Origin of the sequence: Aminobacter sp. UC22_36, assembly GCF_044056035.1 — a bacterium.
Classification (GTDB): domain Bacteria; phylum Pseudomonadota; class Alphaproteobacteria; order Rhizobiales; family Rhizobiaceae; genus Aminobacter.
The window spans coordinates 2680985-2794584 of sequence record NZ_CP171996.1; the positions used below are offsets into that span (position 1 = coordinate 2680985).

General features: G+C 62.4%; 102 protein-coding genes and 10 pseudogenes (2 of these 112 running past the window's edge). 79 read left to right on the plus strand and 33 right to left on the minus strand.

Going from position 1 to position 113600, the window contains the following annotated elements:
- The 3 genes and pseudogenes from ACHMW7_RS16495 to ACHMW7_RS16505 all read left to right on the plus strand — a co-directional run.
- On the plus strand, positions 1–284 hold the 3' end of the coding sequence (locus ACHMW7_RS16495; RefSeq protein ID WP_395451250.1) for an ABC transporter ATP-binding protein. Its footprint begins 538 nt before the window's first position; only the last 284 of its 822 coding nucleotides appear in the window; its start codon lies beyond the left edge, outside the window; the stop codon is at positions 282–284.
- Positions 285–298: 14 nt separating this feature from the next.
- Positions 299–1673, plus strand: a pseudogene (locus ACHMW7_RS16500) (MlaD family protein).
- 20 nt (positions 1674–1693) lie between these two features.
- Positions 1694–2353, plus strand: coding sequence for an ABC-type transport auxiliary lipoprotein family protein (locus ACHMW7_RS16505; RefSeq protein ID WP_395451251.1), 660 nt, complete (start codon positions 1694–1696; stop codon positions 2351–2353).
- 232 nt (positions 2354–2585) lie between these two features.
- Here ACHMW7_RS16505 and ACHMW7_RS16510 read toward each other — a convergent pair whose 3' ends face one another.
- Positions 2586–9137, minus strand: coding sequence for a kinesin (locus ACHMW7_RS16510; protein ID WP_395451252.1), 6552 nt, complete (start codon positions 9135–9137; stop codon positions 2586–2588).
- A gap of 279 nt (positions 9138–9416) precedes the next feature.
- Between ACHMW7_RS16510 and ACHMW7_RS16515 the strand changes: the two genes are divergently transcribed.
- From ACHMW7_RS16515 to ACHMW7_RS16525, 3 genes are all read left to right on the plus strand, one after another.
- Entirely contained in the window at positions 9417–9791 is a 375-nt protein-coding gene (locus ACHMW7_RS16515; RefSeq protein WP_395446712.1) for an Hpt domain-containing protein, read from the plus strand.
- 150 nt (positions 9792–9941) lie between these two features.
- The gene (locus ACHMW7_RS16520) at positions 9942–10262 is read left to right on the plus strand and encodes a 2Fe-2S iron-sulfur cluster-binding protein (RefSeq protein WP_395446713.1); all 321 of its coding nucleotides are present in this window, start codon (positions 9942–9944) and stop codon (positions 10260–10262) included.
- A gap of 84 nt (positions 10263–10346) precedes the next feature.
- A complete protein-coding gene (locus ACHMW7_RS16525) occupies positions 10347–11375 on the plus strand; it encodes an NAD(P)/FAD-dependent oxidoreductase (protein ID WP_395451342.1) in 1029 nt (342 codons plus the stop codon).
- A gap of 19 nt (positions 11376–11394) precedes the next feature.
- Here the strand turns inward: ACHMW7_RS16525 and ACHMW7_RS16530 are convergent, their stop codons facing one another.
- Positions 11395–12009: a DUF922 domain-containing Zn-dependent protease gene (locus ACHMW7_RS16530; RefSeq protein WP_395446714.1), complete on the minus strand. Its 615-nt coding sequence runs from the start codon at positions 12007–12009 to the stop codon at positions 11395–11397.
- Positions 12010–12161: 152 nt separating this feature from the next.
- Between ACHMW7_RS16530 and folP the strand changes: the two genes are divergently transcribed.
- The 3 genes and pseudogenes from folP (at position 12162) to folK (ending at position 13884) form a co-directional block, all read left to right on the plus strand.
- Entirely contained in the window at positions 12162–13010 is an 849-nt protein-coding gene (folP, locus tag ACHMW7_RS16535; protein WP_395446715.1) for a dihydropteroate synthase, read from the plus strand.
- 5 nt (positions 13011–13015) lie between these two features.
- Complete coding sequence (gene folB / locus ACHMW7_RS16540; protein ID WP_395446716.1) at positions 13016–13375, plus strand: dihydroneopterin aldolase; 360 nt, start codon at positions 13016–13018, stop codon at positions 13373–13375.
- Positions 13359–13884, plus strand: a pseudogene (folK, locus tag ACHMW7_RS16545) (2-amino-4-hydroxy-6-hydroxymethyldihydropteridine diphosphokinase). The gene folB and the pseudogene folK overlap by 17 nt, the downstream one beginning before the upstream one ends.
- Positions 13885–13911: 27 nt before the next feature.
- Here folK and ACHMW7_RS16550 read toward each other — a convergent pair.
- Entirely contained in the window at positions 13912–14565 is a 654-nt protein-coding gene (locus ACHMW7_RS16550; RefSeq protein ID WP_395446717.1) for a hypothetical protein, read from the minus strand.
- Positions 14562–14861 carry a DUF3572 domain-containing protein gene (locus ACHMW7_RS16555; RefSeq protein WP_395446718.1) on the minus strand — a complete coding sequence of 100 codons (300 nt, stop codon included), beginning with the start codon at positions 14859–14861 and terminating at the stop codon, positions 14562–14564. The genes ACHMW7_RS16550 and ACHMW7_RS16555 overlap by 4 nt, the downstream gene beginning before the upstream one ends.
- Positions 14862–15088: 227 nt before the next feature.
- Between ACHMW7_RS16555 and ACHMW7_RS16560 the strand changes: the two genes are divergently transcribed.
- Positions 15089–15445, plus strand: a complete 357-nt coding sequence (locus ACHMW7_RS16560) for a response regulator (RefSeq protein WP_378952637.1) — start codon at positions 15089–15091, stop codon at positions 15443–15445.
- 30 nt (positions 15446–15475) lie between these two features.
- Entirely contained in the window at positions 15476–16849 is a 1374-nt protein-coding gene (locus ACHMW7_RS16565; RefSeq protein WP_395446719.1) for a PleD family two-component system response regulator, read from the plus strand.
- A 451-nt stretch (positions 16850–17300) separates the two neighbouring features.
- Here the strand turns inward: ACHMW7_RS16565 and rpmG are convergent, their stop codons facing one another.
- The 6 genes and pseudogenes from rpmG to topA form a co-directional block, all read right to left on the minus strand.
- The gene (rpmG, locus tag ACHMW7_RS16570) at positions 17301–17468 is read right to left on the minus strand and encodes a 50S ribosomal protein L33 (protein WP_019173400.1); all 168 of its coding nucleotides are present in this window, start codon (positions 17466–17468) and stop codon (positions 17301–17303) included.
- Positions 17469–17585: 117 nt separating this feature from the next.
- A pseudogene (locus ACHMW7_RS16575) lies at positions 17586–18882 on the minus strand (MFS transporter).
- Entirely contained in the window at positions 18776–19516 is a 741-nt protein-coding gene (locus ACHMW7_RS16580) for an NUDIX hydrolase (protein ID WP_395446720.1), read from the minus strand. The pseudogene ACHMW7_RS16575 and the gene ACHMW7_RS16580 overlap by 107 nt, the downstream one beginning before the upstream one ends.
- A 72-nt stretch (positions 19517–19588) precedes the next feature.
- Positions 19589–20026, minus strand: a complete 438-nt coding sequence (locus tag ACHMW7_RS16585; RefSeq protein ID WP_395446721.1) for a DUF983 domain-containing protein — start codon at positions 20024–20026, stop codon at positions 19589–19591.
- A gap of 2 nt (positions 20027–20028) precedes the next feature.
- A pseudogene (gene rnr / locus ACHMW7_RS16590) lies at positions 20029–22345 on the minus strand (ribonuclease R).
- A gap of 6 nt (positions 22346–22351) precedes the next feature.
- Positions 22352–24967: a type I DNA topoisomerase gene (topA, locus tag ACHMW7_RS16595; RefSeq protein WP_395446722.1), complete on the minus strand. Its 2616-nt coding sequence runs from the start codon at positions 24965–24967 to the stop codon at positions 22352–22354.
- A gap of 210 nt (positions 24968–25177) precedes the next feature.
- Between topA and ACHMW7_RS16600 the strand changes: the two genes are divergently transcribed.
- Positions 25178–25462 (plus strand): hypothetical protein, encoded by a 285-nt coding sequence (locus tag ACHMW7_RS16600; RefSeq protein ID WP_395446723.1) that lies wholly within the window; start codon positions 25178–25180, stop codon positions 25460–25462.
- Here ACHMW7_RS16600 and dprA read toward each other — a convergent pair.
- From dprA to ACHMW7_RS16620, 4 genes are read right to left on the minus strand one after another with little or no spacing between them, the layout of a single operon-like run.
- Complete coding sequence (dprA, locus tag ACHMW7_RS16605) at positions 25424–26557, minus strand: DNA-processing protein DprA (protein WP_395446724.1); 1134 nt, start codon at positions 26555–26557, stop codon at positions 25424–25426. The genes ACHMW7_RS16600 and dprA overlap by 39 nt on opposite strands.
- Positions 26554–27165, minus strand: a complete 612-nt coding sequence (plsY, locus tag ACHMW7_RS16610) for a glycerol-3-phosphate 1-O-acyltransferase PlsY (RefSeq protein WP_395446725.1) — start codon at positions 27163–27165, stop codon at positions 26554–26556. The genes dprA and plsY overlap by 4 nt, the downstream gene beginning before the upstream one ends.
- Before the next feature lie 28 nt (positions 27166–27193).
- On the minus strand, positions 27194–28480 hold the full coding sequence (locus ACHMW7_RS16615; protein WP_395446726.1) for a dihydroorotase: 1287 nt from the start codon (positions 28478–28480) through the stop codon (positions 27194–27196).
- Positions 28477–29442: an aspartate carbamoyltransferase catalytic subunit gene (locus ACHMW7_RS16620; protein ID WP_395446727.1), complete on the minus strand. Its 966-nt coding sequence runs from the start codon at positions 29440–29442 to the stop codon at positions 28477–28479. Before ACHMW7_RS16620 ends, ACHMW7_RS16615 begins: the two co-directional genes overlap by 4 nt.
- Before the next feature lie 184 nt (positions 29443–29626).
- On the opposite strand from ACHMW7_RS16620, the pseudogene ACHMW7_RS16625 reads away from it, so the two are divergent.
- A pseudogene (locus ACHMW7_RS16625) lies at positions 29627–31256 on the plus strand (acyl-CoA dehydrogenase family protein).
- 206 nt (positions 31257–31462) lie between these two features.
- Entirely contained in the window at positions 31463–31798 is a 336-nt protein-coding gene (locus tag ACHMW7_RS16630; RefSeq protein WP_395446728.1) for a DUF6105 family protein, read from the plus strand.
- Here the strand turns inward: ACHMW7_RS16630 and ruvX are convergent.
- Positions 31737–32222, minus strand: a complete 486-nt coding sequence (ruvX, locus tag ACHMW7_RS16635; RefSeq protein ID WP_395446729.1) for a Holliday junction resolvase RuvX — start codon at positions 32220–32222, stop codon at positions 31737–31739. The two genes, ACHMW7_RS16630 and ruvX, sit on opposite strands and share 62 nt — an antisense overlap.
- 145 nt (positions 32223–32367) lie before the next feature.
- On the opposite strand from ruvX, the gene ACHMW7_RS16640 reads away from it, so the two are divergent.
- The 5 genes from ACHMW7_RS16640 to ACHMW7_RS16660 all read left to right on the plus strand — a co-directional run bounded on the left by ACHMW7_RS16640 (position 32368) and on the right by ACHMW7_RS16660 (position 36356).
- Positions 32368–33075, plus strand: coding sequence for a metal-dependent hydrolase (locus ACHMW7_RS16640; RefSeq protein WP_395446730.1), 708 nt, complete (start codon positions 32368–32370; stop codon positions 33073–33075).
- 34 nt (positions 33076–33109) lie between these two features.
- The gene (locus ACHMW7_RS16645; RefSeq protein ID WP_395446731.1) at positions 33110–33529 is read left to right on the plus strand and encodes a hypothetical protein; all 420 of its coding nucleotides are present in this window, start codon (positions 33110–33112) and stop codon (positions 33527–33529) included.
- A gap of 82 nt (positions 33530–33611) precedes the next feature.
- A complete protein-coding gene (gene gatC, locus ACHMW7_RS16650; protein WP_395446732.1) occupies positions 33612–33899 on the plus strand; it encodes an Asp-tRNA(Asn)/Glu-tRNA(Gln) amidotransferase subunit GatC in 288 nt (95 codons plus the stop codon).
- Positions 33900–33968: 69 nt separating this feature from the next.
- Positions 33969–35534, plus strand: coding sequence for an amidase (locus ACHMW7_RS16655; protein ID WP_395446733.1), 1566 nt, complete (start codon positions 33969–33971; stop codon positions 35532–35534).
- 24 nt (positions 35535–35558) lie between these two features.
- Positions 35559–36356 carry a YdcF family protein gene (locus ACHMW7_RS16660; protein WP_395446734.1) on the plus strand — a complete coding sequence of 266 codons (798 nt, stop codon included), beginning with the start codon at positions 35559–35561 and terminating at the stop codon, positions 36354–36356.
- Here the strand turns inward: ACHMW7_RS16660 and ACHMW7_RS16665 are convergent.
- Positions 36305–37063, minus strand: coding sequence for a DUF599 domain-containing protein (locus ACHMW7_RS16665; RefSeq protein WP_395446735.1), 759 nt, complete (start codon positions 37061–37063; stop codon positions 36305–36307). The two genes, ACHMW7_RS16660 and ACHMW7_RS16665, sit on opposite strands and share 52 nt — an antisense overlap.
- A gap of 283 nt (positions 37064–37346) precedes the next feature.
- On the opposite strand from ACHMW7_RS16665, the gene ACHMW7_RS16670 reads away from it, so the two are divergent.
- The 5 genes from ACHMW7_RS16670 to ACHMW7_RS16690 all read left to right on the plus strand — a co-directional run bounded on the left by ACHMW7_RS16670 (position 37347) and on the right by ACHMW7_RS16690 (position 41322).
- Entirely contained in the window at positions 37347–37475 is a 129-nt protein-coding gene (locus ACHMW7_RS16670) for a hypothetical protein (protein ID WP_395446736.1), read from the plus strand.
- A 197-nt stretch (positions 37476–37672) separates the two neighbouring features.
- Complete coding sequence (locus tag ACHMW7_RS16675; protein WP_395446737.1) at positions 37673–39076, plus strand: L-serine ammonia-lyase; 1404 nt, start codon at positions 37673–37675, stop codon at positions 39074–39076.
- A 318-nt stretch (positions 39077–39394) separates the two neighbouring features.
- Entirely contained in the window at positions 39395–39832 is a 438-nt protein-coding gene (locus ACHMW7_RS16680) for a DUF1489 family protein (RefSeq protein WP_395451343.1), read from the plus strand.
- 66 nt (positions 39833–39898) lie between these two features.
- Positions 39899–40630 carry a VWA domain-containing protein gene (locus ACHMW7_RS16685; protein WP_395446738.1) on the plus strand — a complete coding sequence of 244 codons (732 nt, stop codon included), beginning with the start codon at positions 39899–39901 and terminating at the stop codon, positions 40628–40630.
- On the plus strand, positions 40627–41322 hold the full coding sequence (locus tag ACHMW7_RS16690; RefSeq protein WP_395446739.1) for a DnaJ domain-containing protein: 696 nt from the start codon (positions 40627–40629) through the stop codon (positions 41320–41322). The genes ACHMW7_RS16685 and ACHMW7_RS16690 overlap by 4 nt, the downstream gene beginning before the upstream one ends.
- A 45-nt stretch (positions 41323–41367) precedes the next feature.
- Here ACHMW7_RS16690 and ACHMW7_RS16695 read toward each other — a convergent pair whose 3' ends face one another.
- Positions 41368–42807 carry an SPOR domain-containing protein gene (locus tag ACHMW7_RS16695; RefSeq protein ID WP_395446740.1) on the minus strand — a complete coding sequence of 480 codons (1440 nt, stop codon included), beginning with the start codon at positions 42805–42807 and terminating at the stop codon, positions 41368–41370.
- Positions 42808–43136: 329 nt separating this feature from the next.
- Between ACHMW7_RS16695 and ACHMW7_RS16700 the strand changes: the two genes are divergently transcribed.
- The 3 genes from ACHMW7_RS16700 (at position 43137) to clpA (ending at position 46549) form a co-directional block, all read left to right on the plus strand.
- Positions 43137–43466, plus strand: a complete 330-nt coding sequence (locus ACHMW7_RS16700) for a phasin family protein (protein WP_109576093.1) — start codon at positions 43137–43139, stop codon at positions 43464–43466.
- Between the two features lie 273 nt (positions 43467–43739).
- Positions 43740–44069 carry an ATP-dependent Clp protease adapter ClpS gene (gene clpS / locus ACHMW7_RS16705; RefSeq protein ID WP_184767885.1) on the plus strand — a complete coding sequence of 110 codons (330 nt, stop codon included), beginning with the start codon at positions 43740–43742 and terminating at the stop codon, positions 44067–44069.
- Between the two features lie 8 nt (positions 44070–44077).
- The gene (gene clpA / locus ACHMW7_RS16710) at positions 44078–46549 is read left to right on the plus strand and encodes an ATP-dependent Clp protease ATP-binding subunit ClpA (RefSeq protein ID WP_395446741.1); all 2472 of its coding nucleotides are present in this window, start codon (positions 44078–44080) and stop codon (positions 46547–46549) included.
- Between the two features lie 65 nt (positions 46550–46614).
- On the opposite strand, the gene ACHMW7_RS16715 is transcribed toward clpA, so the two are convergent.
- The gene (locus ACHMW7_RS16715) at positions 46615–47865 is read right to left on the minus strand and encodes a diguanylate cyclase (protein ID WP_395446742.1); all 1251 of its coding nucleotides are present in this window, start codon (positions 47863–47865) and stop codon (positions 46615–46617) included.
- 219 nt (positions 47866–48084) lie between these two features.
- On the opposite strand from ACHMW7_RS16715, the gene ACHMW7_RS16720 reads away from it, so the two are divergent.
- The 4 genes from ACHMW7_RS16720 (at position 48085) to ACHMW7_RS16735 (ending at position 51233) form a co-directional block, all read left to right on the plus strand.
- The gene (locus tag ACHMW7_RS16720; RefSeq protein ID WP_395446743.1) at positions 48085–48807 is read left to right on the plus strand and encodes an AzlC family ABC transporter permease; all 723 of its coding nucleotides are present in this window, start codon (positions 48085–48087) and stop codon (positions 48805–48807) included.
- Complete coding sequence (locus ACHMW7_RS16725) at positions 48804–49151, plus strand: AzlD domain-containing protein (protein WP_395446744.1); 348 nt, start codon at positions 48804–48806, stop codon at positions 49149–49151. Before ACHMW7_RS16720 ends, ACHMW7_RS16725 begins: the two co-directional genes overlap by 4 nt.
- A 126-nt stretch (positions 49152–49277) precedes the next feature.
- A complete protein-coding gene (locus ACHMW7_RS16730) occupies positions 49278–50231 on the plus strand; it encodes a phosphatase PAP2 family protein (RefSeq protein WP_395446745.1) in 954 nt (317 codons plus the stop codon).
- 45 nt (positions 50232–50276) lie between these two features.
- The gene (locus tag ACHMW7_RS16735) at positions 50277–51233 is read left to right on the plus strand and encodes a phosphatase PAP2 family protein (protein WP_395446746.1); all 957 of its coding nucleotides are present in this window, start codon (positions 50277–50279) and stop codon (positions 51231–51233) included.
- A gap of 24 nt (positions 51234–51257) precedes the next feature.
- On the opposite strand, the gene ACHMW7_RS16740 is transcribed toward ACHMW7_RS16735, so the two are convergent.
- Positions 51258–51692 carry an HIT family protein gene (locus tag ACHMW7_RS16740; protein ID WP_395446747.1) on the minus strand — a complete coding sequence of 145 codons (435 nt, stop codon included), beginning with the start codon at positions 51690–51692 and terminating at the stop codon, positions 51258–51260.
- 88 nt (positions 51693–51780) lie between these two features.
- Here ACHMW7_RS16740 and ACHMW7_RS16745 point away from each other — a divergent pair, with 88 nt between their 5' ends.
- On the plus strand, positions 51781–52110 hold the full coding sequence (locus tag ACHMW7_RS16745; RefSeq protein WP_395446748.1) for a DMT family transporter: 330 nt from the start codon (positions 51781–51783) through the stop codon (positions 52108–52110).
- Between the two features lie 3 nt (positions 52111–52113).
- Here ACHMW7_RS16745 and ACHMW7_RS16750 read toward each other — a convergent pair whose 3' ends face one another.
- From ACHMW7_RS16750 to ACHMW7_RS16760, 3 genes are read right to left on the minus strand one after another with little or no spacing between them, the layout of a single operon-like run.
- Positions 52114–53316, minus strand: a complete 1203-nt coding sequence (locus tag ACHMW7_RS16750; RefSeq protein ID WP_395446749.1) for a GNAT family N-acetyltransferase — start codon at positions 53314–53316, stop codon at positions 52114–52116.
- A gap of 38 nt (positions 53317–53354) precedes the next feature.
- Entirely contained in the window at positions 53355–54083 is a 729-nt protein-coding gene (locus ACHMW7_RS16755) for a glycerophosphodiester phosphodiesterase (protein ID WP_395446750.1), read from the minus strand.
- Positions 54084–54090: 7 nt separating this feature from the next.
- The gene (locus ACHMW7_RS16760) at positions 54091–54555 is read right to left on the minus strand and encodes a RidA family protein (protein WP_395446751.1); all 465 of its coding nucleotides are present in this window, start codon (positions 54553–54555) and stop codon (positions 54091–54093) included.
- Positions 54556–54698: 143 nt separating this feature from the next.
- Between ACHMW7_RS16760 and ACHMW7_RS16765 the strand changes: the two are divergent.
- The 15 genes and pseudogenes from ACHMW7_RS16765 (at position 54699) to lpxB (ending at position 69326) form a co-directional block, all read left to right on the plus strand.
- Positions 54699–55527, plus strand: a pseudogene (locus ACHMW7_RS16765) (cell envelope integrity EipB family protein).
- A 9-nt stretch (positions 55528–55536) separates the two neighbouring features.
- Positions 55537–55809 (plus strand): annotated as a pseudogene (locus ACHMW7_RS16770) (DUF4031 domain-containing protein); the annotation flags it as partial.
- 384 nt (positions 55810–56193) lie between these two features.
- Entirely contained in the window at positions 56194–56976 is a 783-nt protein-coding gene (rpsB, locus tag ACHMW7_RS16775; RefSeq protein ID WP_184767610.1) for a 30S ribosomal protein S2, read from the plus strand.
- Between the two features lie 117 nt (positions 56977–57093).
- Positions 57094–58014, plus strand: coding sequence for a translation elongation factor Ts (gene tsf, locus ACHMW7_RS16780; RefSeq protein ID WP_395446752.1), 921 nt, complete (start codon positions 57094–57096; stop codon positions 58012–58014).
- A gap of 110 nt (positions 58015–58124) precedes the next feature.
- Positions 58125–58847 carry a UMP kinase gene (gene pyrH / locus ACHMW7_RS16785; protein ID WP_395446753.1) on the plus strand — a complete coding sequence of 241 codons (723 nt, stop codon included), beginning with the start codon at positions 58125–58127 and terminating at the stop codon, positions 58845–58847.
- 45 nt (positions 58848–58892) lie between these two features.
- The gene (gene frr / locus ACHMW7_RS16790; RefSeq protein WP_395446754.1) at positions 58893–59447 is read left to right on the plus strand and encodes a ribosome recycling factor; all 555 of its coding nucleotides are present in this window, start codon (positions 58893–58895) and stop codon (positions 59445–59447) included.
- Positions 59448–59478: 31 nt separating this feature from the next.
- Positions 59479–60198 carry an isoprenyl transferase gene (locus ACHMW7_RS16795; RefSeq protein ID WP_395446755.1) on the plus strand — a complete coding sequence of 240 codons (720 nt, stop codon included), beginning with the start codon at positions 59479–59481 and terminating at the stop codon, positions 60196–60198.
- Between the two features lie 7 nt (positions 60199–60205).
- Entirely contained in the window at positions 60206–61036 is an 831-nt protein-coding gene (locus ACHMW7_RS16800; RefSeq protein ID WP_395446756.1) for a phosphatidate cytidylyltransferase, read from the plus strand.
- An 82-nt stretch (positions 61037–61118) separates the two neighbouring features.
- Positions 61119–62258: an RIP metalloprotease RseP gene (rseP, locus tag ACHMW7_RS16805; RefSeq protein WP_395446757.1), complete on the plus strand. Its 1140-nt coding sequence runs from the start codon at positions 61119–61121 to the stop codon at positions 62256–62258.
- 222 nt (positions 62259–62480) lie between these two features.
- A complete protein-coding gene (bamA, locus tag ACHMW7_RS16810; protein WP_395446758.1) occupies positions 62481–64847 on the plus strand; it encodes an outer membrane protein assembly factor BamA in 2367 nt (788 codons plus the stop codon).
- A gap of 72 nt (positions 64848–64919) precedes the next feature.
- Positions 64920–65980 (plus strand): annotated as a pseudogene (gene lpxD, locus ACHMW7_RS16815) (UDP-3-O-(3-hydroxymyristoyl)glucosamine N-acyltransferase).
- On the plus strand, positions 65973–66437 hold the full coding sequence (gene fabZ, locus ACHMW7_RS16820) for a 3-hydroxyacyl-ACP dehydratase FabZ (RefSeq protein ID WP_395446759.1): 465 nt from the start codon (positions 65973–65975) through the stop codon (positions 66435–66437). The pseudogene lpxD and the gene fabZ overlap by 8 nt, the downstream one beginning before the upstream one ends.
- Before the next feature lie 12 nt (positions 66438–66449).
- On the plus strand, positions 66450–67286 hold the full coding sequence (gene lpxA / locus ACHMW7_RS16825) for an acyl-ACP--UDP-N-acetylglucosamine O-acyltransferase (RefSeq protein WP_395446760.1): 837 nt from the start codon (positions 66450–66452) through the stop codon (positions 67284–67286).
- Positions 67273–68166 carry an LpxI family protein gene (locus ACHMW7_RS16830; RefSeq protein ID WP_395446761.1) on the plus strand — a complete coding sequence of 298 codons (894 nt, stop codon included), beginning with the start codon at positions 67273–67275 and terminating at the stop codon, positions 68164–68166. The genes lpxA and ACHMW7_RS16830 overlap by 14 nt, the downstream gene beginning before the upstream one ends.
- Positions 68163–69326 carry a lipid-A-disaccharide synthase gene (lpxB, locus tag ACHMW7_RS16835; RefSeq protein WP_395446762.1) on the plus strand — a complete coding sequence of 388 codons (1164 nt, stop codon included), beginning with the start codon at positions 68163–68165 and terminating at the stop codon, positions 69324–69326. Before ACHMW7_RS16830 ends, lpxB begins: the two co-directional genes overlap by 4 nt.
- 112 nt (positions 69327–69438) lie before the next feature.
- On the opposite strand, the gene gltA is transcribed toward lpxB, so the two are convergent.
- Both gltA and gltX read right to left on the minus strand, forming a co-directional pair.
- The gene (gene gltA / locus ACHMW7_RS16840; protein ID WP_115731863.1) at positions 69439–70728 is read right to left on the minus strand and encodes a citrate synthase; all 1290 of its coding nucleotides are present in this window, start codon (positions 70726–70728) and stop codon (positions 69439–69441) included.
- Positions 70729–70911: 183 nt separating this feature from the next.
- Entirely contained in the window at positions 70912–72339 is a 1428-nt protein-coding gene (gene gltX, locus ACHMW7_RS16845) for a glutamate--tRNA ligase (RefSeq protein WP_395451344.1), read from the minus strand.
- A 102-nt stretch (positions 72340–72441) separates the two neighbouring features.
- Here gltX and ACHMW7_RS16850 point away from each other — a divergent pair, with 102 nt between their 5' ends.
- On the plus strand, positions 72442–74934 hold the full coding sequence (locus tag ACHMW7_RS16850) for a ComEC/Rec2 family competence protein (protein ID WP_395446763.1): 2493 nt from the start codon (positions 72442–72444) through the stop codon (positions 74932–74934).
- 114 nt (positions 74935–75048) lie between these two features.
- Here the strand turns inward: ACHMW7_RS16850 and lexA are convergent.
- From lexA to ACHMW7_RS16880, 6 genes and pseudogenes are all read right to left on the minus strand, one after another.
- Positions 75049–75766 (minus strand): annotated as a pseudogene (gene lexA / locus ACHMW7_RS16855) (transcriptional repressor LexA).
- A gap of 104 nt (positions 75767–75870) precedes the next feature.
- Positions 75871–77076 (minus strand): gephyrin-like molybdotransferase Glp, encoded by a 1206-nt coding sequence (gene glp / locus ACHMW7_RS16860; RefSeq protein WP_395446764.1) that lies wholly within the window; start codon positions 77074–77076, stop codon positions 75871–75873.
- A complete protein-coding gene (gene moaC / locus ACHMW7_RS16865; protein WP_395446765.1) occupies positions 77077–77559 on the minus strand; it encodes a cyclic pyranopterin monophosphate synthase MoaC in 483 nt (160 codons plus the stop codon).
- A 1-nt stretch (position 77560) separates the two neighbouring features.
- Positions 77561–78373 carry an indole-3-glycerol phosphate synthase TrpC gene (trpC, locus tag ACHMW7_RS16870; protein WP_395446766.1) on the minus strand — a complete coding sequence of 271 codons (813 nt, stop codon included), beginning with the start codon at positions 78371–78373 and terminating at the stop codon, positions 77561–77563.
- 4 nt (positions 78374–78377) lie between these two features.
- Entirely contained in the window at positions 78378–79388 is a 1011-nt protein-coding gene (trpD, locus tag ACHMW7_RS16875; protein ID WP_395446767.1) for an anthranilate phosphoribosyltransferase, read from the minus strand.
- A complete protein-coding gene (locus ACHMW7_RS16880; RefSeq protein WP_395446768.1) occupies positions 79385–81280 on the minus strand; it encodes a SurA N-terminal domain-containing protein in 1896 nt (631 codons plus the stop codon). Before ACHMW7_RS16880 ends, trpD begins: the two co-directional genes overlap by 4 nt.
- 164 nt (positions 81281–81444) lie before the next feature.
- Here ACHMW7_RS16880 and tpiA point away from each other — a divergent pair, with 164 nt between their 5' ends.
- From tpiA to ACHMW7_RS16990, 22 genes are all read left to right on the plus strand, one after another.
- Positions 81445–82209 carry a triose-phosphate isomerase gene (gene tpiA, locus ACHMW7_RS16885; protein ID WP_395446769.1) on the plus strand — a complete coding sequence of 255 codons (765 nt, stop codon included), beginning with the start codon at positions 81445–81447 and terminating at the stop codon, positions 82207–82209.
- A gap of 156 nt (positions 82210–82365) precedes the next feature.
- The gene (gene secG, locus ACHMW7_RS16890) at positions 82366–82818 is read left to right on the plus strand and encodes a preprotein translocase subunit SecG (RefSeq protein ID WP_395446770.1); all 453 of its coding nucleotides are present in this window, start codon (positions 82366–82368) and stop codon (positions 82816–82818) included.
- A 216-nt stretch (positions 82819–83034) separates the two neighbouring features.
- The gene (locus tag ACHMW7_RS16895; RefSeq protein ID WP_395446771.1) at positions 83035–84129 is read left to right on the plus strand and encodes a L,D-transpeptidase; all 1095 of its coding nucleotides are present in this window, start codon (positions 83035–83037) and stop codon (positions 84127–84129) included.
- Positions 84130–84278: 149 nt separating this feature from the next.
- Positions 84279–85916: a CTP synthase gene (locus tag ACHMW7_RS16900; protein WP_395446772.1), complete on the plus strand. Its 1638-nt coding sequence runs from the start codon at positions 84279–84281 to the stop codon at positions 85914–85916.
- A gap of 61 nt (positions 85917–85977) precedes the next feature.
- On the plus strand, positions 85978–86520 hold the full coding sequence (locus ACHMW7_RS16905; protein WP_395446773.1) for a DUF1697 domain-containing protein: 543 nt from the start codon (positions 85978–85980) through the stop codon (positions 86518–86520).
- A gap of 287 nt (positions 86521–86807) precedes the next feature.
- Complete coding sequence (locus ACHMW7_RS16910) at positions 86808–87302, plus strand: VOC family protein (RefSeq protein ID WP_395446774.1); 495 nt, start codon at positions 86808–86810, stop codon at positions 87300–87302.
- Positions 87274–87426, plus strand: coding sequence for a hypothetical protein (locus ACHMW7_RS16915; protein ID WP_395451483.1), 153 nt, complete (start codon positions 87274–87276; stop codon positions 87424–87426). Before ACHMW7_RS16910 ends, ACHMW7_RS16915 begins: the two co-directional genes overlap by 29 nt.
- A complete protein-coding gene (gene kdsA / locus ACHMW7_RS16920) occupies positions 87423–88256 on the plus strand; it encodes a 3-deoxy-8-phosphooctulonate synthase (RefSeq protein ID WP_395446775.1) in 834 nt (277 codons plus the stop codon). The genes ACHMW7_RS16915 and kdsA overlap by 4 nt, the downstream gene beginning before the upstream one ends.
- A gap of 96 nt (positions 88257–88352) precedes the next feature.
- Positions 88353–88556, plus strand: a complete 204-nt coding sequence (locus ACHMW7_RS16925) for a dodecin family protein (protein ID WP_214386300.1) — start codon at positions 88353–88355, stop codon at positions 88554–88556.
- Positions 88557–88648: 92 nt separating this feature from the next.
- Positions 88649–89014, plus strand: coding sequence for a PRC-barrel domain-containing protein (locus tag ACHMW7_RS16930; protein WP_395446776.1), 366 nt, complete (start codon positions 88649–88651; stop codon positions 89012–89014).
- Between the two features lie 410 nt (positions 89015–89424).
- The gene (eno, locus tag ACHMW7_RS16935; protein ID WP_184767638.1) at positions 89425–90699 is read left to right on the plus strand and encodes a phosphopyruvate hydratase; all 1275 of its coding nucleotides are present in this window, start codon (positions 89425–89427) and stop codon (positions 90697–90699) included.
- A 4-nt stretch (positions 90700–90703) separates the two neighbouring features.
- Positions 90704–91159 carry a DUF6636 domain-containing protein gene (locus tag ACHMW7_RS16940; RefSeq protein WP_395446777.1) on the plus strand — a complete coding sequence of 152 codons (456 nt, stop codon included), beginning with the start codon at positions 90704–90706 and terminating at the stop codon, positions 91157–91159.
- 90 nt (positions 91160–91249) lie between these two features.
- The gene (locus ACHMW7_RS16945; protein WP_395451345.1) at positions 91250–91579 is read left to right on the plus strand and encodes a septum formation initiator family protein; all 330 of its coding nucleotides are present in this window, start codon (positions 91250–91252) and stop codon (positions 91577–91579) included.
- Positions 91580–91752: 173 nt separating this feature from the next.
- Positions 91753–92796, plus strand: a complete 1044-nt coding sequence (gene pdhA, locus ACHMW7_RS16950; RefSeq protein ID WP_395446778.1) for a pyruvate dehydrogenase (acetyl-transferring) E1 component subunit alpha — start codon at positions 91753–91755, stop codon at positions 92794–92796.
- A gap of 14 nt (positions 92797–92810) precedes the next feature.
- A complete protein-coding gene (locus ACHMW7_RS16955; protein ID WP_395446779.1) occupies positions 92811–94190 on the plus strand; it encodes a pyruvate dehydrogenase complex E1 component subunit beta in 1380 nt (459 codons plus the stop codon).
- A gap of 18 nt (positions 94191–94208) precedes the next feature.
- Positions 94209–95576, plus strand: a complete 1368-nt coding sequence (locus ACHMW7_RS16960; protein ID WP_395446780.1) for a pyruvate dehydrogenase complex dihydrolipoamide acetyltransferase — start codon at positions 94209–94211, stop codon at positions 95574–95576.
- Between the two features lie 48 nt (positions 95577–95624).
- Positions 95625–96263, plus strand: coding sequence for an SGNH/GDSL hydrolase family protein (locus tag ACHMW7_RS16965; RefSeq protein WP_395446781.1), 639 nt, complete (start codon positions 95625–95627; stop codon positions 96261–96263).
- A 3-nt stretch (positions 96264–96266) separates the two neighbouring features.
- Positions 96267–96848 carry a GNAT family N-acetyltransferase gene (locus ACHMW7_RS16970; protein WP_395446782.1) on the plus strand — a complete coding sequence of 194 codons (582 nt, stop codon included), beginning with the start codon at positions 96267–96269 and terminating at the stop codon, positions 96846–96848.
- Positions 96849–96866: 18 nt separating this feature from the next.
- Positions 96867–98312, plus strand: coding sequence for a dihydrolipoyl dehydrogenase (gene lpdA / locus ACHMW7_RS16975; RefSeq protein WP_395446783.1), 1446 nt, complete (start codon positions 96867–96869; stop codon positions 98310–98312).
- 82 nt (positions 98313–98394) lie between these two features.
- Entirely contained in the window at positions 98395–98679 is a 285-nt protein-coding gene (locus ACHMW7_RS16980) for a GlsB/YeaQ/YmgE family stress response membrane protein (protein ID WP_395446784.1), read from the plus strand.
- 9 nt (positions 98680–98688) lie between these two features.
- Positions 98689–99690, plus strand: a complete 1002-nt coding sequence (gene lipA, locus ACHMW7_RS16985; protein ID WP_395446785.1) for a lipoyl synthase — start codon at positions 98689–98691, stop codon at positions 99688–99690.
- A gap of 71 nt (positions 99691–99761) precedes the next feature.
- Complete coding sequence (locus ACHMW7_RS16990) at positions 99762–100223, plus strand: type II toxin-antitoxin system RatA family toxin (RefSeq protein WP_395446786.1); 462 nt, start codon at positions 99762–99764, stop codon at positions 100221–100223.
- Here the strand turns inward: ACHMW7_RS16990 and ACHMW7_RS16995 are convergent.
- Together ACHMW7_RS16995 and ACHMW7_RS17000 are read right to left on the minus strand one after the other, a co-directional pair.
- A complete protein-coding gene (locus ACHMW7_RS16995) occupies positions 100199–100705 on the minus strand; it encodes a CinA family protein (protein WP_395446787.1) in 507 nt (168 codons plus the stop codon). The two genes, ACHMW7_RS16990 and ACHMW7_RS16995, sit on opposite strands and share 25 nt — an antisense overlap.
- Positions 100702–101925, minus strand: coding sequence for a bifunctional 2-C-methyl-D-erythritol 4-phosphate cytidylyltransferase/2-C-methyl-D-erythritol 2,4-cyclodiphosphate synthase (locus tag ACHMW7_RS17000; RefSeq protein ID WP_395446788.1), 1224 nt, complete (start codon positions 101923–101925; stop codon positions 100702–100704). Before ACHMW7_RS17000 ends, ACHMW7_RS16995 begins: the two co-directional genes overlap by 4 nt.
- Before the next feature lie 140 nt (positions 101926–102065).
- Between ACHMW7_RS17000 and dusB the strand changes: the two are divergent.
- From dusB to hflX, 9 genes and pseudogenes are all read left to right on the plus strand, one after another.
- Positions 102066–103095, plus strand: a pseudogene (dusB, locus tag ACHMW7_RS17005) (tRNA dihydrouridine synthase DusB).
- Complete coding sequence (locus ACHMW7_RS17010; protein WP_395446789.1) at positions 103092–104231, plus strand: nitrogen regulation protein NR(II); 1140 nt, start codon at positions 103092–103094, stop codon at positions 104229–104231. Before dusB ends, ACHMW7_RS17010 begins: the two are co-directional and overlap by 4 nt.
- A complete protein-coding gene (gene ntrC, locus ACHMW7_RS17015) occupies positions 104228–105685 on the plus strand; it encodes a nitrogen regulation protein NR(I) (protein WP_395446790.1) in 1458 nt (485 codons plus the stop codon). The genes ACHMW7_RS17010 and ntrC overlap by 4 nt, the downstream gene beginning before the upstream one ends.
- 120 nt (positions 105686–105805) lie before the next feature.
- Positions 105806–108097 (plus strand): ATP-binding protein, encoded by a 2292-nt coding sequence (locus ACHMW7_RS17020; RefSeq protein ID WP_395451346.1) that lies wholly within the window; start codon positions 105806–105808, stop codon positions 108095–108097.
- Complete coding sequence (locus ACHMW7_RS17025) at positions 108087–109448, plus strand: sigma-54-dependent transcriptional regulator (RefSeq protein ID WP_395446791.1); 1362 nt, start codon at positions 108087–108089, stop codon at positions 109446–109448. Before ACHMW7_RS17020 ends, ACHMW7_RS17025 begins: the two co-directional genes overlap by 11 nt.
- A 34-nt stretch (positions 109449–109482) precedes the next feature.
- Positions 109483–110859 (plus strand): Trk system potassium transporter TrkA, encoded by a 1377-nt coding sequence (trkA, locus tag ACHMW7_RS17030; RefSeq protein ID WP_395446792.1) that lies wholly within the window; start codon positions 109483–109485, stop codon positions 110857–110859.
- Positions 110860–110938: 79 nt separating this feature from the next.
- On the plus strand, positions 110939–111802 hold the full coding sequence (locus ACHMW7_RS17035) for a D-amino-acid transaminase (protein WP_395446793.1): 864 nt from the start codon (positions 110939–110941) through the stop codon (positions 111800–111802).
- Positions 111803–111941: 139 nt separating this feature from the next.
- Entirely contained in the window at positions 111942–112187 is a 246-nt protein-coding gene (gene hfq, locus ACHMW7_RS17040; protein WP_018428055.1) for an RNA chaperone Hfq, read from the plus strand.
- The gene (gene hflX, locus ACHMW7_RS17045) at positions 112188–113579 is read left to right on the plus strand and encodes a GTPase HflX (protein WP_395446794.1); all 1392 of its coding nucleotides are present in this window, start codon (positions 112188–112190) and stop codon (positions 113577–113579) included.
- Positions 113580–113585: 6 nt separating this feature from the next.
- Here the strand turns inward: hflX and mazG are convergent, their stop codons facing one another.
- A protein-coding gene (gene mazG, locus ACHMW7_RS17050; protein WP_395446795.1) for a nucleoside triphosphate pyrophosphohydrolase crosses the window boundary here: on the minus strand, positions 113586–113600 show its 3' portion. Its footprint extends 810 nt past the window's final position; the window shows 15 of its 825 coding nt (coding positions 811–825); the start codon falls outside the window, past its right edge — the gene reads right to left on this strand; its stop codon occupies positions 113586–113588.

Below are 113600 nucleotides of genomic sequence, written 5' to 3' on the forward strand. Positions count from 1 at the left end.
TCGTCTTCCTCGATGAGCCGACATCAGGCCTCGACCCGATCGGCGCGGCCGAGTTCGACGAACTGGTCGGCAAGATGCGCGATACGATGGGGCTCACCGTTTACATGGTCACCCACGATCTCGACAGCCTGTTTTCGGTCTGCGACCGGGTCGCGGTGCTGGGCAACAAGAAGGTGCTTGTCGAAGGCACCATCGAAGACATGCTGAAGAGCGAAGAACCGTGGGTAAGGTCGTATTTCCGCGGAAAACGCGCGCGGCAGCTTGATCTTGCCGCAAGGGCATAGAATGGAATGATGTGATGGAGACCAGGGCAAACTACGTCATTGTCGGAATCTTCACGCTGTTTGCCGTTCTGGCCGCCTTTGCGTTCGTATACTGGACGGCGGCAATCGGCGAGCGCGGCGAAACGGCGACATTGCGCGTTCGCATTCCGGGCTCTGCATCGGGCCTGGCCAGGGGCAGCTTCGTGCTGTTCAACGGCGTCAAGGTCGGCGACGTCAAGCGTGTCTACCTCGATATCTCCAATCCCGAAGTGGCCATCGCCGATACCGAAATCGACAAGCTGACGCCGATCACGCAGTCGACCCAGGCCGATATCGGCCTTGCCGGACTGACAGGCCAGGCCAATATCGAGCTCAAGGGTGCCAACATCAAGGAACCCAATCTGCTCGATCAGGCCGAAGCGGAAGGCAAGATTGCCGAGATCATCGCCAATCCGTCGGCTGTCACCAACCTGCTGCAGACCGCGCAAGACATCTTCAAGCGTGCCGACACCGTGCTGTCCAATCTCGAAGGCTTCACCAACGACGTCCGCGGCCCGCTGACCGATACCGTCAACAATGCCCAAAAATTCTCGGAATCGCTGGCGCGCAATGCCGACGGTGTCGACAAGTTCCTGGCCAGCGTGAGCGCGCTGTCGGAGCAGTTGTCCGCCGTGTCGGGCAAGCTCGACGGCACGATCGAGGCGGCGGAAGGGCTGCTCAAGTCGGTCGACCGCGACAAGGTCAAGAACATCGTCGCCAGCGTCGACACCTTCACCAAGAACCTCAGCGCCCAGAGCGACCAGCTCGACGGTATCGTCAAGGGCGTTAACACCGCCGTCGCGTCGATCAACGATTTCGCCCAGAAGACCCAGCAGACGCTTTCCAAGGTCGATGGGGTGCTCGATGGCGTCGATGCGGCGAGCGTGCGCGAATCGCTCGACAACATCCGCAAGGCCAGCGAAAACGCCAACAAGGCCGCCGCCGACGTCGCCAAGGTCACCGACAAGTTCGGCAATCGCGCCGACGACATCGACCAGATGATCTCGGACGCCAAGCAACTGACGTCACGTCTCAACCAAGCGTCGGTGCGCGTCGATGGCGTCATGGCCAAGGTCGACAAGCTGCTCGGTTCGGGCGAGGCGGAGGGCGTCATGTCCGATGCCAGCGCGACGTTGAAGTCGTTCAAGCAGGTTGCCGACACGCTGAACTCGCGGCTCACCACGATCATGGACGGGCTGTCGCGCTTTTCCGGACAGGGTTTGCGTGACGTCGATGCGCTGGTGCAGGAACTCCAGGCGTTCGATCGGCCGTATCGAGCAGGCGATCTCCGACCTGGAGCGCAACCCGCAACGCATCATCACCGGCGGCGAAGGTTCCGTGCGCGAGTTCGACGGACGGGTGCGTCGTTGACATCGCCGGCATGCCACAGCATGACAGTAGATGAGGGTGGTTCGCGCAAGGCGCGGGTGAGTCTTGTCCGGGGACAGCACGTGAAGGCTGCTAGATCTACTTTACTGCTGACCGCAGTGGCGCTTGCGCTGTCCGGCTGCACCTCCTTGTTCGTCAGCACGCCGCCGCCGCTCGACACCTACGAACTGACCGCACCCGCGGTTGACGGCCGCAATGGCCCGAGCCGCCGCCAGATCCTCATTGCCGAACCTTCGGCGCTCAAGTCGCTTGACGGCCAGAGCATCGTCATCAAGCCATCGCCCGGCTCAATTCAGTTCCTCAAGGGCGCGCAGTGGTCAGATCGGCTGCCGCGCATCGTCCAGGCCCGGCTTGCCGAGACTTTCCAGCGTGCCGGTGGCTATGTCGGCGTCGGCAAGCCCGGCGAGGGCCTCGCCATCGATTATCAGGTGATCGCCGAGGTGCGCAGCTTCGAGATCAAGGTCGGCGGCAGCGAGCGCGCCGAAGTCGAGCTGTTCGTCAGGCTCCTCAACGACCGCAATGGTCAGGTGCGCGCCTCACGTGTCTTCACCGCCAGCACGCCGGTCTCCGGAACCGGCAACGATGCCTATGCGGCAGCGCTCGATCGAGCTTTCGGCCAGGCTGCCGCCGAAATCGTCCAATGGACCGAATCTCTGATCTAGTCAGACAGTAGGGGAATAGGGCGGTAAGGCACCAGGTGCCTGAACTGCGAATTTCGCTCGCCTTACACCGGCCGTTGCCAGCCTGGCTCGGTTGCACCCTTGCCTTTGGCGGTGCCAGCCGCGAGGCCTAGATACTTCAACACTGCAAGTCATGGGCTCAGGTAACAAAAGGGCAGTAGGTAGCGGACCTACTGCCCTATTGCCTTAATGCCGTACTGCCTTGCGGCCAGCCTTACTTCAAGCGGCCTGCCGCATGCGCGAGCATGGTGTAGACCTTGCCCGTGTCCGAAGTCAGGTAGGTCTTGGTCATGATGTTATCGCGGTCGCTGCGCGAGACGTCATTGAGCAGCTTCTCGAAGTCGTCGCAATAGCGGTCGACGGCCGAGCGGAACTCGCCATCCGACTGATATTTGCGGCGGATCTCGTCGAAGGTCTGCTGGCCCTTCAGCGTATAGAGCCGGCGGGTGAAGACATCGCGCTCGCCACGGCGATAACGATCCCACAGTTCGACCGAAGCGTCGTGGTCGATGGCCCGTGCGATGTCGACAGACAGCGAGTTGAGCGATTCGACGACATGCATGGGCGAACGCTGGGTCGGTACCGCACGCGGCTCGGCTTGACCCGCGGCGCGGGCCGGCTGTTCCTCACGCGATGCGCCGGTCAACAGGTCGCGGACCCATCCACCTTGCTGCTGGGCGCCACGGCTGGCCGGTTCGCGTGCCGGCTGTTGCTGCTGAGCGGCGGGAGCAGGGCGCTCGATGTCGAGCGTGCCACGCAGGGCGGTGCCAGCAAGCGGTGCCGGAGGCTCACGACGCTCGGGCTGCGGCGCAGCCGGACGGCGCGGTGGCTGTGCCTGCGGTGCGCGTAGCGAGGCGTCGGACACGTCGACGCTACGGCCGGACTTGGCGACGATCGCCGACAGTTCCTTGAGCGCGTTGATCTGTTCCGAAACTGCGCGGCGGATGGCCGTTGTCGATTCCTTGGCCTCCTCCGGCATGTCGAGCACGCCCTTCTTGAGTTCAGCGCGGGTGCTTTCGAGCTCGGTCTTGATCGAGCCAGCGGTACGGCGCATGTCCTCGGTGGCGTCGGCAAAGCGCTTGGTCGCGGTCTCGACGACATCGGAGATCGCCGCGCGGATCTTCTCCGCCGATTCCATGGTCTTGCCTTCAGCGTTCTCCAGCGTCTGGCCGACGAGGCGCTCGAACGACTGCATGACGCGCTCAAGGTCTTCCGACTTCTTGACCAGGCCAACGGCGAGGTCTTCCAGCGACGACTGGCGCTCGAGCGTGTGCTCGAGGTTGCTCTGCGCCGAGGAAAGCAGGTTGGACGCGCTCGACAGCAGGCGGCTGTGCTCGTCGAACTTGGTGGCGATGGAGGCCACCTCGCGCAACGTGGTCGACGACAGGTCGGTCAGGCGGTTGGTGTTGGAGTCGACCAGGCGCGCAGCGCTGGAGAAGGTCTGTGCGGCCTTTTCCGTGGTAGCGGCGAAGTTCGAGGTGCTGCCGGTCAGACGCTCGTCGACATTGGCGAGGTTTGCCGCCGCCTGCTCGATGAGGCTGCCGAGCTGCGAGCTCGACGTGGTCATGCGGCCGATGAGATCGGCGACGCTCTCGGCGAGCGTCGAGCGGGCGCCTTCGACAGCAGACAGCGTCTCGGCGGTACGGTTGGCGAGCGCGTCGACGAGGACGGCGTTCTCCGAGCGCAGCTTTTCAGTGGCACGCGCGGTCGCCTCTTCCATCGAGCGGTGCAGCTCGGTGCCGCTTTCGGCGAAACGATCGACCAGCGGACGCGCCGTCTCGTCAAGGATCTTGGCGATCTCGTTCGAGCGTTCGGTCAGCATCGCGTTGAGTTCACGCGTGTTGGTGCCGATGGTGCGGGCGGCCTCGTTGGTGCTCTGGCCGATATGCTGGCCAACTGCGGTGAAGGTCTCAGCGATCACGTTGGCGCGGGCGACGAGTTGTGCCTCGGCCTGCGAGACCTGCTCGTTGAGCTTCTGGCCCATCGATTCGGCACCGTAGGCGAGACGGTTTTCAGCGCTCGACAGGTGCTCACCGATGCGGGCGGCGACGCCTTCGGCGCCGGCTGCAAGACGCTCGTCGACATTGGCCAGCGTCTCTTCGATGGCGCGGGCGCGGGCTTCGAGGTCGGCGGACGTGCGATGGGCACGGGCAACGACGCGCTGTTCGGTTTCGGTGAAGGCGTTGGCGATCAGTGCGGCATGTTCGCCGATGCCCGAGGTGCTCTCGGAGACACGGGCGGCAAGCTGCCTGCCTGCCTCGTCGAAGGCCTGGCCGATTTCCGAAGCACGACCGAGCAATGCTTCGGACGTCTGGTCGACACGCGCGGCGATCCGGCCATCGGCGTCGTCAAAGGCGCGGCTGATTTCGGCAGCGCGGCCAAGCAGGGATTCGGCCGTCTGGTCGACACGGGCAGCGATCCTGCTGTCGGCATCCTCAAAGGTCCGGCCGATCTCTGCGGCACGACCGGCGAGCGTGTCGGCGGTCTGGGCGGCACGCGCGGCGAGCCGTTCGTCGGCTTCCTCGAAGTTGCGGACGATTTCGCCGGCGCGGCTGCCGAGTGTTGCCGAGCTGTCGGCGACGCGGGCGGCAATGCGTTCGTCGGCGGCGTCGAAGATACGGCTGAGTTCGCCGGCGCGGCTGCCGAGCGAATCGGCACCTTCGGCGATGCGGGTCGCGAGCTTTTCGTCGGCGGTATCGAAGATGCGGCCGAGCTCGGCGGCGCGAGCGGCAAGGGCATCGGCGGATTCGCCAATGCGCATGCCGAGGCGCTCGTCTGCGGTGTCGAAGTTGCGCAGGATGTCGCCGGCGCGGGCCGACAGTGCATCCGCGGTTTCGATGGCACGGGCGATCAGCGAACGGTCTGCCTGATCGAAGGTGCCGGCGATTTCGCTTGCCTTGGCCGACAGCGTGTCGGCGGTCTCTTCGGCACGTGCCAGAAGCGCGTTCGACGTTTCGTCGGCACGGGCAGCAAGACGGCGATCGGCTTCTTCGAAGGCACGCGAGATGTCTTCGGCACGGGCGAGCAGGGCGCTCGAGGTCTGCTCGGCGCGCTCGGCGATGCGGCGATCGGCGTCGGTGAAGGCGCGGCCCGCTTCGTCGTTGAGCGCGGCGGTCACTTCCATGACCTTGTCGCGCAGGGCGCCAGCGACGAACACCGCACTCTTTTCGAGCACGCCACGGACGTTTTCGATGCCAAGCGACAGCGCACGTTCCATCGTGCCGGTGCGTTCTTCGATCACGCCGGTCTGGCGACGGAAGGTTTCCTCGATCTTTTCGATGTCACCGGCAATCGCGTCGGAAATGTCGACGCGGCGCGCCGCGATCTGGTCGATGTGGCCTGCGATGGCGAGATCGATGTCGCGGCGAGCTTCGCCGAGCTTGCCGAGGTCTTCGTCAAGCGCGCGAGCCATGGTGTCGCGGCCTTCGGCGAGCTTACCGACATGTCCGGCGACGATGTTGTCGATGCTGGTACGGCTGTCGTTGAGCATGGCAAGATCGGCTTCGAGCGCCTTGGTCAGCGTGTCACGGCCGGCGGCCAGCTTGTCGACCTGGCCGAGCATCATGCCGTCGATCTTGGCAAGGTCAGCCTCCAGCGCGCGGCGCAGGATGTCGCGGCCCTCGGCCAGTTTCTCGACCTGACCGGCAACGAGGCCATCAATCCCCGAGCGGCTTTCGGCCAGCTTGGCGAGATCGTCTTCGAGTGCCATGGACAAGGTGCTACGTTCGGCAACCAGGCGCTCGGCGTGGCTCGAAACGAGGCCCCTGACGCTGTCGAGGTCTGCCTCGAGCGAGCGGGCAAGCATCGCGCGGTCTTCGGCGAGCTTTTCCGACTGCGAGGCGACAGTGCCGCGGATGGCGTTGAGATCGGCCTCAAGCGCGCGCTTGAGGATATCGCGACCTTCGGCCAGCTTCTCGACCTGACCGGCAACCAGGCCGTCGATGCCCGAGCGGCTTTCGGCCAGCTTGGCGAGATCGTCTTCCAGTGCCTTGGACAAGGTGCCGCGCTCGGCGATCAGCTGTTCGGCATGGCTTGAGACGAGACCCTTGACGCTGTCGAGGTCGGCCTCAAGCGCGCGCTTGAGGATATCGCGGCCTTCGGCCAGCTTCTCGACCTGACCGGCAACCAGGCCGTCGATGCCCGAGCGGCTTTCGGCCAGCTTGGCGAGATCGTCTTCCAGCGCCTTGGACAGGGTGCCGCGCTCGGCGACCAGCCGTTCGGCATGGCTTGAAACGAGCCCCTTCACGCTGTCGAGGTCGGCCTCGAGCGAACGGGAGAGCATTGCGCGATCTTCGGCGAGCTTTTCGGACTGCGACGTGATCGTGTTGTGGATCGCGTTGAGGTCGGTTTCAAGCGCACGCTTGAGGATGTCGCGGCCTTCGGCCAGCTTCTCGACCTGGCCGGCAACCAGACCGTCGATGCCGGCGCGGCTATCGGCCAGCTTGGCGAGGTCCGTTTCCAGCGTCTTCGAAAGCAGGGTGCGTTCGCCGGCAAGCTTCTCGGCATGGCCTTCGATCAGGCCATGGACGTTGGCGATATCGGTTTCCAGGCTGCGCGATAGTTCGGCGCGGTCGGACGCGATCTTGGACGAATGACCGTCGACCAGCGCCTTGATGCCGGCGAGATCGGTTTCGAGCGCATTGGCGAGGATGGCGCGGCCTTCGGCGATCTTTTCGACCTGACCCGCGACGAGGCCATCGATACTGCTGCGGCTGTCGGAGAGTTTGTTGAGGTCGGCTTCAAGGGCGCGCGAAAGGATGTTGCGGCCTTCGGCAAGCTTGCCGACATGGCCAGCGACCATTTCGTCAATGTTCGTACGGGCCTGGACGAGTTTCTCGGAGTCTTCGACGAGCGCCTGGGCAAGCTGTTCACGGCCCTGGGCGAGCTGCCTGAACTGGCCGCTGAGGGTGTCGTCGATAGCCTGGCGCGACTGGTCCAGCTTGCGCATGTCGTCGTCGAGGGCGCGCGTGATCAGGCTGCGGCCTTCGGCGAGCTTCTGCACCTGGAAGCCGACGGCGGCCTCGATGCTGGCGCGGCCCTCGGCAAACTTGCTGAGGTCGTCGCGAAGCGCGGCGGCCATGCGGTCGCGAGCTTCGGAAAGCTTGGTAGTGTGGTCTTCCACGGCCTGTTCGATGCCGACACGGGCTTCGGAGAGGCGCTGGATGTCGCCGTCGAAGGCGCGCGACACCGAATGGCGGGCGGCTTCCATGCGGCCGGCGAAGTCGCTGGCGCGGGCTTCGAGCATCGTCGACGTCGAGGTGATGATGTCGGCGAGGTCGGTGCCGATCTGGGTCTTGCCCTGATCAATCATTGCCGACAGGGAGTCGCGACCCTCAACGAAGGTCGTGGCGATTTCGCGGGCGCGTTCGACAAGCGTCTCGTTGATCTGGCGTGCGCGGGCTTCAAGTGCGGCATTGAGCTTGGCGGTGCCGGTGTCGAGTGCTTCGGCGCGGGTCTGGAATTCACCGATCAGCGCCTGGCCACGTTCGGCCAGCGTCCGTTCGATGCCGTGCAGGCTCGCTTCGAACTCGGAATTGATCGTCTTGGCAGCGCCGCCGAGCAGCGAAACCATGCCCGAGGTGCGGTTGTCGAGCAGGTCGGTCAGCGAACGGGTCACCTCATCGGTGCTCTGGGTGAGCTTGGCGATGCGTGTGTCGAGCAGGCTGGCGAAGGCTTCGCCCGAGGTCGACAGGCGGTCGCTGAGCGAATCCATGCGGTTGTCGATCGCCTCGAACAACCCCATGCCACCTTCATTGATGCGGTCGATGAGCGTGTCGCCGGAATTGGTGATCGTCATCGACAGCTTGGTCGAGGCATTCAGGATGCTGTCGCGGATGATGTCGCTTGCCGATCCGAGTTCGTCGCGCAGGGTCTCATGCGCGCCGGAAATCGAAGCGCGGACACGTTCGGCGTGGGAAACAACGGCTTCGCGCTCGCTGCCGAGGCCATCGACGAGCGAACGGATACGAGCCGAATTCTCAGAATAGGAACGCTCGATCTGGTTGACTTCGGTGTGGACGAGGGTTTCGAGCTCGACGGCACGAGCCAGCGTGCGCTCGATGCCTTCGCCCATGGCAGCGACTTCGCGGCGCACGGCCTGGCCGACCATCATGACGCGGTCCTGCGCCATGTTCTCGGGCTCGGCGAGACGGAAGGCAACTTCGGTCATCGACTGCGCGGCAATGCGCATTTCCTGGGCGCGGCGGATCATCGCGGCAAAAGCCCAGAACAGCGCGATCGGCACAACTGTCGCGATGAGCAGCATCAACAGGCCGGGACGGGCGAGAGCGTCGTCGAACGTCCGGATGGTCCAGATGCTCGGAGTGACCATGCGGTCGGCGAGCGCGACGGCGCCGGCAACCCAGGCGACCGAGACCAGACCGACCATCCAGTAGATGGTGCTGGACGCGCGGCGATTGAGGCTGTGCAGCAGCGACTTGTAGTCTTTATGACGGTCGTCATTGGCCGGCTTGAAGCCTTCCGGCTGCAGCGAGCGCGTCTCGACAGGGCGCAACTGGGTCGGCGGCTCGGCAGTGGCGCGTGCCGCCGGAGCGGGCTCCGCCTTCGGCGCAACCGGCTTTTGCTTGCGACCTTCGCGCGCCAGTTCTTCGGCCGCCTGTGAAATCTGTGCTTCGAGATCGTCCATCGATGCGGCCATGTCGAGGCCGCCGTCATCGGCGCCGCTCAAGTCGAGATCGAGCGCCTGCTCGAGCTCCTTGGCTACGTCGAGATCGAGGTTCTTGGTCGGAGTGGATTTCTTCGCCATGCCTTCGCTACCCTGTACTAAAGACGCGGAATCTCTGGACTTTTTGTCCTATTTTTGACCGCGTCCGAGGCTCAATATGGACCGCCCGTATCGTAGTGACACAATCGGGTAAAGAAAACATGCATTCGCCCCGATACGTAAAAGTTTAAATATAAGGTTAACACTGAAGTGATTATCGGCCCCAGTTCCGCAGGATTCCGGGCTTTGACAGGTTAACGGGTTATCCACATGGTCGCCCTAGGTTACCAACCCATGGGCGAGTGGCGAGGCAGGGGTTAAATGGTAACGCGCGAGATTGGTTCGATGGCTTTCGGCATGCCGGGAGGCGAATCCTCTGCTTCCGCACACCGCCGTCCCATCGATCTTGATCATCTCTCCAGGCAAACGATCGGCGACCGCGAGGTCGAGCGCGAGGTGCTAGATATGTTCGTCCACCAGGCGCTTTCCGTTCGCGATGCGATCGCCTCGGCTGATCTCGCCGAACGCCTCATGCTGTGCCACGCCCTGAAGGGTTCGGCGCGCGGTGTTGGGGCATTTCCCATCGCCGATTGTGTTGCTGCGATCGAAACCGATCCCGACAATGCCAGGCTGATCACACGGCTTACCCGCCTGATCGATGAGGCGCGCGACTTCATCGCCTCGATCAGCCGCTAGTGCATTGCGTGCCTTTTGGGGGCGTGCAAAGGCCGCAGTAACATTTTGCAGCTGCGCATCGTAAACCCGACATTCGGTGGCGCTGGCGCGCGACAGTTGACTTGCACGGTGGAGTGATTATCTGCCGGGGGACCTTTTTCAGGAACGAGCATGACCAAGCTGACCTACATCGCCCATGACGGCACGCGTTTTGATGTCGAAGCCGAAAACGGTTCGACGGTGATGGAAAATGCCATCCGCAACGCGGTGCCGGGCATCGAGGCAGAGTGTGGCGGCGCCTGTGCCTGCGCGACCTGCCATGTCTATGTCGAAGAGGCATGGACGACGCTCGTCGGCGAGCCCGAGGCGATGGAAGAAGACATGCTCGACTTTGCCTATGAGGTCAGGCCGACGTCACGCCTGTCTTGCCAGATCAAGGTTCGCGACGAACTTGACGGCCTGGTCGTCAGCATTCCCGAGCGCCAGGGCTAGGATTTCCTGATCCGGGCCTTGCTTGGCATGACGCTTGTTGTCATGCACATTCCCTGAGATGCGTGCGTGAGCGGCGAGGTGGCCTTGAGCGACATCACCACAACCGACGTCCTGATCATCGGTGCCGGGCCGATAGGCCTGTTTGCGGTGTTTGAGCTTGGTCTGTTCGACATGCGCTGCCATCTGATCGACATTCTCGACAGGCCGGGCGGGCAGTGCGCCGAGCTTTATCCGGAAAAACCGATCTACGACATTCCGGGCTACCCGGTGATCGGCGCTCAGGAGCTTGTCGACAAGTTGCTCGAACAGATCTCGCCGTTCAAGCCGGGATTCACCTTCAACCGCATGGTGACGGCGCTGGAGCGGCTGGAGGACGGCAGCTTCCGCGTCACGACAGACGAAAACGAGGTTTTCGACGCCAAGGTTGTGGTGATCGCCGCAGGCGGAGGTTCGTTCCAGCCCAAACGCCCGCCGATATCAGGCATTGAGGCCTATGAAGGAGCGAGCGTCCGTTATGCCGTTCGACGCATCGAAGAATTGCGCGGCCACGATGTGGCGATTGTCGGCGGCGGCGATTCCGCGCTCGACTGGACGCTCAATCTCCAGCCTGTCGCAAAACGCGTCACGCTGATCCATCGCCGCCCGGAGTTCCGCGCGGCGCCGGACAATGTCAACAAGATGCACGCGTTGCGGGATGCCGGTGCCATCGACCTGGTGATCGGCCAGGTATCGGCGCTTTCAGGCGAGGGCGGAGTGCTGCGCTCGATCACGGTCAAGGGAGCGGAAAGCGACGTCGAGGTTGCGTGCACGCGGCTGTTGCCGTTCTTCGGCTTGACCATGAAGCTCGGTCCGGTGGCCGAATGGGGGCTCCATCTTCATGAGAACCAGCTTCCGGTCGACACCGAAAAGTTCGAGACGTCGGTGCCGGGCATTTTCGCCATCGGCGACATCAACTGGTATCCAGGCAAGCTGAAGCTGATCCTGTCGGGGTTTCATGAGGCCGCGCTCATGGCCCAGGCGGCCAAACATTTCATAAGCCCTAGGGAACGTATCGTCTTCCAGTACACGACGTCGTCAACGAGCCTGCACAAGAAGCTCGGCGTTCCGGACTAGCTGTTGGGAATGCTGCCGGTCAGTTTTTGAGCTTGCCGGCGTCGATACGCTCCAGGCGATAGCGCAGCAGTCTGACGATCCGGCTTTCGAAGTTGATGCCTTCGATGCGGTCGAATTCTTCCTGTGCCCGGTCATGGGCGTTGAGAATGCGGTTGCTCGTCGCCTTGGCCTTGGACGCAGCGAGGTCGCAGCTCTTCTGCTTGCCGATCGCCTTCAGCGCCTGTTCCAACTCGCGGGCGTGGTTCTTGGCGATGACCACATGGCTTTCCTCGTGGCGCTTGATGTCGGAGGACAGCGTGTTCCAGATCAGCTTGACGTCCTGCGCTGCCTTGCCGTTCTGGCGCCAGCGCGGCAGGATCACCTTGGCCTTGACGGTGACCTGGGCCGAGACGATGGCGCAGCCGCCCTTGACCTCGGCGTAGCCGATGCGGCTGGTGAACTCCATCTGTGTTGCGCCCGGATGCCTGCCGCCAGTGCTCTTGACCTCGGGGCCGCGTGTCATCAGCTGTTGCTCGATCTCGTCGAGGGTTTTGCCGGTGATGGTGAAATAGCTGTAGGATTTGGACACGGTTGCCGCCTGAACGGGTAGGCAAATGCCTCCAGCGAGTAGGGCGGCCAGGAAGAGTTGCTTCATTAGTTGCCTCTTGGCCTACCTTGCGTTAGGGGCGATGGCGGCGCAACGGAAATCGGATCGTGCCGCATAGGTGACCGTGCAGCGAGTTGAAGCTGCAAGCGTTGATATTTCGTGACGCGGTCTGTGCTCTGGAGTTCTTTTGTGGCGACGGCATGACCGGCAAGCGATGGCAACTGGCGCATGGGCGCCATATCGACCTCGGCGACAGGGCGCTTGTCATGGGCATCCTCAACGTCACGCCCGACAGTTTTTCCGACGGCGGTGCGTTCGACATACCCGAGCGTGCGCTTGATCAGGCCCGTCGCATGGTTGCCGAAGGTGCTGCAATCGTTGATGTCGGCGGTGAATCGACGCGACCCGGTGCCGCACCCGTCTCCGCTGCCGAAGAGCAGGGTCGCGTGCTTCCGATCATCGCAGCGCTCGCCCAATCTGGCGATGCGCTGATATCCGTCGACACCTACCGCGAGGACACGGCTCGGCTCGCGATTGCTGCCGGCGCGCATATCGTCAACGACGTATGGGGCGCCCAGCGCGAGCCTGGCATTGCCAGGGTCGCCGCGGAAACCGGGGCAGGGCTGGTGCTCATGCATACCGGCCGAGATCGCGAAAAGCTGCCTGATGTCATCGAAGACCAGTTTGTTTTCCTGCGGCGCTCGCTGGAAATCGCCGGCGAGGCCGGTGTCAAGGACGCGCAGGTCGTGCTCGACCCGGGCTTCGGTTTTGCCAAGGATGCCGACGAAAATTTGGAACTGATGGCGCGGTTTTCGGAGCTCGCACAGCTCGGCTATCCGCTGCTCGCCGGCACCTCACGCAAGCGTTTCGTTGGCCATGTCACCGGGCGCGACGCTGCCGACCGCGATGCCGGAACGGCGGCCACGAGCGTCATACTCCGCATGCAGGGCGCGCATATATTTCGCGTCCATAATGTCGCAATCAACGTGGACGCGCTGGCATTCGCAGATGCTATGCTGGCGCGACAGACCAACCTGCCGGGACGCTGACCCAGATGTACCTTATCCGTATGAAAAACTGCGCCTTCTTCGCCCGGCACGGCCTGTTCGACGAAGAAGAGGCGCTTGGCCAGCGCTTCTATGTCGATGCCGAGTTGACAGTCGATCCGGATCGCCCGCTCGAGGACGATTCGATGGAGAGCACTGTCGATTACGGCGTCGCCTTCCAGGTCATCGAGAAGATCATCACCGGCCAGCGCCGCTTCCTGATCGAAGCGCTGGCGCAGGAATGCGGCAGGGCGCTTGCCGCGCGTTTCCCACAGATCAAGCGGGCCGAAATCACGGTTCGCAAGCCCAATGCGCCGGTGCCCGGCGTCCTGGATTACGTAGAGGTGACCGTTGTCTGGCCAGGTTGAGGAGCGCGGCTTTCTCAGCCTTGGCGGCAATCTTGGTGATCCTGCCAAATCGATGGCCGCGGCACTGCATATGCTCGACGCCAGCGGCAGCACGCGGGTGGTTGCAGTGTCGTCGCTGCATCGCACGCCACCGTGGGGCAAGGTCGATCAGCCTGACTTTTTGAATGTCACCGCCGAGGTCGTCACCACGCTTGCGCCGCTCGAACTGCTGGAGCTTTGCCTGGAGCTTGAACGCCGGCTCAAGCGCGTGCGCATCGAGCGCTGGGGCCCGCGCCTCATCGACATCGACGTGCTGTTGCTCGGCAACAGCAATGTCAGCGACGTCGGGTTGGAGATTCCACACCCGCGCATGCTCGACCGGGCGTTCGTCATGGTGCCGCTGGCCGAAATCGCACCCGACCTCATGCTGGCGGGAAAGTCGGCGACCGAATGGGCGGCAGCCCTCGACAGCGCCGGCATCGAAAGGCTCGAACTCCGGCCGCGACTGGTGGCGCGACCTTGGCGAATAGCTAAAGGCCGAGAGCTGTGGCGAATAGCTAAAGGCCGAGAGCTGTCGCGATTTTCGGCGCGGCCTCGGCCCAATCGTCGGCAATGACGATGCCGTCCGGCATCGGCGGCAACAGCGTGCGCATCTCGCGATACGACATCAGGTTGAACAGATGCGCGTCGGCGACCGCGTCGCGGACGGAGACCAGATTGTGCGGAATGTCATCGACGAAGGCGACCGGGCGGTTGGTTTCGCCCCGCAGCAGCCGTAGCGCCGGCCCCTTGGCCCGTTCGGTGGTCAAGAGCGGGTAGGGGAAGCCGAGCTTGTCGAGATGCTGGCGCCTGATGTCGCGGTGCCGATGCGGCATAGCCGTCAGCAGGACAACCTCGGCACCCAAGGCGAGACCTGCCACCGCATCGGCAGCACCAAATGCTGCTGTCTGCCATTCGTGCTGGGCATGGAAGAAGCCGTCCAGCAGGGCCAAAACGGCTGCTTGCTCCAGCGGTATCTGGGTCTTTTGGTCAACGATGTTACCGGTCAGCTTGAACGACTTTGCCAGGAACGCCAGCCCTTGCACGTCGAGGAAGCGCATGAATGGTACCATGAATTCCAGCAGCACCTCGTCGACGTCGAGTACCAGCAGCGGGCGGCTGTCGCGGGCAAGCTCGGTGATCTGGCGCGCTGTTTCGGGATCTTCGCTCATGCCGAACGCTCGTGATCGTCATTGCCCAGGGGCAGGGCTCGTGCAGCGCGGCCGACTTCGGCCGGCGCGATGCCGGTCTCTAGCGAGAACCGCAGCAGTGTTGGCTCGTGGGCGAGGATGAACTGCAGCACGCCGGCAAGAAAGCCTGGCTCCTGTGCCGCGCGGCGGATCTGATGCGCTTCGATGCCGGTGATGGCCAGAAAGCGCGGCAGAAGCTCGGGGTCGGAGGCAACGAAGGCGAGTGCCTGGACAGCCAGCGCTTCGGCGCTTTCCTGCGATTGCTGGTTTTTCTGCATCGTCTTCCGCTTTGTTCGACCCTATGTCGGCAGTAGCTGCAAGCAGGGCCTGCGGCAACCGCTAAAGCGGACGCGCAACGATCCGTGATTTGGCAGGGACGTTTTACGTTTCGTAATGTTCTTGAGTTAAGGTCGGATTCGGGGTTGGTGTGCGCATCCGGCGCGCAACAGGATTGCCGCGGGTTCGTGGTGGGCAATCGGGACGGAATTCAATGGCCAAGAAGGTGATGATCGTCGAGGACAATGAGCTCAACATGAAGCTCTTTCGCGACCTCATCGAAGCAAGCGGCTATGAGACGGTGCGCACGCGCAACGGTCTTGAGGCCCTCGATCTTGCACGCAAGCACCGGCCGGATCTCATCTTGATGGACATCCAGCTGCCCGAGGTTTCAGGCCTCGAAGTGACCAAATGGCTGAAGGAGGATGACGACCTCCACACGATTCCTGTCATCGCCGTTACCGCTTTCGCCATGAAGGGCGACGAGGAGCGCATCAGGCAGGGTGGTTGCGAAGCCTATATCTCCAAGCCGATCTCGGTGCCGCGCTTCATCGAGACGATCAAATCCTACCTGGGCGATGCCTGATGTGCTCGCCGGCTCGCTCGAGGGACTAGCATGACTGCGCGCATCCTCGTCGTTGACGACATACCGGCCAATGTGAAGCTGCTCGAAGTCAGGCTGCTCGCCGAATATTTCGAGGTATTGACTGCTTTCAATGGGCCCGACGCCATTTTGGCCTGCGAGGACGGCAAGGTCGATGTCGTGCTGCTCGACGTCATGATGCCTGGCATGGACGGTTTCGAAGTTTGCCGCCGGCTGAAAGCCGATCCGGCGACAGCTCACATTCCCGTCGTCATGGTCACGGCGCTCGACCATGTCACCGATCGCGTGCGCGGGCTCGACGTGGGTGCGGACGATTTCCTCACCAAGCCGGTCAACGATCTCCAACTGATCACGCGGGTAAAAAGCCTGGTTCGCCTCAAGGTGCTGACCGACGAGTTGCGGCTGCGCGCATCTACCACCCACGCCATCGGCGTGGACGAGATCCTGGCGCGGTCCGACCTGCTGCAGGGGGCGTTGCCGAAGGTCCTGCTCATCGATGAGCAGACCTCTTCAGCAGCCCATATCTGTGCGCTGCTGGATGGCGCTGCCGACGTGCAGATCGCGGCCGATCCGCAGTCGGGGCTCTTCAGCGCCGCCGAAGGCACCTACGAATGTGTCATCGTGTCGGCCGGATTTTCCGACTTCGATCCGCTTAGGTTGTGCTCGCAACTGCGTTCGCTCGACCGCACACGGTCGCTGCCGATTGTGCTTTTGGTCAGCAAGGAAGAGGACGACCTCACCATTCGCGGCCTCGAGCTCGGCATCAACGACTATCTGGTGCGGCCGCTTGACCGGCAGGAACTGATTGCACGGCTGCGCACCCAGGTGCGCCGCAAGCGCTACAATGACGAGCTCAGGCAGAGTGTCAGCCAGACGATCGAAATGGCGGTGACGGACGGGCTGACAGGCCTGCACAACCGCCGTTACCTCGACAGCCATCTGCCGCGGTTGGTTGAACGTGCCGCTGCCCGTCGCAGGCCGCTTTCGCTGATGATCACCGATCTCGACCGCTTCAAGCGGATCAACGATACGTTTGGCCACGATGGCGGTGACGAGGTCCTGCGTGAATTCGCGCGGCGCGTGAAGAAGAGTGTGCGCGGTATTGATCTCGCTTGCCGATTCGGCGGCGAGGAATTCGTCATCGTAATGCCGGATACCGAAGGCGCACTCGCCGAACTGGTTGCCGAGCGCATTCGCGCCGAGGTTGCCAAAACACCATTTCGCATTGGTGGGGCCGAGACAGGCGTATCGGTCACCGTCAGCGTCGGTGTGTCGGCGCTTCTGGTCGAAGGCGATACTGTTGCCGGGCTGATGAAGCGCGCGGACCTTGCCCTTTATGATGCCAAAACCCGCGGCCGCAACCGCGTGGTTGCGCGCGCGGCCTGACCCGGCGGCGCCTTCACGGCCAAGCGCGTTAAGCTCAATCGTTTACCTTAACCTGAGCGATTCGCGAGCTGTGGTTAAGAAAGTGTTGATTTTCAAGCGATCTTGCGCGACTGTGGGGCTGAGAAGAAGGACGGGCGTCGGCACGAGGAGCACAGGCCGGATAGCCCTATTGATACCCCATGATGCTCAGGTCCGCCGCATCTCCTGGGTCCGTGGGGTCGGCCGGCCGGCACTGGCACATAGTGGCCTCCTCGTACCGCTGCCAGACGCCGACCGGCCCCCTTTCTCGTCGTCATCTCATCGCCATCATTTCATCAAGGCAAAACCGGAGTGGCCAAACTGCTCGGTTTTTTTCGCGCGCCAAAATGCCCCTGAAATCCGTAACGCCTATCCTTGAAAACAAAAACGCCGCCCACTGGGCGGCGTTTTGGAATTCCTGAAGGCAACCAGATTACTTGATCTTGGTTTCCTTGAATTCGACGTGCTTCTTCGCAACCGGGTCGTACTTGCGGAACGACAGCTTTTCCGTCTTCGTGCGGCTGTTCTTGCTCGTCACGTAGAAGAAACCGGTGTCGGCGGTCGACAGAAGCTTGATCTTGATGTTTGCAGCCTTGGCCATGATTCTCGTCCGTTAATTGTCTGGAGTTGCACCCGCCTCAGGACGGGAAAACAACCCGGACGCGGAAAACCTGCGGGACACATAAAGAACGCACCCGGAAAGTCAAGCCTTGGAGCGTTATAGCCGCGATTTCGCGGCAATTCGGCCCAGGCCAATGGCGATGTAGCCGCCAAAAAACACGGCCAGCGCCCAGCCGAAACCGTTCGGGACCGAAGACGTCCATGAAGATGCCGATCACCTGCGGTCCCAGAATCATGCCGACGCCGTAGCAAAAGATGAAGGCGGCATTGGCCGAGGCGAGGTCTCGGCCTGAAAGCTGTGCGCCCAGATGGGCGAGCCCGACAGTATAGAGTGCTGCCACCACGCCGCCCCAGACAAACAGCATGCCAGCCATCAGGTGCCAGTTGACCGTCAGAAGCGGCATTGCCAGCGTCCCGGCCAGCCCGACAAGCGCGCAGATCAACAGCAACTTGCGGCGATCGCCAATGCGGTCGCTCAGCATGCCGATGGGGATCTGCAGCATGAAATTGCCGAGGCCGATCATGGTCAGCAGCAATGCTGCTTCGGCCTCGGAATAGCCGACGCGTTGGCCATAGATCGGAAACAGGGCGAAGCCGCCGGTCTCGACCGCACCGAATACAAGCACAGCGGCGGTGGCGGTCGGCACGATCCAGATATAGCGGAAGAAGCCACCTTTGCCGCCTTCGGAGACGATCTTGGGGCTTTCGCTGCGCGCCAAAAGCACCGGAACGGCGGCGATCATGACGAAGCCGAAGGTCAGGCCGAACGGCAGGAAGCCGGTGCTGCCGATCTGCGAAAACAGCCAGGGGCCGGCGGCGAAGCCGAGCGACAGCACGGTGGCGTAGATGCCAAGCACCAGACCGCGCCGATGCGGCGGGGCGCAGGTGCTGATCCAGAATTCCGACAGGATGAACAGCACCGTCAGCGCGAAGTGCAGCACGGCGCGCAAGGGAAACCACATCCAGAAGGATTGGGCGAAATAGAAGCCGACGAAGGCCACTGCGCCGGCGAGAATCATCACGAGCATCGTCCAGACGACACCGAAACGCATGGCGATCGGCGTTGCCAGAGGAGCTGCGGCAATGGATGCGACGCCGGCGATCGCCGTGTTGAGGCCGATCATCGAGGATGAATAGCCGCGCGATTCGAGAATGACGCTCAGCAGCGGTATGCCCAGGCCGATGGCGATGCCGACGACGCTGATCGAGGCGATGGCCGCCGAGATCGAGCGCCAATGCACGCGTTCCACGCTTTCAGCCTGCTGGATGGTCTCGGTCATGCAAAGCCTAAAGGATGTCGCGGCGGAAGCGTTGGTTGAACATGCGGTAGAATGGCACTTCGCCGCCCGGCTTAAGGTGAGGGTCCACAGCAAGCCGCTGCCGCAGATCGCCAAGTACCGACTGGGTGATCGCCGGGATGTCGGCCTGCATGGCATCGGCCAGCGGCAGCCAGACCAGTTCCTCGAGTTCGTTGGTCGGTCCGCCATCAGGCAGCTCGACTGCGACGTCACTGCGCCACGCCGACAAGAAGCGCGTGTCGAAGCGGCGAACACGTCCTGGAGGGGTTACCGCACGCGCAATGAAGCGCAGGGAAGACAGGGCAGGCGTCACGCCATGTTCGGCAAAACCTTGCCAGTCGGCCTTGGTGGTCGAGAACGGGCCGCGCTGGCCGATCAACAGGCCTGCTTCCTCGTAAGTCTCGCGAATCGCTGAAAGAGCTATTGCCCGGGCGCGTGCGACGCTGACCCGGCCAGTGCCGGCGCGCAGCTTCTCGGCTTCGTTGGGGTGCAACTCGTCGGCCACCGCGATGCGGCTGTCAGCCGGGTCGGTGCGGCCGCCGGGGAAGACGAACTTTCCCGGCATGAAGGCATGCTTCATGTGGCGCCGGCCCATCAGCACCAGCACGTCATTGCCTTGGCGGTCGAGCAGGATCAGCGTGGCCGCGTCGCGCGGACGCAACGGCGCGGCGCTCTTCGCCATCTCCCTGGCTTCGAGCCTGTCGAGTTCTGCTTTGCTAATGCCATCCATCGCGGCTGTCCTAACGGAATGTCGGAGTGGACGGAAGCGCTTGCTTGCCCCTGGGCATTGCGCCAGCGCGGTTCAGGCCTCTGGATGTGTCTCGACCGCGTCTTCTTCGCCGCCGAAGCCATGCATGTAGAGCGCCCACTGCATGCCAACCACCGCGCCCTTCATCGGCCGAAGCAAGGCGAGCGCCGAAATGATCGTCAGCGGTACCCAGATCAGCAGATGCTGCCACAGCGCCAGCTTGCTGGTCGCCTCGACGCCCATGAAGGCGCCAACGACGATGTGTCCGACAATGACAACCACCAGATAGGCGGGAAGGTCGTCGGCGCGATGGTGGAAGATCTCTTCGTGGCAGACTTCGCATTGGTCAACGGTCTTGACGAAGGACGCAAACAGCTTGCCCTGGCCGCAATTCGGGCATTTGCAGAACAGGCCGCGCTTGATCGCCTGCCACACTGGCCGCGCCTCGCGGGCGACCTGCTGATGACCGCCGCCGAATACCTGTTCTTCCATCGTCATCTCCTGCCGCGCGGTCCTCGCCGCGGTTGGGAGGCACGGGCACGCGTTCTTTGCCCCTTGGTCTTGTGGAAGGACCGTTTCGAACCGGGCAGGGGCTTCGGTTCGGTCAGCATTTCGAAGCGCATGGCACCGGCCAGCGGAGCAATCTCGACCAGTTTGACTTCAACGCGATCGGCTAGCTGGTAGCCCTTGCCTGTTCGCTCGCCGAAGAGGGCGCGGGCAGCTTCGTCGAAGTGGTAATAATCGTCACCCAAGGATGACACGGGGATGAAACCATCCGCGCCATATTGCGGCAATTGGACAAATAGTCCCCGCCTTGACCACGCCCGAGATGCGGGCTTCGAAGGTTTCGTCGACGCGCTCGGCCAGGAAGCCAGCGACGAGGCGGTCGACAGTCTCGCGCTCAGCGGCCATGGCGCGGCGCTCGGTCTGAGATATCAGACCGGCGATCTCTTCGAGCCGCGCCTCTTCGGAAAGCGTCAGCCCGCCGGCGCCCAGGCCGAGCGAACCGATCAGTGCGCGATGGACGATCAAATCGGCATAGCGGCGGATCGGCGAGGTGAAATGCGCGTAGCGGCGCAGATTGAGGCCGAAGTGACCGATATTGTCAGGGTTGTATTCGGCCTGGCTTTGCGACCGCAGCACCACCTCGTTGACCAGCTGTTCGTTGTCGCCGCCGCGGACCTGCTCGAGGATGCCGTTGAACTGGCTTGGCCGCATCGCAGCGCCGCGCGCCAGCGACAGGCCGATGGTCTGCAGGAACTCGCGCAACGATTCCTGCTTGGCGAGCGAAGGACCGTCATGGATGCGGTAGACGAGCTTCTGCTTCTTGTTCTCCAGCGTCTCGGCAGCCGCGACGTTCGCCTGGATCATGAATTCCTCGATCAGCTTGTGGGCGTCGAGGCGGTCGGGAACGATGACGCGGTCCACCGTGCCGTCGGGCTTGAGCAGGATCTTGCGTTCTGGCAGGTCGAGTTCGAGCGGCTGGCGGCTGTCGCGGCCACGCTTGAGCACGTCATAGGCGGCCCAGAGCGGCTTGAGAATGGTCTCCAGGATCGGCCCGGTCTTGTCGTCGGGCATGCCATCGATCGCCGCCTGCGCCTGCGGATAGGCGAGGCGGGCGGAGGAGCGCATCATGATGCGGTGGAATGCGTGCCTGACCTTGCGGCCCTCGGCCGAAAACGTCATGCGCACGGCCAATGCCGGCCGGTCGACGCCTTCGCGTAGCGAGCACAGATCGTTGGAGATGCGCTCCGGCAGCATCGGCACGACACGGTCAGGGAAATAGACGGAGTTGCCGCGCTTCAGCGCCTCGTTGTCCAGTGCCGTGCCTGGGAGGACATAGGTCGCGACGTCGGCGATGGCGACGGTGACGATGAAGCCGCCCAGGTTTTTTTCGTCCGTATCCGGCTCGGCATAGACCGCGTCGTCGTGATCCTTGGCGTCGGCCGGGTCGATGGTGACCAGCGGCAGTTCGCGCCAGTCCTCGCGATGATCAAGCGTTGCAGGCTTGATCGCTTCGGCTTCGGCGAGCACGTCGGCAGGGAAGATATGTGGTATGTCATGGGCATGGATGGCGATCATCGAGACCGCCTTCTCATTGGTCAGCGAGCCCAGAACCGACACCACCTTGGCACGCGGCAGGCCGTAGCGGCTGGCGCGTTCCGGCACCACCTCGACGAGGTCGCCTTCCTTGGCACCATTTTGACAGTCCTTGTCGACAACCAGCTCGGGTTGCCGGCGTTCGACCGGCTCGATGCGGAAGGTGCCGTCCTTGAGGATGCGGAAGATGCCGAGCGCGGTATCGCTGCGCTTTTCGAAGATCTTCATTACGCGCGCGGTGTAAGCCGGCTCGTTGTCGTCGCCGAGGTGATCCTCGATCGCGAAGGTTTTTGCCAGCACGCGGTCGCCGACGCCGGGCGTTGGGCCATTGCCGCCACGCGACAGCTTGATGGCGACGATCGCACCGTCTGGCTGCTCGGAGGCGCGCGCCAGAAGCGTGCCTTCGGCGTCGCGGCCAAAGATGTCGAGCACGGCGACATGCGGAAGCGCACCGACGCGCGTCAGCCGCTTGCGGCTCTTTTCGAGCAGGCCTTCGTCCTGCAACTCGCGCAGCAGGTGTTTCAGCCAGATGCGGTCGTCGTTCTTCAGTGCGAACGCCTTGGCGATATCGCGCTTGCCGCTGCGGTCTGGGTTCTCCGCGATGTAGCGCAGAATTTCGTCCCGCGACGGGCGGTAGACGTCCTTGCCACGGACCTCGTCGCTTGCGGCGCGTCTGGTGCCGGCATTTCGTCCGGAAATCTTTCGCGCCACTGTCGCTCAGTCCTTCTTCTTGGCTTTGCTGGCGGCCGTTTTCTTGGTTCCGCTCGTCGCCGGCTTCTTGGCTGCACTTCGGGCAGGCTTCTTGGCGCCGCCGCCTTTCGCCTCCTTTTCGGCGATCAGTGCAAGTGCTGCTTCCATAGTGATGGCAACCGGATCCGTACCCTTTGGCAAGGTAGCATTGACCTTGCCGAAATTGACATAGGGACCATACTTGCCGTCGCGTACGGTGATGTTGCCGCCGCCTGCGGGATGCTCGCCGAGATCCTTCAGCGCTGCTGGTGTTCCACCACCGCGTCCGGCCTTGCCCTTCAGCTGCTTTTCGGCAAGCACGGTCACGGCGCGGTTCAGGCCGATCGAGAACACGTCCTCGATGCTTTCGAGATTGGCATAGGCACCGTCGTGCAGCACGAACGGGCCGTAGCGGCCAAGCCCAGCCGAGATCATCTTGCCGGATTCGGGATGCTGGCCGACGTCGCGCGGCAAGGCGAGCAGCGCCAAGGCCTTTTCGTGATCGATGGAAGCCGCTGCCCAACCCTTGGGCAGGCTGGAACGCTTGGCTTCCTTGCCGTCGCCGCGCTGGATGTAGGGCCCGAAGCGGCCGCTGCGCAATGTGATCTCTTCATTGGTGTAGGGGTCGGAGCCCAGAACCTTGGTGCCGTCCTCGAGGCCGCCATTGTCGCCATTGGCGCCGGGACCGTCGAGCTGGCGGGTGAAGCCGCATTCAGGGTAGTTCGAGCAACCGACGAAGGCGCCGTACTTGCCGAGCTTGAGCGACAGGTTGCCGGTGCCGCATTTCGGGCAAATACGCGGGTTCGAACCATCTTCGCGTACCGGGAAGACGAGTGGTGCAAGCTCTTCGTTCAACGCGTCGAGGACGTTGGTGACGCGCAGTTCCTTGATCTCGTCGACAGCGCCGGAAAAATCCTTCCAGAAATCATGCAGCACGTCGCGCCAGGCGAGCTTGCCGTCGGAGACTTCGTCGAGCTTTTCTTCCAGCGACGCGGTGAAATCGTATTCGACATAGTGGCGGAAGAAGCTCTCCATGAAGGCGGTGACCAAGCGGCCCTTCGCCTGTGGCACGAGCTTTCGATTGTCGATCTTCACATAGTCGCGGTCTTCGAGCGTCTTCAGCGTCGCGACATAGGTCGAGGGGCGGCCGATACCGAGCTCTTCCATCTTCTTGATGAAGCTCGCTTCGGAATAGCGGGGCGGTGGCTCGGTGGTGTGGTGGGTCGCGTTGACGCTTTCGCGCTTCAGCGTTTCATCAGCGCGGATCTCGGGCAGACGACGGCTTTCCTCGTCCTCCGAATCCTCTTCTTTCTGCTCGGTGTAGGCGGCAATGAAGCCGTCGAAGCGGGTCACCGAACCGACGGCGCGCAGGCCAGCGGTCCGGGCGCCGTTGCGCGCCTCAATCTCGACCGTGGTGCGCTCGATTTCGGCCGGCTGCATCTGGCTGGCGATCGCGCGCTTCCAGATCATCTCGTAAAGACGAGCCTGGTCGGCGTCGAGAAACTTGCGCATCTCGGTTGGCGTGCGATTGAAGTCGGTCGGCCGGATGGCTTCGTGCGCTTCCTGGGCGTTCTTGGCCTTGGTGGTGTACTGACGCGGCTTCTCGGGCAGATACTTGGCGCCGAATTCCTTGACGATGGCGTCACGCGCCGCCTCGATGGCCTCAGGTGCCATCTGCACGCCGTCGGTACGCATATAGGTGATCAGACCGGCGATTTCGCCGCCGATCTCCATGCCCTCGTAAAGACGCTGCGCAACCTGCATTGTACGGCTGGCCGAATAGCCAAGGCGCGAAGATGCGGCCTGCTGCAGGGTTGAGGTGGTGAACGGCGCGCTTGGATTGCGCCTAGTCGGCTTGGCTTCGACCGACAGTGTCTTGAAGGATGCGCCGTCGAGCATCGTCTTGATGTCGTCGGCCATGGTCTGCGAGGAAATGTCGAGCTTCTGCAGCTTCTTGCCATCATAGACAGTCAGCCTTGCCTCGAAGTTCTCGGCGCGCGGCGTGCCAAGTGTGGCCGCGATCTGCCAGTATTCTTCACGTATAAAGCGCTCGATTTCGGCCTCTCGGTCGCAGACGAAACGCAGCGCCACCGACTGGACGCGTCCAGCCGAGCGGGCGCCGGGCAGCTTGCGCCACAGCACCGGGGACAGGGTGAAACCAACGAGATAGTCGAGGGCGCGGCGCGCCAGATAGGCATCGACCAGCGGCGGATCGATCTCGCGCGGATTGGCGATGGCTTCGAGCACGGCCTGCTTGGTGATCGAGTTGAACGCGACGCGCTTGATTGTCTTGTCCTTCAGCACGCGCTTTTGCTTCAGCACTTCAAGGACGTGCCAGGCGATGGCCTCACCTTCGCGATCCGGATCGGTTGCGAGGATCAGGCCGTCGGCTTCCTTGACCGCCTTGGCGATATCATTGAGCCGCTTCGCCGATGCGGCGTCGACTGCCCAGGACATGGCAAAATCGTCATCCGGCTTGACCGAACCGTCCTTCGCCGGCAGATCGCGGACATGGCCGAACGAGGCGAGAACCTTATAGTTCCGGCCCAGGTACTTGTTGATGCTTTTCACCTTGTTCGGTGACTCGACGACAACGACGTCCATATGTGGCTGATTTTCCAGTGAAGCGCCAAAAACAACGACTGAGGCGCGTGGCGAAGATTTTTCAATTCGCTCGTCACATGGCCGCGCTTTTCGGTTCGGTCAAGGGGAAGGGGGCAAAAACGACGGCGTAAGACCGTATTGCAACCTAGGCTATATTATTTGTCGCTATTGCAATTGTTAGTAGATTTGTTACGTTTCCACCATTGCCGGTTGAACCTGTTTTTCTGTGTCGAAATCGGCACCAGATTGCGCGATTCGACATGGGGGCGGCAGAGGAAAACCATTGATATGCACAAGCCGGCGCCTGCACGAGGGCGGGTCGAAACATTGGACTATGTCCAGTCGATGCTGGGCCAGCTCCGCATCATGGCGGACGCGGAGCGCTGCGGCATGCTCACCTATCTGATCGAGATGGCTTATGTCGAGGCTGGCGATGTCATCCGCGGCGAGCGGCCGTCAAGCATCGGGCTCAACAAGCGAAACACGTCCGCCTGAGTGGCGTTCGAGCCGACCGGTTAGGTCTAGTTCCAGAAGGATCATGAAAATCTGCGCCGGGTGAAGGCCCGTGTGACGTATCAGTTCGTCAATCTCGATCGGAACTGGGCCCAGCGCCTCGATCAGCCGGGCGCGGTCGCTGTCGACCGGCGGTGCTGTGGCGGTGAAATCAGGCGGTTGTTCAAGGCTGGCGGCGATGTAGGGCCGGCCGCCGACCAATGGCGCCAGTGCTTCCATCACATCGCCTGCGTCCGTCACCAACGTGGCGCCGTCCTTGAGCAAGCCGTTGGTGCCGGCGGCGCGCGGATCGAGCGGCGAGCCGGGCACAGCGAAGACCAGGCGTCCCATTTCGCCGGCAAGCCGCGCACTGATCAACGAGCCCGAGCGCTGTGCTGCTTCAACCACGACCAGCCCCAGTGCCATGCCGGCGACGATGCGATTGCGACGTGGAAAGTCCTGCGCGCGTGGCTCCCAACCGAACGGCATTTCCGAGACGATCGCGCCGCGCGCCGCGATCTCATTGCAGAGGCCGATATTTTCAGTTGGGTAAGGGTGGTCGATTCCGCCGGCGAGAACACCGACGGTGCCGGTATCGAGGCTGCCTTGATGCGCTGCCGTGTCGATGCCCCGCGCCAGCCCCGAAATCACGGAATAGCCGTTGCGGCCGAGTTCAGATGCCAGCGTTCTCGCCATCTTGATCCCGGCAAGCGAGGCATTGCGCGCGCCGACGATGGCCACTGGCGGCAGGTTGAAGACCGCAGCTGTGCCTTTGAGCGCGAGCAGTGGTGGGGGATGGTCCATGCGCTTGAGCGTCTGGGGGTAGTCTTGTTCGCCAAGTGCGACGAAGCGTGCGCCGCATTTTCGCGCTAGCTCCATTTCCGCCTCCGCTTCGGCCACCGAGGGGATGCGGACCAGGCGGTTGGCGCCACCAGCCATCATGACCTCGGGCAGCATCTCGATTGCGGTTTCGGCCGAGCCGAAACGGTTGATCAGATCGCGAAAACTTGCCGGGCCGACATTGGGCGTGCGGATCAGGCGCAGCCAATGAACCCGCTGCCGGTCGCTGAGATGCGGCCCGGCGGCGGGTTGGTTCATCCCTTGGATCCGATCCGCGATTCAGTGCCGGCGAGCAGGCGTGAAATATTGGCGCGGTGCCGGATGAAAACGATCACGCTCATCAGCGCAAGCAGGGCAGCTGCCTTGGGCATGTCGATCATGTAAAGTGCGATCGGCACCAATACCGCAGCGGTCAGTGCCGCTAGCGAAGAATAGCGGCTGACAAAGGCGACCAGCAGCCAGATAACGGCGAAGACCAGCGCGGCGAGGCCGGAAAGGCCAAACAGCACGCCAAGATAGGTGGCGACGCCCTTGCCGCCTTTGAAACCGAGCCAGATCGGATAGAGGTGGCCGATGAAGGCACCAAAACCGGCGGCAATTGCGGCATCGTGGCTCCAGCGCGCTGCGATGACTACAGCTATTGTGCCCTTGAGGGCGTCGAGCAACAGCGTTGCGGCGGCCAGTTTCTTGTTGCCGGTGCGCAGCACATTGGTCGCGCCGATATTGCCCGAACCGATCTTGCGCACGTCGCCAAGGCCGGCCGCGCGCGTCAGCAGCAAGCCAAATGGAATCGAACCCAAGAGATAGCCGAATACGGCGGCTGCGATGAGCACGTGCATAGCCGTCGGAAAAATGTCATCCGGCATCAAGGTATTTCTTCTCCCCCGTGGCCCGTCAGGCCGAGAACACTGTGCGTCCGCCGACCAAGGTTTTCAAGACCTTGCCTTGCAGTCTGGCCCCTTCGAAGCAGGTGTTCTTGGAACGCGAGCGGATATCGGCTTCGCGCACCAGCCATGGCTCATCGAGGTCGACAAGCGCCAGGTCGGCGAGGGCACCGGGCTTCAGTGTGCCGCCGGGCAGGCCGAACAGCTTTGCCGGCGCTGTCGAAAGCGCTTCGACGATGCGCAGCAGCGCTACGTCGTCGTTGTGGTGCAGGCGCAATGCCACGGCGAGCAATGTCTCCAGCCCAATCGCGCCGACGGCGGCATCGGCGAAGGGCAGGCGCTTGGTGTCGACGTCCTGCGGATCGTGCGAGGAAACGATCAGGTCGATGGTGCCGTCCTTCAGCGCCTCGACCATGGCGATGCGGTCTTCCTCGGTGCGCAACGGCGGCGCCAGGCGGAAGAAGGTGCGATACTCGCCGACATCGTTTTCGTTGAGCGACAGGCTGTTGATCGAAACGCCCGAAGTGACCTTGGCGCCATCGGCCTTGGCGCGCGAAACAGCCGCGGCCGCCATGGCAGTCGAAATCTTGGCGGCGTGGTAGTTGCCACGCGTCAGCCGGGCGAGAGCCAGGTCGCGTTCGAGCGGGATGGTTTCGGCCTCACGCGGAATGCCCGAAAGCCCAAGCCAGCTGGCGTAAAGGCCTTCATTCATCACGCCTGATGAGGCAAGGTCGGCGTCCTGTGTCTCATGCGCAATGACAGCGCCAAAGTCGCGGGCATAAGTCAGCGCGCGACGCATGACCATCGAACTGGCGATCGTATGCCGGCCGTCGGTGAAGGCGACGGCACCTGCTTCGCGCAGCAGGCCGAACTCGGTCATCTCGTGACCGTCGAGGCCCTTGGTGATCGCGGCCGCCGGAAAGACATTGACCGATGCCGTCTCCTTGGCGGTACGCAGCACGAATTCGACCAGCGCGACATTGTCGATCACCGGGTCGGTGTCGGGCATCATCACAATCGAGGTGACACCGCCAGCTGCTGCCGCGACGCTTGCCGAGGCAATCGTTTCGCGGTGCTCGCCGCCTGGTTCGCCGATGAAAACGCGGCCGTCGATCAGGCCAGGAATGATTGCCTTGCCGGCGCAATCAACGACTTCGGCGCCGCCGGGTATGCCCTGGTTGAGCGCGTCGGCTCCTGCCGCGACGATCTTCTTGCCGTCGACGATGACCGTGCCGGTCTCATCGATGCCGCGCGAGGGGTCGACGATGCGGGCGCGCTGGAAAACCGTGATGCTCATGCGTTGTGTCCATCGCGATTGCGGCGCGGGTCGAGCAGCGCTTCCATCACCGCCATGCGCACGGCGACGCCCATTTCCACCTGTTCCTGGATGACGCTCTGCGGGCCGTCGGCGATCTCAGAGGCGATTTCGACGCCGCGGTTCATCGGTCCAGGGTGCATCACCAGCGCGTCGGGCTTGGCGGCCTTCAGCTTTTCGGCATCGAGGCCATAGTAGCGGAAGTACTCGCGCACCGACGGCACGAAGGCACCGGCCATGCGCTCGCGCTGCAGGCGCAACATCATGACGACATCGGCGTCCTTCAGACCTTCGGCCATCGACTGCGTCACCTCGACGCCCATCTGGGCGATGCCTGAGGGCAGCAGAGTCGAGGGCGCGACGACACGGACGCGTGCGCCGAGTGCATTGAGCAAAAGAATGTTGGAGCGGGCGACACGCGAATGCAGGATGTCGCCGCAGATCGCCACTGTCAGTCGGGCGATTCCGCCCTTGGCGCGGCGAATGGTCAGTGCGTCGAGCAGCGCCTGGGTCGGGTGCTCGTGAGCGCCGTCGCCGGCATTGACCACCGAACAGCCAACCTTCTGGGCGAGGAGGGCAGCAGCACCCGCCGATTGATGGCGGATAATAAGTATATCGGGTCGCATCGCGTTCAGCGTCATCGCCGTGTCGATCAGCGTTTCGCCCTTCTTCACTGAAGAACTCGCCACCGACATGTTCATGACGTCGGCGCCGAGGCGCTTGCCGGCAAGCTCGAAGGACGACTGCGTGCGCGTCGAGGCTTCGTAGAACAGATTGATCTGGGTTCTACCGCGCAGCGTCGATGTCTTCTTCTCCGATTGACGCGAAATCGACACGGCCGCGTCGGCGCGGTCGAGCAACAATTCGATATCGAACGGAGAAAGTTCGCGGATGCCAAGAAGATGGCGGTGCGGGTAGGGCGGCAAGGACGATTGGTCTGTCATCTCAAGGCGCTGCTATAGGCTGTGCTTAAGTGGCTCGCAAGCCGGCATTTCATTGATGAAAGTTCTCCCACGGGATTTTCGTCGCTTCCAAGCTGGGCCATAAGCTATCGATAAGCATTTCGGTTATAAAGCCGGCCATGGCTGCGGATTCGTGCCCGTTGCCCACACCGATGAAGGACAAGGCGTGACGCAGGACGTGCCGAACCAGCCCCCTCCGCTGACGGGCAGCAATGCCTGGCGCGGCGACCCGCTGCTGATCCAGATTGCCGAGAGCTTTTCCGATCCGGTGCGCCGTGACCTCGACGGGCTCGGCCGTTTTCGTGCTGACCCATGAAGCGCAGGATCTGGCACGGCTTGCCAACAACGAAGTACCAAAGCTCAAGACCTTCGACCGCCAAGGCCGTCGTATCGACCAGGTCGAATTCCATCCCGCCTATCACGCCCTGATGCGTCGCTCGATATCAGGCGGGCTTCATTCGTCGGTTTGGGAAAACGGTGCGACCGAGACCGGCCGACGCCACCAGGTGCGTGCCGCGCGCTTCTACCTCACCGCGCAACTTGAATGCGGGCACCTGTGCCCGATCACCATGACCAATGCATCGCTTGCCGCACTGATGGCGAGCCCCAAGCTGTTTCGCGAGTGGGCGCCACGGGTCACCACGCGCAAGTATGACCAGGCGCAAAAGCCTCCGGTCGAAAAGACCGGGCTGACGCTCGGCATGGGCATGACCGAAAAGCAGGGCGGCACTGACGTGCGCGCCAACACCACCAAGGCCGAGCGCGCCGGTGGCAGCTTCTACCGGCTCAGCGGCCATAAATGGTTCATGTCGGCGCCGATGTCCGACGCCTTTCTGATGCTGGCTCAGGCACCGGAAGGGCTGTCCTGTTTCCTGGTTCCGCGCATCCTCAGCGATGGCTCGGCCAACGGGTTGCAGTTCCAGCGCCTCAAGGACAAGCTCGGCAACCGCTCCAACGCTTCCGCCGAGGTCGAGATCCAGGGTGCCATCGGCGACCTGGTCGGCGAACCCGGCGGCGGCGTCAAGACGATCATGGATATGGTGACGCTGACGCGGCTCGACTGCGCCGTCGCTTCGTCGGCGATCATGCGGGCGGGGCTCGCGGAGGCCGTCCACCACACGCGCCACCGACAGGTGTTCGGCGCCAATCTCGTCGATCAGCCCTTGATGCAGCGGGTTCTTGCCGACATGGCGCTCGATGTCGCAGGCGCGACCGCACTTGCTTTTCGGCTGGCACGCTCGTTTGACGAAGCGGCTTCCGATCGCGGCGAGGCAGCGTTTGCCCGGGCCATGACGCCTGTCGTCAAATACTGGGTCTGCAAGATCGCTCCGGGGCTGCTCTACGAAGCGATGGAGTGCCTTGGCGGCAACGGCTATGTCGAGGAGGCGCCGCTGGCGCGTTATTATCGCGAGGCGCCGGTCAACGCGATATGGGAAGGCTCGGGCAACGTCATGGCGCTCGACGTGCTGCGCGTGCTGTCGCGGGCGCCCGGCCTGTTCGAAGATGTGCTGGCGAGCCTCGAGCGCGACTTGGGCGCTGGTGGACGTAGCGTGCTCGGCGTGCTGCGCGCCGCGATGCAGGTTGCGAGTTCCGACGAGGGCTCGGCGCGCATTCTCACCGAGCAACTCGCCATTTCGGCGGCCGCTGCCGAACTGCGCAGGATGGGGGCAGGGCGGATCGCCGATGCGTTCATCGAGACCCGACTCGCCGGCCAATGGCGTGGCACCTACGGCATGCTCGACGCACGCCACGATTCACGCCTGATCATCGACACACTCTATCCACAGGTCGGTTGAGCGCGGCATCGCCGGTTTTCCGGCGGTCGCGCGCAGAACCGGCACAGCTGCCGCAGTCCCGTTAACCTTACCAAATGGTTTACGTTGCACGGCGCATTCACAGGGGCCACTGTCTCCAGCAAAGAGGCAGGAGTCCCGATGCGGGCCTTTTCGAACCAATTCCAGGACACTGAAGCCGCCAGTCCGTATGCGAAGGGCAGCGTCTGATGCGCTATATTGTTGCCGTTTGGGCTACGCCGCTGGTTCTGTTCTGGGGCTGGTACTTCTTGTCGATCAACGACCTCAATTTCGGCTACCCGATCCTGAGTCGCGCCCTGAACCTGGCGATTTTTGACCTTTACGGCGAGTTGCTCGGCATCAATCCGATCAAGATTCCGTGGATGATCGCCAAGGCCTGTATCTTCGATACATGCATCCTGCTGGCCATCTGGGCTTTCCGCCGCCGCAAGCTGATTGCCGAGAAGGTGACGGGCTGGCGGGCTAGTCCTCGAACGGAGATGCGTCGAGCGTCTGTAGCCGGTCGAGTACACCCTGCAGAATAAAGGCGGCTGCGGCCGAATCGATGCGCCCGTCGCGCTTCTTGCGCGAGACATCCATTTCGATCAGCACGCGCTCCGCCGCCACCGTCGACAGCCGCTCGTCCCAGAAGAGGAATGGCAGATCGGTCAGGTTGGCGGCATTGCGCACGAAAGCGCGGGATTTTTGCGCACGCGGGCCCTCCGAGCCATCCATGTTGATCGGCAGGCCGATCACGATCGCGGCGGTGTTTTCCTTGGCCAGCATGGCAAGAAGTGCGGCGACGTCGAGGGTGAATTTCTTGCGGGTGATGACCTGGCGCGGATGGGAGAACGACAGGCCGCGATCCGAAACGGCCACACCGATGGTCTTGTCGCCGAGGTCGAGACCGGCCAGCGTCTTGCCGCCGGCGAGCAGCGCGGGCAGTTGTTCAATCGTAACGATAGCCAAGCGGCTTTCCTCTGTTCACCTGGAGCGACGCACATCCGTCGGGATGAGCAGGCCCTAACATCTTGAATTTGCGTATCGGCCCCTTTGAAAGGGGCCTTGTGCGTTCTATCCTTTGGCCGACAAAATTGCGAGGAGTGCCGAAACGATGAAGTTGACCTGGTACGGACATTCGGCGTTCCGCATCGAAGCCGATGGCGCCAAGATCCTGATCGACCCGTTCCTGAGCGGCAATCCGTCCTGGGGCAAGTCGTGGGTGGAAGCAGCCGAGGGCGTCACCCACGTGCTGCTCACGCATGGCCACGACGACCATATCGGCGATGCCGCAGCCGTCCTGAAGAAGACGGGTGCCATGCTCGTCGCCAATTTCGAGATCTGCATGTATCTCGTGGGCCAAGGCGTCAGCGACAAGCAGATCAATCCCGGCAATATTGGCGGCACCGTCGATTGCGGCAGCTTCACCACGACCTTCGTTTCGGCCCTGCATTCCTCGTCGGCAAGCGGGTCGGGCGGCGGGAACATTTATCTCGGCAATCCCGGCGGGCTCGTGCTGCATTTTGCCGAGGACCGCTCGCTCTACCACATGGGCGATACCGACATCTTCTCGGACATGGCCTTGATCAACGAGCTGCACCAGCCGGCGATCGGTATCGTTCCGGTCGGCGACCGCTTCACCATGGGAGGAGCCGTTGCAGCACTTGCCTGCCGGCGTTTCTTCAAGTTCGAAACTGTGGTGCCGTGTCATTTCGCCAGCTTCCCGATCATCGACCAGACCGCGGAAAAATTCGTCGATGGCCTCGAAGGCTCGGGCGTTGATGTGGTTCTGCCGAAGGTAGGCGTGGCAATCGACATTTGATCGAACGCGGCGCGCCGCGAGATAGGGGCTGGCGATGAAAATCTGGCGATTTGTTGCAGCGTTTTCGCTGACCGTGCTTTGCGCTTCGGCGGCCTCCGCCGCCGATTTCATCAAGGGCGTCTACCTGCAATCAGAGGAACTCTGCGCCCAGGCAAAAAAGGACTCGCTGCAGTCGGTGATCGACGCCAGCGGCTTGATCCTGTCGGCGCGTGGCATCGAAAGCGTCGAATACAATTGCGAGTTCCTCAACGTCACGCGGGCAACGCGCTCGCCGGCATGGGCGGTCACGGCGCTCTGCCAGGAGCCGGGCCATCTGTTCCCGGACACGCTTTCAATCCTTGAGCTGAGCCCGACGCAGCTTGAACTTGTCTCGGTGCGCCAGGTCGATCCAGAGGGCGGCCAGACCGACAATGGCGGTACCTATGTCCTGTGCGACGGCGTCACCATGCCATGAGCATGATCATCGATGTTGCACCGCGCGCGCCGCGCCGTTATAGCCCGACCTGACCAATTTACCGGCTTTCCGGAGTTTTTCGATGTCCGTTGATCTCAAGACCGTCAAGCGCGTCGCGCATCTCGCCCGCATCGCCGTGAGCGAAGACGATGCCCAGCGCATGACCGGCGAATTGAACGCAATCCTCGGCTTTGTCGAGCAGCTCAACGAGGTCGATGTCTCGGGCGTCGAGCCGATGACGTCGGTCACGCCGATGGAGATGAAGAAGCGTATCGATGCCGTGACGGATGGCAACAAAGCCGCTGACATCGTTGCCAATGCGCCGGCGACCGACGAGAATTTTTTCCTTGTGCCGAAAGTGGTGGAATAGGGCCTTCTCGGCCAGTCCATTGTCCCATCAGCAGCAGCTTTCGGCTGCTTGACCCGAAGTGATTTCGCCATGACCGAACTGACCCATCTGACGATTGCCGAAGCGCGCGCGAAGCTGCGCGGCAAGGAAATCACCGCCTCCGAGCTGACCGATGCCTATATCCAGGCGATCGAGCAGGCCAACCCGACCTTCAATGCCTATGTCGCGACCACGCCCGAAAAGGCACGCGAGATGGCCAAGGCTTCGGATACGCGGCTTGCCAAGGGCGAGGGCGGTGCGCTCGAAGGCATCCCGCTCGGCATCAAGGATCTGTTCGCCACCGAAGGCGTGCACACCCAGGCCTGCAGCCATGTGCTCGACGGTTTCGAACCGCGCTACGAATCGACAGTGACGGCCAATCTGTGGGCAGACGGGGCCGTCATGCTCGGCAAGCTCAACATGGACGAGTTTGCCATGGGCTCGTCGAACGAGACCTCTTATTACGGCCCGGTGGTCAACCCTTGGCGTCGTTCGCGAACCGATACGGTGGTGATGCCGACGACCCATCAGGGCGATGGCGGCTTCGTTGCCGCTGGTGGCACAAGGACCGCGCGTACGCTCGACAATGCCCAGCTGGTACCGGGCGGCTCCTCCGGTGGTTCTGCGGCAGCTGTTTCAGCCTTCCTGTGCGCCGGTGCCACGGCCACCGACACCGGCGGCTCGATCCGCCAGCCGGCGGCCTTCACCGGCACCGTCGGCATCAAGCCGACTTATGGCCGGGTTTCGCGCTGGGGCACCGTGGCCTTCGCCTCGTCGCTCGACCAGGCCGGCCCGATCGCGCGCGACGTACGCGACGCTGCGATCCTGCTCAAGTCGATGGCCTCGGTCGACGCCAAGGACACGACCTCGGTCGACCTGCCGGTGCCGGACTACGAGGCTGCGATCGGCAAGTCGGTCAAGGGCATGAAGATCGGCATTCCCAAGGAATACCGCGTCGACGGCATGCCCGAAGACATCGAAGCGCTGTGGCAGCGCGGTATCGCCTGGCTGAGGGATGCCGGTGCCGAGATCGTCGACATCTCGCTGCCGCACACCAAATATGCACTGCCGGCCTATTACATCGTGGCGCCCGCCGAGGCGTCCTCGAACCTTGCCCGCTATGACGGCGTCCGCTACGGCCTGCGCGTGCCGGGCAAGGACATCATCGAGATGTACGAGAACACCCGCGCCGCCGGCTTCGGCCGCGAGGTCAAGCGCCGCATCATGATCGGCACCTATGTGCTGTCGGCCGGCTATTACGACGCCTATTACCTGCAGGCACAGAAAGTGCGCACGCTGATCAAGCGCGACTTCGAACTGGCCTTCGCCGCGGGTGTAGACGTGATCCTGACGCCGGCAACGCCGTCGGCCGCCTTCGGCATTGCCGACGAGGACATGGCGGCCGATCCGGTCAAGATGTACCTCAACGACATCTTCACTGTGACGGTCAACATGGCCGGCCTGCCTGGTATCGCCGTCCCCGCCGGCCTCGACGGCCACGGCCTGCCGCTCGGCCTGCAGCTGATCGGGCGCCCGTTCGACGAAGAGACGCTGTTTCAGACCGCGCATGTCATCGAGCAGGCTGCGGGACGTTTCCAGCCGGAGAAGTGGTGGTAGGCGCATAGCGACTGCCCAGGTCGGATGTTCTTCTACCTCTCCAAGATCTTCTGGTTCTTCGCCCAGCCGCTTAATTTCGCGATTTTCCTGCTTGCGGCCGGGCTCGTTGCCAGCTTCTTTGGGCGCCGGCGGTTCTTCCGCACGGCCACGTTCGCCTCACTGACGATCCTGGCTTTCGCGACCTGGACCTCGCTCGGCTCGTTGATGCTCAATCCTCTGGAGGAGCGCTTTCAGCGTCCGGCAACGCCAGCCAAGGTCGACGGCATCATTGTGCTCGGCGGTGGTTTCGAGGGCGCGATCAATCTTGCGCGCGGCGGTTATGAGCTCAACAGCGGCGGCGACCGCTTCGTCGAGACCGCGATCCTCGCTCGCCGCTATCCCGATGCCCGCATCGTCGTATCGGGAGGCAGCGGAGCGCTCACGCTCGAAGGCGAGGGCGATGCCGATACCGCGCCTCGCCTGCTGGAAGCGCTCGGCGTGGCGCGCGACCGGCTCGTCCTCGAGAATCGCTCGCGTAACACCTACGAAAATGCGCTGTTCTCCAAGGAGCTGGTGACGCCGAAGTTTGGCGAAACCTGGCTGCTGGTCACCTCAGCATTCCACATGCCGCGTTCGATGGCGCTGTTTGCCAAGGCAGGATTTTCTGTCGTCGCCTGGCCGGTCGACTACCGGACCTCGGGCGAAGAGGGCGTCGGCCTGTTCACCGACAATCCCGCCGATTCGCTGCAAAACACGACGATGGCCATGCGCGAATGGATCGGTCTTTTCGCTTATTGGCTGTCAGGCCGGATCGACGATCCGTTTCCCGCCCCGAAATCCTGAATCAGCACTGCCTTTCGCGCTTCGGAAAAGAACTGGCGCCTGATCAGCACGGCGAGCAGCACGGCGGTGGTGGCAAAGAAGACGCGGGCGTCGACGAACCAGCCGAGATAGCCGATCGAGAAGAAGACGCCGCGCAAGCCGGCGTTGAAATGCTTGCCTGCGAGCTGGTTCATGCGGGTCGCCCGCATCACCGCAATATCGATCTCGGCATCAGGCTCGCTGCGGTTGCCTAGCTGAGGCACGGCGCCGATCAGGATCGAGCAGTAGTTGAACAGGCGGTAAGCCCAGCCGAACTTGAAGAACGAGTAGGCCAGGATGATGATCATGCCGATCACCTTGATTTCAAACAGTGGACGCGCCGTGGCGCCTGCCAGTGGCACATCGCTCAGGATCGCCAGCACGCGATCGGAGGCGCCAAGCAGGGCAAAGCAGCCGCCGACGGCAATCAACGAGCTTGAGGCGAAGAAGGCGGTGCCTTGCTGCAGGCCATTCATGATCGAGGTGTCGACGATCCTGACCTCGCGCCGCGCCATTGTCGCCATCCAGGCGGCACGCTGGGCGTTCATGGCACGCGTCAGCGACAGGCGCTTGACGAAATGGCCCTCGGCACCCAGTGCGTGAAAAATCCAGCCGGCGAGGAAAAACACCAGTGCCGCGATGTCGAGGCCGCTCAACGGGCCGGTCATGGAGAAGGAATCGTTGATCATCGACCGCACGCTATCATGGCCACAGGACATGTTTCGAGAGCGTGTGCCTGCCACGGCTTTGTCATAGGTGTTTAAAATCCATGAACGATCAATTTGGCATAAGTGCCTGATTTGATTAAAATTGGATTGATGTCTGCATGGCTGCCATGCAGATTTCGCCACGCTTTGGCCATTTTTTGCAATTGCGAAGGCGTCGGCAAAGGGGTATCCAGCCGACAACTCGGACGAGCGAAACGGCAGACCCGCCGCCAGCTTCCGAACCACAAGGGTTTTGCGATACATCATGGATGACGGCGTTCAGAAATCCTGCTGGGGCCTCACGGCCAAGGCAGTGATTGGCTTTGCAGGTTTTCTCCTTCTTGCCTGGCTGGTGAGTGGTGCTCAAACGACGGCTGTCGTGGCAGCAGGCTGATTCAAAACCTTCCGGATTGGATACAAAAAGCGCGGCTATGCCGCGCTTTTTTGCTATATGGTCTTGCGAGAACGCGCAGTTTTTTCAAATGTCGCGCGCTGAGCACACCACGTCGGATCGCGCCTAGCAGCAGACGTGAAAAGGGCGGAATGATCGTATACATATGCGACATAAGCCGCCGTCGCAGGGAGTGAGATTTGTTTCTTTCGGTATTCGACCTGTTCAAGATCGGCATTGGTCCGTCGAGTTCGCACACGATGGGGCCGATGACGGCGGCCGCGCGTTTCCTCGACGAGATACTGACCGGCGACTGGCCGCGCCCTGCCGGCGCCAAGGTCGATCGGGTCGGCGCGAGCCTGCACGGCTCGCTGGCCTATACCGGCGTCGGCCACGGCACCGACCGCGCCGTCATGCTCGGCCTCTACGGCCTGACCCCCGTCACCGTCGACCCGGACCAGACGGACGGCATCGTCGAACAGATCTCGCGCGACAAGTGCGTGTCGCCGGAAGGGCATCCGTCCTATCGCTTCGATCCGGGCATCGACCTGGTGCTCGACAAGAAGACGCCGCTGCTCGGCCACGCCAACGGCATGGCGTTTTATGCCTATGACGCCAGTGATCGGCTGCTGCTCAAGCGCATCTATTATTCGATCGGCGGCGGTTTCGTCGTTTCCGAAGAAGAGCTGCAGCGCATGAAGGCCAAGACCGTGGCGCCGGCGACCGGCAAGCGCGTGCCGTATCCCTTCGCCAATGCCGTCGAGATGCTGGCCATGGCGTCGAGGAGCGGGCTCTCCATCGCGGAGATGAAGCGCGCCAACGAAGAAATCCACATGCAACGTGCTGACCTCGACGCGGGGCTCGATGCTGTCTGGGACGCGATGAGCCGCTGCATCGACCGCGGCCTGTCGCAGGATGGCATCATGCCGGGCGGGCTCAAGGTCCGCCGCCGCGCACGCCAGTTGCACGACAAGCTGCAGGAGCAGTGGAGCCAGAACAGGCCCAACCCGTTGCTGGCCAATGACTGGCTGTCGATCTACGCCATGGCCGTCAACGAAGAAAACGCCGCCGGCGGCCGTGTCGTCACGGCACCTACCAACGGTGCCGCCGGCACGCTGCCGGCAGTCCTGCGCTACTGGCTGCATTTCCACGTCGAAGCCGACAAGGACAGCATCCGCGACTTCCTGCTGACCGCCGCCGCTGTCGGGGGCATCATCAAGACCAATGCCTCGATCTCGGGCGCTGAAGTCGGCTGCCAGGGCGAGGTCGGCTCCGCCTCCGCGATGGCAGCCGCCGGGCTGTGCGCGGTCATGGGCGGTACGCCCGAGCAGGTCGAAAACGCCGCCGAGATCGCGCTCGAACATCATCTCGGCATGACCTGCGACCCGGTCGGCGGGCTGGTGCAGGTGCCGTGCATCGAGCGCAATGCGCTTGGCGCGGTCAAGGCGGTCACGGCGGCGTCGCTTGCCATCAAGGGTGACGGCAAGCATTTTGTGCCGCTCGACGCAGCCATCGAGACGATGCGCCAGACCGGCATGGACATGAGCGAGAAGTACAAGGAAACCAGCCTTGGCGGCCTCGCGGTCAACGTCGTCGAGTGTTGAGGCTCTCGGTAACGCTTTTCTGAAGCTTGGCCTTTGCAGCAACGTCTGGGCGCTTCGGAACCGCGCGCCTCCAATATCGTGATTGGAAACGTCAACTTATCTGCCGTAGAACGCGGGCGGATGGCTGAAATGCCTGGTCCCGGGCGCACCGCATGGGCCGGACTGACGGCAACGTTCCAAGCCACAACCGCTTTTCGAACGGATCGTCAGGTCCCAGGTCCGTTCGATCCTTTATTGCACAGGCTGGCCCAACAGCCAGCCTGTGCAAAACCGCAGCCGGCGTTGAATACGCCTGACGGAGACGTTAGTTTTCAGGCCATGTCACTGAACATGCTAAAGCTCTGCGTCGGTTGCGACAGTGTCGAAGACCTCGAGCAATGGATTGCCTTCCGCCTCGACGAGCGCCGCCGCGCCGGCGAGCCGGTGGAGCAGTTCCACACCACTCGCATGGTGCCGACAAGGGGCGCCGAGCTGACCGATGGCGGATCGCTGTACTGGGTCATCAAGGGCAACGTTCAGTGCCGTCAGCGCTTGCTCGAAATTCGGCCATTCACCGATTCCGAAGGTATCGGCCGTTGCCACCTGATCCTCGATCCCGCTGTCGTTCGCACCGACTGGCAGCCGCGCCGCGCCTTTCAGGGCTGGCGCTACCTTAAAGCAGCGGATGCGCCAGTTGACCTTGGCCAAGGCGATGCGGCACTTGCCGAAATGCCGCCAAAACTGCGTCTTGAGCTTGCCGAACTCGGCCTGCTCTAGCCCTGGCGCCACAGCCCGTAACGTCGGGCTTGCAAGCAGACGCGCGCCGCCACATCTTCTTTACCGATGAGCGACGAAAGCAAGCCCCCGGTTCCGTCCGCCAATCGCCCGCCGGCCGAGCGCCGTTCGGACTCGGCCGCCATTGATGCCTTCATTCGCCAGGCGCGCGCGCTTGGCGCGGCCAAGGCCAATGGCCGCCTGATCCTGGCGCTCGACGCCACGATGAGCCGGCAGCCGACATGGGACCTTGCCTGCGAGGTACAGGGCCAGATGTTCGATGCGGTCGGCAAGACCGGCAGGCTGAATGTCCAACTGATCTATTTCCGTGGACTCGGCGAATGCCGGGCATCGAAGTTTGTCGCCGACACCGGATCGCTCAAGCAACTGATGACATCTATCGAATGCCGCAGCGGCCAGACCCAGGTCGGCAAGGTGTTGGCGCACGCGCTCAAGGAAACCGCTGCGACCAAGGTCGATGCGCTGGTCTATATCGGCGATGCGATGGAGGAAAATATCGACGAACTGGCCGAAAAGGCCGGCAAGCTGGGCCTGCTTGGCGTCCCGGCCTTTGTCTTTCAGGAAGGCCATGACGCGGATGCCGAGCGTGCCTTCAAGGAGATCGCGCGGCTGTCCAAGGGCGCATGGTTCCGCTTCGACCGCAAGGCAGCAGCGACCTTGTCGAAGCTGCTGTCGGCTGTCGCTGTCTTTGCCACCGGTGGCATCAAGGCGCTGGAGGCGAGAGGGCGACCGGAGGACATTTTGATGATCGAGCATCTGAGGAGCGGCAAGGCACCATGACAGTCTTCGCCGTCATAGCAGCGACCCTGATCTTTTCGGGTTTGGCGCTCACCGCGTTCCTGCGCACCGACGCGACCCAGCTTGCGCGTGCGCTGAAGCTGGCGGGCCCATTCGCTCTGGGGTTGCTGGGCGTGGTCTTGTTACTGTTGGGCCGGGCGGCTGTCGGTGGCGGCCTGATCTCGGCGGCTTTAGCATGGTATGCGACAGGACGAAGGGGCAGCTCGGCCAAACGAACGCCGGGGCGGCGATCGACTGTGCGCACGGCTGCTCTCGAAATGGAACTGGACCACGACAGCGGTGGCTTGCAGGGATTTGTCCTGGCGGGCCGCCAGGAGGGCAAGTCGCTGGCCTCGCTCGGACTTACCGAACTGAAGGCGCTTTATCAGGAGCTTTCCAGTGACCCGGAAAGCCGCCAGCTACTTGAAACCTATCTTGACGGCCGTTTTCCCGTTTGGCGCGAAGACGCGCAACCTGACCGTGACGACGGGCAGCGTGTTGCGCCAAGTTCTGGCGCCATGACTAAGGAGGAGGCCTACAAGGTCCTTGGTCTTGAAGCGGGGGCCGCCGCGGCGGACGTCCGCAAGGCGCATCGACGACTGATTCAACGCCTGCATCCCGACCTCGGTGGCTCGTCTTTCCTCGCGGCGAGGATCAACGAAGCCAAGGACGTCCTTCTCTCCGATCATCACTAGAACTCTCCTTCGACACAGAACTTTTCCAGGAGGTTGGCGAAGTGCTTACTGCGCGATGGCGTAGCAGGCGATCTTCTTCTTCTTCAGCGCGTTGCAGGCATTCCAGGCCGAGTCCTTGGAATCGAAACCGCCAAAGCGGGCACGGAAGTAGGTCACGCCGCCCTTTTCGAAGGGCACGGTGAAGCCGGAGGCATCGGCGAGAACCGTCGGTGCCTGCTTGGCGGTCTTGGACAGGATCGCCCGGGCCTCGCCGTCGCTCGGCGAGGAAGCGACCTGAATGGCCCAGCCGGATGGAACCGACGCGGTCTTCATCTGGTCGAGAGCCTGGACGGCAGGGGCGGGCTGTTCGGCATAGGCCTGCTCGACTGCAGCTGGTTCGCTCGGGGCACGATCCTTGGCCTTGCGAATCTGGAACGGGATCTTGCCGCCAAAACGTTCGGTCGAAGCCATGGCGATCTTGGGCTGCGCTGCAGCGGTGATGGTCGGCTTCGGCGCAGGCGCGTCAGCTGCTGCCACGACTTCCTCGACGCTTTCAACGGCTTCGTCCGCGGAAGCATCGGCGACCTCAACCAGATCGGCCTCCGGGCGGATGTCAGGTGTCGGGGCGTTGCGCTTGGGCAGCAGAGCCTTGGCCTCGGTGGTGGCGGGCATCGGGGTATCGCTCTTGGCGATCAGGTCGCCACCGCCACGCTTGGAAGCCTGCGGCATGTAGGTCTTGATCAGTTCGGCCATCTTGTTGTCGCGGCTTCCGCCGCTGGTGCCGCCCAGAACCACGGCGACGATGCGGCGATTGCCGTCCTGCACCGAAGAAACCAGGTTGAAGCCCGAAGCGCGGGTGTAACCGGTCTTGATGCCGTCGACGCCCTTGACGCGGCCGAGCAGGCGATTGTGGTTGGCGATACGCTGGCGGCCGAAGGCAAAGGAGCGGGTCGAGAAGTAGCCGTAATATTGCGGGAAATGCTCGCGCAGCGCGATGCCAAGCTTGGCCATGTCGCGCGCGGTGGTGAACTGGGCGGTGTTGGGCAGGCCATTGGCGTTGCGGAATACCGTGCCCTTCATGCCGAGGCTGCGCGCCTTGGCGGTCATCATGCGGGCGAAGTCGGCTTCCGAACCGGCGAGCATTTCGCCGAGTGCAGTCGCCGAATCATTGGCCGAGCGCGTGATGAGCGAGAGAATGGCTGCTTCGACGCTGATCGAACCACCTGCCTTGACGCCGATCTTGGTCGGCGGCTCGGCGGCGGCGTTCTTGGAGAAGACGACCTTGGAATCCTTCTGGATCCGGCCCTTCGAGAGAGCCTCGAAGGTCAGGTACAGCGTCATCATCTTGGTCAGCGACGCCGGATAGCGCCGGGAATCGGCGCTCGACGAGTGAAGCGTCTCGCCGGTGTTCGCATCGATGACGATCGCTGCGTAGCGACTGTCCTTTGCCGCCGAAACGGGGGCGGCTGACACCAGGCCGATGGCGGCGGCGAGGGTGAAAACCATGAACGATTTGATGGAGATAGCCGACTTGAGCACTTTACCCGGCAACGCTTGACGCACTGTTACACCCTTGAATTATTGTTGCATGAGGGGCGGCAAAGGTTCCTGCCCCGTATCGATGCACAGTAGGGTCACAGCGTTACCAATAAGTTTATGGTAACCGGCTCGTTCACACTTTTGCTCGGGCTTGAGTCTAACTTTAACGAATGAGGTCGTCGCTTCGGGTGGCGCAGAATGACGTGGGGTCAGTTGACAAATTGTGCGCTGCACAATATCTAGGCTGCATCGCACAATCGCATAGCGCAGCGCTCCCAACCCGAAAGGATGTAGCGATGACCCAGACCTATGAAGATTTCAGCAAATACGGCAAGGAATTCGTCGACACCGGCCTGAAGAGCTTCGCATCGCTCTCCAAGGGCGCCCAGGCGATCGCCACCGAGACGACCGACTACACCAAGAAGAGCTTCGAGACCGGCGCTGCCACTTTCGAAAAGCTGCTCGGCGTCAAGTCGCTCGAAAAGGCTGTCGAAATCCAGACCGACTATGCCAAGCAGGCCTATGAGGGTTTTGTCGCCGAGGCGACCAAGCTCGGCGAGCTTTATGCCGAACTCGCCAAGGATGCCTACAAGCCGTTTGAGTCGCTCGTCGCCAAGGCGAAGTGATCGACTGATCCCCGATTTAGGGGGGCTGGATCGAAAGATCCTGCAGATAAGACCCGGTTGCGCCCGCGCAGCCGGGTTTTTTGTTTTTCTTTTGCACAAGTGCTTCACGTTTATGGCAATTCGGGCCCTGCTGCCCCGGTCACCATATTGTCAGCACGTCAGAAGGGCTTAAAATCCCTCCGATGACACCTACATGACGAAGTGTCGGAATTGATGAAGGGCAGAACCAGATTGACGATCGGCTTGGAAGCCACGAACGAAGTCGTGGCGCGGATGCAGAACGGTGACGAGGGAGGCAACGGTCCAGGCCGCGGCACGGCTGTCATCACCCGTACGAAGACCAAGACCAAGCGGCCGAGCCTCTACAGGGTGCTCATCCTCAATGACGACTACACCCCGATGGAGTTCGTCGTGCATGTGCTCGAACGCTTCTTCCAGAAGGACAAGGAGGCCGCTACCCGCATCATGTTGCATGTCCATAATCATGGCGTCGGCGAATGCGGGATCTACACCTTCGAAGTGGCCGAGACCAAAGTGTCCCAGGTCATGGATTTTGCCAGACAGAACCAGCATCCGCTGCAATGCGTGATGGAGAAGAAGTGAGGTATTGAATGCCGGCTTTCTCCCAAGGCCTCGAAAAAGCGCTGCATCAGGCGTTGACGCTCGCCAACGAGCGTCACCACGAATATGCAACCCTCGAACATCTGCTGCTCGCCCTGATCGACGACAATGAGGCGGCCGCCGTCATGCGTGCCTGCAACGTCGACCTCGATGAACTCAAGCAGACCGTGCTGACCTATATCGATACCGAACTCGATAACCTCGTCACCGGCTACGACGAAGATTCCAAGCCGACTGCCGGCTTCCAGCGCGTCATCCAGCGCGCGGTGATTTACGTACAGTCGTCTGGCCGTGAGGAAGTGTCCGGCGCCAACGTGCTCGTCGCGATCTTCGCCGAACGTGAAAGCCACGCCGCCTATTTCCTGCAGGAGCAGCAGATGACCCGCTACGACGCGGTCAACTACATCTCGCATGGGATCGCCAAGCGCCCCGGCGCCACCGAGACCCGTTCACCGCGCGGTGCCGATGAAGAGCAGCACGGCTCGAATGGCGAGGCGGGTGAAGAGACTGGCAAAGGCAAGAAGCAGCAGGATGCTTTGACCGCCTATTGCGTCAACCTGAACGTCAAGGCGCGCGCCGGCAAGATCGACCCGCTGATCGGTCGCGAGTTCGAGATCAACCGCACCATCCAGGTGCTGTGCCGCCGCTCCAAGAACAATCCGCTCTATGTCGGCGATCCGGGCGTAGGCAAGACGGCGATCGCCGAAGGCCTGGCCAAGCGCATCGTCGAAGGCGATGTGCCTGAAGTGCTCGAGGATGCCACCATCTTCGCGCTCGACATGGGCACGCTGCTTGCCGGTACGCGCTATCGCGGCGACTTCGAAGAGCGGCTGAAGCAGGTCGTCAAGGAACTCGAGGAATATCCAGGTGCCGTGCTGTTCATCGACGAGATCCACACGGTGATCGGCGCTGGCGCCACGTCGGGCGGGGCGATGGACGCCTCCAACCTGCTCAAGCCGGCCTTGTCGTCGGGCGCGATCCGCTGCATCGGTTCGACCACCTACAAGGAGTTCCGCCAGTTCTTCGAAAAGGACAGGGCGCTTGTCCGCCGTTTCCAGAAGATCGATGTCAACGAACCGACGGTCGACGACGCCATCGAGATCATGAAGGGCCTCAAGCCTTATTATGAGGACTTCCACAAGGTGAAGTTCACCAACGAGGCAATCAAGGCCGCGGTCGAACTCTCGGCGCGCTACATCAACGACCGCAAGCTGCCCGACAAGGCGATCGACGTGATCGACGAAACGGGCGCCTCGCAGATGCTGCTGCCCGAAAACAAGCGCAAGAAGGTCATCGGAATCAAGGAGATCGAAGCGACGATCGCCACGATGGCGCGCATTCCGCCGAAGACTGTCTCCGCCGACGACGAGAAGGTGCTGGCCGGCCTCGAGGTCGAACTGCAGCGTGTCGTCTACGGTCAGGACACGGCGATCACGGCCCTTACCTCGGCGATCAAGCTGGCACGTGCCGGCCTGCGCGAACCGGAAAAGCCGATCGGCTCTTACCTGTTCTCCGGCCCGACCGGCGTCGGCAAGACCGAAGTGGCAAAACAGCTGGCCCTGTCGCTGGGCGTCGAACTGATCCGCTTCGACATGTCGGAATACATGGAGCGCCACACCGTCAGCCGCCTGATCGGTGCGCCTCCCGGCTATGTCGGCTTCGACCAGGGTGGTCTGCTGACCGACGGCGTCGACCAGCATCCGCATTGCGTGCTGCTGCTCGATGAAGTCGAAAAGGCCCATCCCGACCTGTTCAACATCCTGTTGCAGGTCATGGACCACGGCAAGCTGACCGACCACAACGGCAAGCAGATCGACTTCCGCAATGTCATTCTGATCATGACCACCAATGCGGGCGCGTCGGACGCGCAGCGCGCGGCGATCGGTTTCGGATCGACAAAACGCGAAGGCGACGATGTCGAGGCGATCAACCGGTTGTTCACACCGGAGTTCCGCAACCGTCTCGATGCCATCATCCCGTTCGGCTCGCTGCCGGTGCCGGTCGTGCATCAGGTCGTGCAGAAGTTCGTCATGCAGCTGGAAGCGCAGCTTTCCGAGCGTGGCGTGACCTTCGACCTGTCGCCGGATGCCATCGCCTGGCTTGCCGAAAAGGGTTACGACGAGCGCATGGGCGCGCGTCCGCTCGGCCGCGTCATCCAGGAGCACATCAAGAAGCCGCTGGCCGACGAGGTGCTGTTCGGCAAGCTCAGGAAGGGCGGAACGGTGCGTGTCACCGTCGAGAAGAAGGAAACCGGCGAGACCGGCCTGAAGCTCGAGACGCTTGCCGACGAAGTGCCGGTGAAGCCGAAGAAGGAAGATCCGGCCGATCGTCCGAAGCTCAAGAAGACGGCCGCCAAGAAGCCGGCCGCCAAGAAGGTCGTGGCGGCAAAGCCAAAGTCCGACCCGAAGGGCAAGGATGGCGGCAAGCGCAGCCTGGTTCCGCAACTTCCCCGCAAGGGTTGATCGCAAGAAACAAAGGAGCCCCGGAAACGGGGCTTCTTTTTTGCCTAAGTGACAGCAAGAGTGCCTTAGGCGACAACTGGACTTTCGACACGGTTTCTGCCGAGCCGCTTGGCGCGGTAAAGCCAGGTGTCGGCATCCCTGGTCATCTGTTCGGATGAAATAGGTCCGCTTGTCGCGGTTGTTACGCCGATGCTGACGGTGGTGCACAGTCCCGGCTCTGCCAAGGTCATGGTCGCGACAGCGGAGCGAAGGCGTTCGGCGAGAATGGCCGCATCGCCGGCGCTCAAATCCAGGCAGACGGCGACGAACTCTTCGCCACCATAGCGGAACAGCTGGTCGCCGCTGCGCAGCGCCCCGTCCAGCGATCGCGCGACGTCCTTCAACACCTTGTCTCCGGTCACATGGCCGTATTGGTCGTTGATGTTCTTGAAGTGATCGATGTCGATCATCAGCATGCTCACTGGCTTGCCAGCGGCCAGGGATCGGTCGATCAGCGACTGCGCCACCGTCTCGAACTGGCCGCGGTCGCTGGTGCCGGTCAGCGTGTCCTTGCCTGCTTTTTGCAGCAGGTCCTCGTAGCGGTGGCGGAAGGTCAACCGGTCGAAAACCTGGAGCAGCGGTTCTGGCCCGGACAAGGCCGGCCTAGTTTCGACAAAGCGGAGATAGATGACAAGCATGGCGCTATAAAGGGCTGCCGCTGCCATCTTGGCGATCCAGCCGCCATAAAGCGCGCTGATCGGCACGCCCGAGACGAGGTGAAGGCCGAGGAAAAACAGCAGTTGGTCGAACGTAAGCACCAATGCTGCGCTCAGGAATATGCGTTTGAACAGGGTGTTGGCGATGCGCTGGCCGAGCTTCTCGTAGATCAGGATCAGCGCGATGCTGTCGAGGAACAGCAAGGCCGTGCCCCAGACCATCAGCACACCCATGTCGTCGAGGAAAGTCAGGTCAGGCTGGTAGCCGGGCATTTCCGCAACGTCGCCATAGAGGCGCAGGATCAGTGCCAGCGCGACCATCAGGCAATTGCCGATCAACAGTCCATAGATCGGCTGGCGCACCGTCTCCGCATCCTCCTTGATGTAGAGCAGGAGAAACATCATCAGCTTGCCGGAAAACATCACCGTCGAGCCGGGCGAGATCAGGCCAAAGGGCAGCTGAACGAAGAAGACCGCCGCGAGGTAGGTCTCGAGGAAGTGCATCACTCCAAGCACGCAAACGAAGATGCCGATGCCGAATCTATGGCGTGAATGGAACACCGCTGCCATGGTCACGAAGTAGATGAGCGCCTGCAGGGCCAGCAGCAATGCACCTGTCATGACGTGACTGTTCCTCGCTTCCCATTCAGCGGCCTACCTACACATTCACAATACGTAAACCGTTAAAATACCGTCTCTTACGGTCGCTGGCATGACATGGCGATGGTGTCGGTCGCAGTCACAAGGCGCAAGTCCATTGCGCCACAAGGACGGACCCACTGACTTGGCCGGGAGGCCGTGCTATGCGCGTTTGCAATGCCCGCTGACGATACATCTTTCATGCCGAGCCTTTCGACGCGCCGCCTGTGGTATCTGCGCGGCGTACGGGCCGCCTTCTCGATCCCGGGGCTGATCCTGGCCAGCGCTTTCATCGGCTTCGCCGGGCTCGCCAAGGAAGCCGGGCTGACATTGGTGCAGACCGTGTTCATGGTTGGCATGGTCTGGGCGTTGCCGGCGAAGGTCGTGCTCATCGGCGCGATCCTGTCGGGCGCCTCGCTGCCTGCAGCGGCGTTTGCGGTGGCGCTATCGTCGATCCGACTGACGCCCATGGTCGTGGCGCTGGTGCCCGAACTGCGCGGGCCGAAGACGCCGCGCTGGGTGCTCTATTTCCTGTCGCATTTCGTTGCCGTCACCTCCTGGGTTCTGGCGATGGAGCGGCTGCGCGGCATCCCGCGCGAGCTGCGCACCAGCTATTATGCCGGGCTCGGCTCGACGCTTGTGCTGTTCAATATGGGCGTAACTGCCGTCGTCTATCTCGTCGCCGACAGCTTGCCGCCAGAGGTCTCGGCGGCACTTTTCCTGCTCACGCCGATGTATTTCCTGACCTCGCTGTGGGGCTCGGCGCGCGAGCGGGCAGGGCATGTAGCGATGGTCCTGGGCCTCATCCTTGGCCCGCTGCTCCATCTCGTCGTGCCCGGCTTCGATCTGCTTGGCGCCGGGCTCATTGGCGGCGGCGTTGCCTTCGCATTTCACCGCCTGTCGCGCCGAAAGGCACCAGCATGACCTTCGATGCGATCGACGCCTGGTGGTGGCCATTCCTGTTCATCCTCGTCGGTGGCTGGCTCGCCACCGATGCCTGGCGTTTTCTCGGCGTCTATCTTGGCGACCGGATCTCCGAGGATTCCGACCTTTTGGTGCTGGTCCGCGCCCTGGCGACGGCGCTCGTTGCCGCTGTCATCGGCAATCTGATCGTGTTCCCGAGTGGCGCGCTCGCCGACACGGCACTTGCCTTGCGCCTCGCCGCCGCCGCTGGCGGCTTTCTCGCCTACCTTTGCCTTGGGCGGAAGATACTTGTCGGCATCGTCGCGGCCGAGCTGATCTTGTTGGCTGGGCTGTGGTTTGAATGAGCCGGGAATGCGAGCAGGCTGGCGACGCGGCAGCTTGGTCGTGAGGTTGCTCGAAATTCAGTACATCAAATTCACAACCGCTTAATTGCCGAGGCCTAAGGTCCCCAAGGGGTTGGGGGACCCGCAATGGCTGAAATCCAAGCGACAAGGACTGCACTCAGTCAAGGAATCGACGCCTTGCTGGCCGTAAAAGTGGCGCTCGTCGTCGCAATGATCACGATCGATGCCGCATGGATCGCTTCAACCAGCTTTGAATTTGACTTTGCAAGCGCGGGCAAGGTGGTTGCCGCCACATCTGCCTTGGCAATCGTTTCCTGGTTCTATCGTGCAAAGCGCCCTATCGAGCGCTTCCACGTCTTGTGCGCCGAGACAGCTCTGTTGTTGGCATTTTCTGCCGCTGCCGCCGTGCTCAGCATCTTGATGACTTCGGTAGATATGCCGCTGATCGACGACAGGCTGATGGCATTCGACGCCGCACTTGGTTTTGATTGGCGCGCCTATGTCGAGTTCGTCAATGCCAGGCCCTGGCTTGGTCAGCTGTCGTCACTGGTCTATGTCACCTCCCTGTCACAGGTCGCATTGACCATACTCGTGCTTGGCTTGCTGGGTCGAGCCGGACGAGTTCAGCATTTCGTGACTGCAGTCATGCTCGGTGCGCTGTTGTGCATTTTGGTGTCAGCGCTCTTGCCCGCGGCCGGGGCTCTCGGGACCATCCGGCCGCCCGCCGACTTCATGGCTATGAATCAGCCAATCGTCGATCTCGCATACAAGCAGGCGTTTTTTGACATTCGCGACGGCGCGTCACGCTGGATTTCACTTGAGCAACCCCATGGGCTCATAGCATTCCCGTCGTATCACTGCACGCTGTCGGCGTTGATCGTGATGGCTTTCTGGAGGGTCAGGATCTGGTTCTGGCCGGTGTTGGCACTGAACCTTGCCGTCATTTTGTCGACGCCAATTGATGGCGGTCATCATCTTGTAGACGCTTTGGCAGGCATCATCGTCGCACCTGTCGCCTGGACGATGGCTGCGGCAGGGTCGATGGCGGTTGCAGGCCTAGGTAGGCAGGCTTCACGTTGATTTAACGGCGCGCCTCTAAGCTTGCTTCGCTTGGAGAGCTTGAGAATGGCATTTCACCCTATCGAACGCCTTATCTTGATGATTACTGGTGCGTTGATCGTCAGCGACGCGTTCCTGATCTGGTGGAAGGACATCAACGTCTCTTCGGATTTTTTCCTGACGTCGGTCGGCGTTGCCGCGTTGTTTATCGGGATTGGCCAAATTTACCGTCGCTGGCGCGACAGTGAACGTATCGCGCTCACCATGCACGCGATTGCTTTGTTTCTCGTTTTTTCGGTCTTCTGCGCTCTGTTCAATCTGCTGCTGCTACCGCGCCCGACAGCTCCCATTGATTTCGTCTTGGTCCAAATCGATGCTTGGCTTGGCTATTCGTGGCCAGCGCTTTGTGCCTGGGTCGCAAATTTCCCGTTGCTGAATGCCGTGCTGCGCACGGTCTATCTGTTGACGTTGGCTCAGCTCTTTCTGGCTTTCGTGCTGCTCGGAATGTCGCTCGACCGCAGGCGCCTGCACGCTGGTGCGTTGGCAGTCGTTGTCTCGGCCTTGGTCGTGATATTTTGCTGGGCGCTGTTTCCCTCAGGGGGCGCATCGGCCTACTGGCAGCTCGATCCGGAGATCGACGCAATTGTCCGTCCGGTGGTCAATTCAGAATACGGCGCCATGCTCTATCGTCTCTATGCCGATGGGGTGCACGATATTACCGCCCTGCAGGTGACGGGACTCATCGGGTTCCCGTCGTTTCACACGGTGATGGGGCTGATCTCGCTGATGGCCGTTTGGCCCTACCGTGCCTTTCGTATCGCCTTGCTCGTGCTGAACGCGTTCCTCGCACCGGCGATTCTCATTCACGGCGGGCATAATCTTGTCGATGTCTTTGCCGGTGTGTTGATCGGAGCTACGGCCTGGTGCCTCAGCTTGGCGGCCTTTGACGCTTATGAGCGCAGTGCGCATCGCAAGGCAGCAATGGCTGTGACCCATCGAGATTATGCCGTTGGAGCCCGATAGGTTGAACGGCTGGAACGTGCATTCTCACGCCCCTGCTAGCACCGTCCTGATCTTCTCCGCATTGGCGGCCAGCACCTCTGGTTGCTCCATGACAGCCGCATGGCCTTTCGGTGCGATGCCCTCGAAGCGTGGCACGATGTGAACATGGAGATGGAAAACCGTCTGGCCGGCCGCGCCTTCGTTGAACTGCGAAATCACGATGCCGTCGGCGTCAAAGGCCTTCTGGGCGGCCCGCGCCACCTTCTGGACGGCCGCGAAAAGTCGGCCGAACGTTTCGGGCTCGGCATCGAGCAGATTGCGTGACGGCGACTTGGGCACCACGAGCGTGTGCCCAGTGCTTTGCGGCATCACATCCATGAACGCCACCACGGCATCGTCTTCGTAGACACGATGCGAGGGGATCTCGCCGCGCAGGATCTTGGCGAAGATGTTGTTTGGATCGTAAGCGGCGCTCGACATGGCCTATCCCGTTTGCTGCGATTTCGTGGTGGATGTTTCGGCGCTGGCGGGCGGGACGTCAAGCCGCGGAAGGCCGCAAGGAGCTGAGTTGAACCACATCTATCTGATCGTGGCGGTGGCCTTCGAGGTTGTCGCAACCTCCGCCCTAAAGGAAACCAATGGTTTTACGCGGCTGTGGCCGTCGGTCATCGCGCTGGCTGGCTATGCCTGCGCCTTCTACTTCCTGTCGCTGGTTCTGCGGCAGGTGCCGGTCGGTATCGTTTATGGCATGTGGTGCGGCGCCGGCATCGTCTTCATCACTGGTATCGCCTGGATCTGGTTCCGCCAGACGCTCGATCTGCCCGCGCTTTTCGGCATCGGTCTGATCATGGCCGGCGTCATGGTGATCAACCTGTTTTCGAAGTCGATCGTCCATTGAGCGTCAGCCACGCCGGAACGGCCCGTGCTCCTCGAGGTATTCGCTGATCTGCGAAACTTCCTGCCGCTCGCGCTCCAGATATTCGGCAATCGCCCGCCGGAGCCCCGGATGGACGATGTAGTGTGCGGATTGTGTGGCGACCGGGCGGTAGCCGCGGGCCAGCTTGTGTTCGCCCTGCGCTCCGGCCTCGACGACCCTGAGCTTGCGTTCAATGGCGAAGTCGATGGCCTGGTGATAGCAGACCTCGAAATGCAGGAAGGGGTGGTCCTCGATGCAGCCCCAGTTGCGGCCGTAGAGCGTGTCGGATCCGATGAAGTTGATCGCCCCGGCGATGTAGCGCCCGCCACGCTTGGCCATGACCAGCAGCACGTCGTCGGCCATGCGCTCGCCGATCAGCGAGAAAAACGTGCGGTTGAGGTAGGGCCTGCCCCATTTGCGGCCGCCGGTGTCCATGTAGAAGGCGAAGAAATCGTCCCAGTGCGCCTCGGTGATGTCCTTGCCGGTCAGGCGTTCGATCGAAATACCTTCCGCCAGCGCCTCGCGCCGTTCTTTCTTCAGCGCTTTGCGCTTGCGTGATGCAAGGGTCGCCAGGAAATCGTCGTAGCAGGCAAATCCATCGTTGATGAAATGAAACTGCTGGTCGGTCCGCCGCAGAAAGCCGGTCGTCTCGAGGATGTCGACCTCATCCGGTTCGGCGAAGGTGACATGCGCCGACGACACGCCCACGCCCTCGGCGACGCTGCGCAGCGCCGTTGCCAGCGCGGCCTTGGTCGTTGGGGCAGCAGCGCCCGGGACCGCCAGCAGACGAGGGCCGGTCGCCGGCGTGAACGGTATGGAGGCCTGGAGCTTGGGATAGTATCGTCCGCCGGCGCGCTCGAAAGCGTCGGCCCAGCCATGGTCGAAGACATATTCGCCCTGGCTGTGTGACTTGGCGTAGCAGGCAAGGGCACCGAGAAAGCTGCCGTCGGCCTTTTCCAGACGGAGATGGTGGCCTTGCCAGCCGGTCTTGCGCACGGCGCAGCCGGATTCCTCAAGAATGCTTAGAAAATCAAATGAAACAAACGGGTTGTAGACCGACTCTAAAGTTCTGGACGTGCCCGACAGCCTGTTCCAGTCGTCGCGGCCGAACTCGCTGATGCTTGAGACGACGCGGACGGCATAACCGCCATCCGCACTCGTCGCCCCGACATCGCTCGCATTGCTCATGCGTTGTTACTTACGCTCGATAACGGCCGTTGCAAGGGTCAGGCTACCGCCAGCGCGTCAGGATCGAAGCCCTCGAATGTCATCTGGTCGGCCTGTGCGAAGGTCGTCCGCACGGCGTCCTGGTCGCGCACCGTCCAGGTGATGACGGGCATGGCGAGCTTGTCGCGCACAAAGCTGACAAACCTGTTCGGCAGGTGTGTGACGGAGTAGGACACAAACGAGATGCCGTGCGCCAGCATCGAAAAATGTGCTTCGAGCTCGTGATCCAGATCGCCCCACGCGGTCAGTCCGGCCGGAATGCCTGGCGCGTGGCGGGAGAAGTCGCGGATCAGCCAGTGATCGAAGGACATGATTGCGGCCTTGCCCTTGTAGTTGCGCAAGGCGGCGGCAACTCGTTCGACCAATTCGCCGTCATGTCCGGGAATGCCCTTCAGCTCGATGACCAGCGGTACGCGTCCATCGACCAGCTTGAGCATTTCGGCAAGGGTCGGCACGTGATCGGCGGTGCCGCCGACACGAAGGGCCGCAAGCTCGCGTGTCGTACGCTGCCAGATGAAGCCATCCGTGCCGGTCAGCCGGTTGAGGACGTCGTCATGAAACACGGCGACGTCGCCGTTGGCGGTCAGATGCACGTCGCACTCGATGGCGTAGCCGCGCGCCGCTGCCCGCTCAAAGGCCGACAGCGTGTTTTCCCAGCATTGCTTGTTGAGGTCGTGCAGGCCGCGATGGGCGATGGGGCGGGCGGTCAGCCAGGAAAGGTCGGTCATGGGCTGGTCAATCGTGTTCGATGATGGCTTCGATCTCGACAGCGGCGTTCAGCGGCAGCGAGGCAACGCCGACGGCCGAGCGCGCATGCTTGCCGCGTTCGCCCAGTGCCGCGACCAGGAAGTCGGAGGCGCCGTTGGCGACGAGGTGCTGCTCAGTGAAATCGGACGACGAGGCGACAAAGACGCTGATCTTGACGATGCGGCGGATCTTTTCGAGGTCGCCAAGCGCAGCCTTTGCCTGCGCGAGGATGTTGACGGCGCACTGCATTGCCGCTTCCTTGCCGCCTGCAACGTCGACATCGCGGCCAAGCAGGCCGGTGGCGGTAAGCTTGCCATCCTTGAGCGGCAACTGGCCGGCGGTGAAGACGAGGTTGCCCGATGCCATGAACGGCACGTAGTTGGCGGCAGGGGCTGCGGCTGCGGGCAGGGTGACGCCAAGAACGCTTAGCCGCTTTTCGATTGTTTCGCCCATCGTCTTTCCTTATCTCTGAGTCTCGGGTGGCAGGTGAGGCCGCGTCGAAACTGCTATGTTTGCCTCGCTTCCGCCACGACTTTTTTTAAGGTGGACCATCATTCAAGGCGGCCTGTCACGGCCGCGCCGATCGGAGCCAGTGTATGCGCGCAACGCGCCTTGTCCTTCTTGCTACCCTGTCCATCTCGGCGTTGCCCCTGGCGCCGGCCTTTGCTGCACCGGTGCTCGCACCGCATCGCGCCGTCTACGATCTGGTGCTCGACCAGGCTTCGGACCGTTCGGGGATCACAGGTCTTTCCGGTCGTATGGTCTACGAGTTCAATGGCTCCGCTTGCGAGGGCTACACGGTCAAGTTCCGCTTCGTGACCCAGATCGCGACCAACGAGAACACGCGGCTGACCGATCAGCAGACGACCACCTTCGAGGACGGCGAGGGCAAGACCTTTTCTTTCGTCACAAAATCCTTTGTCGACCAAAATCTCGATCGCGAGGTCAAGGGCACGGCGACGCGTGAGGCGAACGGGCTCAAGGTTGCGCTGGAAAAGCCGGCGGCAGGTTCGGTCGACCTCGCCAAGACCCAGTTCCCGACCCAGCATCTGGTCGAATTGATCGACAAGGCCGAGAAGGGCGAGACCTTCTATGAAACCAGCCTGTTCGATGGCTCGGAGGACGCCGACAAGGTGATGACCACCACCGTCATCGTCGGCAAGAAGAGCGAGGCGCCCGAAACCGATCCGGAGCGTCCCGCGCTCGCGAGTTCTTGCCAAGGACAAATACTGGCCGGTCGACATCGCCTATTTCGACGAAAGCAAGGGCGGCGGCGAGGAAGTGCCGGAATACCGCATCAGCTTCAAGCTGCACGAAAACGGCCTGACGCGCGATCTGGTGATGGACTATGGCGACTTCTCGATGACCGGCAAGCTCGTCAATCTTTCGCTGTTTCCTGCGCCGCAAGGCGATTGCAAGCCGTAAGCTGGCATCGTGGCGGTCTATGTCGACGCGGCAATCTGGAAGTGGGTGGGCCATCGCTGGTGCCATCTGCTTGCCGACGACACCGACCAGTTGCATCGTTTTGCCGCCGAGCTCGGGCTGAAGCGTTCGTCCTACCAGGGACCACCCAAGACCTCGGCACCGCACTACGACATCACCGGTTTCGAGCGCGATCGCGCCGTGCGTCTGGGGGCGATCGAATGCAGCCGCGACGAGATCGTGGCGGTGTTTCGCCGCGTGCGGGTGCGCAACTTCAAGCGTCGCGAGCCCAAGCCGATGGAAGAAGAGGCAAGGCAAGAGGAGCCTGGCATGTCCCGTTGGGCGGCCGGCAGCTGAGCGCATTTCGGTGCATCGGCCAGAGAATCGGTCGGTGCATCGGAGTCTGCCTTCTGAACGTAAGAGGCGTGGGCCAAGCCGTCATGGCGCCTTTGCGTTCGCCCCGAGCCGCACAAAGCCTTGGTTTCCGCTGATGTTGACCCGGTTGCGGGGTTGCGCTCGCCAGGCAATCCGTCTATATGCCGCCCCATTCCACACACGGACTTTGGTTTCTGACCGGGAGAAATCCGGCTGAGACCCCCCGGTGGCGTTTCGAGCATTTCAGCGAAAAGCGTCATGGTCCGTGGAGGCTAACCGGAAAAGGACATAACGATGGCACTGCCTGATTTCAGCATGCGCCAGCTTCTTGAAGCTGGCTCTCACTTCGGCCACCAGACCCACCGCTGGAACCCGAAGATGGCGCCTTACATCTATGGCGCCCGCAACAACATCCACATCATCGACCTCAGCCAGACCGTGCCGCTGCTGCACCAGGCGCTGAAGCAGATATCGGACACCGTTTCGCGCGGCGGCCGTGTTCTCTTCGTCGGCACCAAGCGTCAGGCTTCGGATATCGTTGCTGACGCTGCACAGCGCTCGGCTCAGTATTACGTCAACTCGCGTTGGCTCGGCGGCATGCTGACCAACTGGAAGACGATCTCGAACTCGATCCAGCGCCTGCGCAAGCTCGATGAACTGCTCGCTGGCGAAGCCCACGGCTTCACCAAGAAGGAGCGCCTGAACCTCGAGCGCGAGCGCGAGAAGCTGGACAAGGCTCTTGGCGGCATCAAGGACATGGGCTCGACGCCGGACCTGATGTTCGTCATCGACACCAACAAGGAAGCGATCGCCATCCAGGAAGCCAAGCGTCTTGGCATTCCGGTCGTTGCGATCATCGACTCCAACTGCGACCCGGACAAGATCGACTTCCCGATCCCCGGCAATGACGACGCTGCCCGCGCCATCCAGCTCTATTGCGATCTGGTTGCCAAGGCTGCGATCGACGGCATCGCCCGCCAGCAGGGCGCACTCGGTGTCGACATCGGCGCGTCGGCCGAAGTTCCGGTTGAGCCTGCGCTCGACGCGGCTCCGACGACCGAAACGCCCCAGGCGTAATCGCGAAGGCCGGGCAACCGGCCTTCCTTTTCAGGATTGGGCGCAGCTAGCGCCGGCGTCGGCGCATCATCGAACCCTCGGTGGTGCGTTCACGCATTTTGAAGCAAAGAGGCCACAATGAGCATTTCGGCAGCACAGGTTAAAGAACTCCGCGAGCTTAGCGGCGCGGGCATGATGGATTGCAAGGCGGCTCTCACCGAGACCGGCGGCGACATGGAAGCTGCGGTCGACTGGCTACGCAAGAAGGGCATCTCTAAGGCCGACAAGAAGGCCAGCCGCACCGCGGCCGAGGGCCTTGTCGGCGTCGATGCCGGCGTGCGCGAAGCCGTCGTCGTCGAAGTCAATTCGGAGACCGACTTCGTTGCCCGCAACGCGGCCTTCCAGGAAATCGTTTCCAACGTCGCCAAGGTTGCTCTCGCTTATGGCGATACCGACGCGGTTGCTGCTGCGAAGTATCCGGGCTCCGACAAGACCGTCGCCGACACCATCAAGGATGCCGTCGGCACGATCGGCGAGAACATGAGCTTCCGCCGTTCGGCCAAGCTTTCGGTTTCTGAAGGCGTCGTTGCGACCTATGTCCACAACGCTGTTGCCGACAACCTCGGCAAGCTCGGCGTGCTGGTCGCGATCGAGACCGCCGGCAACCACGATGCGGCTCGCGCCTTTGCGCGTCAGGTCGCCATGCATGTTGCAGCGACCAACCCGCTGGCGCTGACGCCCGACGAAGTCGACGCTTCGGCTGTCGAGCGTGAAAAGTCGATCTTCGCTGACCAGGCTCGCCAGTCCGGCAAGCCGGAAAACATCATCGAAAAGATGGTCGAAGGCCGCATGCGCAAGTTCTACGAGGAAGTCGTGCTGCTCAAGCAGGCTTTCGTGCTCAACCCCGACCTGACGGTCGAGGCAGCGCTCAAGGATGCTGAAAAGCAGATCGGCGCGCCGGCCAAGATCACCGGCTACATCCGCTTCGCGCTCGGTGAAGGCATCGAGAAGGAAGAGAGCGACTTCGCAGCTGAAGTTGCCGCCGCCGTTAAGGGCTAAAAAGTAGCGCTGCATCAAGCGCTTCCTGAGGAAAGCCGAAGGGCGCCGCGTGACATCGCGGCGCCCTTCGTGTATCGGAACTGCGATCTTTCAACAGCCGTGAGGAACTCATGACCGCCAAGCCGCTCTACCGGCGTGTTCTGCTTAAGGCGTCGGGTGAAGCCCTGATGGGCGAGCAGCATTTTGGCATCGATGTGTCGGTTGTCGACCGCATTGCCTCGGACATTGCTGAAGCAAGGTCACTCGGCGTCGAGGTCGGCGTGGTCATCGGCGGCGGCAATATCTTCCGTGGCGTGGCCGTTGCCTCCAAGGGCGGCGACCGGGTCACCGGCGACCACATGGGCATGCTCGCCACCGTCATCAATTCGCTGGCGCTGCGCACCTCGCTGGTCAAGCTCGGCGTCGATGCCGTGGTGCTATCCGCCATCGCCATGCCGGAGCTTTGCGAAAGCTTCTCGCAGCGCCAGGCGACTGCCTACATGGATGCGGGCAAGGTCGTGATCTTCGCCGGTGGCACCGGCAATCCGTTCTTTACCACCGATTCGGCCGCCGCTTTGCGCGCTGCCGAGATTGGTGCCGATGCGCTGTTCAAGGGTACCCAGGTCGACGGTGTCTACTCGGCCGATCCGAAAAAGGATCCCGAGGCGACGCGCTTCGAGCGCATTACGCATGCCGAAGTCATCACAAAAGGCCTGTCGATCATGGATACGGCCGCGATTGCTCTTGCGCGCGAAAACAACATTCCGATAATCGTCTATTCGATCCATGAAAAAGGCGGTTTCGGCGAAATATTGAGAGGCGGCGGACGCTGCACGGTTGTTGCGGACGCCTGACAATTGGAACGATGGCCCCGAGCTTTCGGGGCCTAGGAGGCTTTGATGAGCTCGGACTACAACGATCTTCAGCGGCGCATGGAAGGCGCCATCAATGCGTTCAAGAGCGATCTCGCCTCGCTCCGCACCGGCCGTGCTTCGAGCAACCTTCTCGACCCGATCAACGTCCAGGCCTACGGCTCCTCGATGCCGCTCAACCAGGTCGCGACGGTGTCGGTACCTGAACCGCGCATGATCTCGGTGTCGGTCTGGGACAAGTCGATGGTTGGCGCTGTCGATCGGGCCATCCGCGAATCCAATCTGGGCTTCAACCCGATCGTCGACGGCACCAACTTGCGCATTCCGCTGCCGGAGCTCAACGAGCAGCGCCGCAAGGAACTGGTCAAGATCGCCCACACCTATGCCGAAAACGCCAAGGTGGCGACCCGTCACGTGCGCCGCGACGGCATGGATGCGCTCAAGAAGGCTGAAAAGGACGGCGATATCAGCCAGGACGATTATCGCGTGCAGTCCGACAAGGTGCAGAAGCTGACCGACGACACGATCAGTCAGGTCGACAGCTTGCTTGCGACCAAAGAAGCCGAGATCATGCAAGTCTAAGGCGGCCAATGGCTGGCCCGAAAGCGAACGGATGACTACGCCCGCGCATGTCGCGATCATCATGGACGGCAACGGTCGCTGGGCAAAAGCCCGCGGCCTGCCGCGCGTTGCGGGGCATCGGGCCGGCGTTGAAGCGCTGCGCCGGACCGTTCGTGCGGCAGCCGACCTTGGCATTTCCTGGCTGACTGTCTATGCGTTCTCTTCGGAGAACTGGTCACGGCCCAAGTCCGAGGTCACCGACCTCATGGGGTTGCTCAAGATCTTCATTCGCCGCGATCTCGCCGAGCTCCACAACAGCGGCGTGCGCGTGCAGATCATCGGCGACAGGGCGACGCTGCAGCCGGATATCCGCAGCCTGCTCGAAGAAGCCGAAACGCTGACATCAGGCAATGATGCGCTGACGCTGGTCATTGCGTTCAACTATGGCGGGCGCGACGAGATCGCGCGTGCGGCACGCCGGCTGGCGGAAGCGGTCAAGCGCGGCGAGCTCGCCAGCGAACAGATCACGCCGGAGCTGTTTGCCGAAGAGCTCGACACGTCGGGCATTCCCGATCCCGATCTGGTCATCCGCACCAGCGGCGAAATTCGCCTGTCCAACTTCCTGCCTTGGCAGTCGGCCTACAGCGAACTGATTTTCCAGCCTTGCTATTGGCCGGATTTCACCCGCGAACATCTGTCGGAAGCCTTGCGCGAATATACCGGCCGCGAACGCCGATTCGGCGGGCTGGCCGCACGCGACGTCGCGTCGTGACCGAACCATGAGCAATCTGCAGCTTCGGACAATTTCGGCGATCGTGCTGGCGGCCGTCGTGCTGTTGATCACCTGGTTTGGCGGCTTGCCGTTCCGCACACTCTCGGCGGCGATTGCCCTTGCCATATTCTATGAGTGGTCGCGGATGTCGCGGCCAAACAGTGAAATAGGCTGGGCCGGCGGCAACCTCAACATGTTGCCTGAGGTGCTGATCCTGATGTTTGCCGGAGCCTTGGTCGCGGGCGTGCCCGCGATTGCGCTGATCGGCTTGGCAGCCGTGTTCACGCTGGTTCTGTGGGGGCTTGGGAAGCTGCGCGGAGCAGGCGCATGGGAAGCAGCCGGATTCGGCTACGCCGCGCTCTCTGGCCTGTCCCTTGCCCTGCTGCGCGGCAACGAGACGTCCGGGCTGATCGCCATCCTGTTTTTGTTCGCCGTTGTCTGGGCGACCGACATCTTCGCCTATTTCGTCGGCCGCAAGGTTGGCGGGCCCAAGCTCGCGCCGGCCATTTCCCCAGGCAAGACACGCAGTGGTGCGGTTGGTGGTGCCATCGGCGGCGTCGTGGCAGGGCTTGTGCTTGCCAGTGTTGCCGGCACCGGCAATCTGCTCATTCTGGCACTGGTTGCCTTGCTGCTCTCGGTGATCTCGCAGGCCGGCGACCTGTTCGAATCATGGGTCAAGCGCCGGCATGGTTACAAGGATTCGGGCACGTTGATTCCCGGCCATGGCGGCGTGATGGACCGGGTCGATGGGCTTGTCGCGGCAGCATTTGCCCTATACGTCATCGGCTGGATGTCCGGCTCTGCCGACCATCCGGCGCAGGGATTGTTTCCGGCCTGAGCGCCTGAAGCGCGAGGCGTAAGCCTCGGACAAGGCGCGGTGCCTCAGTTGGGGCGCCATGGTATCTGGTTGAGGGCTTGATTTGAGCGAGTATCTTCCCGCGTTCCTGACTACGGATGGTCTCCTGATCGGCACCATCGTGCCGTTCCTGTTCGTGCTCACCGTCGTGGTGTTCGTGCACGAGATGGGCCACTACCTTGTCGGGCGCTGGTGCGGCATCGGCGTGAAGGCCTTTTCGATCGGCTTCGGCCCAGAACTCCTCGGCTTCAACGACCGCCGCGGCACGCGCTGGAAGCTGTGCGCCATCCCCCTGGGCGGCTACGTCAAGTTCGTTGGCGACATGAGCGTCACCAGCAAGCCGGAGGGCGGCGAGGGCGACAATCTCAGCCCGGCTGAGCGCAAGGTTGCCTTTCATACCCAACCGGTCTGGAAACGGGCCGCAACGGTGTTTGCGGGGCCTTTGTTCAATTTCCTGCTGACGATCGCTGTCTTCACTGTGCTGTTTTCGGCCTATGGCCGCTACGTCATGGAGCCGACGGTCGCCGAAGTGCGCGCCGCAAGCCCGGCCGCGAACGCCGGCATCCAGCCCGGCGACCGATTCGTCAGCGTCGACGGCCAACAGGTCGAAACCTTTTCCGACGTGCAGCGCTTCGTCTCGGGCCGTGGCGGTGATCCGATCACCTTTGTGATGATGCGCGACGGCAAGGAAGTCACGGTTACCGCTACTCCTGAAATGATGGAGCAGAAGGACGCGCTCGGCAATTCGGTCAAGGTTGCCGTCATCGGCGTCGTCAACAATGAGGAACTGGGGCAACCCAGGCTGATCAGCTACAGCCCCGGAGGCGCCTTTGTGCAGGCCGTCTCGGAAACCGGTCACATCATCGAGCGCACTGGCCAGTTCCTGAAGCGATTCGTTGTTGGTCGCGAAGACAAGTGCCAGCTCGGTGGCCCGGTCAAGATTGCCGACATGGCGGGCAAGGCGGCACAACTGGGCTTTGTCTGGTTGGTACAATTGGTGGCACTTTTGTCGGTCGGCATCGGTTTTCTGAACCTTCTGCCGATTCCTCCACTCGACGGCGGCCACTTGGCGTTCTATGCAGTTGAAGCTGTCATCAGGCGCCCTGTTTCCGAGCGGGCGATGGAGGCTGTATATCGTGTGGGGATGATTCTCGTGCTGGCATTTATGGGCTTCGTTTTCTGGAACGACCTGTTTGGCTGCTGAAATCATGAAGAATTTTAGGACCGGCAAGGGGTTCGTTGAGGGCGCGTTTACCATCTGGGGCAGTATGCGTGACGCGAAAGTCACGCTCGCTGGGGAAGTAAGCGCAAATTAACCAGAAGCCTTGCGTGTAGGGAAAATCCGGTTATTACGGTACGAGAAAATTACCGCGACGTCCGGTTTTCTCGCCGTGGGGACTTCGAGAAAAGGTTGTAAAGGCCGACTATGAAGGCAGCATATAAGTTTGCGAGCGCCGCGTCCGCGGTGGCTCTATCCGCCGCTCTGGCCATTCCAGGCGCAGTGGCGGTTCAGTTTGTTGCCGTTTCCGCCGCACAGGCGGCGGTGGTCAACCGGGTCGAAGTGCGCGGCAATCAGCGCGTCGATGCGGACACCGTTCGCAACTACATCACCATCAAGCCCGGCAAGTCGTTCTCGAATTCCGATATCGACGATGCGGTGAAGGCGCTGTTCGGCAGCGGCCTGTTCTCCGACGTTCGGATCAACCAGGTCGGCTCGACGCTGGTTGTTCAGGTTTCCGAATACCAGGTCGTCAACAACGTGCTGTTCCAGGGCAACAAGAAGCTCAAGGACGCGGCACTCGGTGGCGCGGTCCAGCTCAAGCCGCGCGGCGCGTTCTCGCAGGCGACGCTTGATTCTGATGCCCAGTCGATCAAGGAAGCTTACAAGCGCGTCGGTCGTGACGACGTCACCGTCGGCACCAAGGTCATCGACCTTGGCGAAAACCGCGTCAACGTGGTGTTCGAGATCAACGAAGGTGGCCGTACCAAGATCGCTGCGATCAATTTTGTCGGCAACGATGCCTATGGCGATCGCCGCCTCGCTGACATCATTTCGACCAAGCGCTCGTCGTTCCTGTCGTTCATGCTGCGCGACGACATCTATGATGAAGACCGCCTGCGTGCCGACGAAGAGGCACTGCGTCGCTTCTACTTCAATCACGGCTATGCCGACTTCCAGGTCGTTTCCGCCTTTGGCGAACTCGACGAGGCGACCAACCAGTACACCATCACGATCACCGTTGACGAAGGTCAGCGTTATACGTTCGGCGATGTGACGGTTGAGAGCAGCATTCCTGAAGTCGATGGCGCCAGCCTCCAGCGTCTGGTCGAGACCCGCAAGGGCGACGTCTACAACGCCAAGGACGTCGAAGACTCGATCATCGCGATCACCGAAAACGTTGCCGGCGCTGGTTATGCCTTCGCCAAGGTGACGCCACGCGGCGACCGCAATTTCGAGACCCGCACCATTTCGGTCGCCTATACGGTCGATCAGGGCGCCAAGGCCTATGTCGAACGCATCGAAATCCGCGGCAACGAGCGCACCCGTGACTTTGTGATCCGTCGCGAATTCGACGTCAGCGAAGGCGATGCCTTCAACCAGGTGCTGATCCAGCGCGCCAAGAAGCGTCTTGAAGCACTGAACTTCTTTGAAAAGGTCGAGGTTTCGACCGCTCCCGGTTCGCAGCCCGATCAGGTTGTGCTGGTTGTTGATCTGGTCGAGAAGTCGACCGGTGAGTTCTCGATCGGCGCCGGTTACTCGACCGGTGGCGACAATGCCGGTCCGTCGGTGGAAGGCTCGATCACGGAGCGCAACTTCCTCGGCCGCGGCCAGTTCATCAAGTTCTCGGCCGGCGGCGGCAAGAACTCGCGCGACTACAGCTTCTCGTTCACCGAGCCTTACTTCCTCGGTCGCCGTATCGCTGCAGGCTTCGACGTGTTCCGTCAGACCCGCAAGTATGACAACTATGATAGCGATGTGACCGGCGGCACGATCCGTTTCGGCCTGCCGATCACCAACAACATCTCGACGCAGCTGGCCTACAACATCTCGCAGGAAGAATATAATCTTTCCAAGGATTGCGACAGCAACGGCGACGGCATCCCGAACCCCGGTTGCAGTGTCTCTCAGGCAATCGTCAATGGCGTCAAGGACAGCCCGTGGATCAAGTCGTCGGTCAGCGGCACGCTGGTCTACAACACCATCGACGACATGAAGAGCCCGCATAACGGTATCTATGCCAACTTCACGACCGAAGTTGCCGGCCTCGGCGGTGACGCAAAGTTCGTCAAGTTCACTGGCCGTGCAAGCTACTATCAGACTTTGTCGGAAGAGCTTGATATCGTTGGCCTTGTGTCGGCCGGCGGTGGGCACATTCAGGGCTTCGGCGACGATGGCCTGCGCGTGTTCGACCAGTTCAAGAGCAACGACCGCATGATCCGCGGCTTCAAGTATAACGGCATTGGACCGAGGGACACCGCTACCGGTGAGCACCTTGGTGGTACCACGTACTTCAATGCTTCGGCTGAAGCGCAGTTCCCGATCCCGGTGGTTCCGGAAAGCTTCGGCCTTCGCGGAGCGGTCTTCGCAGACGCTGCGACGCTCTATGGCAGCAAGGTCAGCGGTGTGAACTTCGGGACATCGACTGATATGGAACTGCGTGCCTCGGTTGGTGTCGGACTGCTCTGGGCTTCGCCGTTCGGCCCGCTGCGCATCGACTATGCGATGCCTGTTCAGAAGCAGGAAGGCGACGATACGCAGGAATTCAACTTCGGCATTTCGACCCGCTTCTAATTGCGCGGAACGATACTTCCGGGCCATCGTGGCCCGGAAGACGGTTGCCCGGCTTGGCTGGAACAGCATTTCATGACGGATCCGGTATTTTTTGTGCCGTCACGCCGCTATACGGTGGGCGAGGTGGCCGGCCTTACCGGCGCTGCGCTTGTCGAACTCAAAACACTCTGAAATCTCTATTTCGACCATCGCTGCGGCCAGCAGCGGTGGCGATGGCGCTTTGGTGTTTGTCGACGGCAAGCGCAACGCAGCACCGCTGAAGGCACTGCATGCGGCGGCCGTGCTTTGCACGCCTGATGTCGCTGGCCTTGTTCCAGGCGGTATCGCCGTTCTCGTCACGCCCCGGCCACAACAGGCCTTCGCCCGCATCGGGCGGCTGCTTTATCCCGACGCCGAGCGTCCGGTCGGCGTTACCGGTGAGTCTCGGCATTTCCCCATTCGCCCACATTGACCCCACTGCCCATGTCGAGGTTGGAGCTACCATCGAGGCCGGCGCGGTCGTCGGCCCACACGCGGCTGTAGGCAGCGGCACCGTGGTCGCGGCCAACGCGGTGATCGGCAAATCCTCGCAGGTTGGCCGTGATTGTTACCTTGGTCCGCATTGTTCGATCCAGTATGCGCTGATCGGCAATGGCGTCATCATTCACGCAGGCGCCCGTATCGGCCAGGATGGTTTCGGGTTTGCCGGCGGTGCACGCGGGCCCGAACGCATCCCGCAGATCGGCCGCGTCATCATCCAGGACAATGTCGAGATCGGTGCCAATTCGACTGTCGATCGTGGCGCAATGTCGGATACCGTCATTGGTGAAAACACCAAGATCGACAATCTCGTCCAGATCGCCCACAACGTGCGCATTGGACGCAATTGCGTTATCGCAGGCCTTTCGGGTATTTCGGGCTCCGTCGTTGTCGGCGATAACGTCATGATGGGCGGAGGTGTCGGCCTGGCCGATCACCTGACCATCGGCTCGGGGGCACAGTTGGCTGCACGTAGCGGCCTCATGCATGACGTGCCTGCGGGCGAAGTTTGGGCAGGCATTCCTGCGAAACCGATGAAATTGGCAATGCGCGAGTTCGCATTGATCAGAAAGTTGGCCATGGGAAAACCAAAGGAGGGTGGGAGCAATGACTGACCAGGCAACCAAGACGCTCGAAACCATCGACATCCAGGGCCTTTTCAATATCCTTCCGCACCGTTACCCGTTTCTGCTGATCGATCGCATCGTTGACATTGACGGCGATGATTCAGCCGTCGGTATCAAGAACGTCACCGTCAATGAACCGCACTTTCAAGGACATTTCCCTAGCCATCCTGTGATGCCTGGTGTGCTGATCATCGAAGCGATGGCTCAGACAGCAGGGGCCATCTGCTTGCGCCTGGTGATCGACGAAACCCCTTCGCTGGTCTATCTGATGACTGTTGACGGTGCCAAGTTCCGCAAGCCGGTCGTGCCGGGTGATCAACTCAGGATCCACGTCAAGAAGATCAAGAAGCGCGGCAACATTCTGAAATTTGCCTGTCATGCGCGTGTCGACGGTGCCGTCGTCGCGGAAGCCGAAGTCGCGGCGATGATGGTGCCCAAGGAATAAGCTAGAAGATTCATGCAGACTGAAACCTTCATTCATCCTGCCGCCGTTGTTGAGGCAGGCGCAAAACTGGGCTCCGGCGTTCGCATCGGGCCGTTTTGCCACGTCAGTGCCGACGCCGTCATCGGCGATCGCGTCGAGCTGATGAGCCATGTCGCAATCATGGGCGCAACCACGCTGGGCGAAGGCTGCAAGGTCTTCCCGCAAGCAACGCTGGGTGCTGCGCCGCAGAACAACAAGCACAAGGGTGGTCGCACCACGCTTGTCGTCGGCAAGAACTGCACGATCCGCGAAGGCGTGACCATGCATGTCGGCACCGACACCAGCCGTGGTACGACCACTGTCGGCGACAACGGCCTGTTCCTGGCCTACGCGCATATCGCGCATGACTGCATCGTCGGCGACAACGTCACCATGGCCAATGTCGCGACGCTCGGCGGCCATGTCGAGGTCGGCAACAATGTCACCCTTGGTGGACTATGTGCCGTCCACCAGATGACGCGCATCGGTCACCATGCCTTTGCCGGCGGCGGTGCCATCATCGACGGCGATGTCATCCCCTATGGCATGGTGATGGGCAACCGCGCACGCCTGCGCGGGCTCAATGTCATCGGTATGCGGCGCTCCGGCCTGCCGCGCGCCGAAATTTTCGCCTTGCGCAAGGCCTACAAGATGATCTTCGATCCCACCCGCTCGGTGGCTGAGAGCATCCCGCTTGTCGAACACGAATTTGCCAGTTCGCCCATCGTGCGTGACGTCCTGGATTTCATCCAGGCACGCGGCAAGCGCCATTTCACCGTTCCGCCGCTAAGAAACGCCGTCGCCGAAGACGCCGCCGATGACGAAGGCTGAGGGCGGAAAGAGGATCAACCTTTCCGCGACCGACCGGGTTGCTGTCGTCGCAGGCAGCGGTCGGCTCCCGGTCAATGTCGCCGACAGCTTGGCCCAAGCGGGCCATCCGCCTTTTGTTGTGCTTCTCGAGGGTGAAGCCGATCCCGGCACAAGCCTGGAAGGCTACGCGGGCAAGACGATTGCGATCGAGCAGTTCGCTTCGCTTTTGCCGATTCTGAAGCGACAACGCGTCACGCATGTGGTGTTGGCCGGCGGGGTCAGCCGGCGGCCGATGTGGCGGGCAATACGGCCGAGCCTTGCGCTTCTGCGCATTCTGCCGCGCGCGGTGTCCGCGCTGGCACGCGGCGACGACGGTCTTCTGCGCATCCTTGTCAATACGTTCGAGGATTACGGCATCAAGGTCGTGGGAGCGCACCAGATCGTGCCGGACCTCTTGGCCGTTGAAGGGCGTATGGGCGCGAACGCGCCTCAGGCCGGCGATTGGGCTGACCTCAATGCCGGGCTCGAAGCTGCCCGGACGATCGGCGCACTGGATGTAGGACAAGCCGCCGTCGCCGTTGGCGGGCGCGCCATTGCTCTTGAAGGCATCGAGGGCACCGACCTTCTGCTCGACCGTGTGCGCGAGTTGCGCAACAACGGCCGCATCGCCGGTCGCAAGCGCGGCGTTCTGGTAAAATGCGCCAAGCCGAACCAGGAGTTGCGCGCCGATTTGCCGACCATCGGTCCGGCAACGGTCGACGCGGCCCATGCAGCCGGGCTCGCCGGCATTGGTGTCGAGGCCGGGCGCTCGCTGGTGCTCGATTATGGTGAGGTGATCGAACGCGCCGACAAGCTCGGCCTGTTCGTCATCGGCCTGTCTGGCGAGGGAGACAAAGAATGACCCTGCCGCCGCTCAAGATTGCCATTGTCGCCGGCGAAGAGTCTGGCGATTTGTTGGGCGCTGACCTCGTCCAGGCGCTGCAGCGCATGAGCGGGCGCGAGGTCAGGCTTGTTGGCACTGGCGGCCGTCACCTGCAGGAGCTCGGCCTTTCGCCGCTGTTCGATGCTGGTGAGATCGCGCTGATGGGGGTGACGGCTATCGTCCGTGACCTGCCACGCCTGATCAGGCGGATCGGCCAGACGGCGCGCTTCGTCGCGGCAGGGAAGCCCGATTGCCTTGTAACCATCGACAGTCCGGACTTTTCGCTGCGCGTTGCCAAGAAGGTGAGGGCGCTCGATCCGACGGTTCCCATCGTCCACTACATCTGCCCGAGCGTCTGGGCCTGGCGGCCGGGGCGGGCCAAGGCGATGAAGCCGCATGTCGACGAGGTGCTCTGCATCTTGCCGTTCGAGCCGGCCGAACTGGCGCGCCTGGGCGGCCCGCATGGCACCTTTGTCGGCCACAGGCTGGTAAATGACCCCGGCGTCGCCGTCGCGGCAGCCATGCAGGAAGGCAAGGGCGCGCTGGCGCCCGACCGCGAAAAGACGCTGCTGCTGTTGCCCGGCTCGCGCCGCTCCGAAGTGCGTAGCCTGATTGGTCCGTTCGGCGAGACTGTTTCGATCCTGCGCGCGCGTGGCCATCGTTTGCGCCTGCTTTTGCCGACTGTGCCGCATGTCGCCAGCCTGACCGAGGAGGCTGTCTCTGCTTGGCCGCAAAAGCCCGAGATCATCCTCGATCCTCAGCACAAATGGCAGGCGTTCGGCGAAGCCGACGCGGCCCTGATCGCGTCGGGAACGGTGTCGCTGGAACTCGCTCTTTCCGGCGTGCCGATGCTGTCGTCCTACAAACTCGACACTTTGGCGCGCATGATCCAGAGCCTGGTTACTGTTTGGAGCGCTGCGTTGCCCAACCTGATCGCGGACCGCCCCGTCGTGCAGGAAAGTTACAACCAGTATGTGCGCCCGCAATGGATGGCGCGTTATGTCGAGGGCCTGTTCGAAGACGGCGGCCTCCGGCGCTGGCAGAAGGACGGCTTCGCCGAAATTGTCCGACGCATGGCGACTGATCGGCCGTCCGGCGAGATTGCCGCCGAAGCAGTTCTCAAACACATCGTGAAATGAAAAACGCCTGCCAGGCATGAGCTTGGCAGGCGTTTTTCAAGTCGTTTCGCAGTTTCAAACGGTTTCCGGTGCCGGTTGCGCGTCCAGCTGGACGCGCGATACGCCCTAAGGCTTAGCGCTTGGCGATCGGAACGTAGTCGCGTTCGGTGGCGCCGGTATAGAGCTGGCGCGGGCGGCCGATCTTCTGGCGCGGATCCTCGATCATTTCCTTCCACTGCGCGATCCAGCCGACGGTGCGGGCAAGCGCGAACAGCACGGTGAACATGGTGGTGGGGAAGCCCAGAGCCTTGAGCGTGATGCCGGAGTAGAAATCGATGTTCGGGTAGAGCTTCTTTTCGATGAAATACTCGTCGGTCAAAGCGATGCGCTCAAGCTCCATCGCGACGTCCAGCATCGGATCGTCCTTGATGCCGAGTTCGCCCAGAACCTCATGCGTGGTCTTCTGCATGATCTTGGCGCGCGGGTCGTAGTTCTTGTAGACGCGGTGACCGAAGCCCATCAGGCGGAACGGGTCGTTCTTGTCCTTGGCGCGGGCGACGAACTCGGGAATGCGGTCGACATGGCCGATCTCGGACAGCATGTTGAGCGCCGCTTCATTGGCGCCGCCATGTGCGGGCCCCCACAGGCAGGCGATGCCGGCGGCGATGCAGGCGAACGGATTGGCGCCCGACGAGCCGGCGAGACGCACGGTCGAGGTCGAGGCGTTCTGCTCGTGGTCGGCGTGCAGGATGAAGATGCGCTCCATGGCGCGGGCCAGCACCGGGTTGACCTTGTATTCCTCGCACGGCACGGCAAAGCACATGTGCAGGAAGTTGGCCGCGAAGTTCAACTCGTTCTTGGGGTAAATGAAGGGCTGGCCGATATGGTACTTGTAGGCCATCGCTGCGATCGTCGGCATCTTGGCGATCAAGCGGATCGAGGCGACCATGCGCTGATGCGGATCCGAAATGTCGGTCGAGTCGTGATAGAAGGCCGACAGCGCGCCGACCACGCCGCACATCACCGCCATCGGGTGCGCGTCGCGGCGGAATCCGGTGAAGAAGCGCGACATCTGCTCATGCACCATGGTGTGGCGCGTGATGCGGTAGTCGAAGTCGTCCTTCTGCGCCTTGGTCGGCAGTTCGCCGTAGAGCAAGAGGTAGCAGACCTCGAGGAAGTCGCCGTGTTCGGCGAGCTGGTCGATCGGATAGCCGCGGTGCAGCAAGACACCGGCGTCGCCGTCGATGAAGGTGATTTCCGATTCGCAGCTTGCCGTTGAGGTGAAGCCCGGGTCGTAGGTGAAGGCGCCCGTCGTGGCGTAGAGCGATGCGATGTCGATCACATCCGGTCCGACCGTTCCGCCGCGGACCTTGAACTCGTGGGTCTGGCCGCGGAACTCCAGTTTGGCGGTCGAATCAGTCATCGCATACTCCTTAGTGCTGAGTTGCCGCCTTGCGCGGCGCAATCGTCATAACAAGGCAACCCATTAGGCCCGGAACGCTTGAACTCGCTTCCCAGCTTTCCCGCTGCTTCAAATTGACCTGTTGCCGCAATGTTGCACCGCAACAGCCTCATTTCAATGCAAAACTAGGAAAGCACTGCTGACCTAATCGATTTGATCAAAAATGCGGGCTAGACTTTCGTCGCGCCCCAGAACGGCAAGCACGTCGAACACCCCGGGAGAGGTGCTCTTGCCCGTCAGGGCGGCACGCAAGGGCTGCGCCACGCCACCCAATTTCACGTTTTCGCGGCCGGCAAACTCGCGGATCGCGCCTTCCGCGTTGGCTGCCGTCCAGTCGCCGGCGGCAACCGTCGCAAGGGCTGCATGCGCACCCTTCAGGATGTCCTTGGCCGGACCGGCAAGCAGGCCGACTGCCTTTTCGTCGAGCGGCAGCGGGCGCTGGGCAAACAGGAAACCAGCGCCGTCAGCCAGTTCGATCAGCGTCTTGGCGCGCTCCTTGAGGCCGGGCATGGCGGCAAGCAGCTGGGCCTTGCGCGTGTCGTCGAGCCCGCCGAGGATGGCATCGCCGCCGGGCAGGTAGGGCAAGGTGGCCACGAAGATGTCGAACAGCTTCTGGTCGTCCATCTGGCGCATATGGACGCCATTCAGTGCCTCGAGCTTGGCGAAGTCGAAGCGGGCGGCACCCTTGTTGACGTCTTCGATCTCGAACCAGCCGATCATGTCGTCGATGCTCATCACCTCGTCGTCGCCATGGCTCCAGCCGAGACGGGCGAGATAGTCGAGCAGCGCCTCCGAGAGGTAGCCCATGGCGCGATAGGCATCGACGCCGAGCGCGCCATGGCGCTTGGAAAGCTTGGCACCGTCGGCACCGTGGATCAGCGGGATATGCGCCATGACAGGCACGTCCCAGCCCATGGCAACATAGATCACCGTCTGGCGCGCGGCGTTCGTCAGATGGTCGTCGCCACGGATGATGTGGGTGACGCCCATGTCGTGATCGTCGACAACGACCGCGTGCATGTAGGTCGGCACGCCGTCCGAGCGCAGGATGATGAAATCGTCGAGATCCTTGTTGGGAAAGCGCACGTCGCCCTGGACGCGGTCGTGCACCAGCGTTTCGCCGTCCTGCGGCGCCTTGATGCGGATGACCGGTTTGACGCCCGCAGGTGCCTCGGAAGGGTCGCGGTCGCGCCAGCGGCCGTCATAGCGCGGCGGCCGGCCCTCGGCGCGTGCCTTCTCGCGCATCTCCGTCAGTTCTTCCTGCGAGGCGTAGCAGTAGTAGGCCTTGCCCAGGCGCACGAGCTCTTCGGCGACCTCGCGGTGGCGCGGGGCGCGCCCGAACTGCGAGATCGGCTCGCCTTCCCAGGTCAGGCCGAGCCAGGTGAGGCCCTCTAGGATTGCGGCTGTTGCCGCATCGGTCGAGCGCTCGCGGTCGGTGTCTTCGATACGCAGCAGCATGGTGCCGCCGGTGTGGCGGGAATAGAGCCAGTTGAACAAAGCGGTGCGCGCGCCACCAATGTGCAGATAGCCGGTGGGCGAGGGGGCGAAGCGGGTGACGACAGGCATGGCGATTTCCAAGGGAGGCATGGCGCGTTTGGCCGAAAGCCGGCGGCGCATGGCGTTTGTGTGCGGTTGATGTAGCATAGAAGGTCTGGGGCGCAAGAGGCAGGCCCGATGGGCGACCGCGTGCGGGAGGGGCAAGCCGGTAACAATCCGGTGGTCGAGGCCAGCGAGCGCGACTTGCTGGCCGCTTCAGCTATGTCTGCTGCGTGGGCACAGCCAGCGGCGCCTGACACGGGTGCCACTTTTGCCGCCGGCAAACTGCAGATGCTGCCACAGCACTCGTCCTGGCTGCGACGAGGGTCCATGTGGTTGGCCGGCCAGCAGATCAACGCGCGATCTGCACTGGCTGCGATCGAACTGGAACTCGACCGCGGTGTAGCGTTCCTGCTGCTGCCGGTTTTTCTGGCGTTTGGCGCGCTGGTGTATTTTGCGCTTCCAGCCGAGCCGGATCTCGCGCCATTCGTCGCGGCGTTTGTGCTTCTGGCCATTCTCGCCTTCTTCACGCGCAGGCAACGGCTCGTGCACTACGCGCTCGCCTCATTCGCCGCCTGCATGCTCGGTATGGTCGTGGCAAAGTTCGAAACGGGGCGCATGGGGACGAAGATGCTGGGCGGCGAAATATCGACGGCTCTTACCGGGCGCGTCGTTGCGATCGATCATCTGGACAAAGGGCGGATGCGGCTGACGCTCGACGTTCTGGCGACCGCGCGCCCTGTATTGCGTTATGCCCCGCAGCGTGTGCGGCTCACCGCGCGCAAGGTCCCAGAAGACATTCTGGCGGGGTCTGCGGTGACGGGTTATGTCCGCCTCATGCCGCCGTCCGGGCCGGTGCGGCCGGGCAGCTACGACTTTTCCTTCGAAAGCTATTTCGATGGCATCGGCGCCAGCGGCTTTTTCATGAAGGGGCCGGAACTCGCTGCTACCACGCGGCCACAGTCGGCCAGCGATCGTGCTTTTGCTTGGGTAGAGAACGTGCGTGAAAAGATTGCCCAGCGTATCCGCGACCGGATCGGCGGCGCCGAAGGCGAGATCGCTGCGGCCCTGGTCGTCGGCGTGCGTGGCGGCATCCCTGAGGATGTCAACGAGGCGCTGCGGCGTACCGGTCTCTACCACATCATTTCGATCTCCGGCCTACATATGGCGATGGTCGCGGGTACTGTGATGCTGCTGATGCGGCTTGCCTTCGCGGCCTTTCCCAGCTTCAGCTCACGGTGGCCGGTAAAGAAATATGCGGCAGGCGTGGCCCTGGTCTCGACCGGCGGCTATCTGTTCATTTCCGGTGCCGAGGTCGCGGCACAGCGCAGTTTCATCATGCTGGCGGTGATGCTGACCGCGGTGCTGTTCGACCGCGCCGCCCTCACCATGCGCAATCTGGCGATCTCGGCGATCGTCGTCATCCTGATTTCTCCCCATGAGGTCGTCGGGCCCAGCTTCCAGATGTCTTTCGCCGCCACGGCCGCCCTTGTCGGCGCTTATGCCTGGTGGTCCGACAGGCGGGAGGCGCAAGCGCCGCCGGTCGGCCAAAGATCACTGCCGTCGAAGATCTGGCGCTGGCTTGTCACGGTTGCCGTCGGGCTTGCTGCGACCTCGGTCATTGCCGGACTGGCGACCAGCGTGTTCGGCGCCTGGCATTTTCAACGCGTCTCGCCGCTCAGCCTGTTCGCCAATCTGGCCGTGATGCCGTTTGTTTCAGTTCTGGTGATGCCGTTTGCCGTTATGGCAGGCATCTTCATGCCTTTCGGCCTCGACGGCGTCTTCCTCGACACAATGGGCGTCGGCCTGAAGGCCATGATTAGCGTCGCCATTTGGTTCTCGGCGCGCTCGCCGGTCGATGCGGTTGGCCTGGTGTCGCCTTATGCGGTGCTGTCGCTTACCGCCGCACTCGTCATTGCGTCGACGGCAACGACCTGGCTGCGCGCCGCGGCACTGCCCTGCGCAGCTCTCGGACTGCTGACGGTTGTGGAAACGGAAACGCCCGACGTTCTCGTCTCGGAAGACGGCCGCCTGGTGGGCGTGCCGATCGGAGACGACAAGCTGGTCATCAATCGCGCCCGGCCGAACCAGTTCACCATCGACAACTGGCAGCGTGCGTTGGTTTCTGCAACGGTTGTCGGCCCGGCAGACATGCCCGCGAGTGGCACCGCTGGCGCTGGAAACTCACCCGACCCGACCCATAGACAAGCAGCCGGCGACGCAAATGTCTCTGACGCAGCTTCCTTCGTTTGCGGCAATGGGCTGTGCACTGTTCAAGAGCCGGTGGGCGCGCGGATTGCCCATGCGGCGAACGCCGCAGCCGCCAGGCGCGCCTGCGAAAGCGCCGACCTCATCGTAGTGGACGATGCCACGGCAAGGGACGTCTGCCCCAACGTGACACCAATCGTCCTTACCAAGCGCGAGCTGGCGCGCCTTGGCAGTGCGGCAATATTCATCACGCCGGCGACAGCGTCCGGAGGCCGCAAGGTCGAAATCCGCCACGCCGTGGCCGAACCATACCGGCCCTGGCATGTGCAGCGCGAATTCTCCCGCGAGGCGAGGGGCCTGCCGCCTTACAAGCGCGCTGACAAACGAACAAAACCGCTGCCAGCCGCACAGCCGGACAAATAGCCTGGATGGGCATCATAGCCAGGATGCGGATCCGCGCAGGTCGCACACAGCCAAAGTGGGCCAGCGTGAGGAGCTACCGACACGCTTTTGCCTGTGCTCATAAGGTCCGGAAAATCAGTAGCGACGGATCAGCCCGACCAGCTTGCCCTGAACCTTGACCCGATCAGGTCCAAAAATGCGGGTCTCATAGGCAGGATTGGCAGCCTCGAGCGCGATTGAGGCGCCCTTGCGGCGGAAGCGCTTGAGTGTTGCCTCTTCGTCGTCGACAAGCGCGACGATGATCTCGCCGGGATTGGCGGTGGTCGAGCTGCGAATGACGACAGTGTCGCCGTCAAAAATACCGGCCTCGATCATCGAGTTCGCCCTTGACCTCGAGCGCATAGTGCTCGCCGCCCATGATCATGTCAGGCGGGACGGCGATCGAATGCGTCTTGTGCTGGATGGCGTCGATCGGCACGCCGGCAGCGATACGTCCCATCACCGGAATGGTGATCGCCGAACCGGCGTCGTCGTCATTGCCGGCCGACATCGAGCGCGATGGCTCGGGCTTGCGGCCAAGACTGCCCTCGATGACGCTGGGCGAGAATTTCCGCGCCGCGTTCAGCCCAGGCGCGATCGAATTGGGCAGGCGCAACACTTCAAGCGCCCGCGCCCGGTTGGGCAAGCGCCGGATGAAGCCACGCTCCTCAAGTGCCGTGATCAGACGATGGATACCGGATTTGGAGGCGAGGTCGAGCGCTTCCTTCATTTCGTCGAAGGACGGTGGAATGCCGGCCTCCTTCAGTCGCTCGTGGATGAACAGCAAAAGCTCGTGTTGTTTGCGCGTCAGCATCGCCACCCCCGAGGAATCAGAAGAAAAACAAACCCAGAACAAACACTATCTGTTCCAGTTGTGTTCTGCAACTGTTTATATTTCATGAAGGGCTGATGCTTCTTCTAACGCAGCATCATCACATGGCAGGCACTGCCAGATTCCGCTGCCGGTGCGAAGGGTTCGCGCATGAGGGCGCAATTGGCCTCGGCGAGCGTGCGGAGCATCGACGAATCCTGAACCGTGTAGGGCGTGACGATCAGGCCATCTGCAGTCTCGCGCGCAATAGCGCGAACAAAATCTTGGCGCAGGTCGTTGGCAGCCATCGCCGTGTCGAGGATGCCGTTGCGAATGTCGGGCGCATAGGGTCGCCCCCCAAGCCTTGCCAGCAAGGGCTTCAGGAAGATGTGCGAGCAGATCAGACTGGCGACCGGATTGCCGGGCAGGCCGATGCAGCGGGTCTTGCCGAGGCGGCCGAACATCAACGGCTTGCCGGGGCGCATGGCGATCTTCCAGAAGTCGAGATCCATGCCCAGGTCGGTCAAGACGTGGTGGACGAGATCGTGGTCGCCGACGGAGGCGCCGCCGAGCGTCACGATCACGTCGGCCTCGGCATCGAGCGCCTTGGTGACAAGCGCTGAGATTGCTTCGGTGCGGTCGGCGGCGATGCCGAGGTCGAGCACGCGCGCGCCAACCGACTGGGCGATTGCGGCGACACCGTAGGCATTGGAAGCGATGATCTGGTCGGGTCCCGGGTTGCTGCCTGGCGGCAAGAGCTCGTCGCCGGTGGCGATGATGGCCACCAGTGGCGCGCGGATCACCGACATTTCAGGGTGATTGGCGGCAGCGATGAGCGACAGGGCTGCAGGGTCGAGCACGCGGCCGGCGTCCAAGATGAGGTCACCCTGCTTGAAATCGAGACCCTTGGCGCGGATGTTTCGGCCAAGTACCGCCGGTTCGCGTATCTCGACCTCACCATTTCCAAGGTCGCGGACGTTTTCCTGGATGATGACGGTATCGGCACCCAGGGGCACCGGTGCGCCGGTGAAAATGCGCACCGTCTCGTTATGCATTACGGTTCCGCTGAACTGCTTGCCCGCAGGGGCCTCACCGACAACCTTCAGCCGTGCCGGAAGCGACGCAATGTCGGCGAAACGCACCGCATATCCGTCCATGGCCGAGGCATCGAAAGGAGGCTGGGTGCGCAGCGCATGCAAGGGGCTTGCGAGCACGCGTCCCGAAGCTTCGCGGAGGCCAACCGTCTCCGTGCTGCTGGGGTCGGCGCCGTCAAGCAGGCGCTCCAGGGCCTCGGTGACGGGCAGCAGTGCCATCTATTCGGTCGCCTTGTAGTCACCCGACTTGCCGCCGGTCTTTTCGACCAGCCTGATGCCGGAGATCACCATGCCGCGATCGGCGGCCTTGGCCATGTCGTAGATGGTGAGACAGGCGACCGACGCGGCAGTCAGCGCCTCCATCTCGACGCCGGTCTTGCCGGTGACGCGCGCAAGGGCGGTCACCCGCAGGCCAGGCAGGGCCTCATCGGGCTCGATCTCGACCGAAACCTTGGTCAGCAGGATCGGATGGCAGAGCGGCACAAGCTCATGCGTGCGCTTGGCCGCCATGATGCCGGCGATGCGCGCGGTGCCAAGCACGTCGCCTTTCTTGGCGTTGCCCGAAAGGATCAGCGCCAGGGTTTCGGCGCGCATGGTGACAAAGCCTTCGGCGATTGCCGTGCGCGTGGTCTCGGCCTTGTCGCCGACATCGACCATGTTGGCCTCGCCGCGGGCACCGATATGGGTGAGTGTGGTTGCCATGTCAGGCGCTTGCGGCTTGGGGGGCGCCGTCGAGCAGCACGCGGGTGGCGGCTGCCACATCGGCCTGCCGCATCAGGCTTTCGCCGACGAGGAAGCTGCCAATGCCGGATTTTTGCAGCCTGAGGCAATCGGCATGAGTGAAGATACCGCTTTCGCCGACCAGGAGCCGATCGGCCGGAACCATGGGCGCAAGGCGCTCCGAGGTGTCGAGGCTGACCTCGAAGCTGCGCAGGTTGCGGTTGTTGATGCCCAGCAGGCGGGAAGAGAGCTTGAGCGCACGCTCCGTCTCTTCTTCGTCGTGAACCTCGACGAGCACGTCCATGCCGTGCTCGAAGGCCGTGTCCTCGAGCCGCTTGGCGTCGTCGTCGCTGACGCTCGCCATGATGATCAGGATGGCGTCCGCGCCCCAGGCGCGGGCTTCATGCACCTGATAGGGCTCGAACATGAAATCCTTGCGCAAGGCGGGCAGGGTGCAAGCGTCGCGTGCAGCGCTCAGGAATTCAGGAGCGCCCTGGAAGGACGGCGTATCGGTCAGCACCGACAGGCAGGCAGCACCACCTTCGGCATAGGCCCGGGCAAGTGCCGGCGGGTCGAAATCGGGACGGATCAGGCCCTTGGACGGGCTGGCCTTCTTGATCTCGGCGATGAGGCCAAAACGATTGTCGCGGCGCTTGGCTTCGAGTGCGGCAAGGAACCCGCGCGGCTTTGAGGCGTCGCGCGCCCGTGCCCTGAGCTCGACGAGCGGCATGGCAGCTTTGGCGGCTGCGATCTCGTCGCGCTTGTAGGCTTCGATGTGGCGCAGGATATCTGCCATGTCGTTATCCGTTCGAAACGCTGACCAGGCGATCGAGCACGCCAAGCGCCCGCCCGCTGTCGATCGCCTCGGCTGCAAGTGCCACGCCTTCACCGATGGTCGCGACCTTGTCGGCGACGACGAGGCCAGCGCCGGCATTCATCAGCACCGTGTCGCGATAGGCTCCCTTGGTACCTTCAAGTACGCCGCGCAGGGCCGCCGCATTGTAGGCGGAATCACCGCCGCGCAGTTCTTCGCGCGTGTGGCGTGCCAGGCCGACCTGTTCAGGCGCCAGCGTGAAGGTGCTGATGCTGCCATTGGCAAGTGCCGCGACGTGGGTCTCGCCGGTCGTGGTGATCTCGTCATAGCCGTCGCCATGGACGACCCAGACGTGCTGCGCACCGAGTTGCTTCAGCGTTTCGGCGACGGGTTCGACCCATTCAGGCGAAAACACGCCGACCAGCTGGCGATTGACGCCGGCTGGATTGGAGAGCGGTCCGAGCAGGTTGAAGATCGTACGGGTCCCGAGTTCGACGCGGGTCGCACCGACATGCTTCATCGCCGGATGATGCGCCGGCGCGAACATGAAGCCGACGCCTGCTTCGTGGATGCAACGGCCGATCGCTTCGGGCGACAGGTCGATGTTGACGCCGAGCGCGGTCAGTACGTCGGCGGCGCCGGTCAACGAAGACAGGCCGCGATTGCCATGCTTGGCGACAGGTACACCGGCGCCTGCAATGACGAAAGCCGAAGCCGTCGAGATGTTGACGCTGTGCGAGCCATCGCCGCCAGTGCCGACGATGTCGATGGCATCAGCTGGGGCTTCGACGCGCAGCATCTTGTCGCGCATCGTGGCGACCGCGCCGGAGATTTCGCTGACGGTTTCGCCGCGCACGCGCAACGCCATCAGGAAGCCGCCGATCTGGCCGGGCGTCGCTTCACCCGACATGATGATGTCGAAAGCCTCGCGCGCCTCCTCGAAGGTGAGGGGCGTGCCCGATGCGACCTTGGCGATATGCGGCTTGAGTGCGCTCATGGCGTTCCCACCGCAAGTGCCCGGGTGATCGCCGCCTGGTTGATCGTTGCCTCATACTCACCCTGGAGCTGGGCTACGAGCTGGTCGAGCAGGTCGTCGGACATGCCTGAGGCAAAGGACTTCTGCGCGTCCTCGGGTATGGCACTTTTGTCCGCGCCGGCAGGCTCGAACACTTCCGTGACCTTGAACAGGATCTGCGCATCGCCGGCCGGTGCCGGAATGATGCCGGTGCCACCCTGGCCCATGGCGAACATGGCGGAAGCACCCTCGCGGCCGAAATCGGCATCGTCGGCTTCACGCTTCAGGCCGCGTTTGGTCTGCTTTTCAAGCTTGAGTTCGCCAGCGATCACTTCAAGTGTCGCGCCGTCCTTCAGGCGCTTTTCGAGCTCGTTGGCCTTGTCCTTCAGGCGCTTGGTCGCCTCGGCCGCGGTCCAGTCGGCCACGACCTTTGCGCGCACCTCGTCGAGCGTGCGATCGCGGGCCGGCGTGACCTCGTCGACTTCGTAGAACACGAAGCCGTTGGTGCCGACGTTGAGCGGCGGGTTTTCAATGCCGGCTTCGGCCTCGAAGACCGCCTGGATCAGGTTGCGCGAGTCCGGCAACGTGTTGACGACGGTGCCGTCCGGCAGCTGGCCGGCGCGGTCAATCGCTTCGATCGTCACCACCTTGAGCTTCAGCTTGTCGGCGGCAACCTTCATCGGCTCGCCGCCGGCGCGGGCGTCTTCATACTGGTCATGGACGTCGAGCAGGATGCGGTTGGCTTCGGCAAGCGCGAGATCCTTGCGGATCTGGTCCTTGACCTCGTCGAACGTCTTCACCGCCTCGGGCGTGATCTCGCTGACGCGGACCAGCACCGGGCCGAACGAACCCTGGACCACGTCGCTGACCTGATTGGCCTGCAGCGCAAAAGCCGCATCGGCGACAGCCTTGTCGGCGATCTTGTCCTTGGCCAGCGTGCCAAGTGCGACGTCTGCGGCGGTCTTGCCCTGGTCGGCGACAAGCTTGTCGAAGGTAGCACCGCCCTTGATCGCGTCGGCAGCAGCCTTGGCGGCATCGGCGCTGAGGACCAACTGGTCGATCTTGCGCGTTTCGGCAGTGGTGAAGTGTGACTTGTTCTTGTCGTAGTCCTGGCGAACCTGCTCGTCGGTGATCGAAGCGGGATCGACGATATCTTCCGGCTCAAGCTTGACGTAGCTCAGCTTGCGGAATTCGGGCGCTGCATAGGTCTTCTTGTTTTCCTCGAACCAGGCGTTGAGCACGTCGTCGGCAGGTGCTGCAATCGGCTCGACCAGCGACTTGGGCAGCGGCAAATAGTCGATGGTACGGTCTTCGCCGCGGTAAAGCGCGACGGCCCGCAGGAAGGTGTCTGGTGCCTGGAGGCCATCGGAAACGGCTTCGACGATCTGCTGGCGGACGGCGACCTGGGCGCGGTTCTTCAGGTAGTCCTCAGGACGCATGCCGATCTGGCGCAGGATGTATTCGAAAGCCTGGCGGTCGAACTTGCCGTCGGCACCGCGGAAGGTCGGGTCATCCCAGGTCAATTCGGCGAGGCGATCCTTGGACAGGCCAAGGCCGAGCTTGCGCGCCTGCTCGTCGAGCACCGCACCGGCGACGAGCTGGGAAAGCACCTGGTTGTCGATGCCGAGCGCATTTGCCTGGTCACGGGTCAGGCGCTGGCCGAACTGCTGCGACATGACATTCAACTGACGGTCGTAGGCGAGGCGGTATTCGACGCCCGAAACAGACGTACCACCGGCGGTGACCACCTTGTCGCCACCAAACTGGTTGTGCATCTGCCCCGAGATACCCCAGATCGCGAAGCTGACGACGAGTAGCAGAAGCAGAAGCTTAGCAACCCAGGTTCCCGCAGCACTTCGCATCGATTCGAGCATGTATCAGATCCCGTATACGCGCATGATCGCATGCGCCTGCATGAACCATGCGCCTGCATGAACGAAGCGCAATAGCGCCCTTCGCCGTCAGTGTCGATTGCTTTGTGGCTTGTTTTTGGTAGTGAGGTTGCCCGAGCGAATATCGATTTCGAGGGAAGAGCACAATGACGCCAGGAATCCGTCCACTCGTTGCCGGCAACTGGAAAATGAACGGCACCAGCAACTCGCTCAACGAACTGCGCAGCATTGCGAGCGGTTTCATGGGCGGCCTCGATGCCGAGACCGAATCTCTCCTGTGCGTGCCGTCGACGCTGCTGTCGCGTGCTGCTGAAATCCTCCACCGCACGCCGGTCAGGACCGGTGGGCAGGATTGCCACGCCAAGGAAAGCGGCGCCCACACAGGCGATGTTTCGGCCGAGATGCTCAAGGACGCCGGCGCCAGCCACGTCATCGTTGGTCACTCCGAACGCCGTACCGACCATGGCGAAACCGACGACATCGTCCGCGCCAAGGCGGAAGCCGCCTGGCGGGCAGGGCTGGTGGCCGTGATCTGCATCGGCGAGACGCATGCCGAGCGTGAAGGCGGTGCGACGCTGTCGGTGCTGTCGCGCCAGATCGAAGGCTCGGTGCCGACGACAGCAACAGCTGCCAATGCCGTCATTGCCTACGAGCCCGTCTGGGCGATCGGCACCGGCTTGACGCCGACCGTGGCCGACGTGGCCGAGGCGCATGCGCATATCCGCGCGCGCCTTGCGGAGAAGCTGGGTGCACCAGCTGCCAAGATGCGCATTCTCTATGGTGGCTCAGTCAAGCCGTCGAACGCCAACGAATTGCTGGCGATCGCCAATGTCGACGGCGCGCTTGTTGGCGGCGCCAGCCTCAAGGCTGCCGACTTCCTTGGCATCGCCGAAGCCTATCGCAAGCTCTGATTTCACCACACGTGACCGTTGCAAAGGCAGCGTGTCACCCCATATTCGGCCGGCGGGCTTGGAAATGCCTAGAAAGCATTGTATTGAGCCGCCTCCGGAAGGCCGGGCGCTTCGGTGCGCGGCAAGTCCCCGTCAGGAAAGATCCCAGGAAGCGCAATGGAAACCGTCCTCATCGTCATTCACTTGATGGTCGTGCTCGCCCTTGTCGGCGTGGTGCTCCTGCAGCGCTCTGAAGGCGGTGGCCTCGGCATCGGTGGCGGTTCGGGCTTCATGACGGCGCGTGGTGCTGCCAACGCGCTGACGCGCGCCACGGCAATCCTGGCGACGGTGTTTTTCGTGACCTCGCTGACGCTGTCGATCGTTGCCCGCTACGGCGAAAAGCCGACTGATATTCTTGACCGTGTTCCGACCACCCAGAGTGGAACGACTGGCGGCAAGGGCGTTCTCGACCAGCTCGGCGGTTCGACCGCGCCGGCATCTGGCACCACGGCTCCCGCAGCTCCGGCGACTCAGCCTGCTGCGCCTGCCACAGCGCCGGCCGCTACAGGCACCGAACAGCCTGCGGCAGGCACTCCGGCAGCTCCGGCAACGCCGCAGGTTCCTAACTAAGTATTTACCCTTTGCCGCAACCTGTTGTTGTTTGAACACAGTTGCGGCAAATGCCGCATGGATCACGACAATTCGATCATTCCGCCGGTGGTGCCTCCCTTGAGGCGCCTCCGGCTAATCGATTATAGCTGGGTAGCGGCATATCGGCGGGGAGGCCTTGGGGGCACCGCGCGTTGTCGCAAGAAAATTTGCGTTAAACGTTCGGGATCCTTCGCCATGCAGCTCCGCCGCATCCTTCTCGCTGGCCTTTGCGCCACTTTCATGAGTTCGACAGCCTTTGCCGCGACGTCGGCCGGCACGGCTGCAGCGCCGCAGCCTGGGGGCGCAAGCGACGTTGTCGCTGTCGCCGCCAAGAGCGATGCATCGGAACTCAAGCTGCTCAAGAAAAAGAAGAAGCCGACCGACGAGGATCTGGCGCGCATCAAGGGCCTTGAAGCCAAGATCAAGGCCGACAAGGAAGACGCCCGGCTGAAGATGCTCGAAGCCAAGAAGATGGCGATGCGGGCAGCAGCGAAGGCAAAGGCCGATCAGGCCCGCGAACTCGCCCGGCTGAAGAAGACCGAAAAGGCAACCGTTCAGGTTGCCGCGGCAGCACCGGCGCCCAAGCGCAACACGCAGCCACTTGAAGTGATGAAGCCGATCGAGCCGCTTACCCCCGATGCGATCGAGGTGGCATCGTCCGGCAACAATGGCGAGCTGCGCAGCGAAAGCCAGGATCGTCCACGCCAGACCGGCCTGCTCGCCGGTATTTTTGGCGGCAGCGCGCCGCAGCAGTCGATGCTGCCTCAGACACGTGCGCTCGACGCCGTGTTGCAGGCCAAGCAGGCCAAGAAGCAGTTCAAGGTGAAGTCCGACTTCGAGCCGCAGGAAGTGACCTTCTCCGGCTATGAGCGTGGCCAGATCGTTGTCGATACCAGTGCACGTTATCTCTATCTGGTCGAATCATCGTCGACGGCGCGCCGTTATGCCATCGCGGTCGGCCGCGAGGGCCTGGAGTTCAAGGGCAAGGCGACAATTGGCGACAAGCAGGAGTGGCCGCGCTGGATTCCGACCAAGGAAATGCAGGAACGCGAGCCCAGGAAGTACGGCCAGTACAAGGACGGCATGAACGGCGGTCCGGAAAACCCGCTCGGCGCGCGTGCCATCTACCTTTACCAGGGCAAGAAGGATACCCATATCCGTATCCATGGTACCAATCAGCCGCAGACGATCGGCACAAATTCTTCGAACGGTTGCTTCCGCATGGTCAATGACCACGTCATGGATCTCTACAACCGCGTGAGGATGGGCTCTGAAGTCATCGTCATGTAAGGCGTTTTCAAAACGCTGATAGCGGGCCGGCGGTCACGCCGGCCTTTTTGTTTGCGTGCCAATCCGGCAGCAATGTTGAACAGCCACATAGGGAAAAGTCCGACGCGGCGGATTTTTCTCTGGCGGAATCGATTTGGCCGCGTTAAGCGATGAATCCCATGGCGCGATATGTTTTTATTACCGGCGGCGTGGTCTCTTCCCTTGGAAAAGGCATAGCCGCAGCGGCCCTTGGGGCTCTTCTGCAAGCACGCGGATATCGCGTGCGCATCCGAAAACTCGATCCGTATCTCAATGTCGACCCGGGAACGATGTCGCCTTACCAGCATGGTGAGGTGTTCGTGACCGACGACGGAGCGGAGACCGATCTCGATCTTGGTCACTACGAACGCTTCACCGGGCGTTCGGCGAACCAGAGCGACAACATCACCACCGGTCGCATCTACAAGAACATCATCGAACGCGAGCGGCGCGGCGACTATCTCGGCGCAACCGTGCAGGTCATTCCGCACGTCACCGACGAGATCAAGAACTTCATCCTCGACGGCAATGACGAGTACGACTTCGTGCTCTGCGAAATCGGCGGTACTGTCGGCGACATCGAGGCGATGCCGTTCCTCGAGGCGATCCGCCAGCTTGGCAACGATCTGCCGCGCAACAACGCGGTTTACGTCCACCTGACGCTGATGCCCTACATCCCGACGGCCGGCGAGCTGAAGACCAAGCCGACGCAGCACTCGGTCAAGGAACTGCGCTCGATCGGCATTGCGCCGGATATCCTGCTTGTTCGTGCTGACCGCGACATTCCGAAGGAAGAACGCCGCAAGCTGTCGCTGTTTTGCAATGTCCGCGAGTCGGCGGTCATCCAGGCGCTCGACGTCGGCCACATCTACGACGTGCCGCTGGCCTACCACAAGGAAGGCCTCGATTCGGAAGTGCTGGCTGCCTTCGGCATCGATCCGGCACCCAAGCCGCGGCTCGATCCCTGGCAGAACGTGTCGCAGCTGATCCACAATCCGGAAGGCGAAGTCACCATCGCCGTTGTCGGCAAATACACCGGCCTCAAGGATGCCTACAAGTCGCTGATCGAAGCGCTGTCGCATGGCGGCCTCGCCAACAACGTCAAGGTCAAGCTCGACTGGATCGAAAGCGAGGTCTTCGAAAAGGAGGACCCCGCACCGTTCCTGGAAAAGGTCCACGGCATCCTGGTGCCCGGCGGCTTCGGCGAGCGTGGTTCGGAAGGCAAGATCCTGGCCGCGAAATTCGCCCGCGAGCGCAAGGTGCCGTATTTCGGCATCTGTTTCGGCATGCAGATGGCGTGCATCGAGGCGGCGCGGTCGCTCGCCGGTATCGAGAATGCCTCGTCGACCGAGTTCGGCGCGACCAAGGAGCCTGTTGTCGGCCTGATGACCGAATGGCTCAAGGGCAACATGCTGGAGAAGCGTCGGGCATCCGGCGATCTCGGCGGCACGATGCGCCTGGGGGCATTCGAGGCGCGGCTTTCGGAGGGGTCGAAGATCGCCGAGATCTACGGTGACACCGACATCTCGGAGCGCCACCGCCATCGCTACGAGGTCAATATCGACTACAAGGACCGGCTCGAAGAGTGTGGCCTGGTCTTTGCCGGCATGTCGCCGGACGGCGTGCTGCCCGAGACGGTCGAGTATCCCGACCATCCCTGGTTCATCGGCGTGCAGTACCACCCCGAGCTGAAGAGCCGTCCGCTGGAGCCGCATCCGCTGTTTGCGAGCTTCATCGAAGCCGCGGTCGAACAGAGCCGACTGGTCTGATATCCATGCGCGCCGTCGTGACTTCGCCGGCGCGCATCATCTCCCGGCGGCTGCGCCGCGCATGACCACATATGTTGCGCTCCTCTACAGCATTGTCCTTGGCCCCGGCCGGCGCGTCGTCATGTCCGACCTGCGCGACATGGCCACGGATCTCGGCCTCGGCAATCCACGCACGCTGGTTGCCACCGGAAATCTCGTCTTCGAAGCCAAGGGCAAATCGGTTTCCGCTCTGGAGCGCGAGCTCGAAGCCGCCTTCGTCCCCAAATTCGGCAAGCATGTCGACATCATCGTGCGAGATGCTGCCGTCTGGCAGAAACTTGTCGCCGCCAACCCATTTCCCGAGGAATCGGAACTTCATCCGGACCAGGTTGGCGTGCGCGTGATGCGGGCGCCGGTGACCGCTGAAGTCATGGAGCGGCTTCGCCCCTATGCCGCTGCCGACGAAAAGCTCACGTCTGTGGATGGCGACATCTGGCTCTATTTCTCCCGTAGCACCGCGTCGTCCAGGCTGCTCGGAGCATTGACGCCCAAGCGCGCTGGCGGCATCGGCACATCGCGCAACTGGAACACCGTGCGCCGGCTCGGCGAAATGGTGGCATCGTAAGACGCGAAGGGGCGTAGTCTTGCTTCACATCAGGATTTCAGGCACAGCGCAGCCATGACGAAAAGTCCTTCCGAGAGCCCGCGACCGCTCGACCATGTTGTCCTGCCTACCGTAGATCTGGCGCTTGCGCGGCAGCGGCTTATGGCACTCGGCTTCAACGTTTCGCCGCAAGGCACGCATCCCTTCGGCACGATCAATTGCTGCGTCTATCTCAGCGACGGCACCTTCCTGGAGCCGCTTGCCATTGGTGACCGGCAGCCGCCGACAAGGCGGCTCACGAAGGCAACGTGTTTGTCGCGCGCGACCGCGATTTCCGCGACATGGCGGGCGATGAAGGCTTTTCGGCGGTGGTGTTCGGAACCGACGACGCCGATGCCGACCATGCCGAGTTCGTTGCGGCAGGGGTGTCGGCCGGCGGACGGCTTGATTTTTCGCGTCCTTTCGTCGACGCGTCCGGCAAGTCCGACCAGGCATCGTTCCGGCTGGCCTTTGCCGCCCAGCCGAACGCGGAAGCGGTTGCCTTCTTCTTCACCTGCGAGCGCGCCAATGTGCCTGCCGTCGACCGATCAGCACTTCAGGCGCATGGCAATGGCGCCAAGCGTGTCCTGGCGATCGAACTCGCTGCCGGAGATGTCGAGGCAGCAGGCAAGCTGCTTGCGACCGTCGCACGCAGCAAGGCAGACGGCGCCCATGTGCCGCTGGCAAACGCGCTGCTTTCCATCCGTCGCGAGCCGAATTCCGGCGGCATTCGCCTTGAGACTTCTGGTTTTTGCCGTCGATGACATTGCCGCGACAAAGGAACTCCTTGTCGAAAACGCCGTCGAGCACGATCTCAAGGGCCAACGCCTTGTTGTGCCACCAGCGCCGGGGCAGGGTGCGACCTTCATTTTCGAGGACCTGAAATGACCAAGCCGAATGCAAATGTGACGGTCGGCAAGACCCTCTTCGCCAATGACGCGCCGCTGTCGCTGATCGCCGGCCCGTGCCAATTCGAATCACGCCAGCATGCCTTCGATATGGCCGGCAAGCTCAAGGAGCTGACCCAGAAGCTCGGCATCGGCTTCGTCTACAAGTCGAGCTTCGACAAGGCCAACCGCAGCTCACTGTCGAGCACGCGTGGCGCCGGCCTCGATGCAGCGCTGCCCGTCTTCGCCGACCTGCGCAGGGAGCTCGGTGTCTCCGTCATCACCGACGTCCACACCGAAGAGCAATGCGCGATCGTCGGCGAAGTCGTCGACGTGCTGCAGATCCCGGCTTTCCTCAGCCGCCAGACCGACCTGCTCATCGCGGCCGCCAGGACCGGCAAGGTCGTCAACGTCAAGAAGGGCCAGTTCCTGGCGCCCTGGGACATGAAGAACGTCGTCGCCAAGGTGACCGGTTCTGGCAACGCCAACGTGCTCGTCACTGAGCGCGGCGCGTCCTTCGGCTACAACACGCTCGTCTCCGACATGCGCGCGCTGCCGATCATGGCCGACATCGGCGCACCTGTGATCTTCGATGCCACCCATTCGGTACAGCAGCCGGGCGGGCAGGGCGCCACCTCGGGCGGCGAACGGCGCTTTGTCGAGACGCTGGCGCGCGCGGCCGTTGCCGTCGGCGTCGCCGGCGTGTTCATCGAAACGCATGAGGACCCCGACAATTCGACCTCGTCGGATGGCCCCAACATGGTGCCGTTCAAGGACATGCCCGCCTTGCTCGAACGCCTGATGGCCTTCGACCGCATCGCCAAGGGCTGACCGGCGAACAGTAGCCGTCCGCAACTCCAGCTTGAGCCCGGCTCGCGCCGGGCGTAGGCTTGTTCCGTGACTGAGCATTTCAGCCGGAGAGCCTCCATGTCTGTTGCCCGCGTTACCGAAATCACGTCATCGTCGACAAAGAGTTTTAAGGACGCCATCGAAGAGGGCATCGCGCGCGCCTCCAAGACGCTGAAGAACGTCGAAGGCGCCTGGATCCAGGATCAGAAAGTCGTTGTCGAAAACGGCAAGATCGTTGCTTACCGCGTCAACATGAAGGTGACTTTCATCCTCAGCGACTGACCATCGGTCGGCTTTCCGCATCGCCAGGAAAATTGGAACCTCCGCTTCGGGGGATCGTTACCCCTGCACCCCAACCAACGAGGAGCAGGATCATGACGACCCAGACTGGTCATACCGCGGCCATTCCCGCATCGCGGGTCATCGGCACCAATGTCTACAATACTGCCGGCGAGACGATCGGCACGATCGAGGATGTCATGCTCGACAAGATGTCGAATGGCATCATGTTCGCCGTCATCGGCTTCGGCGGCTTCCTCGGCATTGGCGAGCGCTACCACGCCATCCCGTGGTCGACGCTGGATTTCGACAAAGGCCGCGGCGGCTACGTCGTCCCGTTCTCCAAGGAGCAGCTCAAGTCCGCCCCCTCCTATTCAGCCAATGAACTGACCGAGGACGATGGCCGTCTGGTGCGCGATGCGTCCTACGAGCACTACCGGGTCGAGCCGTACTGGCACTGACCGTTGCCCAAAACAAAAAGCCCCGCCGAAGCGGGGCTTTTCTTTTGTGCCGGCGACTTACCTTGGTGTCGGAACAATCCGCACCTGCGACACGCCCTGCGGGGGCGGTTGACTGTCGCATGAGGTCAGGAATGCTGCGGCGATGAAGAACAAACTCAGGATACCACTTAACTCGGACATGGCGAAACTCCCTCTGTTTCGCCCCGCGCGCGGTCAGTTTACCCGAAAGTTTGGCTGATGCCTGCCTGATCGGATGAATTATGGTGACAGCGTTTTGCCGAAAGTGAATCAGCGGCCTGACGCAGCGTGATATTTGGCCGCCCGCGATTGCCTTTTCCGGAGCTTTGGCTAAGACGGGCGCGGAAATCCAACCGATCCTTCTTTGCGATCAGCTCCCGGGGATGCCTCACATGACAGCAATCATCGACATTATCGGCCGCGAAATTCTCGACAGCCGTGGCAATCCCACCGTCGAGGTGGACGTTGTCCTTGAAGACGGTTCGATGGGCCGCGCAGCCGTCCCGTCAGGCGCCTCGACCGGCGCCCATGAGGCGATGGAACTGCGCGACGGCGGCCCGCGCTATCTCGGCAAGGGGGTCGAGCGCGCCGTCGAGGCCGTCAATGGCGAACTGTTCGAGGCGATCGGCGGCATGGAAGCCGAAAACCAGATCCATATCGACCAGACGATGATCGAGCTCGACGGCACGCCCAACAAGAGCCGCTTGGGCGCCAATGCCATCCTCGGTGTCTCGCTGGCCGTTGCCAAGGCCGCGGCCGAAGCCTCCGGCCTGCCGCTCTACCGTTATGTCGGCGGCCCCAACGCCCGCGTCCTGCCGGTGCCGATGATGAACATCATCAATGGCGGCGCGCATGCCGACAACCCGATCGACTTCCAGGAATTCATGATCATGCCGATCGGCGCGCCTTCGCTGCGCGACGCGGTTCGTTGGGGTTCGGAAATCTTCCACACCCTGAAGAAGGGTCTGAAGGACGCCGGCCACAATACCAATGTCGGCGATGAGGGCGGTTTCGCGCCGAACCTCAAGAGCGCCCAGGCAGCTCTCGACTTTGTCATGGCCTCGATCGAGAAGGCCGGCTTCAAGCCGGGCGAGGACGTCGCACTTGCGCTCGATTGCGCTGCGACCGAGTTCTTCAAGGACGGCAACTACGTCTATGAAGGCGAAAAGAAGACCCGCGACCCCAAGGCCCAGGCCAAGTACCTCGCCAAGCTCGCCGCCGACTATCCGATCATCTCGATCGAGGACGGCATGTCCGAGGACGATTGGGAAGGCTGGAAGTACCTGACCGACATCTGCGGCGACAAGGTGCAGCTGGTCGGCGACGACCTGTTCGTCACCAACTCGGCGCGCCTGCGCGACGGCATCAAGATGGGCGTCGCCAACTCGATCCTGGTCAAGGTCAACCAGATCGGCACGCTGACCGAGACGCTCGACGCCGTCGAGACCGCGCACAAGGCGAGCTACACCGCCGTCATGTCGCACCGTTCGGGTGAAACAGAGGATTCGACCATCGCCGATCTCGCTGTCGCCACCAACTGCGGACAAATCAAGACCGGCTCGCTGGCCCGTTCGGACCGCACCGCCAAGTACAACCAGCTGATCCGCATCGAAGAAGAGCTGGGCAGGCAGGCACGCTTTGCCGGCAGGTCGATCCTGCGCGGCTGACCCGATGGGCATATCAGGCGGGCGGCAAAGCGAGAGAATAAACAGACTGGCTTGCTGCCTGCTGATGGCCGGCGCCTTCAGCTGGCTTCCTGCGTCGCCCGCGCTGGCGCAGGATTCGGCGGACGGTTTCCGTTCGCCGACCGGCAACATCCAATGCATGTTCTTCGACGACGATGCATCGATACGCTGCAACATCGCCGACAAGACGACGCCGCTGCCACCGCGCCGGCAGGACTGCGAACTGGACTGGGGCAATGATTTCGGCCTGGATGAAACGTCGAGGCGCGGCGTGCTGATGTGCGTCGGCGACACGATCGTCGGCGACTATCCGGAACTGGCCTATGGTGAAACTTTCGCGCGCGGAACTATCAGCTGCGTCTCCGAGCGCTCGGGCGTGACCTGCATCAATGGGCGGGGTGCGGGATTTGCGCTTTCGCGGGCGCGGCAACGGCTGTTTTGAATTTGACACGGTTTTTCGTGCGAAACGAGACTGTCGTAACCCGACATTAAGTATGATTGGGCGACAAGGGTGCGAAAGGTTTTGCGCACCATGTGGACACGCCAGCACAAGCAGAGAAATACCGGACGCCTGATCGTCCCTGCGCTGGCGGTGATGTTCCTGTCCTATTTCGGCTTTCATGCCTATCATGGCGAATTCGGCATCTATTCCAAGTACCGGCTCGAGGCGCGTGCCGTCGATCTCCAGGCCCGGCTCGATACCGTCAGGGCGCAGCGTCTCGACGTCGAGCGCCGCGTGCAGATGCTGCATGATGGATCGCTTGAAAAGGACATGCTTGACGAACAGGCGCGTAACGCCTTGAATATGTCCCATGCCGATGAGCTGACCATAATGCGGCCATCTGCGCGCCGTATTAACTGACTTCTGGTTAATCAGCAAGAAATCCAACGTTTTTAGACGCTTAACCGCATGCCTGCTATGCATTTTTCCGCATGGCGCAGCGTCACTCACCATGCTAGCGTTTGGTCATGGAGAGGAGAGATTATGCATGATCTCCTCATTGTCCGCAAAGAGACGCCACTAGGGAGTGATGCATGGCCACCGCCGCCAAAAAAGCGCCTGTCAAATCCAAATCTGATTCAAAATCGCAATCTGCTCCGGTAACACCCAAGCCGGCTGACTTCACCAAGGACCAGGATGTCGCGGCCTATCGCGAGATGTTGCTGATCCGCCGCTTCGAGGAAAAGGCCGGCCAGCTCTACGGCATGGGCTTCATCGGCGGCTTTTGCCACCTTTACATCGGCCAGGAGGCCGTCGTCACTGGCCTGCAGATGTCGCTGATCGAAGGCGACCAGATGATTACCGCCTATCGTGACCACGGTCACATGCTGGCGATGGGGCTGTCGGCGCGTGGCGTCATGGCCGAGCTGACCGGGCGTCGGGGCGGCTTGTCGAAAGGCAAGGGCGGCTCCATGCACATGTTCTCCAAGGAAAAGCATTTCTATGGTGGCCACGGCATCGTCGGCGCCCAGGTGTCGCTCGGCACGGGGCTGGCCTTCGCCAACCGCTACCGCGAAAACCCGAATGTCTCGGTGACCTATTTCGGCGACGGCGCGGCCAACCAGGGCCAGGTCTATGAAAGCTTCAACATGGCCTCGCTGTGGAAGCTGCCGGTGATCTACGTCATCGAAAACAACCGCTACGCCATGGGCACCGCTGTGTCGCGCGCTTCGGCCGAGACCGACTTCTCGCAGCGCGGCCTGTCGTTCAAAATCCCCGGTATCCAGGTCGACGGCATGGACGTGCGCGCGGTCAAGGCCGCGGGCGATCTCGCAACCGAGTGGTGCCGTTCGGGCAACGGCCCGATCATCCTCGAGATGCAGACCTACCGCTATCGCGGCCACTCGATGTCCGATCCGGCAAAGTACCGCTCCAAGGACGAAGTGCAGAAGATGCGCTCCGAGCACGACCCGATTGAACAGGTCAAGGCGCGCCTCATCGCCAAGAAATGGGCGAGCGAAGACGACCTCAAAGCGATCGACAAGGATGTTCGCGACATTGTGGCTGATGCCGCAGACTTTGCTCAGACCGATCCCGAGCCGGATGTTGCCGAGCTCTGGACCGATATCTTGATCTAAGGGAGGGCGCGAACATGCCGATCGAAATTCTCATGCCTGCGCTCTCGCCGACGATGGAAGAGGGCAATCTGTCGAAGTGGTTGAAGAACGAAGGCGACAAGATCGTCGCCGGCGACGTCATCGCCGAAATCGAAACCGACAAGGCGACCATGGAAGTGGAAGCCGTTGACGAAGGCGTCCTGGGCAAGCAGCTGATCGCTGCCGGTACCGAGGGCGTGAAGGTCAACACACCGATCGCCGTGCTGCTGCAGGATGGCGAAAGCGCTGCCGACATCGGCAAGGGTGCTGCACCTGCAAAGGCCGAGGCGCCTGCTGCCGCGGCTGCACCTGCCGCCGCTCCGGCCGCCGCACCTGTGGCTGCTGCGCCGAAGACCGAAGTCGCTGCTGATCCGGATATCCCGGCAGGCACCGAGATGGTCTCGACGACCGTTCGCGAAGCATTGCGCGACGCCATGGCCGAAGAGATGCGCCGCGACGGCGACGTCTTCATCATGGGTGAGGAGGTTGCCGAGTACCAGGGCGCCTACAAGATCACCCAAGGGCTGCTGCAGGAGTTCGGCCCGCGTCGTGTCGTCGACACCCCGATCACCGAGCATGGTTTTGCCGGTGTTGGCGTCGGTGCGGCCATGGCTGGCCTGCGCCCGATCGTCGAGTTCATGACCTTCAACTTCGCCATGCAGGCGATCGACCAGATCGTCAACTCGGCTGCCAAGACACTGTACATGTCCGGCGGCCAGATGGGCGCGCCGATCGTCTTCCGTGGACCGAGCGGTGCGGCCGCCCGCGTCGCTGCCCAGCACTCGCAGTGCTATGCGGCGTGGTACAGCCACATTCCGGGCCTCAAGGTGGTGATGCCGTATTCGGCCGCTGACGCCAAGGGCCTGCTCAAGGCAGCGATCCGCGATCCCAACCCGGTCATTTTCCTCGAAAACGAAATCCTCTACGGCCACTCCTTCGACGTGCCGAAGCTTGACGATTTCGTGCTGCCGATCGGCAAGGCACGCATCCACAAGACGGGCAAGGACGTCACCATCGTCTCGTTCGGTATCGGCATGACCTACGCGATCAAGGCTGAGGCCGAGCTGCGCGCGATGGGCATCGACGTCGAGATCATCGATCTCCGGACCATTCGTCCGCTCGACTTCGACACCATCATAGCCTCGGTCAAGAAGACCAATCGCCTGGTGGTTGTCGAGGAAGGCTACCCGCAGTCCTCGGTCGGCGATTTCATCGCCAACCAGGTGTCGCAGCGCGCCTTCGATCATCTTGATGCGCCTGTCATCACCATCGCCGGCAAGGACGTGCCGATGCCTTACGCCGCCAACCTCGAAAAGCTCGCTCTGCCGAATGTCGGCGAAGTGATCGAGGCGGTCAAAGCAGTCACGTATCGCTGACAGGGGCGCGAGGTCATCATGCCGATCAATATCACCATGCCTGCCCTTTCGCCGACGATGGAAGAGGGCAATCTGGCCAAGTGGCTGGTCAAGGAAGGCGACAAGGTTTCGCCCGGCGACGTGATCGCCGAGATCGAAACCGACAAGGCGACGATGGAAGTCGAGTCCGTCGATGAAGGCACCGTCGCCAAGCTGCTGGTTCCGGCCGGCACCGAAGGCGTCAAGGTCAACGCGTTGATCGCCATCCTCGCCGCTGAAGGCGAAGATGTCAGTGCCGCCGCCAAGGGCGGTGCGTCTGCACCGGCAGCTGCCGAAGCGCCGAAGGCTGAGGCACCGGCTGCGCCCGCCGCAGTTGCGGCACCAGTAGCGTCTCCGGTTGCCGCAGCGCCTGCAGCCAAGCCGGCTGCAACCAACGGTTCGGCTGCACCGGCAGCCGACGGTCGCACCTTTGCTTCGCCGCTTGCCCGTCGTATCGCCAAGGACGCCAATGTCGACATTTTCGCCGTGACCGGCACCGGCCCGCATGGCCGTGTCGTCAAGGCCGACGTCGAGGCAGCGATATCAGGTGGTGGCGCCAAGGCAGCTCCTGCTGGCAAGGCTCCTGTAGCAGGTGCTGCTGCACCTGCGCCAAAGGGCATGTCGGATGAACAGGTGCTCAAGCTGTTCGAAGAAGGCAGCTACGAGCTCATCCCGCATGACAACATGCGCAAGACGATCGCGCGCCGCCTTGTCGAGGCCAAGAGCACCATCCCGCACTTCTACCTGACGCTCGATTGCGAGATCGACGCACTGCTCGCGCTCCGTGCCCAGCTCAATGCGGCCGCCCCGGTGCGCAAGACCGAAAAAGGCGATGTGCCGGCCTACAAGCTGTCGGTCAACGACATGATCATCAAAGCCATGGCGCTGGCGCTGACGGCTGTCCCCGATGCCAATGTCTCGTGGACCGATCAGGCGATGGTCAAGCACAAGCACGCCGATGTCGGCGTCGCCGTTTCGATCCCGGGTGGTCTGATCACCCCGATCATCCGCCAGGCCGACGTCAAGACCTTGTCAGTCATCTCCAACGAGATGAAGGACCTTGCCGGTCGCGCTCGTAACCGCAAGCTCAAGCCTGAGGAGTACCAGGGCGGTACCAGTGCCGTGTCCAACCTCGGCATGTTCGGTATCAAGGACTTCTCGGCCGTCATCAACCCGCCGCACGCCACCATCCTGGCGGTTGGCGCTGGCGAGGAACGGGCGGTGGTCAAGGGCGGCGAGATCAAGATCGCCAACGTGATGTCGGTGACGCTGTCGACCGATCACCGCGCGGTCGATGGTGCGCTCGGTGCTGAACTTCTCTCGGCCTTCAAGCGCTTCATCGAAAACCCGATGGGCATGCTGGTGTAGTTTCCCCATTTCCCCTCCCGCTAGGGAGGGGATTCGAGGACTTCAATCATGAAGACTGTGCTTTGCTACGGCGACTCGCTGACCTGGGGCTACGATGCCGCGGGTCCGGGCCGTCATGCGCTCGAAGACCGCTGGCCGAGCGTGCTGCAGGCTGAACTCGGCTCCGACGTTCATGTCGTCGCCGAGGGCCTGAACGGCCGGACGACTGCCTTCGACGACCATCTCGCTGCCGCTGACCGTAACGGCGCGCGTCTGTTGCCGACGATCCTGGGTACGCATGCGCCGCTCGATGTTGTCATCATCATGCTCGGCGCCAACGACATGAAGCCTTGGATCCACGGTAACCCGGTTGCCGCCAAGCAGGGCATGGCGCGGCTTGTATCGAGCATCCGCGCCTATGACCACGGCATCGACTACCCGGCACCTGAAATCCTGCTGGTTTCGCCGCCGGTGGTCAGTCGGACGGCCAACGCCGAATACAAGGAAATGTTTGCCGGCGGCGACGAGGCCTCCAAGGAACTCGCGCCGCTTTATGCGGCACTCGCCGACGAGGTTGGTTGCGGCTTCTTCGATGCCGGCTCGGTGGCTGAGACCACGCCGCTCGACGGCGTGCATCTCGATGCTGAAAACACGCGGGCCATCGGCCATGCCATCGCGCCGATCGTGCGCGTGATGCTGGAGCTCTAAGGCTTGCCGGGCGTTATCACCATCCGCAGGGCCGAACGGCGCGATGCCGCGGAACTTGCCATCCTTGTCGATCTGTCGTCGCACGGGCTTGCGTCGTGGCTCTGGTATGGCGCGGTGCTGGGCGGCACGGCGCAAACCGCGCTCGAGCACGGCCGTAATCAGATGCGCGACGACGACGACCGCGCCGGCTGGAAGAATGCCGGGCTTGCCCAGGTCGATGACGAGATTGCAGGCGTGGTGGTCGGCCATGCCGTGGAGCCGTCATTCGCCGACGAGGAGGCACCGCATCCGGTGTTCGAGCCGATCCTTTCGCTTCAGCAGAAGGCGATCGGCCACTGGTTCATCGACAGCGTCGGTGTGTATCTGCATCATCGCGGGCGCGGCATCGGCCGACAACTTGTCGACTACGAACTCGCACGCGCCGGCACCAGGCCGGTCAGCCTGATCACCGAAAGCGACAACGCCGTGGCGCTTGGCCTCTACAAGTCCTGTGGATTTGAGGAGATCGCGCGCCAGGCATCCGTACCGATCAACGACAACGGCAAGAAACACGACTGGGTGCTGCTCACGCGCAGCGCGACTTGATCAAGAGGCAAGACACTCATGGCTGAGAATTACGACGTCATCATCATCGGCTCCGGTCCCGGCGGCTACATCGCGGCGATCCGCGCCGCACAGCTTGGCCTCAAGACTGCGATCGTCGAGCGCGAGCACCTCGCCGGCATCTGTTCCAACTGGGGCTGCATCCCGACCAAGGCGCTGCTGCGTTCGGCCGAAGTGCTGCACCTCGCCGAGCACGCCAAGAGCTACGGCCTCAAGCTCGAAGGCACCATCACTGCCGACCTGAAGGCCGTTGTCGACCGTTCGCGCGGCATCGCCCAGCGCATGAATGGCGGTGTCGGCTTCCTGATGAAGAAGAACAAGGTCGACGTCATCTGGGGCGAGGCGAAGCTGACCAAACCCGGCCAGATCGTCGTCTCCAAGTCGTCGAAGAAGCCGATGGAGCCGCAGGCGCCGCTGCCCAAGAACACGCTGGGCGAGGGTACCTACAGCGCCAAGCATATCATCGTCGCCACCGGTGCCCGTCCGCGCGCGCTGCCCGGCATCGAGCCGGATGGCAAGCTGATCTGGACCTATTTCGAGGCCATGGTGCCGCCGGAAATGCCGAAATCGCTTCTGGTCATGGGCTCGGGCGCCATCGGCATCGAATTCGCCTCGTTCTATCGTACGATGGGCGTCGACGTGACTGTCGTCGAGGTGATGCCGGCCGTCATGCCGGTGGAAGACGCCGAAATCTCGGCCTTCGCCAAGAAGCAGTTCGAAAAGCAGGGCATGAAGATCCATCTCGAGGCCAAGGTCACCAAGGTCGAGAAGGGTACGAATTCCGTTACGGCTCATGTCGAGATGAAGGACGGCAAGGTCGAGAAGATCACCGCCGACCGCATGATCTCGGCCGTTGGCGTGCAAGGCAACATCGAAAACATCGGCCTGGAAGTGCTCGGCGTGAAGACCGACCGCGGCTGCATCGTCATCGACGGCTACGGCAAGACCAACGTACCGGGCATATATGCCATCGGCGACGTCGCCGGCCCGCCCATGCTGGCGCACAAGGCCGAGCATGAGGCCATCATCTGCGTTGAAAAGCTTGCCGGCCTGCCGAATGTCCACCCGATGGACAAGCTCAAGATCCCGGGCTGCACCTATTGCAACCCGCAGGTCGCATCAGTCGGTCTGACCGAAGCCAAGGCCAAGGCCGAAGGCAAGGACATCCGCGTCGGTCGCTTCCCGTTTGTCGCCAACGGCAAGGCCATCGCGCTCGGCGAAGACCAGGGCATGGTCAAGACCATCTTCGACAAGAAGACCGGTCAGTTGCTCGGCGCGCACCTCGTTGGCGCTGAAGTCACCGAACTGATTCAGGGTTTTGTCGTGGCGATGAACCTCGAAACCACCGAAGAAGAGCTGATGCACACCATCTTCCCGCATCCGACGATCTCGGAAACGATGAAGGAAAGCGTGCTCGACGCCTATGGGCGTGCGCTCAACGCATGACGGCTGCGCATCGGCGCGCCTGTTGCGGCGCGCCTGATGGAACTATATCAGCAGAACGTCCGCGACTGGCCGGAGACGACTGATGGAACAGAGCTACGGAATTCTCGGCATGCCCGGCGTCGGCTTCTTCGGCATGCTGCTCATCGGCTTCCTTGCCGGCTACGTTGCCGAACGCACGATGAACCGCGACCACGGCTTCCTGACCAACATCCTTGTTGGGATCGCCGGATCGTTTGTCGGCGGCACTCTGGCGGGGCTGCTCGGTATCAATTATTACGGCTTCATGGGCAATCTGATCGTCGCCATTGCAGGCGCCGTCATCGTGCTCTGGATTTTTGGCCGCTCGCAATCAGCCCGGCCTCGATAGGAAGAACTGATGGTCACCGTTCTCGATCTCAAAGACCGTCCGCGCGCGCGGCACCCGGAAAAGGCCCACCGGCCCGATCAGGAGGTTCTGCGCAAGCCCGACTGGATTCGCGTCAAGGCGCCGGTGTCGCGCGGCTACCAGGAAACGCGCGACATCGTGAAGTCGCACAAGCTGGTGACCGTCTGCGAAGAGGCCGGCTGCCCCAATATTGGCGAGTGCTGGGAAAAGAAGCACGCCACCTTCATGATCATGGGCGAGATCTGCACCCGCGCCTGCGCCTTCTGCAATGTCGCCACCGGTATCCCGACGCCGCTCGATGCAAACGAGCCGGAGAGCGTCGCCAAGGCCGTGGCCCAGATGGGCCTGACCCATGTCGTCATCACCTCGGTCGACCGCGACGATCTTGCCGATGGCGGCGCACAGCATTTCGCCGACGTGATCCACGCTATTCGTCGGCTCACGCCGACAACGACAATCGAAATCCTGACGCCTGATTTCCTGCGCAAGGAGGGCGCGCTCGAGATCGTCGTTGCCGCCCGTCCGGACGTCTTCAACCACAATCTGGAAACCGTACCTTCGAACTACCTGACGGTGCGTCCCGGCGCCCGCTACTTCCATTCGATCCGCCTGCTACAGCGGGTCAAGGAGCTTGATCCCAGCATCTTCACCAAGTCCGGCATCATGGTTGGCCTCGGCGAGGAACGTCACGAGATTCTTCAGCTGATGGACGACCTGCGCACCGCCAATGTCGATTTCATGACCATCGGCCAGTATCTGCAGCCTTCGAAGAAGCATCATCCGGTCAAGAAGTTCGTGACGCCGGATGAATTCGCTTCCTACGCCACGGTCGGCAAGTCCAAGGGCTTCCTGCTTGTCGCGTCGAGCCCGCTGACGCGTTCGTCGCATCATGCCGGCGACGATTTCGCCAAGTTGCGCGCCGCGCGTGAAGCGCTGCTCGCCAACGCATCGGCCCGGAAATCGGTTGCGATTTCCGGAAAGCACGATGCGTAACTTCATGATGTTAGAGCGACCGCGCGTCCAAATGGGCGCGCGGCGCTCTCACCAGGCCTGACCAGCACCGGATGCCCAAATTCGAAACCACCCGCCATGTCGGCCACCCGCCGGACAAGATGTTCGCCCTGGTCGCCGACGTGGAGAAGTATCCCGAATTCCTGCCGCTTTGCGAAGGGCTCAACGTCCGGTCGCGGCGCGAGCGTGACGGGCGTGAGATTCTCGTGGCCGACATGACCGTCGGCTACAAGGCGTTCCGCGAGACTTTCACCACCCAGGTTCTGTTGACGCCCGAGGAGAACACAATCGACGTCAAGTATCTCGATGGCCCGTTCCGCTACCTCACCAACGAATGGAAATTCGTCGCGGCACCTGACGGCGGCTCCGGCGTCGAGTTCTTTATCGATTACGAGTTCAAGAGCCGCATCCTGGGCGCACTGATGGGCACGATGTTCGATCGCGCCTTCCGCATGTTCGCCGAAGCGTTCGAGAAGCGGGCGGATGCGATCTATGGGCCGGCGAAGACCGTCTGATCGACCGCGCGTAGCCCGAGACCCAACGCTGTCCGCACCGTCTCGCGGCGGATGAAGTCGCGGCCGTTGTCTTCGAAGATGCGAAACTCCGCCTCGGGTGGTGCGCCTTTCCTGGCGACGCCGAACCAGACCAGGCCGACTGGCTTTTCCGGCGAACCGCCGCCCGGCCCGGCGACGCCAGTGACAGCCAGTGCCAGGCTGGCGCGTGAGCGGGCAAGCGCGCCTGCCGCCATCTCGAGCGCCGTTTCGCGCGACACCGCGCCGTGCGCCTTGAGCGTCGCGTCAGAGACGCCCAGCATCTCCATTTTGGCTTCGTTGGAATAGGTGATGAAGCCGCGATCGACGACGGCCGACGAGCCGGCGATGTCGGTGAGCGCAGCGATGATCATGCCGCCGGTGCAGCTTTCGGCGGTGGCGACCATCATGCCCTGAGCAAGGCAGGCGTCGAGCAAGGCCGAGGTGAGGGCGGTGACGTCGCTCATTCCGGCAATTCTCCGGGATAGACGACGCTTGCGGTGGCGATTGCCGCGATGCCTTCCTCGCGGCCGATGAAACCGAGTTTTTCGTTGGTCGTTGCCTTGATCGAGATGCGGTCGGGCGAAATGTGCAGCATGTCTGAAAGTTCGGCGGTCATCGCCTCGCGATGCGGTCCGACTTTCGGCGCCTCGCAGATCAGCGTGATGTCGGCATTGGCGATGCGCCCGCCACGCCCACGAACGATCTTTGCCGCGTGCTCGACGAACTGGCGCGAGGCAGCGCCCTTCCACTGCGGGTCGGATGGCGGGAAATGCGTGCCGATGTCGCCGGCGCCGCAGGTCGCAAGCAGGGCGTCGGTCAGCGCGTGCAGCCCGACATCGGCATCGGAATGGCCGTTCAGCTTCTTCGAATGCGCAATCTTCACGCCGCACAGCCAGACGTGATCACCTGCCTCGAAGGAGTGCACGTCATAGCCGTTGCCGGTGCGGACGTCGGGAAAGCTGGTTGCTTGGCCGGAAAGGCGCTGGTCGGCCATGGCGATGTCCTTAGCCCAGGTGAGTTTGACGTTGTCAGGCGAGCCGAGGACCAGCCTGACAGGAATGCCCGCCCATTCGGCTATGGCGGAATCGTCGGTGAAGTCGCTGCGGCCAGCCTCGAAGGCGCGCTGGTGTGCGGCGAAAATCGGCCCGAATGGAAAGCCTTGCGGCGTTTGCGCCGAATGCAGGCCCGCGCGGGGCACAGTTTCCGCGACTGTGCGGTCAAAGGCTTCTTTCTTCAGCGTATCGGACACCGGCAGCGACGGCAGCGAGCCGTGGTTCGCGTCGATTCCTGATATGGCGCGGTCGATGACTTCGGGGCCGATGAACGGCCGGACGCCGTCATGGATCAGAACGGCATCGGGCTTGGCTTCCTGCAAGGCGATCAGTGCAAATCGCGTCGAATCCTGGCGCGTAGCGCCTCCAACCACAGTGGTGACGCACGGGGCCAGTTCGCCGGCGGCGGCCGCGAAAAGCTGGCCGTCATCGGCATGGATGGCGACCGCGATCGGACCTATTCGCGGGTGGTCGAGGAAAGCCTTCAGTGTATGCCAGATGACAGCCTTGCCGCCGATCTTGCGATATTGCTTCGGACCATCAGCCTGGCCGGCACGCTCGCCACGGCCAGCCGCCACGATGACGACGGCGACTTTCGAATTCTGATGCTTCGGCAACGGCTTCGGATTCATGAGCAGAGGCTTAGCCGCGAGGCCTGCGGAAGGCTAGAGGAATCCAGAAAGCGCCGCATTCGACTGTCATTTCGCAGTTGCACAATGAGCCAATCGTGGCTACTCATTGTGCAGGAGCGAATGGTGCTTTGTTTTTGTGCATGACTGATCTCGAAAAACTCGGTGAGCCGCTTTCGATCGGCGATGTGACGATCCGCAATCGGGTGTTCCTCGCGCCGATGTCGGGTGTCACCGACGAGGCCTTTCGCACGCGCGCTTACGCTCACGGCGCCGGTCTGGTCGTGTCGGAGATGGTTGCCAGCGGCGAACTTGCCAAGGGCCGCGGCTCCAGCGGCTTCCGCATCCGCCATTCCGGCCTGCCGGTGCATATGGTCCAGCTTGCCGGCCGCGAGGCTGCTCACATGGCCGAAGCTGCCCGGATCGCCGTTGGCGAAGGCGCCGATGTCATCGACATCAATATGGGCTGCCCGGCCAAGAAGGTCACCGGCGGCTATGCCGGTTCCGCTTTGATGCGCGACCTCGACTACGCATTGACGTTGATCGACGCGGTCGTCGGCGCCGTTAATGTGCCGGTGACGCTGAAGATGCGGCTCGGTTGGGACGACGCTGTTCTCAACGCGCCAGAACTTGCCAGTCGCGCCGAGCAGGCAGGCGTCAAGATGGTCACCGTGCATGGCCGCACGCGCTGCCAGTTCTATCAGGGCAAGGCCGACTGGCGTGCCATCGCCCATGTCAAGCAGGCGGTCCGCATTCCTGTCGTCGCCAATGGTGATGTCGCCACAGCTGAAGATGCAGCCGAAATTCTCGAACAATCCGGCGCTGACGCCGTGATGGCTGGTCGCTCGCATTATGGCGCGCCCTGGACCGCAGGCGTGATCGCCGCTGCCGCAGGCGGGGGGCACTGCGACCGGCGTACCCCAGGCATCGTCTGCCTTGGCTGACTATGTGATTGCCCATTACGAGGACATGCTGGTGCTCTATGGCATCGAGAGCGGCCTGCGCCAGGCACGCAAGCATCTCGGCTGGTATCTTGACCGCCACACCGCCGAACTTCCCGACGAACTCCGCCGCGGCGTGCTGACCTCGTTCGAGCCTCGGCAGGTGATTTCCTCGTTGCGCGAGGCACTTGCGGCCTTTGGCGAAGGTCTTCTCGAAAGGAATGCGGCATGAATTCTGTTCCGGCGACACCGGATCGCGCGAATGCCGCGGAGATTGTGCTCAACACCATCCGCCGCCCGGTGATCATGATCGGGGCTGACAATTTCATCAGCTTCGCCAACGCCGACGCCGAGGATTTCTTTCGCTCCAGCGCCACCATGCTGGCGCGCAGCCAACTGTCGCGTTTCGTGCCCTTCGGCAGCCCCATACTGACGCTGGTCGAGCAGGTGCGTGAGCGCAACACGCCAGTCAACGAGTACCGCGTCGACGTCTCGTCGCCGCGCCTCGGCATCGAAAAAATGGTCGATCTCTATGTCGCCCCCGTTTCGGAATTGCCTGGCTCGGTCGTGGTGATGTTCCAGGAACGTTCGATGGCCGACAAGATCGACCGCCAGATGACGCATCGTGGCGCGGCGCGCTCGGTCACCGGCCTTGCCGCTATGCTGGCGCATGAGATCAAGAACCCGCTGTCGGGCATCCGTGGCGCGGCCCAGTTGCTGGAGCTGAATGCCTCCGACGAGGATCGTTCGCTGACCCGGCTGATCATCGACGAGACCGACCGCATCGTTTCGCTTGTCGACCGCATGGAGGTGTTTTCGGACGAGCGGCCGATCGACCGCTATCCCGTTAACATCCACGTCGTCCTCGACCATGTCAAGGCGATTGCCAGGAACGGCTTTGCCAATGGAATCAAGATCCTGGAAGATTATGATCCATCACTGCCTCCGGTCTATGCCAACCGCGACCAGCTGGTGCAGATCTTCCTCAACCTGGTCAAGAACGCCGCCGAGGCCATCGGCCACGACCCGCATGGCGAGATCACGCTGTCGACCGCCTTCAAGCCCGGTATCCGCATGTCGATCCCGGGCACGCAGGATCGGGTATCGCTGCCGCTGGAATTCTGCGTCCACGACAATGGCTCGGGCGTGTCGGAAGACATCCTGCCGATCCTGTTCGACCCATTCATTACCACCAAGCCGAATGGCTCAGGCCTCGGCCTCGCGCTGGTCGCCAAGATCGTCGGCGACCATGGCGGGGTGATCGAGTGCGATTCGACGCCGCGTGGCACCACCTTCCGCATCCTCATGCCAGCCTGGAAGGAACTGCCCGTGCATCTCGACGACGACAGTGAAGGAGCCCATCGATGAGCGTGCGCGGAAACATCCTAGTCGCCGACGACGATGCGGCCATCCGCACGGTGCTCAACCAGGCGCTGTCGCGCATGGGCCACGACGTCCGCGTCACCTCCAACGCCGCGACGCTGTGGCGCTGGGTGGCCGCCGGCGAAGGCGATCTGGTCATCACCGACGTGGTGATGCCCGACGAGAACGCCTTCGACATGCTGCCGCGAATCAAGAAGGCGCGGCCTGAGCTGCCGGTCATCGTCATGAGCGCGCAGAATACCTTCATGACCGCCATCCGCGCGTCGGAGACCGGCGCCTACGAGTACCTGCCCAAGCCATTCGATCTCACCGAGCTGCTCAGTATCGTCAACCGCGCGCTTTCCGAGCCACGCCGACCGAACAGCGACCAGCGCCATGACGACCAGCCTGATGCCATGCCGCTGGTCGGGCGCTCGGCGGCGATGCAGGACATCTACCGCATGCTCGCCCGCATGATGCAGACGGATCTCACCGTCATGATTTCGGGCGAATCTGGCACCGGCAAGGAGCTGGTGGCGCGTGCGCTCCACGAATATGGCCGCCGCCGCAACGGCCCATTCGTCGCCATCAACATGGCCGCGATCCCGCGCGACCTAATCGAGTCCGAGCTGTTCGGCCATGAAAAGGGTGCCTTCACCGGCGCGCAGAATCGCTCGACCGGCCGCTTCGAACAGGCTGACGGTGGTACACTGTTCCTCGACGAAATCGGCGACATGCCGATGGAGGCGCAGACGCGACTGCTGCGTGTTCTGCAACAGGGCGAATACACGACAGTTGGCGGTCGCACGCCGATCAAGACCGACGTGCGCATCGTCGCTGCCACCAACAAGGACTTGCGCACGCTCATCAATCAGGGCCTTTTCCGCGAGGATTTATTCTATCGCCTCAATGTCGTACCACTTCGTCTTCCAGCGTTGCGCGAACGCTCGGAGGACGTTCCCGACCTCGTCCGCCATTTCTTCAAGCAAGGCGTGAATGAAGGCCTGCAGGCCAAGCGCATCTCGTCTGGCGGCGTCGAACTGATGAAGCGCTATCCATGGCCGGGCAATGTGCGCGAACTGGAAAACCTGGTGCGCCGGCTGGCGGCACTTTATCCGCAAGACGAGATTTCGGCCGAGATCATCGAGAACGAACTCAAGACAGGCGAGCAGCCTGTCGTGCCCGGCGGCAACTTGATCCCCGACGACCTGTCGGTCGGCCAGGCGGTCGAGCATTTTCTCCAGCGCTATTTTGCCATGTTCGCCGGCGATCTGCCGCCACCCGGGCTCTACCAGCGCATTTTGGCCGAGGTCGAATACCCGCTGGTGCTGGCCTCGATGACAGCGACGCGCGGCAACCAGATCAAGGCGGCCGAGCTTTTGGGGCTCAACCGCAACACGCTGCGCAAGAAGATCCGCGAGCTCGGCGTCAACGTCTACAAATCGTCCCGGCCCGTCTGACAGGGCGAAGCTTATCTGTCGAAAGCCTGTCGAAACATTTCCGCTTGCGGCGAAAATGTTGCATAATCGCCACAATGCGTTGCATAGATGCGCCGCAATCAATGTCTCTACACGGCAAGCATGGCGAGCCAGGCACAACTTCAGAACGAAAAGATCCCCGTACCGGGCCGGCAGGAAGGTCGTCGCCTTCTGGCGCTTCCGGGCGTGATGGCGATTGCCGCCGCGCTGGTGAGCGCTGCGGTGTCGTTCGCCATCCTGGTCGGCGTCACCCCTATCACTCCTGATTCGACGACGACGCTTGCACTGATCGGTATCAACGCGGTGTTCGTGCTGATCCTCGTCGGGCTGATCGCCATCGAGATCCAGCGCATTGCAATGGCCCGCAAGCGTGGCAAGGCGGCGTCGCGGCTGCATGTGCGCATCGTCACCATGTTTGCGCTGGTGGCCGCTCTGCCGGCACTGCTGGTGGCTATCGTCGCGTCGATCACGTTGGATATCGGGCTCGACCGCTGGTTCCAGATTCGGACCACGACGATCGTCAATTCGTCGCTGTCGATCGCCGAAGCCTATGTCCAGGAGAACGCGCGCAACCTGCAGAGCACGACATTGTCGATGGCCAACGACCTCGACAACAATCGTACGCTCTACGGTCTCGATCGCAGCGGCTTCCTCGATTTCATGGGCCGGCAGGCGCAGTTGCGCGCGCTTGCCCATGCCGCGCTGATCCGCGCGGACGGCTCCTTCGTCATGAGCGCCAAGACAGGTGCGGATTTCGCCATGCCCGAACCGCCAGCTGTCGCGGTTCAGACCGCAGCGGACGGCAAGCCGGTGCTGATCGAGCCGAAGACGCGCAACATCGTCGGCGCCATCATCAAGCTGCGCGAGATTGACGGGCTTTATCTATACACGATCCGGCTGGTCGATCCCGAGGTGATCAAGGCGCGCCAGATCGTTACCGCAAATACCGAGGAGTATCGCGATCTCGGTGCCAACCGGCGTACGACGCAGATCGCCTTTGCGCTGCTCTATCTCGGACTGACGCTGATTGTCGTCTTGTCGGCGATCTGGACCGGCATCGCCGTCGCGGACCGGATCGTTCGGCCGATCCGCCAGTTGATTGGCGCCGCCGACGAGGTGGCTACCGGCAATCTCGACGTCTCGGTGCCGGTGCGGCAATCCGATGGTGACGTCGGTGCGCTCAGCGACACGTTCAACAACATGCTGCTCGAGCTCAAGTCGCAGCGCAACGAGATCCTGGCCGCCAAGGACGTCATTGACGAGCGGCGACGTTTCTCCGAAGCCGTGCTTTCCGGCGTCACCGCAGGTGTCATCGGCGTCGATCCCTATGGCAGCATCACCATCGTCAACCCTTCGGCGGAGGAGATGCTGGCGATCTCGGCTGCATCTTCGCTCGGCCAGAACCTGTCGATCCTGTTGCCGCATGTCGGCCGTGTCTTCGAGATCGGCCGCAAGTCGGGCCGCGCTGTCTATCGCGAGCAGGTCACTTTCTACCGCGCCGGCGCGGAGCGTACCTTCAACGTCCAGGTGACGGTCGAAGAGGGCGAAAGCGACGTCGGCGACAAGTCTTATGTCGTCACCATCGACGACATCACCGACCTCGTCACGGCACAGCGCACCTCCGCCTGGGCTGACGTCGCGCGGCGCATCGCCCATGAGATCAAAAACCCGCTGACGCCGATCCAGCTGTCGGCCGAACGTATCCGCCGCCGCTACGGCAAGGTGATCACCGAGGATCGCGAGGTCTTCGACCAGTGTACCGAGACGATCATCCGCCAAGTTGGCGACATCGGCCGAATGGTCGATGAATTCTCGGCTTTCGCGCGTATGCCGAAGCCGGAGATGAAAGTGATCGACGTTCGCGAGCCGCTTCGCGAGGCATCGTTCCTGGTCGAGGTCAGCCGCGCCGATATTGCCTTCGAGCGCGACATCACGCCCGGCCCGCTCAAGGGAACCTTCGACAGCCGCCTGATGGCGCAGGCTTTCGGCAATGTCATCAAGAATGCCGCCGAGGCCATCGAGGCGGCGGAACGCCAGACCGGCGAGGCCGGGGTCATCAAGATCCGGGCGCGGCGGGATGGTAATTCGATCTGCATCGATGTGATCGACAATGGCAAGGGATTGCCGCGCGAAAATCGCCAGCGGCTCCTCGAGCCCTATATGACGACGCGCGAGAAAGGCACTGGCCTCGGCCTCGCTATCGTCAAGAAGATTGTCGAGGACCACGGCGGAAGATTGGAACTTCACGACGCACCAGCCGATTTCCACGACGGGCGCGGCGCGATGATCAGCATGATCCTGCCTGCGGCAGCCGAGGAGGCTGCGGCGGCACCCAAGGGTGCCGACGACGCAGTGCAGGGCAGAGAAACCGAAAAGGTCGGAAATGGCGTCTGATATTCTTATCGTTGACGACGAGGAAGACATCCGCGAACTGGTCGCGGGCATCCTGAGCGACGAAGGCCACGAAACCCGCACGGCGTTCGACGCCGACAGTGCGCTCGCCGCGATCGCGGACCGCGCGCCGCGCCTGGTTTTCCTCGACATCTGGCTGCAGGGGTCGCGGCTCGACGGGCTGGCTCTGCTCGACGAGATCAAGACGCTGCACCCGAACCTGCCTGTGGTGATGATTTCGGGCCACGGCAACATTGAAACCGCTGTTTCGGCGATCCGGCGCGGGGCCTACGACTTCATCGAAAAGCCGTTCAAGGCCGACCGGCTGATCCTGATTGCCGAACGTGCGCTCGAAACCTCGAAGCTCAGGCGCGAGGTCTCCGACCTCAAGATGCGCAGCGGCGAGACCCATGACCTGATCGGCATGTCGTCGGCGATGAGTCAGCTGCGTCAGACCATCGACCGCGTCGCACCGACCAACAGCCGTATCATGATCATCGGCCCGTCTGGCTCCGGCAAGGAGATGGCGGCGCGTGCCATCCACGCATTGTCGGCACGCAAGAGCGGCCCGTTCGTGGCGTTGAATGCGGCAACCATCACGCCCGAGCGCATGGAGATCGAGCTGTTCGGCACCGAATCGAATGGCGGCGAGCGCAAGGTGGGCGCGCTGGAAGAGGCGCATCAGGGCATTCTTTACCTCGACGAAATCGCCGACATGCCGCGCGAGACGCAAAACAAGATCCTGCGCGTGCTGGTCGAACAGCAGTTCGAGCGCGTCGGCGGCACCAAGCGGGTCAAGGTCGATGTCCGCATCATCTCGTCGACGGCGCAGAACCTCGAGGCGATGATCGCCGAGGGGCGATTCCGCGAGGATCTCTACCACCGTCTCGCCGTGGTGCCTGTCATGGTGCCCGGGCTCGCCGAGCGCCGCGAGGACATTCCTTACCTCGTCGACAATTTCATGAAGCAGATGGCCAAGCAGGCCGGTATCAAGCCGCGCCGCATCGGCGACGATGCGCTTGCGGTGCTTCAGGCCCATAACTGGCCGGGCAACGTTCGTCAGTTGCGCAACAATGTCGAGCGTCTGTTGATCCTCGCGCGCGGGGACAATCCCGAGCAGCCGATCACCGCCGACCTTTTGCCGTCCGAAATCGGCGACGTCATGCCGCGCGCGCCGAACCAATCGGACCAGCACATCATGGCGCTGCCGCTGCGCGAGGCGCGCGAGATGTTCGAGAAGGAATATCTCATCGCCCAGATCAACCGCTTCGGCGGCAATATCTCCAAGACCGCCGAGTTCATCGGCATGGAGCGGTCAGCGCTTCACCGCAAGCTCAAGTCGTTGGGCGTGTGAGTACAGTGCTGACCAGCCAGGATAGACCTATCACATGCGTGTAATCATCTGCGGCGCGGGACAGGTCGGTTACGGCATCGCGGAGCGACTGGCAGCGGAAAAGAACGACGTCTCGATCATCGACACGGCACCCGAGCTGATCCATTCGGTGCGCGACCAGCTCGACGTGCGCGGCTTTGTCGGCCATGGTTCGCATCCGGAGGTGCTTGAGGCGGCCGGTGCGCAGAACGCCGACATGATTATCGCGGTGACGCTGTTCGACGAGGTCAACATCGTTGCCTGCGAGGTGGCGCACGCGCTGTTCAACGTGCCGATGAAGGTCGCGCGCATTCGCTCGCAGTCCTACCTTCAGCCGCACTACCAGGACCTGTTTTCGCGCGAACACCTGCCCATCGACGTGATCATTTCGCCCGAGCTGGAAGTCGGCGAGATGGTGCTTCGGCGCATCACGCTGCCGGGTGCAGTCGATGTGGTCCGCTTCGCCGAAAACCACATCATCATGGTGGCGATCGAGTGCCTAGATGATTGCCCCGTCATCAACACGCCGCTGGCCCAGCTCAGCGAGCTTTTCCCCGATCTGCCCTCGACGGTGGTGGGGGTGACGCGCAACGACCGCCTGTTCATACCGCATTCGGCCGACCAGTTGGTGGCGGGCGACCTTGCCTATGTCGTGACGACCAAGGACCAGGTCCGGCGTACGCTTGGCCTGTTCGGCCATGACGAGCAGGAAGCCACACGCATCGTCATCGCCGGCGGTGGCAACATCGGCCTTTTTGTCGCCCGTACGCTCGAGCAGCGCCAGAGCCGCACCAAGATTAAGATCATCGAGGCCAACCGGGAGAGGGCGGTCAAGGTCGCCGACGAGCTGCGCCGGACAGTGGTGCTCAACGGCAGCGCACTCGACCAGAAGCTGTTGATGGAGGCCGACATCCAGGACGCCGACCTGATGGTCGCGCTGACCAACAACGATCAGGTCAACATCCTGTCCTCTGTCATGGCCAAGCGATTGGGCTGCAAGGGCAACCTCGCGCTGATCAACAACCCGGCCTATCACGACCTGACCAAGCCGCTTGGCATCGACGCGCATGTCAATCCCAGCGCGGTGACGATTTCGCGCGTGCTCCAGCATGTCCGGCGTGGACGCATCCGGCAGGTGCACTCGATCCAGCGTGGTGCTGCGGAAATCATCGAGGCCGAGGCGCTGGAAACCTCGCCGCTGGTCGGCACATTGCTGCGCGATCTCGACCTGCCGGATGGCATGCGCATTGGCGCCATCTATCGCGACGGCCATGTGGTCAAGCCGAGCGGTTCGGTGAAGATCAAGCCCAAGGATCGCGTCGTCATTTTCGCACTCGACAAGGCGGTCAAGCAGGTCGAGCAGATGTTCAGGGTCAGTCTCGAATTCTTCTGATCTGGACCAGCCTTTTGAACGTTGCCGCGCGGCGCAAATCGACTAGAACTCCCATGAAAATTTCGGGGACACGAAAACCATGCCGCGCATAGCCTACGTCAATGGCCGCTATCTCATGCATTCCCATGCAGGCGTGCATATCGAGGACCGCGGTTATCAGTTCGCCGATGGCGTCTACGAGGTCTGCGAGGTGGCGCGTGGCTTCATCGTCGACAGCGTCGGGCATCTCAACCGGCTCGACCGTTCCTTGTCGGAACTCAGGATCGCCTGGCCGGTCAAGCGTGCTGTGCTGGTCCACATCATGCGCGAGGTCATTGCCCGCAACCGCGTCCGCAATGGCATGGTCTATCTCCAAGTGACGCGTGGTGTGGCGCCACGCGACCACGTGTTCCCGGCAGAGACCACGCCGTCTGCGCTGGTGGTGACGGCCAAGCGCACCGATCCGGCCGCGAGCGCGAAAAGGGCAAGTGCTGGGATCAAGGTGATCACCGTGCCGGAAAACCGCTGGGAGCGCGTCGACATCAAGTCTGTCGGTCTGCTGCCCAACGTGCTGGCGCGTCAGCAGGCCAAGGAGGCCGGCGCCCAGGAAGCATGGTTCGTCGATGCCGATGGCAAGGTCACCGAAGGGGCCGCCACCAACGCCTGGATTGTCTCCAAGGACGGCGAACTTATCACCCGTCCGGCCGATACAGGTATCTTGCGCGGCATCACCCGCACGACGCTGATGGACGTCGCCAAAAAGCTCGGGCTGAAGGTCGTGGAACGTGGGTTCACCGTCGAGGAGGCCAAGTCGGCGCGCGAAGCGTTCATGACCGCTGCAACCACAGTGATCATGCCAATCGTTGCCATTGACGGCCAACCGGTGGCCAATGGGCACCCCGGATCGGTCGCGCTTTCCCTGCGGGAAGCCTTTTTTGACGTTGCGGAAAAAATCCAAGCCTGATAACCGCTTGGGCGTAAATGGTTAAATTCATCTCGTTCAGCTTGCCGCGCGTTGTGGCAAGGGGGTGTTTGCTGGCTTGACATGGGCCCGGTAATTTGGCGCATTGGCAGCAGACAGGGATCGGCGAAAGAAAAAAACAATGGCGGAACGATCGCAGAATCTTCAGGATCTTTTCCTGAATTCAGTTCGCAAGAGCAAAAACCCACTCACCATTTTCCTTATTAACGGCGTGAAATTGACCGGAGTAGTAACTTCCTTCGACAATTTCTGTGTTTTGTTGCGCCGTGACGGGCACTCGCAGCTCGTCTACAAGCATGCCATCTCCACGATCATGCCGAGCCAGCCGGTTCAGATGTTCGATGGCGAGGAAAGCCAGGGCGGCTGATTGGCACGCGAAAGGAACGCCGGCGCCAAGGCCGGTGAAAGCAATGGACCCGAATCGGTAGGGGGCGACAAGGCCCCCACGCGCGCGGTCGTCATCGTGCCGGTGCTGACGCGCCAGCCCAAGGGTGACGACGACAGCGCGCGTCCGCGGCTGCAGCGTTCGGCCGAGGCTCGCCGTGATGAAGCCGTCGGTTTGACCCGGGCCATCGATCTCGACCCCATTCATACCGCAATCGTCACACTCAACGACCCGCGCCCGGCGACATTGCTGGGCAGCGGCAAGGTCGAGGAGTTTGCAACGATCGTCAAAGAACACGGCGCGGAGCTGGTCATCGTCGACCATCCGCTGACGCCAGTGCAGCAGCGCAACCTCGAAAAAGAGATGAATGCCAAGGTGCTCGACCGCACCGGGCTGATCCTCGAGATCTTTGGCCGGCGCGCCCGCACCAAGGAAGGCACGCTGCAGGTCGAGCTTGCCCATCTCAATTACCAGAAGGGCCGACTGGTCCGCAGCTGGACCCACCTTGAACGCCAGCGCGGTGGCGCAGGCTTTCTCGGCGGTCCCGGCGAAACGCAGATCGAATCCGACAGGCGCGCCCTTCAGGAAAAGATCATCAAGCTCAAGCGCGAGCTGGAAACAGTGGTTCGCACACGCGACCTGCACCGCTCCAAGCGCCGCAAGGTGCCGTTCCCGGTCGTTGCCATCGTCGGCTACACCAATGCCGGCAAGTCGACGCTGTTCAACCGCCTGACCGGCGCCAGCGTGCTGGCCGAGAACATGTTGTTTGCGACGCTTGATCCGACCTTGCGCCGGGTGCGGCTGCCGCATGGCACGCCGATCATCCTGTCCGACACGGTCGGCTTCATCTCCGACCTGCCGACGCACCTGATCGCCGCCTTCCGGGCGACGCTGGAGGAGGTCGTCGAGGCGGATCTGGTGATCCATCTCAGGGACATTTCCGACCCCGACACTGCCGCTCAGGCCGACGATGTCGAACGCATTCTTGCCGATCTCGGCGTCGATGCGGCCGATACTGATCGCGTCGTCGAAGTCTGGAACAAGATCGACCAGCTCGATGAAGGCAACCGCGAGCGCCTGCTTTCCGACAGCACCGATGGCCGCAAGACGCCGCCAATCGCCATTTCGGCGATTACGGGCGAGGGCATTCCGACGTTGGCCGCGCTGATCGAGCAGCGTGTGTCGGGCGAGCTCGAATCCATCGACGTTACGTTGGAGCCGAGCCAGCTTGGCCAGATCGACTGGCTCTATCGCAATGGCGATGTCGTTTCGCGCACTGACAATGACGATGGCAGCGTGTCGATGACGCTCAAGGCGACAGCCTCGGCGCGCGACGAGATCGCGGCGAAAATTCAACGTAAAAACAAGGGCTAACGCGAGTTATTTCGCGCCCTT

Coding starts and splice junctions, on each gene's coding strand:
- ACHMW7_RS16700 (WP_109576093.1), top strand. CDS start 43,137: ATGACCCAGACCTATGAAGATTTCAGCAAATACGGCAAGGAATTCGTC.
- ACHMW7_RS17000 (WP_395446788.1), bottom strand. CDS start 101,925: ATGAATCCGAAGCCGTTGCCGAAGCATCAGAATTCGAAAGTCGCCGTC.
- ACHMW7_RS16980 (WP_395446784.1), top strand. CDS start 98,395: ATGGAACAGAGCTACGGAATTCTCGGCATGCCCGGCGTCGGCTTCTTC.
- folP (WP_395446715.1), top strand. CDS start 12,162: ATGACCGGCAAGCGATGGCAACTGGCGCATGGGCGCCATATCGACCTC.
- trkA (WP_395446792.1), top strand. CDS start 109,483: ATGCGTGTAATCATCTGCGGCGCGGGACAGGTCGGTTACGGCATCGCG.
- ACHMW7_RS16505 (WP_395451251.1), top strand. CDS start 1,694: ATGACAGTAGATGAGGGTGGTTCGCGCAAGGCGCGGGTGAGTCTTGTC.
- ACHMW7_RS16930 (WP_395446776.1), top strand. CDS start 88,649: ATGACGACCCAGACTGGTCATACCGCGGCCATTCCCGCATCGCGGGTC.
- ACHMW7_RS16665 (WP_395446735.1), bottom strand. CDS start 37,063: ATGATCAACGATTCCTTCTCCATGACCGGCCCGTTGAGCGGCCTCGAC.
- ACHMW7_RS16680 (WP_395451343.1), top strand. CDS start 39,395: ATGTCACTGAACATGCTAAAGCTCTGCGTCGGTTGCGACAGTGTCGAA.
- hfq (WP_018428055.1), top strand. CDS start 111,942: ATGGCGGAACGATCGCAGAATCTTCAGGATCTTTTCCTGAATTCAGTT.
- ACHMW7_RS16660 (WP_395446734.1), top strand. CDS start 35,559: ATGTTCTTCTACCTCTCCAAGATCTTCTGGTTCTTCGCCCAGCCGCTT.
- plsY (WP_395446725.1), bottom strand. CDS start 27,165: ATGCCGGATGACATTTTTCCGACGGCTATGCACGTGCTCATCGCAGCC.
- ACHMW7_RS16830 (WP_395446761.1), top strand. CDS start 67,273: ATGACGAAGGCTGAGGGCGGAAAGAGGATCAACCTTTCCGCGACCGAC.
- bamA (WP_395446758.1), top strand. CDS start 62,481: ATGAAGGCAGCATATAAGTTTGCGAGCGCCGCGTCCGCGGTGGCTCTA.
- ACHMW7_RS16655 (WP_395446733.1), top strand. CDS start 33,969: ATGACCGAACTGACCCATCTGACGATTGCCGAAGCGCGCGCGAAGCTG.
- clpS (WP_184767885.1), top strand. CDS start 43,740: ATGCAGAACGGTGACGAGGGAGGCAACGGTCCAGGCCGCGGCACGGCT.
- lpxA (WP_395446760.1), top strand. CDS start 66,450: ATGCAGACTGAAACCTTCATTCATCCTGCCGCCGTTGTTGAGGCAGGC.
- ACHMW7_RS16645 (WP_395446731.1), top strand. CDS start 33,110: ATGAAAATCTGGCGATTTGTTGCAGCGTTTTCGCTGACCGTGCTTTGC.
- ACHMW7_RS16685 (WP_395446738.1), top strand. CDS start 39,899: ATGAGCGACGAAAGCAAGCCCCCGGTTCCGTCCGCCAATCGCCCGCCG.
- ACHMW7_RS17010 (WP_395446789.1), top strand. CDS start 103,092: ATGAATTCTGTTCCGGCGACACCGGATCGCGCGAATGCCGCGGAGATT.
- tsf (WP_395446752.1), top strand. CDS start 57,094: ATGAGCATTTCGGCAGCACAGGTTAAAGAACTCCGCGAGCTTAGCGGC.
- ntrC (WP_395446790.1), top strand. CDS start 104,228: ATGAGCGTGCGCGGAAACATCCTAGTCGCCGACGACGATGCGGCCATC.
- ACHMW7_RS16560 (WP_378952637.1), top strand. CDS start 15,089: ATGATCGTCGAGGACAATGAGCTCAACATGAAGCTCTTTCGCGACCTC.
- dprA (WP_395446724.1), bottom strand. CDS start 26,557: ATGAACCAACCCGCCGCCGGGCCGCATCTCAGCGACCGGCAGCGGGTT.
- ACHMW7_RS16965 (WP_395446781.1), top strand. CDS start 95,625: ATGAAGACTGTGCTTTGCTACGGCGACTCGCTGACCTGGGGCTACGAT.
- ACHMW7_RS16900 (WP_395446772.1), top strand. CDS start 84,279: ATGAATCCCATGGCGCGATATGTTTTTATTACCGGCGGCGTGGTCTCT.
- ACHMW7_RS16615 (WP_395446726.1), bottom strand. CDS start 28,480: ATGAGCATCACGGTTTTCCAGCGCGCCCGCATCGTCGACCCCTCGCGC.
- ACHMW7_RS16735 (WP_395446746.1), top strand. CDS start 50,277: ATGGCATTTCACCCTATCGAACGCCTTATCTTGATGATTACTGGTGCG.
- folB (WP_395446716.1), top strand. CDS start 13,016: ATGTACCTTATCCGTATGAAAAACTGCGCCTTCTTCGCCCGGCACGGC.
- ACHMW7_RS16580 (WP_395446720.1), bottom strand. CDS start 19,516: ATGGATGGCATTAGCAAAGCAGAACTCGACAGGCTCGAAGCCAGGGAG.
- ACHMW7_RS16725 (WP_395446744.1), top strand. CDS start 48,804: ATGACCTTCGATGCGATCGACGCCTGGTGGTGGCCATTCCTGTTCATC.
- ACHMW7_RS16755 (WP_395446750.1), bottom strand. CDS start 54,083: ATGACCGACCTTTCCTGGCTGACCGCCCGCCCCATCGCCCATCGCGGC.
- ACHMW7_RS16640 (WP_395446730.1), top strand. CDS start 32,368: ATGAAGTTGACCTGGTACGGACATTCGGCGTTCCGCATCGAAGCCGAT.
- gatC (WP_395446732.1), top strand. CDS start 33,612: ATGTCCGTTGATCTCAAGACCGTCAAGCGCGTCGCGCATCTCGCCCGC.
- ACHMW7_RS16690 (WP_395446739.1), top strand. CDS start 40,627: ATGACAGTCTTCGCCGTCATAGCAGCGACCCTGATCTTTTCGGGTTTG.
- pyrH (WP_395446753.1), top strand. CDS start 58,125: ATGACCGCCAAGCCGCTCTACCGGCGTGTTCTGCTTAAGGCGTCGGGT.
- ACHMW7_RS16740 (WP_395446747.1), bottom strand. CDS start 51,692: ATGTCGAGCGCCGCTTACGATCCAAACAACATCTTCGCCAAGATCCTG.
- ACHMW7_RS16515 (WP_395446712.1), top strand. CDS start 9,417: ATGGTAACGCGCGAGATTGGTTCGATGGCTTTCGGCATGCCGGGAGGC.
- ACHMW7_RS16630 (WP_395446728.1), top strand. CDS start 31,463: ATGCGCTATATTGTTGCCGTTTGGGCTACGCCGCTGGTTCTGTTCTGG.
- ACHMW7_RS16585 (WP_395446721.1), bottom strand. CDS start 20,026: ATGGAAGAACAGGTATTCGGCGGCGGTCATCAGCAGGTCGCCCGCGAG.
- rpsB (WP_184767610.1), top strand. CDS start 56,194: ATGGCACTGCCTGATTTCAGCATGCGCCAGCTTCTTGAAGCTGGCTCT.
- tpiA (WP_395446769.1), top strand. CDS start 81,445: ATGACGCCAGGAATCCGTCCACTCGTTGCCGGCAACTGGAAAATGAAC.
- ACHMW7_RS16880 (WP_395446768.1), bottom strand. CDS start 81,280: ATGCTCGAATCGATGCGAAGTGCTGCGGGAACCTGGGTTGCTAAGCTT.
- ACHMW7_RS16940 (WP_395446777.1), top strand. CDS start 90,704: ATGGGCATATCAGGCGGGCGGCAAAGCGAGAGAATAAACAGACTGGCT.
- ACHMW7_RS16850 (WP_395446763.1), top strand. CDS start 72,442: ATGGGCGACCGCGTGCGGGAGGGGCAAGCCGGTAACAATCCGGTGGTC.
- ACHMW7_RS16565 (WP_395446719.1), top strand. CDS start 15,476: ATGACTGCGCGCATCCTCGTCGTTGACGACATACCGGCCAATGTGAAG.
- ACHMW7_RS16750 (WP_395446749.1), bottom strand. CDS start 53,316: ATGAGCAATGCGAGCGATGTCGGGGCGACGAGTGCGGATGGCGGTTAT.
- ACHMW7_RS16670 (WP_395446736.1), top strand. CDS start 37,347: ATGGATGACGGCGTTCAGAAATCCTGCTGGGGCCTCACGGCCAAGGCA.
- ACHMW7_RS16720 (WP_395446743.1), top strand. CDS start 48,085: ATGCCGAGCCTTTCGACGCGCCGCCTGTGGTATCTGCGCGGCGTACGG.
- ACHMW7_RS16955 (WP_395446779.1), top strand. CDS start 92,811: ATGCCGATCGAAATTCTCATGCCTGCGCTCTCGCCGACGATGGAAGAG.
- ACHMW7_RS16730 (WP_395446745.1), top strand. CDS start 49,278: ATGGCTGAAATCCAAGCGACAAGGACTGCACTCAGTCAAGGAATCGAC.
- lipA (WP_395446785.1), top strand. CDS start 98,689: ATGGTCACCGTTCTCGATCTCAAAGACCGTCCGCGCGCGCGGCACCCG.
- ACHMW7_RS16520 (WP_395446713.1), top strand. CDS start 9,942: ATGACCAAGCTGACCTACATCGCCCATGACGGCACGCGTTTTGATGTC.
- fabZ (WP_395446759.1), top strand. CDS start 65,973: ATGACTGACCAGGCAACCAAGACGCTCGAAACCATCGACATCCAGGGC.
- pdhA (WP_395446778.1), top strand. CDS start 91,753: ATGGCCACCGCCGCCAAAAAAGCGCCTGTCAAATCCAAATCTGATTCA.
- eno (WP_184767638.1), top strand. CDS start 89,425: ATGACAGCAATCATCGACATTATCGGCCGCGAAATTCTCGACAGCCGT.
- ACHMW7_RS16960 (WP_395446780.1), top strand. CDS start 94,209: ATGCCGATCAATATCACCATGCCTGCCCTTTCGCCGACGATGGAAGAG.
- gltA (WP_115731863.1), bottom strand. CDS start 70,728: ATGACTGATTCGACCGCCAAACTGGAGTTCCGCGGCCAGACCCACGAG.
- trpD (WP_395446767.1), bottom strand. CDS start 79,388: ATGAGCGCACTCAAGCCGCATATCGCCAAGGTCGCATCGGGCACGCCC.
- ACHMW7_RS16510 (WP_395451252.1), bottom strand. CDS start 9,137: ATGGCGAAGAAATCCACTCCGACCAAGAACCTCGATCTCGACGTAGCC.
- ACHMW7_RS17025 (WP_395446791.1), top strand. CDS start 108,087: ATGGCGTCTGATATTCTTATCGTTGACGACGAGGAAGACATCCGCGAA.
- ACHMW7_RS16990 (WP_395446786.1), top strand. CDS start 99,762: ATGCCCAAATTCGAAACCACCCGCCATGTCGGCCACCCGCCGGACAAG.
- ACHMW7_RS16995 (WP_395446787.1), bottom strand. CDS start 100,705: ATGAGCGACGTCACCGCCCTCACCTCGGCCTTGCTCGACGCCTGCCTT.
- ACHMW7_RS16905 (WP_395446773.1), top strand. CDS start 85,978: ATGACCACATATGTTGCGCTCCTCTACAGCATTGTCCTTGGCCCCGGC.
- rpmG (WP_019173400.1), bottom strand. CDS start 17,468: ATGGCCAAGGCTGCAAACATCAAGATCAAGCTTCTGTCGACCGCCGAC.
- ACHMW7_RS16620 (WP_395446727.1), bottom strand. CDS start 29,442: ATGACAGACCAATCGTCCTTGCCGCCCTACCCGCACCGCCATCTTCTT.
- ACHMW7_RS16550 (WP_395446717.1), bottom strand. CDS start 14,565: ATGAGCGAAGATCCCGAAACAGCGCGCCAGATCACCGAGCTTGCCCGC.
- ACHMW7_RS16925 (WP_214386300.1), top strand. CDS start 88,353: ATGTCTGTTGCCCGCGTTACCGAAATCACGTCATCGTCGACAAAGAGT.
- ACHMW7_RS16530 (WP_395446714.1), bottom strand. CDS start 12,009: ATGAAGCAACTCTTCCTGGCCGCCCTACTCGCTGGAGGCATTTGCCTA.
- ACHMW7_RS16795 (WP_395446755.1), top strand. CDS start 59,479: ATGACTACGCCCGCGCATGTCGCGATCATCATGGACGGCAACGGTCGC.
- ACHMW7_RS16715 (WP_395446742.1), bottom strand. CDS start 47,865: ATGACAGGTGCATTGCTGCTGGCCCTGCAGGCGCTCATCTACTTCGTG.
- moaC (WP_395446765.1), bottom strand. CDS start 77,559: ATGGCAACCACACTCACCCATATCGGTGCCCGCGGCGAGGCCAACATG.
- trpC (WP_395446766.1), bottom strand. CDS start 78,373: ATGGCAGATATCCTGCGCCACATCGAAGCCTACAAGCGCGACGAGATC.
- secG (WP_395446770.1), top strand. CDS start 82,366: ATGGAAACCGTCCTCATCGTCATTCACTTGATGGTCGTGCTCGCCCTT.
- topA (WP_395446722.1), bottom strand. CDS start 24,967: ATGGACGTCGTTGTCGTCGAGTCACCGAACAAGGTGAAAAGCATCAAC.
- ACHMW7_RS16945 (WP_395451345.1), top strand. CDS start 91,250: ATGTGGACACGCCAGCACAAGCAGAGAAATACCGGACGCCTGATCGTC.
- ACHMW7_RS16760 (WP_395446751.1), bottom strand. CDS start 54,555: ATGGGCGAAACAATCGAAAAGCGGCTAAGCGTTCTTGGCGTCACCCTG.
- kdsA (WP_395446775.1), top strand. CDS start 87,423: ATGACCAAGCCGAATGCAAATGTGACGGTCGGCAAGACCCTCTTCGCC.
- ACHMW7_RS17035 (WP_395446793.1), top strand. CDS start 110,939: ATGCCGCGCATAGCCTACGTCAATGGCCGCTATCTCATGCATTCCCAT.
- ACHMW7_RS16800 (WP_395446756.1), top strand. CDS start 60,206: ATGAGCAATCTGCAGCTTCGGACAATTTCGGCGATCGTGCTGGCGGCC.
- glp (WP_395446764.1), bottom strand. CDS start 77,076: ATGGCACTGCTGCCCGTCACCGAGGCCCTGGAGCGCCTGCTTGACGGC.
- ACHMW7_RS16895 (WP_395446771.1), top strand. CDS start 83,035: ATGCAGCTCCGCCGCATCCTTCTCGCTGGCCTTTGCGCCACTTTCATG.
- ACHMW7_RS16555 (WP_395446718.1), bottom strand. CDS start 14,861: ATGCAGAAAAACCAGCAATCGCAGGAAAGCGCCGAAGCGCTGGCTGTC.
- lpdA (WP_395446783.1), top strand. CDS start 96,867: ATGGCTGAGAATTACGACGTCATCATCATCGGCTCCGGTCCCGGCGGC.
- lpxB (WP_395446762.1), top strand. CDS start 68,163: ATGACCCTGCCGCCGCTCAAGATTGCCATTGTCGCCGGCGAAGAGTCT.
- ACHMW7_RS17020 (WP_395451346.1), top strand. CDS start 105,806: ATGGCGAGCCAGGCACAACTTCAGAACGAAAAGATCCCCGTACCGGGC.
- ACHMW7_RS16695 (WP_395446740.1), bottom strand. CDS start 42,807: ATGGTTTTCACCCTCGCCGCCGCCATCGGCCTGGTGTCAGCCGCCCCC.
- frr (WP_395446754.1), top strand. CDS start 58,893: ATGAGCTCGGACTACAACGATCTTCAGCGGCGCATGGAAGGCGCCATC.
- clpA (WP_395446741.1), top strand. CDS start 44,078: ATGCCGGCTTTCTCCCAAGGCCTCGAAAAAGCGCTGCATCAGGCGTTG.